This window comes from Halosimplex amylolyticum (assembly GCF_051414035.1).
GTDB classification, from domain to species: domain Archaea; phylum Halobacteriota; class Halobacteria; order Halobacteriales; family Haloarculaceae; genus Halosimplex; species Halosimplex amylolyticum.
Map to the genome: position 1 here is coordinate 1 of NZ_JBLKNW010000005.1, position 115,343 is coordinate 115,343.

General features: G+C 61.5%; 96 protein-coding genes and 1 pseudogene (1 of these 97 running past the window's edge). 37 read left to right on the forward strand and 60 right to left on the reverse strand.

Translation table 11 applies throughout. The annotated features are described in order from the left end of the window. On the reverse strand, nt 1-233 hold a 233-nt coding region (locus tag ACMGFE_RS18360; RefSeq protein WP_436926699.1), incomplete at its 3' end, for a helix-turn-helix domain-containing protein. A 659-nt stretch (nt 234-892) separates the two neighbouring features. Here ACMGFE_RS18360 and ACMGFE_RS18365 point away from each other — a divergent pair. Then, complete coding sequence (locus ACMGFE_RS18365; RefSeq protein ID WP_436926972.1) at nt 893-1,528, forward strand: IS6 family transposase; 636 nt, start codon at nt 893-895, stop codon at nt 1,526-1,528. Nucleotides 1,529-2,814: 1,286 nt separating this feature from the next. Here the strand turns inward: ACMGFE_RS18365 and ACMGFE_RS18370 are convergent. From ACMGFE_RS18370 to ACMGFE_RS18400, 7 genes are all read right to left on the reverse strand, one after another. Then, nucleotides 2,815-3,078, reverse strand: a complete 264-nt coding sequence (locus tag ACMGFE_RS18370) for a HalOD1 output domain-containing protein (protein WP_436926701.1) — start codon at nt 3,076-3,078, stop codon at nt 2,815-2,817. Between the two features lie 55 nt (nt 3,079-3,133). Beyond that, entirely contained in the window at nt 3,134-3,466 is a 333-nt protein-coding gene (locus ACMGFE_RS18375) for a HalOD1 output domain-containing protein (protein ID WP_436926702.1), read from the reverse strand. A 4-nt stretch (nt 3,467-3,470) separates the two neighbouring features. Then, the gene (locus tag ACMGFE_RS18380; protein WP_436926703.1) at nt 3,471-3,797 is read right to left on the reverse strand and encodes a HalOD1 output domain-containing protein; all 327 of its coding nucleotides are present in this window, start codon (nt 3,795-3,797) and stop codon (nt 3,471-3,473) included. Between the two features lie 446 nt (nt 3,798-4,243). Beyond that, nucleotides 4,244-5,149 (reverse strand): helix-turn-helix transcriptional regulator, encoded by a 906-nt coding sequence (locus tag ACMGFE_RS18385; protein WP_436926704.1) that lies wholly within the window; start codon nt 5,147-5,149, stop codon nt 4,244-4,246. Then, the gene (locus ACMGFE_RS18390) at nt 5,146-5,715 is read right to left on the reverse strand and encodes a hypothetical protein (RefSeq protein WP_436926705.1); all 570 of its coding nucleotides are present in this window, start codon (nt 5,713-5,715) and stop codon (nt 5,146-5,148) included. The genes ACMGFE_RS18385 and ACMGFE_RS18390 overlap by 4 nt, the downstream gene beginning before the upstream one ends. A 425-nt stretch (nt 5,716-6,140) precedes the next feature. Further along, entirely contained in the window at nt 6,141-6,542 is a 402-nt protein-coding gene (locus ACMGFE_RS18395) for a DUF7344 domain-containing protein (protein ID WP_436926706.1), read from the reverse strand. Between the two features lie 352 nt (nt 6,543-6,894). Next, nucleotides 6,895-7,038 carry a hypothetical protein gene (locus ACMGFE_RS18400; RefSeq protein ID WP_436926707.1) on the reverse strand — a complete coding sequence of 48 codons (144 nt, stop codon included), beginning with the start codon at nt 7,036-7,038 and terminating at the stop codon, nt 6,895-6,897. Between ACMGFE_RS18400 and ACMGFE_RS18405 the strand changes: the two genes are divergently transcribed. Continuing rightward, on the forward strand, nt 7,025-7,231 hold the full coding sequence (locus ACMGFE_RS18405) for a PIN domain-containing protein (protein WP_436926708.1): 207 nt from the start codon (nt 7,025-7,027) through the stop codon (nt 7,229-7,231). The genes ACMGFE_RS18400 and ACMGFE_RS18405 overlap by 14 nt on opposite strands. A gap of 80 nt (nt 7,232-7,311) precedes the next feature. Here ACMGFE_RS18405 and ACMGFE_RS18410 read toward each other — a convergent pair whose 3' ends face one another. Beyond that, nucleotides 7,312-7,941, reverse strand: coding sequence for a DUF7504 family protein (locus ACMGFE_RS18410; protein WP_436926709.1), 630 nt, complete (start codon nt 7,939-7,941; stop codon nt 7,312-7,314). Nucleotides 7,942-8,040: 99 nt separating this feature from the next. Continuing rightward, a complete protein-coding gene (locus ACMGFE_RS18415) occupies nt 8,041-9,378 on the reverse strand; it encodes a sulfatase-like hydrolase/transferase (RefSeq protein WP_436926710.1) in 1,338 nt (445 codons plus the stop codon). A gap of 627 nt (nt 9,379-10,005) precedes the next feature. Here ACMGFE_RS18415 and ACMGFE_RS18420 point away from each other — a divergent pair. After that, on the forward strand, nt 10,006-10,794 hold the full coding sequence (locus ACMGFE_RS18420) for an FkbM family methyltransferase (protein ID WP_436926711.1): 789 nt from the start codon (nt 10,006-10,008) through the stop codon (nt 10,792-10,794). 22 nt (nt 10,795-10,816) lie between these two features. On the opposite strand, the gene ACMGFE_RS18425 is transcribed toward ACMGFE_RS18420, so the two are convergent. Next, nucleotides 10,817-11,818: a lipid II:glycine glycyltransferase FemX gene (locus tag ACMGFE_RS18425; RefSeq protein ID WP_436926712.1), complete on the reverse strand. Its 1,002-nt coding sequence runs from the start codon at nt 11,816-11,818 to the stop codon at nt 10,817-10,819. 635 nt (nt 11,819-12,453) lie between these two features. Here ACMGFE_RS18425 and ACMGFE_RS18430 point away from each other — a divergent pair. Beyond that, a complete protein-coding gene (locus ACMGFE_RS18430) occupies nt 12,454-13,404 on the forward strand; it encodes an alkaline phosphatase family protein (RefSeq protein ID WP_436926713.1) in 951 nt (316 codons plus the stop codon). Between the two features lie 21 nt (nt 13,405-13,425). On the opposite strand, the gene ACMGFE_RS18435 is transcribed toward ACMGFE_RS18430, so the two are convergent. Both ACMGFE_RS18435 and ACMGFE_RS18440 read right to left on the reverse strand, forming a co-directional pair. After that, nucleotides 13,426-14,007, reverse strand: coding sequence for a metal-dependent hydrolase (locus ACMGFE_RS18435; RefSeq protein ID WP_436926714.1), 582 nt, complete (start codon nt 14,005-14,007; stop codon nt 13,426-13,428). A 286-nt stretch (nt 14,008-14,293) separates the two neighbouring features. Continuing rightward, entirely contained in the window at nt 14,294-15,316 is a 1,023-nt protein-coding gene (locus ACMGFE_RS18440) for a DUF8471 domain-containing protein (RefSeq protein WP_436926715.1), read from the reverse strand. A gap of 586 nt (nt 15,317-15,902) precedes the next feature. Here ACMGFE_RS18440 and ACMGFE_RS18445 point away from each other — a divergent pair. Together ACMGFE_RS18445 and ACMGFE_RS18450 are read left to right on the forward strand one after the other, a co-directional pair. Continuing rightward, nucleotides 15,903-17,738 carry a hypothetical protein gene (locus ACMGFE_RS18445; protein WP_436926716.1) on the forward strand — a complete coding sequence of 612 codons (1,836 nt, stop codon included), beginning with the start codon at nt 15,903-15,905 and terminating at the stop codon, nt 17,736-17,738. Nucleotides 17,739-18,023: 285 nt separating this feature from the next. Beyond that, nucleotides 18,024-19,511, forward strand: a complete 1,488-nt coding sequence (locus tag ACMGFE_RS18450; RefSeq protein WP_436926717.1) for a lipopolysaccharide biosynthesis protein — start codon at nt 18,024-18,026, stop codon at nt 19,509-19,511. Nucleotides 19,512-19,619: 108 nt separating this feature from the next. Here the strand turns inward: ACMGFE_RS18450 and ACMGFE_RS18455 are convergent, their stop codons facing one another. Further along, a complete protein-coding gene (locus tag ACMGFE_RS18455) occupies nt 19,620-21,827 on the reverse strand; it encodes a PKD domain-containing protein (RefSeq protein ID WP_436926718.1) in 2,208 nt (735 codons plus the stop codon). Between the two features lie 765 nt (nt 21,828-22,592). Here ACMGFE_RS18455 and ACMGFE_RS18460 point away from each other — a divergent pair. Continuing rightward, entirely contained in the window at nt 22,593-24,245 is a 1,653-nt protein-coding gene (locus ACMGFE_RS18460; protein WP_436926720.1) for an ArnT family glycosyltransferase, read from the forward strand. A 342-nt stretch (nt 24,246-24,587) separates the two neighbouring features. Here ACMGFE_RS18460 and ACMGFE_RS18465 read toward each other — a convergent pair whose 3' ends face one another. The 4 genes from ACMGFE_RS18465 to ACMGFE_RS18480 all read right to left on the reverse strand — a co-directional run bounded on the left by ACMGFE_RS18465 (nt 24,588) and on the right by ACMGFE_RS18480 (nt 30,100). Beyond that, nucleotides 24,588-26,273, reverse strand: a complete 1,686-nt coding sequence (locus ACMGFE_RS18465) for a hypothetical protein (RefSeq protein ID WP_436926721.1) — start codon at nt 26,271-26,273, stop codon at nt 24,588-24,590. 420 nt (nt 26,274-26,693) lie between these two features. Then, nucleotides 26,694-27,590 carry a glycosyltransferase family 2 protein gene (locus ACMGFE_RS18470; RefSeq protein WP_436926722.1) on the reverse strand — a complete coding sequence of 299 codons (897 nt, stop codon included), beginning with the start codon at nt 27,588-27,590 and terminating at the stop codon, nt 26,694-26,696. Nucleotides 27,591-27,782: 192 nt separating this feature from the next. After that, nucleotides 27,783-28,718 (reverse strand): glycosyltransferase family 61 protein, encoded by a 936-nt coding sequence (locus ACMGFE_RS18475; RefSeq protein WP_436926723.1) that lies wholly within the window; start codon nt 28,716-28,718, stop codon nt 27,783-27,785. Between the two features lie 443 nt (nt 28,719-29,161). Beyond that, nucleotides 29,162-30,100 carry a glycosyltransferase family 4 protein gene (locus ACMGFE_RS18480; protein WP_436926724.1) on the reverse strand — a complete coding sequence of 313 codons (939 nt, stop codon included), beginning with the start codon at nt 30,098-30,100 and terminating at the stop codon, nt 29,162-29,164. A gap of 1,119 nt (nt 30,101-31,219) precedes the next feature. Between ACMGFE_RS18480 and ACMGFE_RS18485 the strand changes: the two genes are divergently transcribed. Beyond that, nucleotides 31,220-32,254 carry a glycosyltransferase family 4 protein gene (locus tag ACMGFE_RS18485; RefSeq protein WP_436926973.1) on the forward strand — a complete coding sequence of 345 codons (1,035 nt, stop codon included), beginning with the start codon at nt 31,220-31,222 and terminating at the stop codon, nt 32,252-32,254. A 78-nt stretch (nt 32,255-32,332) separates the two neighbouring features. After that, complete coding sequence (locus tag ACMGFE_RS18490) at nt 32,333-33,418, forward strand: hypothetical protein (protein WP_436926725.1); 1,086 nt, start codon at nt 32,333-32,335, stop codon at nt 33,416-33,418. On the opposite strand, the gene ACMGFE_RS18495 is transcribed toward ACMGFE_RS18490, so the two are convergent. From ACMGFE_RS18495 to ACMGFE_RS18515, 5 genes are all read right to left on the reverse strand, one after another. Continuing rightward, on the reverse strand, nt 33,398-34,384 hold the full coding sequence (locus tag ACMGFE_RS18495) for an SDR family NAD(P)-dependent oxidoreductase (protein WP_436926726.1): 987 nt from the start codon (nt 34,382-34,384) through the stop codon (nt 33,398-33,400). The two genes, ACMGFE_RS18490 and ACMGFE_RS18495, sit on opposite strands and share 21 nt — an antisense overlap. Continuing rightward, nucleotides 34,381-35,259, reverse strand: coding sequence for a DUF362 domain-containing protein (locus ACMGFE_RS18500; RefSeq protein ID WP_436926727.1), 879 nt, complete (start codon nt 35,257-35,259; stop codon nt 34,381-34,383). Before ACMGFE_RS18500 ends, ACMGFE_RS18495 begins: the two co-directional genes overlap by 4 nt. Continuing rightward, on the reverse strand, nt 35,256-36,320 hold the full coding sequence (locus tag ACMGFE_RS18505; RefSeq protein ID WP_436926728.1) for a Gfo/Idh/MocA family protein: 1,065 nt from the start codon (nt 36,318-36,320) through the stop codon (nt 35,256-35,258). The genes ACMGFE_RS18500 and ACMGFE_RS18505 overlap by 4 nt, the downstream gene beginning before the upstream one ends. 10 nt (nt 36,321-36,330) lie before the next feature. Further along, complete coding sequence (locus ACMGFE_RS18510) at nt 36,331-37,551, reverse strand: carboxylate--amine ligase (protein WP_436926729.1); 1,221 nt, start codon at nt 37,549-37,551, stop codon at nt 36,331-36,333. A 172-nt stretch (nt 37,552-37,723) separates the two neighbouring features. Continuing rightward, nucleotides 37,724-39,112, reverse strand: a complete 1,389-nt coding sequence (locus ACMGFE_RS18515; protein WP_436926730.1) for a prenyltransferase/squalene oxidase repeat-containing protein — start codon at nt 39,110-39,112, stop codon at nt 37,724-37,726. Nucleotides 39,113-40,022: 910 nt separating this feature from the next. On the opposite strand from ACMGFE_RS18515, the gene ACMGFE_RS18520 reads away from it, so the two are divergent. Further along, nucleotides 40,023-41,018, forward strand: a complete 996-nt coding sequence (locus tag ACMGFE_RS18520) for a glycosyltransferase family 2 protein (RefSeq protein ID WP_436926732.1) — start codon at nt 40,023-40,025, stop codon at nt 41,016-41,018. Nucleotides 41,019-41,035: 17 nt separating this feature from the next. Then, complete coding sequence (locus tag ACMGFE_RS18525) at nt 41,036-41,989, forward strand: polysaccharide deacetylase family protein (RefSeq protein WP_436926974.1); 954 nt, start codon at nt 41,036-41,038, stop codon at nt 41,987-41,989. A 26-nt stretch (nt 41,990-42,015) separates the two neighbouring features. Here the strand turns inward: ACMGFE_RS18525 and wecB are convergent, their stop codons facing one another. From wecB to ACMGFE_RS18540, 3 genes are all read right to left on the reverse strand, one after another. Continuing rightward, a complete protein-coding gene (gene wecB, locus ACMGFE_RS18530) occupies nt 42,016-43,101 on the reverse strand; it encodes a non-hydrolyzing UDP-N-acetylglucosamine 2-epimerase (protein WP_436926733.1) in 1,086 nt (361 codons plus the stop codon). 338 nt (nt 43,102-43,439) lie between these two features. Continuing rightward, nucleotides 43,440-44,075, reverse strand: coding sequence for a metal-dependent hydrolase (locus tag ACMGFE_RS18535; protein WP_436926735.1), 636 nt, complete (start codon nt 44,073-44,075; stop codon nt 43,440-43,442). Between the two features lie 184 nt (nt 44,076-44,259). After that, entirely contained in the window at nt 44,260-45,243 is a 984-nt protein-coding gene (locus ACMGFE_RS18540) for an NAD-dependent epimerase/dehydratase family protein (RefSeq protein ID WP_436926737.1), read from the reverse strand. Between the two features lie 168 nt (nt 45,244-45,411). Here ACMGFE_RS18540 and mntA point away from each other — a divergent pair, with 168 nt between their 5' ends. Further along, the gene (gene mntA / locus ACMGFE_RS18545) at nt 45,412-45,852 is read left to right on the forward strand and encodes a type VII toxin-antitoxin system MntA family adenylyltransferase antitoxin (protein WP_436926738.1); all 441 of its coding nucleotides are present in this window, start codon (nt 45,412-45,414) and stop codon (nt 45,850-45,852) included. Beyond that, nucleotides 45,849-46,307, forward strand: coding sequence for a type VII toxin-antitoxin system HepT family RNase toxin (hepT, locus tag ACMGFE_RS18550; protein ID WP_436926739.1), 459 nt, complete (start codon nt 45,849-45,851; stop codon nt 46,305-46,307). The genes mntA and hepT overlap by 4 nt, the downstream gene beginning before the upstream one ends. Before the next feature lie 26 nt (nt 46,308-46,333). Here the strand turns inward: hepT and aglF are convergent, their stop codons facing one another. Then, a complete protein-coding gene (gene aglF, locus ACMGFE_RS18555) occupies nt 46,334-47,098 on the reverse strand; it encodes a UTP--glucose-1-phosphate uridylyltransferase AglF (protein ID WP_436926740.1) in 765 nt (254 codons plus the stop codon). Between the two features lie 187 nt (nt 47,099-47,285). Between aglF and ACMGFE_RS18560 the strand changes: the two genes are divergently transcribed. Both ACMGFE_RS18560 and aglM read left to right on the forward strand, forming a co-directional pair. Next, the gene (locus ACMGFE_RS18560) at nt 47,286-48,572 is read left to right on the forward strand and encodes an AI-2E family transporter (RefSeq protein WP_436926741.1); all 1,287 of its coding nucleotides are present in this window, start codon (nt 47,286-47,288) and stop codon (nt 48,570-48,572) included. Between the two features lie 77 nt (nt 48,573-48,649). After that, complete coding sequence (gene aglM / locus ACMGFE_RS18565) at nt 48,650-49,948, forward strand: UDP-glucose 6-dehydrogenase AglM (protein WP_436926742.1); 1,299 nt, start codon at nt 48,650-48,652, stop codon at nt 49,946-49,948. 1,155 nt (nt 49,949-51,103) lie between these two features. Here the strand turns inward: aglM and ACMGFE_RS18570 are convergent. Further along, nucleotides 51,104-51,943, reverse strand: a complete 840-nt coding sequence (locus tag ACMGFE_RS18570; RefSeq protein WP_436926743.1) for a winged helix-turn-helix transcriptional regulator — start codon at nt 51,941-51,943, stop codon at nt 51,104-51,106. Between the two features lie 393 nt (nt 51,944-52,336). Between ACMGFE_RS18570 and ACMGFE_RS18575 the strand changes: the two are divergent. Beyond that, nucleotides 52,337-52,459: pseudogene (locus tag ACMGFE_RS18575) on the forward strand (NAD-dependent epimerase/dehydratase family protein); the annotation flags it as partial. A 158-nt stretch (nt 52,460-52,617) separates the two neighbouring features. On the opposite strand, the gene ACMGFE_RS18580 reads toward ACMGFE_RS18575, so the two are convergent. The 8 genes from ACMGFE_RS18580 to ACMGFE_RS18615 form a co-directional block, all read right to left on the reverse strand. Continuing rightward, nucleotides 52,618-53,577, reverse strand: coding sequence for a hypothetical protein (locus ACMGFE_RS18580; protein ID WP_436926745.1), 960 nt, complete (start codon nt 53,575-53,577; stop codon nt 52,618-52,620). Between the two features lie 628 nt (nt 53,578-54,205). Beyond that, nucleotides 54,206-54,829, reverse strand: a complete 624-nt coding sequence (locus tag ACMGFE_RS18585) for a DUF7504 family protein (RefSeq protein WP_436926746.1) — start codon at nt 54,827-54,829, stop codon at nt 54,206-54,208. A 257-nt stretch (nt 54,830-55,086) separates the two neighbouring features. Further along, entirely contained in the window at nt 55,087-56,025 is a 939-nt protein-coding gene (locus ACMGFE_RS18590) for a hypothetical protein (RefSeq protein WP_436926747.1), read from the reverse strand. A gap of 170 nt (nt 56,026-56,195) precedes the next feature. Then, complete coding sequence (locus tag ACMGFE_RS18595) at nt 56,196-56,573, reverse strand: hypothetical protein (protein WP_436926748.1); 378 nt, start codon at nt 56,571-56,573, stop codon at nt 56,196-56,198. Between the two features lie 288 nt (nt 56,574-56,861). Then, nucleotides 56,862-57,536, reverse strand: coding sequence for an ABC transporter ATP-binding protein (locus tag ACMGFE_RS18600; RefSeq protein WP_436926749.1), 675 nt, complete (start codon nt 57,534-57,536; stop codon nt 56,862-56,864). Between the two features lie 47 nt (nt 57,537-57,583). Continuing rightward, on the reverse strand, nt 57,584-59,215 hold the full coding sequence (locus tag ACMGFE_RS18605; RefSeq protein WP_436926750.1) for a hypothetical protein: 1,632 nt from the start codon (nt 59,213-59,215) through the stop codon (nt 57,584-57,586). Further along, entirely contained in the window at nt 59,208-62,273 is a 3,066-nt protein-coding gene (locus ACMGFE_RS18610) for an FtsX-like permease family protein (RefSeq protein WP_436926752.1), read from the reverse strand. The genes ACMGFE_RS18605 and ACMGFE_RS18610 overlap by 8 nt, the downstream gene beginning before the upstream one ends. Beyond that, nucleotides 62,270-63,304, reverse strand: coding sequence for a DUF1616 domain-containing protein (locus ACMGFE_RS18615; protein ID WP_436926753.1), 1,035 nt, complete (start codon nt 63,302-63,304; stop codon nt 62,270-62,272). Before ACMGFE_RS18615 ends, ACMGFE_RS18610 begins: the two co-directional genes overlap by 4 nt. Nucleotides 63,305-63,484: 180 nt before the next feature. On the opposite strand from ACMGFE_RS18615, the gene ACMGFE_RS18620 reads away from it, so the two are divergent. The 3 genes from ACMGFE_RS18620 to ACMGFE_RS18630 all read left to right on the forward strand — a co-directional run bounded on the left by ACMGFE_RS18620 (nt 63,485) and on the right by ACMGFE_RS18630 (nt 65,558). Continuing rightward, nucleotides 63,485-63,676: a hypothetical protein gene (locus ACMGFE_RS18620; RefSeq protein WP_436926754.1), complete on the forward strand. Its 192-nt coding sequence runs from the start codon at nt 63,485-63,487 to the stop codon at nt 63,674-63,676. Nucleotides 63,677-63,941: 265 nt separating this feature from the next. Next, complete coding sequence (locus tag ACMGFE_RS18625; protein WP_436926755.1) at nt 63,942-65,201, forward strand: glycosyltransferase family 2 protein; 1,260 nt, start codon at nt 63,942-63,944, stop codon at nt 65,199-65,201. Nucleotides 65,202-65,282: 81 nt separating this feature from the next. Next, nucleotides 65,283-65,558, forward strand: coding sequence for a hypothetical protein (locus ACMGFE_RS18630; RefSeq protein WP_436926756.1), 276 nt, complete (start codon nt 65,283-65,285; stop codon nt 65,556-65,558). Between the two features lies 1 nt (nt 65,559). Here ACMGFE_RS18630 and ACMGFE_RS18635 read toward each other — a convergent pair whose 3' ends face one another. Both ACMGFE_RS18635 and ACMGFE_RS18640 read right to left on the reverse strand, forming a co-directional pair. Further along, nucleotides 65,560-66,081 carry a hypothetical protein gene (locus tag ACMGFE_RS18635; RefSeq protein WP_436926757.1) on the reverse strand — a complete coding sequence of 174 codons (522 nt, stop codon included), beginning with the start codon at nt 66,079-66,081 and terminating at the stop codon, nt 65,560-65,562. Continuing rightward, nucleotides 66,078-66,899 carry a CPBP family intramembrane glutamic endopeptidase gene (locus ACMGFE_RS18640; RefSeq protein WP_436926758.1) on the reverse strand — a complete coding sequence of 274 codons (822 nt, stop codon included), beginning with the start codon at nt 66,897-66,899 and terminating at the stop codon, nt 66,078-66,080. Before ACMGFE_RS18640 ends, ACMGFE_RS18635 begins: the two co-directional genes overlap by 4 nt. A 66-nt stretch (nt 66,900-66,965) precedes the next feature. Between ACMGFE_RS18640 and ACMGFE_RS18645 the strand changes: the two genes are divergently transcribed. Both ACMGFE_RS18645 and ACMGFE_RS18650 read left to right on the forward strand, forming a co-directional pair. Continuing rightward, nucleotides 66,966-67,469: a DUF1616 domain-containing protein gene (locus tag ACMGFE_RS18645; protein WP_436926759.1), complete on the forward strand. Its 504-nt coding sequence runs from the start codon at nt 66,966-66,968 to the stop codon at nt 67,467-67,469. Between the two features lie 89 nt (nt 67,470-67,558). Then, entirely contained in the window at nt 67,559-67,690 is a 132-nt protein-coding gene (locus ACMGFE_RS18650) for a hypothetical protein (RefSeq protein ID WP_436926760.1), read from the forward strand. Between the two features lie 82 nt (nt 67,691-67,772). Here the strand turns inward: ACMGFE_RS18650 and ACMGFE_RS18655 are convergent, their stop codons facing one another. Both ACMGFE_RS18655 and ACMGFE_RS18660 read right to left on the reverse strand, forming a co-directional pair. Next, nucleotides 67,773-68,744 (reverse strand): glycosyltransferase family 4 protein, encoded by a 972-nt coding sequence (locus ACMGFE_RS18655; RefSeq protein WP_436926761.1) that lies wholly within the window; start codon nt 68,742-68,744, stop codon nt 67,773-67,775. A 3-nt stretch (nt 68,745-68,747) separates the two neighbouring features. Next, nucleotides 68,748-70,049, reverse strand: a complete 1,302-nt coding sequence (locus ACMGFE_RS18660; RefSeq protein WP_436926762.1) for a sulfatase-like hydrolase/transferase — start codon at nt 70,047-70,049, stop codon at nt 68,748-68,750. Nucleotides 70,050-70,458: 409 nt separating this feature from the next. Here ACMGFE_RS18660 and ACMGFE_RS18665 point away from each other — a divergent pair, with 409 nt between their 5' ends. Then, nucleotides 70,459-71,325: a hypothetical protein gene (locus ACMGFE_RS18665; protein ID WP_436926763.1), complete on the forward strand. Its 867-nt coding sequence runs from the start codon at nt 70,459-70,461 to the stop codon at nt 71,323-71,325. 56 nt (nt 71,326-71,381) lie between these two features. Here the strand turns inward: ACMGFE_RS18665 and ACMGFE_RS18670 are convergent, their stop codons facing one another. From ACMGFE_RS18670 to ACMGFE_RS18730, 13 genes are all read right to left on the reverse strand, one after another. Then, nucleotides 71,382-72,560 (reverse strand): glycosyltransferase family 4 protein, encoded by a 1,179-nt coding sequence (locus tag ACMGFE_RS18670; protein WP_436926764.1) that lies wholly within the window; start codon nt 72,558-72,560, stop codon nt 71,382-71,384. A 155-nt stretch (nt 72,561-72,715) separates the two neighbouring features. Beyond that, nucleotides 72,716-74,197, reverse strand: a complete 1,482-nt coding sequence (locus ACMGFE_RS18675) for a flippase (protein ID WP_436926765.1) — start codon at nt 74,195-74,197, stop codon at nt 72,716-72,718. A 27-nt stretch (nt 74,198-74,224) separates the two neighbouring features. Beyond that, nucleotides 74,225-76,522 carry a DUF2206 domain-containing protein gene (locus tag ACMGFE_RS18680; RefSeq protein WP_436926766.1) on the reverse strand — a complete coding sequence of 766 codons (2,298 nt, stop codon included), beginning with the start codon at nt 76,520-76,522 and terminating at the stop codon, nt 74,225-74,227. A 38-nt stretch (nt 76,523-76,560) separates the two neighbouring features. Next, nucleotides 76,561-77,688, reverse strand: coding sequence for a glycosyltransferase (locus tag ACMGFE_RS18685; protein WP_436926767.1), 1,128 nt, complete (start codon nt 77,686-77,688; stop codon nt 76,561-76,563). Beyond that, on the reverse strand, nt 77,688-78,941 hold the full coding sequence (locus ACMGFE_RS18690; protein ID WP_436926768.1) for a sulfatase: 1,254 nt from the start codon (nt 78,939-78,941) through the stop codon (nt 77,688-77,690). The genes ACMGFE_RS18685 and ACMGFE_RS18690 overlap by 1 nt, the downstream gene beginning before the upstream one ends. Continuing rightward, nucleotides 78,938-80,200, reverse strand: a complete 1,263-nt coding sequence (locus ACMGFE_RS18695; protein ID WP_436926769.1) for a sulfatase — start codon at nt 80,198-80,200, stop codon at nt 78,938-78,940. The genes ACMGFE_RS18690 and ACMGFE_RS18695 overlap by 4 nt, the downstream gene beginning before the upstream one ends. Beyond that, nucleotides 80,197-81,483, reverse strand: a complete 1,287-nt coding sequence (locus ACMGFE_RS18700) for a sulfatase (protein WP_436926770.1) — start codon at nt 81,481-81,483, stop codon at nt 80,197-80,199. The genes ACMGFE_RS18695 and ACMGFE_RS18700 overlap by 4 nt, the downstream gene beginning before the upstream one ends. Further along, a complete protein-coding gene (locus ACMGFE_RS18705) occupies nt 81,480-82,751 on the reverse strand; it encodes a glycosyltransferase family 4 protein (RefSeq protein ID WP_436926771.1) in 1,272 nt (423 codons plus the stop codon). Before ACMGFE_RS18705 ends, ACMGFE_RS18700 begins: the two co-directional genes overlap by 4 nt. Continuing rightward, nucleotides 82,751-83,860 carry a glycosyltransferase family 4 protein gene (locus tag ACMGFE_RS18710; protein WP_436926772.1) on the reverse strand — a complete coding sequence of 370 codons (1,110 nt, stop codon included), beginning with the start codon at nt 83,858-83,860 and terminating at the stop codon, nt 82,751-82,753. Before ACMGFE_RS18710 ends, ACMGFE_RS18705 begins: the two co-directional genes overlap by 1 nt. Continuing rightward, a complete protein-coding gene (locus tag ACMGFE_RS18715) occupies nt 83,857-84,417 on the reverse strand; it encodes a metal-dependent hydrolase (protein WP_436926773.1) in 561 nt (186 codons plus the stop codon). The genes ACMGFE_RS18710 and ACMGFE_RS18715 overlap by 4 nt, the downstream gene beginning before the upstream one ends. Nucleotides 84,418-84,454: 37 nt before the next feature. Beyond that, a complete protein-coding gene (locus tag ACMGFE_RS18720) occupies nt 84,455-84,682 on the reverse strand; it encodes a hypothetical protein (protein WP_436926774.1) in 228 nt (75 codons plus the stop codon). A gap of 138 nt (nt 84,683-84,820) precedes the next feature. Further along, nucleotides 84,821-85,567, reverse strand: coding sequence for a cohesin domain-containing protein (locus ACMGFE_RS18725; protein WP_436926775.1), 747 nt, complete (start codon nt 85,565-85,567; stop codon nt 84,821-84,823). A 64-nt stretch (nt 85,568-85,631) separates the two neighbouring features. Continuing rightward, nucleotides 85,632-87,335, reverse strand: coding sequence for a dockerin type I domain-containing protein (locus ACMGFE_RS18730; RefSeq protein ID WP_436926776.1), 1,704 nt, complete (start codon nt 87,333-87,335; stop codon nt 85,632-85,634). Nucleotides 87,336-87,796: 461 nt separating this feature from the next. On the opposite strand from ACMGFE_RS18730, the gene ACMGFE_RS18735 reads away from it, so the two are divergent. The 5 genes from ACMGFE_RS18735 to ACMGFE_RS18755 all read left to right on the forward strand — a co-directional run bounded on the left by ACMGFE_RS18735 (nt 87,797) and on the right by ACMGFE_RS18755 (nt 92,758). Then, on the forward strand, nt 87,797-88,672 hold the full coding sequence (locus ACMGFE_RS18735; protein WP_436926777.1) for a hypothetical protein: 876 nt from the start codon (nt 87,797-87,799) through the stop codon (nt 88,670-88,672). Between the two features lie 104 nt (nt 88,673-88,776). Continuing rightward, entirely contained in the window at nt 88,777-90,630 is a 1,854-nt protein-coding gene (locus ACMGFE_RS18740) for an asparagine synthase-related protein (RefSeq protein WP_436926778.1), read from the forward strand. Between the two features lie 309 nt (nt 90,631-90,939). Continuing rightward, entirely contained in the window at nt 90,940-91,242 is a 303-nt protein-coding gene (locus tag ACMGFE_RS18745; protein ID WP_436926779.1) for a PqqD family protein, read from the forward strand. Next, nucleotides 91,239-91,664, forward strand: coding sequence for a lasso peptide biosynthesis B2 protein (locus tag ACMGFE_RS18750; protein WP_436926780.1), 426 nt, complete (start codon nt 91,239-91,241; stop codon nt 91,662-91,664). Before ACMGFE_RS18745 ends, ACMGFE_RS18750 begins: the two co-directional genes overlap by 4 nt. Next, entirely contained in the window at nt 91,661-92,758 is a 1,098-nt protein-coding gene (locus ACMGFE_RS18755) for a nucleotidyltransferase domain-containing protein (RefSeq protein ID WP_436926781.1), read from the forward strand. The genes ACMGFE_RS18750 and ACMGFE_RS18755 overlap by 4 nt, the downstream gene beginning before the upstream one ends. A 1,053-nt stretch (nt 92,759-93,811) precedes the next feature. On the opposite strand, the gene ACMGFE_RS18760 is transcribed toward ACMGFE_RS18755, so the two are convergent. From ACMGFE_RS18760 to ACMGFE_RS18770, 3 genes are read right to left on the reverse strand one after another with little or no spacing between them, the layout of a single operon-like run. Beyond that, a complete protein-coding gene (locus tag ACMGFE_RS18760) occupies nt 93,812-96,214 on the reverse strand; it encodes an STT3 domain-containing protein (protein WP_436926782.1) in 2,403 nt (800 codons plus the stop codon). Between the two features lie 40 nt (nt 96,215-96,254). Beyond that, a complete protein-coding gene (locus tag ACMGFE_RS18765) occupies nt 96,255-96,785 on the reverse strand; it encodes a metal-dependent hydrolase (RefSeq protein ID WP_436926783.1) in 531 nt (176 codons plus the stop codon). Then, nucleotides 96,778-97,302, reverse strand: coding sequence for an OB-like fold-containing membrane protein (locus ACMGFE_RS18770; protein ID WP_436926785.1), 525 nt, complete (start codon nt 97,300-97,302; stop codon nt 96,778-96,780). The genes ACMGFE_RS18765 and ACMGFE_RS18770 overlap by 8 nt, the downstream gene beginning before the upstream one ends. A gap of 89 nt (nt 97,303-97,391) precedes the next feature. On the opposite strand from ACMGFE_RS18770, the gene trmY reads away from it, so the two are divergent. The 6 genes from trmY to ACMGFE_RS18800 all read left to right on the forward strand — a co-directional run bounded on the left by trmY (nt 97,392) and on the right by ACMGFE_RS18800 (nt 105,281). Continuing rightward, a complete protein-coding gene (gene trmY / locus ACMGFE_RS18775) occupies nt 97,392-97,988 on the forward strand; it encodes a tRNA (pseudouridine(54)-N(1))-methyltransferase TrmY (protein WP_436926786.1) in 597 nt (198 codons plus the stop codon). Nucleotides 97,989-98,319: 331 nt separating this feature from the next. Beyond that, on the forward strand, nt 98,320-99,030 hold the full coding sequence (locus tag ACMGFE_RS18780) for a helix-turn-helix domain-containing protein (RefSeq protein WP_436926975.1): 711 nt from the start codon (nt 98,320-98,322) through the stop codon (nt 99,028-99,030). A 298-nt stretch (nt 99,031-99,328) separates the two neighbouring features. Next, complete coding sequence (locus ACMGFE_RS18785; RefSeq protein ID WP_436926787.1) at nt 99,329-101,260, forward strand: ABC transporter substrate-binding protein; 1,932 nt, start codon at nt 99,329-99,331, stop codon at nt 101,258-101,260. Nucleotides 101,261-101,275: 15 nt separating this feature from the next. After that, nucleotides 101,276-102,259: an ABC transporter permease gene (locus ACMGFE_RS18790; protein WP_436926788.1), complete on the forward strand. Its 984-nt coding sequence runs from the start codon at nt 101,276-101,278 to the stop codon at nt 102,257-102,259. Then, nucleotides 102,259-103,179, forward strand: coding sequence for an ABC transporter permease (locus ACMGFE_RS18795; RefSeq protein ID WP_436926789.1), 921 nt, complete (start codon nt 102,259-102,261; stop codon nt 103,177-103,179). The genes ACMGFE_RS18790 and ACMGFE_RS18795 overlap by 1 nt, the downstream gene beginning before the upstream one ends. Then, the gene (locus ACMGFE_RS18800) at nt 103,176-105,281 is read left to right on the forward strand and encodes a dipeptide ABC transporter ATP-binding protein (RefSeq protein ID WP_436926791.1); all 2,106 of its coding nucleotides are present in this window, start codon (nt 103,176-103,178) and stop codon (nt 105,279-105,281) included. The genes ACMGFE_RS18795 and ACMGFE_RS18800 overlap by 4 nt, the downstream gene beginning before the upstream one ends. A gap of 93 nt (nt 105,282-105,374) precedes the next feature. Here the strand turns inward: ACMGFE_RS18800 and ACMGFE_RS18805 are convergent, their stop codons facing one another. Next, nucleotides 105,375-107,543, reverse strand: coding sequence for an acetate--CoA ligase family protein (locus tag ACMGFE_RS18805; RefSeq protein ID WP_436926792.1), 2,169 nt, complete (start codon nt 107,541-107,543; stop codon nt 105,375-105,377). A 129-nt stretch (nt 107,544-107,672) separates the two neighbouring features. On the opposite strand from ACMGFE_RS18805, the gene ACMGFE_RS18810 reads away from it, so the two are divergent. Further along, complete coding sequence (locus ACMGFE_RS18810; protein WP_436926794.1) at nt 107,673-108,479, forward strand: oxygen-binding di-iron domain-containing protein; 807 nt, start codon at nt 107,673-107,675, stop codon at nt 108,477-108,479. A gap of 36 nt (nt 108,480-108,515) precedes the next feature. Beyond that, on the forward strand, nt 108,516-109,256 hold the full coding sequence (locus ACMGFE_RS18815; RefSeq protein WP_436926795.1) for an MBL fold metallo-hydrolase: 741 nt from the start codon (nt 108,516-108,518) through the stop codon (nt 109,254-109,256). 31 nt (nt 109,257-109,287) lie between these two features. Here the strand turns inward: ACMGFE_RS18815 and ACMGFE_RS18820 are convergent, their stop codons facing one another. Together ACMGFE_RS18820 and ACMGFE_RS18825 are read right to left on the reverse strand one after the other, a co-directional pair. Next, on the reverse strand, nt 109,288-110,160 hold the full coding sequence (locus tag ACMGFE_RS18820; protein ID WP_436926796.1) for a halocarboxylic acid dehydrogenase DehI family protein: 873 nt from the start codon (nt 110,158-110,160) through the stop codon (nt 109,288-109,290). Nucleotides 110,161-110,274: 114 nt separating this feature from the next. Further along, nucleotides 110,275-111,129 (reverse strand): HpcH/HpaI aldolase/citrate lyase family protein, encoded by an 855-nt coding sequence (locus ACMGFE_RS18825; RefSeq protein WP_436926797.1) that lies wholly within the window; start codon nt 111,127-111,129, stop codon nt 110,275-110,277. 192 nt (nt 111,130-111,321) lie between these two features. Here ACMGFE_RS18825 and ACMGFE_RS18830 point away from each other — a divergent pair, with 192 nt between their 5' ends. Next, nucleotides 111,322-112,098, forward strand: coding sequence for a class I SAM-dependent methyltransferase (locus ACMGFE_RS18830; RefSeq protein WP_436926799.1), 777 nt, complete (start codon nt 111,322-111,324; stop codon nt 112,096-112,098). A 21-nt stretch (nt 112,099-112,119) separates the two neighbouring features. On the opposite strand, the gene ACMGFE_RS18835 is transcribed toward ACMGFE_RS18830, so the two are convergent. Then, nucleotides 112,120-114,276: a dipeptide ABC transporter ATP-binding protein gene (locus ACMGFE_RS18835; RefSeq protein ID WP_436926800.1), complete on the reverse strand. Its 2,157-nt coding sequence runs from the start codon at nt 114,274-114,276 to the stop codon at nt 112,120-112,122. Between the two features lie 286 nt (nt 114,277-114,562). Here ACMGFE_RS18835 and ACMGFE_RS18840 point away from each other — a divergent pair, with 286 nt between their 5' ends. After that, nucleotides 114,563-115,343, forward strand: partial view of an MFS transporter gene (locus ACMGFE_RS18840; RefSeq protein WP_436926802.1) — the 5' portion only. 437 nt of this gene lie beyond the right edge of the window; only the first 781 of its 1,218 coding nucleotides appear in the window; it begins with the start codon at nt 114,563-114,565; its stop codon lies off the right edge, out of view.

Genomic DNA, 115,343 nt, shown 5'->3' on the forward strand with positions numbered 1-115,343 from the left:
TACAACCGCTGAACGGCTTTTTGTAGGACTTTCGAATGAACGCTTTTCAGGTCGCCCCACCACTTCTTGAGACTCGGCAAGAGTTTCTGCTCGGAATACGCCGAGGTGTCGTCGTTTCGATTGAGACGGTGGAGGAAGTGGTTGTAGACCTGCCTACAGGTATCGACAGTCCATGCTAACTGCTCTTCGAGAGCGTTGGACGGACGGAGTCGATACCTGTAGTTGTAGTTCACGAGCGTTCTTCGATGAGTTCGTCGAGTTTTCCGCGAACGAACGACGAGAGGTTGAGGTGGTTCTCCTCGACCCACTCGGCTTGGTCTTCACGGATGGTGATGTTCTTTCGCCTCACTACATGCGCGCTATGCGCACTTGTGCGTATAGTTGTTACGGTTGCGTGGGCCTGTGGGCCGAGCGTCGAACGTGTTTGAGAACTGTGCGGCGCTGTATCCCCTCCCTACTCGCTCCGCTCGCTCGTTGAGAAAGGGGCCTTAGCGCCTCAATTCAGGTAATGGACGGGTGCTGGCAGTTCACCGGGGTTGGGAGTCAGGAGTGGACTGCATCCACTCGTACATTGCGAGTGAGGATGAACTCTCGGTCAATCTGTTTTGGGAGCTCAACATCGATACCAACGGTGAACCCGCCGCTAGCAGGAGTAGACACAGTCGCACAAAAAGGGTGCTTGGGCAAGCACCTGAGTGGCGATGGGCTGCGGGGGATGCAGCCTGATGGCGGGGTGGGCGAGGGTGATTGGGGAAAGGTCTCGCCCGGGGGACCCACTCCAAACGAGTAGGCAATAGCTCGTAAGTTATTGGCTGATATATGTCTTCTGGCCACAAGATCGGTCGTGTTTAGTTAAGGGCGAAGGATGAGGCGGACGAATTTCTGAGTGATCATGCCCGAAATCCGCCGCCTCACCGGACATAGCGACTGGATCGATTTGGAGTTTGTGGAGTGCGAGCAGACACCACGTCGGCTGATGAAGCTCGGTATTCGCCTTCGTTTGGCGGGACTATCTCTTTCGAATACAATTTCGGAACTTAAGAGGTTCGGTGTCCAACGGAGTCGGAAAGCAGCCCACGATTGGGTACAGAAAGCGGATCTACAGCCCGCCAGCGGTGAAGCTCCGAATCAAGTCGCGCTGGACGAGACGGTGATTCGGGTTAACGACGAGCAGTTCTGGCTGTACGCTGCCGTCGATCCTGAAACTAACCACGTGCTCCACATTCGCCTCTATCCACGGCGAACGAACGCGATCACGGAGATGTTTCTCGTCGAGCTCAAAGGGAAACATGATGTCGAATCTGCCGAGTTTCTCGTTGACGGTGCGCCGTGGCTCCAAACAGCGTGCGATCGTCACGGGCACCGATTTCAGCACGTCACCCACGGAAATCGGAACGCAGTCGAGCGTGTTTACTGGGAGATAAAACGGCGGACCTCATCGTTTGCAAATACGTTCAGCCACGCCGATCCAGCGACAGCCGAAACATGGCTGCTCGCGCATGCGAGGTGGCATAATTCGCTTAACTAAACACGATGCAACTAGAGGGTCTTTCACGTGTCTTGAAAGTGGAAGAACTCCCAAGAGTCGAACTGGGTCACTCCAGTAGAAATGAGGGTCATTCGATAAAGCGGGAGCGAAGAATGAAGCAGTTTCTATCGTAATATCCAGCCAGAGTCTCTCATTAGCCTTCTCACATGGCGAATTTACTGATCGGCGGCCGAATTTGTGTCAGAAACGCCCTCTACGGGGGTGAACGGAGTATTTGCCGTTCCGCAGTGCGGTACAACCCTGTTTCCGCCCGCAAGAATACGTTTCTGTGGGGATGTACCGGTTTGGGGCGTACGTCGGGAGGCAGTGCGACAATACGGGGCACTCTCCAGATGAGGGAATGGCAATAGCGGCTGTCATACATTCTTCTGGCTTTGAGAGGTGGTTGATAGGGGATGTTCTTCAGCACCATATTACAGTGAATTCGTCCGTCTACCTGGGGTATACTCGCTGTTTCCACTGAGCGAGAATCTTTGACAGTATTTCGAGTGCTGTATTCCACCCCTCGTAAATTTCAAATTCTCCACCGAGGTGTCTTCACTACGGCAGATGCGGCAGTTTCCTCGTTCTGTCTCGCACCTCCTCCTGGTATCTCCATTCGTCGAATTTGGCCACGGAGAAGGCTCTGTACCACTGTATTCCTTGTTAGAATACTCCTGTATTGATTCCCCTCTTTTAGGGAACTCCCTGATCTCGAGGCTCTTCAGCCCCCTATTCCAGTTTTGTCCACTGTCGAATTGGTCGCTCTCCCGTTCTCTCGTACTCCTCGGATCAGATATCGTCAGTACACCCCCTGGGACAGACAATATTGCGGGAATCACTGCTTCTGTACCGTTGGTGCCGGACCCGTGAAGGGTTCCTCTTGAGCGAATTCACCCGTGAAATCGGCTCTTTCCGCATTGTACCCGTGTTTCGTTCTGTGACAAGGGTCGTGAGTACTCAAACTCTACTGATTGTTCACAGAGTACTGGCCTTGTACCTGTCTTCAAACTACACCCCTGTTTCGGATGGAGTGGAGCCAGTGCTCGCTCCACGGAGATCTCGGATCGAACGGTCACCTCCCCTATTGAGAGGCGATCTATCGAATTCTGATGAGAATCGAATCGGACCATGGGTCTTCGTCCCGAGGTCAGTCTCGGGGACGGCCATTAACGCTCGGCCGGTGAGTACAGACGACCGAGGGTTCTGTTTCCTTCCCTGCTGCACGACGCAGCGCGGTAATTCTGAGGAAGTGTAAGACGAAGTCTACGAGATATTCGAATCTGTTAGTCGTCAGATCGAGCGCATTCGCCAGCACTCTGATTAGTCGGCTGCTCACGTACCCTGACGACCTCGTTACTATCGACTGTGACCTCGCGTCCCGCGTAACTGAAGGAGACTTCACCATCCGACATGCCGTCGACGAGTGTGTTCAGCGCATCCGGCTCGATCGACTCGTACAGTGGGGGAAGGTCTACCTGGTCACAATTCGATTCATCCGCTACTTTCTGAATAGCCCGTATACTGACTGTCTCGCCCATCCGTTCCATACCAGCAGAAAGAAATGTTGGCAGATAAACGTTCGTCAGACATACATCAGATATTTTATACCGTGGTTTCACCGTTCGTCTCGTCGGAATCGAGCGACCGCAATGTGACCAGTCCGCCGCTGTCCACGGTCACTCGATAGTCCCGGATTTGAAACTGCACGTGGACATCGGAGTCGCTGTTCGGCGGAGTGATGAGTTGCTCGAGTGAATCCAGGTCGATTTCTTCAGCGAGCGAATCGAGCGAGGTTGGATCGGTTCCTTCGGCCGCTGCAATTGTCTCCACTACGGCTACTGTGGGTGAGTTTTGCTCTGGGTCCCAGCGTACGCGGTATTCTCCGGTCTCCGAATCGAACTCTACTGGAGGAGTCGTGCCCTCGTTCGAATCCATCGATCTAGCTCCCATTGAGGGGCACCTCCTGTTCGTCGATCGGAGTGAACGTGACCTGACCGTCGCCCCGGATTATAATATGATAGCCGTGAAAATCAAACGAGAGTTCGGCGTCTCTGTCACGCTCGCTGACGTGGCGTTCGAGTGCGTCTGGATCGACGGCGTTGTTTAGCGGAAGCATCTGCGTGGGTTCGTCCCCGGTGAGTGAGCTGACAATCAAGATGAGTTCTGTAGTTGCGCTACATGAGCCGTCTGTGTTGAGGGACGTCTGGAATGTCCCCGAGTGGGGATCGAACTCCGGACTCACGATGTTGTCGTATGTCGTAGACATGGTTGATTGGGGGAGAACGGCTAGGTTTCGGACTACCTGAAACTGGCCCAGCGACCTATTAATATCCATCGTCCCATCAGATGGACGCTAACCGGCGATAGGTATCTGTTCAGGATCGACTGCAATCGACACGCGGGTGTGTACTCCTCAGCGTGAGATTTGTTCCGGTTGTAGAACAGCGTTCAGACGTGAAACTAAACGCACGGTAGCGATTCGAACTATCTTCGATATCCCAATGGGGACACCGTTGCGGACAACCTCGTAGCAGGGGATCCAGAGATTTTGGCGCCCGTTCGGTCAGCTCAAGAGGTCGTTTCCGGTATGTGCGGACCGACGGGAAAGCCAGTGCTCAGCGCGTCGGCCGGAATGGATACCCAGAGTGCCTGTCACGCGCCCGCCGACTGTTCGTCTGCGTCTTCGCTACGAGAGAGGGCGGGCAGAAACAATTAGAATGATGGGTCGAGCAGCGGTTCGGCTTCGGAGAGGTGCTTCGAGTAGACGTCCTCGGCCCACTCAATCGCCGACGGGTCGTCACACTCGACGAGTACTTCGGCGTTACCGTTTTCGTCGTGAGCGGCCATCCCCATCTTGTCGTCGAAGAGGAACAGTTCGAAGGGAAGACCGTCGTGGGCGTAGAGATCGAAGTTGCCCGTCGAAATCGTCTCCTGTGCCTTCTCCGGGTATTCCGTGAGCATGAGGTCGAGGACATCGCGGTCGAAAATCGCCTGGATTTCCATCCCGTCCATCATCTCGCGGTACCCGACGTCGACGTAGATGGGAGAGATGACCGTCGAGAACATCCGGAGGTCGTCGGAATTCTCGATGAGTTCGGAGATTCGATGGATCGTGGTGTGTGGTTGCCGAGGCCTGCGCCGGGTCATCTTCGCGTCTGCGAAGTACTCGACGGGGATACCGTCTCCGTTCACATCGATCGGGTTGAGGAATTGTTTGAGAGATACTGCGGTCCAGATCCGAGTTTCGAACCGTTCTGTTTCCGCCGCGATGATCTCTCCGAGGCTGGTGAGCTCGTATTTGCCGTTTGTCTCCTCGAGAATATCGTGTTTCTCGAGCGTCTTGGTCGCGCGGTGAACGGTCGATCGCGACATATCTACTGACTCTACTATCTCGTCCGCCGCTGCCGCTCCTGATCGGAGCGCTTCAAGGAGCGACCCTCGACGAACGACCTCGAGTAGGAACTCCTGTTCTGTCCCTGGTTCCATCTCTGTCTCTTTCTCTCTAGCAGCTCGGACCTGCGTTCGGTCTGGTTCGCCCGCGTCAGCGGATGCGTCAAACGATTCCGTCCCGCCGTCTGGGACGGAGTCGTCCCGGCATGTATCTCTCTGGTCACTCATTTTAATCCCCTACTTGCGAGGTGATACTCCATCACGGTCTCAATACCGTTGAGGTACGACGACACATTGACCGACTCGATCTTGCTCTCGTGAGTCCGCGCGACGGCGAGTTCGTCGCACCACTGACGGAAGAAGACCTCTTCCACGTCGTGGGTACGAATCGTTTCGGCAATCGCCTCCGCGTCGTCCACATCGCCGTCGTCTTGTAGAGCACGGAGGTCCTCGCTCGAAACGACATCGTGTTCGAGCGCGTATGCGACGATCCCCGACGTGAAGTCGCCCTCGGCGAGCTCGCGTTCCCAGGTAGTGACCCAGTTGCCGATACGAACCATGCGCTGCGCTCGTTCGATTACTCGCCGAAACGCCGACAGTTCTGCGCGATCGAACGTCGGCGAGTAAATGAGATCGATATCGGCGAATCCATACAGCATCATGTTGTGTGCGTCGTAGTTTTGGAGCTCGGATCTGGTGAGGAACTCGAGGTTCTGGTTCGCGATGTAGGAGTAGTCGATCGCATTGAGGACCTGCTTCAGGTCGAATCGGATAATCTCCGCGAACTCGTCCACTCGCGGTCCCTCGTATATCGTCGGCGCGAACTGCTCCCAGACATCGGTGGCAAACAGCAAGACCTCGCGGTCAACCCTGTCACGATCCCGATTCGCCGATTGGTGGTCGAATGGAATCTTCGCGGCTTCCTCGAACGTGGCCTGGTCGCCGTGGTTTTCGGCGATGTCGTCAAGGATACTGACGAAGATCAGACCGAGTAACTTCGCGTCCTGGATCTCCGTCGCGTATCCAGGGCCGACGCTGGAGAGCGTGAACTTCGGAAACAGATGATGGGCCCACTTCCAGAGGAAGCGGTCTCGGTCACCCACGATCGAATCATATGACTCGATCAGCGGAATCGAACGCTCGGGGAGCCGGTGTTGCTGGATTCGCTCGAGCAGAGAGCTCGAGTCGGTTGATGACTGGGCCTCCTGAACAGTCATAGTCACCTGCTTCCTTCCCCCGCTTCCTTGAGTGCGATACTCACTTTAAGAATCGCCTCGAGTTTCTCCGAAGTGGTGTACCGAACGGTCTCCGCCACTGGATCGAACTCGATAATGCCCGTATCGGCGAGCTTCGGGAGGTGAACATGATGGAGGTCGGTCTCGACTCGGACGCGGTGAGTCGCCGGCCCCGGACCGGGTCGCTCACGTTCCACAACGATGTCGACTAACTCGTCTACGGGAACTGGTTCGCCGGGATGGTCTGTTAGGTATGAGAGAACACCACGACGGCGCTTGCGCCCGAGGACGTGATGTACTTCGTCGAGAGACACCCCTTCCTCGCTGGATTCGTAGCTCCCCCCATTGGAGGACGGCCTAGTATCGCTATTGCCGTCGTTATTCATGCAACCCCATCTAGAGAAACTCCGTGATAAGCCTAACTCTTAGCTCCGGCTTACTCGGGCGAATGAGACCGTAACGCTGCCATACCGGAACTTCGTGAGACTTTGAGTTCTGGGCGATTCGTTCACTATTCGGACCGTCGTTAGATTGCCGTAGACAGACTGAACCTCGACCTTCGGAGAGGACTACAGGCGATCAGTGGGGTGGAGAAATGTCTTTTTTGTGTCTGCTTACAACTGTATGCATCTGTCGAAAAGCGTTCGCCACTCCGAAGAAGCCTAACGAACGTCTCGCCGTTCAATAACGCATGGACGAAACCTTCTCTGACGTCATACTCCGGCTGGGCGGCAGCAGTCACTGCTGGAACTCGCAGACGTCCTGAGCGACGAAGAAGCCGACGCTCTTCGCGACGCCGTCGACGAGCGTCGCGAGCGTCTTCCAGTGGACATCGAAGAGACCGCTGACCGGATGCAAGGGCCATCGCGTGCTGCTCGACACGTCGTTCCTCATCGACCTGATGGGCGGCGACGAGACTACCGTCGAGAAGGCCCCCGAACGTGACCTCGTTCAGCAGCACCTCTCGTCGATGACTCTGTTCGAACTGTACGCCGGAATCATCCGGGCGATCGATTCTAAGCGCTCGCTGACCGTTCGCATCGCGTCTACGACGGCGGGTCGACAGAATCGCTAATGCTCCTCGTTCCACGAGATCCGACCGACCGGGCGTGCTAGGTGGCCGAGCGCGTCAAGCGATTCCTGGCGGTCGACCGTCTACATGCTATCGTTTCGGCGGCACGACCACTCTCCGTTCACATACTCTAACACGACATCAAACAGTCCGGTGAGCCGCTCGATCGTCTGGTTGTCGTGAGCAAGGGGATCCATGTGGTAATGAGAGATAGCATCGGCCGCTCTGCAGCGCTCGGTGAGTACGTCGAGAAACTTGAACACCTGGTCGAGGGTGACGTACTGCAACAGCGTCGAGATGGACTGAAAACAGACGGTGATCTGTTGCTCTGGTGCGGTCTCAGTCCATCTATCGAGACAGTCTGTTATCTTGACGCCCAGTTTTGTTAGATCCCGTGGAGATGCTAAGCGTTCGGTCGTGTGATCGTTGTTTTCGGGTATATCGCCAGATCCGGTGCTTGACCGTGCATCGGCGTCGACGTTAAGGATACAACTCCGTGCCGGGAAAGATCCGACGTAGCGTTGCCAGGCGTCGAGACGATCACTTGGGGACTCCGTGAACAGGACTGAAAGCGCGTTCACCTCTGTCAAAGGCGCCGGCGTCAGCAACGCCATACACGCCTGCGGCTCGTCGCCCGTAAACGACGGAGACAGGACGAGTATGTTGTCACCCGGCTGGATTAACGCTTCAACCTGTTCCGCGATCGAACTCATCTTTCTGGGTTGTCTTTTCTTTGCTCTTCGTGTTTATAAATACACGTATGCCATGAAAAACCAGCAGATTGGGGCCGGACGGCAGACAAATCGATACTCTTAGGCATAGCCGAGATCGCGGAGGCGGTCCTGTACGTCCGAGGGCACGGTCGTCTGGTCGAGGTCGACTGCCGCCGTGTCAATGTCGGCCCGGGTGGCCTCGAGGCGACTACGTACGTCTGCGTCCGCATCGACGTCGCCCGAGCGGTCGAACCCGTCGAGCGTCTCGTAGGCGTACCCTCCCTCCGAGAGGACGACGCCGGCGAGGTTTCTGTCGTAGCGTTCGATGACCTCCTCGTCGTAGCCGTTCGCCCGCATCTGCTCGATCCGGTTGGTGCGCAGTCCGTATCGCTCCACGAGCAGGTCCCGCTCCGGGAGTTCCTCGAAGAGGTTGTGGCCGCGGGACCGTCCGTCGACGTCCGCTAGATCCAGCACCGTCCGATGGACGTCGAGCAGGCTGACAAGGTCGTCGCTGCGCGTCGTCCGGTCTTCGCCGTCGTAGACGTGCAGGGGGACGTGAACGAGTCCCGGATAGATCCCGTGATTGTGCGCCCAGACGCCGTCCGTCCCGAACAGTTCGCCGTGGTCGCCGAGCGTGATCACGTAGTCGAAGTCCTCGCGGAGCGCCGCGAAGACGTCCTCGTACACGTCGGAGAGATAGCGGACGCAGTCGTCGTAGGCCCCGCGGATGGTTTCTCTGGACTCCTCTGGCCCGTCGCCGATCGTGTCGTCGATGTTCGGACTCGCCGTGTACTCGCCCGTCCGGTACTCGGCAGGGGGGTCGTACGGTCCGTGGGCCTCCATCAGATTCGCGAAGAAGAACTCGTCGTCGCCGAACTCCGTCTCGCGAACGTACTCTAGAGCGAGGGCCGCCCCGTCGTCCGCCCCGGAGATGGATTCGATACCCAAATCCCGGGCCTTCATCCTGAGCCCGTAGCTGAGAGAGGCGACGGTGTCGACGTCGCGAGTGACGCACTCGTAGACTGCGCGCAGGAATCGGGAGGGGCCCTGATCCTGGGTCTCCGAAATGAAGTCGCCCCAGTCGAAGACGTCCTCGGCGTGTTTTCTGCCGCGCCAGCTGTGGCGAAAGTCGTCGAACCCGCGGTCGAACGCGAACGCCGACGCGATGTTCGCGTTTGCGCTGAACGCCCGCGTGCGGTATCCCGCTCCGGAGAGCGACTCGGCGAGGACCGGCCGGTCGCAGTCGAGCGACTCTGTCTTCGCGAATACGCCGAGTTCGCTCGGGTACGTGCCTCCGAACAGCGCCGCGTGCGCCGGCGTCGTCCACGCCGACGGCGACCAGGCGTTGTCGAAGTGGACGCCGGGCAGCCAGTCGAAGTGGTCGTCGAACGCGTCTTTCCGGAGCGTATCGAGGACTACGAGAGCGATATTCGTCATCTGTGGAGGCGCCTTCCGATACTTGATCGTACAGCTATTCTCTCATTAATGTGTTCCCATCCCGCCTCCGACCGGATCGTGGAGTTTCCGGAACGGCCCCATCGACGGCGCGCGTAGCGGACTTGGACGGATCCGGGAGAGTGCACTGACGCACCGCTGTCAGCCTTCGAGGTGATCGCCGTCCGAGTCGATGAACAGCATCGAGAGCACGCTCACTTCCGATGGCGGCCCGGCTTCGACAGATCCAGGCACGCCCGCGCTCGTCAAACGTGAACGACGGACACATAGAGAGCACTTGATTCCTCGATGAGGTCGATGCCAATGCGTTCGGTAATCGAATTCATGTACTGAAATTATCGATGCTTTCTACCGCGATGGCAATAAATACGTGATGATAAGAACTGAGTTACAAAGAGACCACGGGGTGTGCTCGTTACAGATGAACGGAGTGCGAAACTGTATTTCCCTTGGGGTGTCGACGTATGCGGACGGGTATTTCACCGGTCCAGTTGAGAGTTGGTGTCTTGACCGCGTATTTGAATCTGCTTGCCCAGTCAACACGGGTCTCCAGTCGCCCGAGGGTAAATCCGACTAGTGGACTCCATGATTAGCCTTCGCTCTCTCCAGATGAAGTCTTGGGAGCTGCTAGAGCAACTCGGGCTTGCGACCTACGTGCGCCGTGGATACTTCCAGATGCGTGCTGCCCCGAAAGGATACAGTCACGGGCTACAGGTCGGCAACGCGAGCACAGAGATGGCGATGTCGAACTGGCTCGAATATAAGCGCGTGAAAGCGCTTCACGGTGAGCGAGCAGTCGTTGAGGCCCTCTTGGACGATATTCGTAGCGACGTCGTATTCTGGGACGTGGGTGCGAACGTCGGCATCTACAGTTGCCTCGTCGCAGACGTCGCCCCGGCGGGAACCGTCATCGCGTTCGAACCAGAGCCGGATAATCGCGACCGGCTGCGAGCGAACCTCGCGTCGAACGATCCGGCATGTAGCTGGGAGGTCTCGGCGGTCGCGCTCTCCGAGCGAGACGGTTCCGCTCGGCTGGCTGCCGGTTTTCCGGCGGATTACCGCGCCGTCGGAGCGGGTCACTACTATCTTTCTGCAACCGATGGCAGGCCGATCGACGTCCGCCGTGCCGAATCACTGATCGCGGACGGATTTCCCGCCCCTGACGTCGTAAAAATCGACGTCCAGGGCGCAGAACTAGACGTATTGCGCGGGTTTGGTGACGAGTTAGACTCCGTCTCGACGGCCTACGTCGAACTTCATACCGGGAAAGCCAAGCGATACGACACCACTGTCAGGGAAACGGAAGCCTTCCTCCGTAACGCGGGATTCTCGCTCACGCAGCTGGGTGAACCGTCCGGATTCCGAGAAGGCGTCTATCACGTCCGGGCCAGCAGATAACCGACGCACCGCCGCGTCTCCCTCAGCGCTTGATGAGTTGATAGGCGCTCTTTGCCACGTCCATCCCTTTCCCCGAGGATTCGACGACGTAGTACGGGTGCAGGTCGGGGTTGAACTTCGCCTTGTAGCGACAGAGTCGCTCGGTGTTCGCGCCGACGAGGTCGTACTCGGTCACCGAATCGAGGGCCGGGTCTGTGGCGATGTCTTGGATTATCTGCCAGTGGAGCAGGCTGTTGACGCTCACGTTTTCGTGGGTCGCCCGGGAGCCTCCCTCCCAGTAGTACGCCGAATCGTTCGAGTAGAGGACGATGATACCGGAAAGAAACTTTTCATTCTCGTCTCGGGCAATGTATACACGGCTTCGATTCCCGAGTTTCGTTACGATGTCGCGCACGTACTCCCAGGTGAGCGAAAACGGTTCGTCTTGTTCTGAATACCGTTCGGCGAGATGATCGTAGATCTGCCTCGCATCGTCGACGTCTCCGTTCTCGATCTCGAGGGAGAGTTCGGGGAGTTCAGTTACTTCGCGCCTGAGGCTGCTACTGAAACCTGCCAGGACGTCGTCGGCCGAGCCCTCGATCGGGATCCGATACGTGAATCGGGTCTGCGTATCGAAGTCCCGCCACTTGTAGGGGCGAGGATCGGTGTACTCCGGTGAACAGATGAACCGGAGCAACGCGAGCGACCCGTCGGCCGAGAGCGCTTCGAGTAGGTTTTCGGTGAAATCTCGGTTAACGCTCTCCTGTCTCCGTCGTTTCGGGCTGTTAGTCATCACGATCGGCCCCATGTGGGGGATCCCCATCGATGGGGGCGGAGAGACCAGTGCTCGACCCACCGACCGGCGATCCCGAAACACCGGCGCTAGCCCCACCGGCTGGTCGCCTTTGAACCCGCCGTAGAGCTCCATCTCGCCGGGCGTGTGTTCGTCTAGGACTTCCAAGGCCTCCTGCGAGTGAAACACCTCGAACCCGCTCTGGGGGAGCAGATCTCCCCATTCGGACAGTGTGACTCGCTCGACGTTCATTCCTTCTCTCCGAACGTTGCGCGTCGGGGTTCACTGACCCACCTCGGAGCAGTCCCACCCCCGACGATAGATCCGACGTCTTCGGATCGCGCTGTTTCTGACATAGGGTCCGTTCTGGTGCGACGATGGACAGGGGGTAGCATTGTAATTAGTCGCGTATCGCAATTCACGCTGATTCACGACCTATTACTCGAACGACGGTGATCCATGAGACACCGGTAACGCCAGTTTCCCCCTTTCAGGGTGCGTCACGAAGCCGCTCGAAGCCCGGTCGGCCGTCTCGCTGTCAGATTGAGACCCGATCGCACCGGTAAGGACGTTCGTACCAGCGTGATACGCGCCGGTCGATCAAGTGGTTCACTGGTTAGCGACCGCGCGCGAGTGAGCGTCCCCCGCTGGGAGGACACCGAACGCCGTCGCTATGTCGCGGTCGTCGTCCACAGCTACTCCGGCCTGTCCCACTTTGCCAGGCGATCTCGGGTAGCCGACCGACGGGGCTCCCCGATGCTCCTGTCTCTGTCAGCTCGCGTATTGCTTCGAGACCGCCTGCAGTCGCCCTCATTTCGGATCCACTTCGGTTCGTGTCGGACCTTGGCTCAAATTAACAATATGATGCGGTCCGGTACCTCTCGGTGATGTATTCGCTGAGGCAAGTTCGCAAGGGGGTGAAACGGGGGCTTGAGAACCCGTCGTATTTCGCCCGTGAGGCGAACCGGATTTTTCACCGACAGCTCGGTTCCTGGGAGTACAACCTGAATGGCGTCGATATCGTGAAGGAAGACTGGGATACGCTCGTGATCCTCGACGCGTGTCGATACGATACGTTCGCTTCCCGTCATCAGCTGGAGGGGGTGCTCGAATCTCGCGAGTCTAGCGGGTCCCACACCGTCGAGTTTCTCCAGGCTAACTTCGCGGACGGACGGTTCCCGGATACGGTGTATGTCACTGCGAGCCCCCAGCTCTACCGGAACGCGGACTGGTTGAACGCCTCGTTCCACTCGGTGATCAACGTCTGGCGGGAAGCGGGCTGGAACGACGACTACGGTACGGTCCTGCCGGAGACTACGACCGACTACGCCCTCGACGCTCACGAGGCCTATCCGAACAAGCGACACATCGTACACTACTTGCAGCCACATTACCCCTTCGTCGGCTCCGAATCCGCCCTCGACGCTCGACAGTTCGGAAACGGGGAGCACGAGGGCGACATCTGGGAACAGTTGATGCGCGGGACCACTGATCTCGACTCGGAGCAGATCTGGCGGGCATATGAACAGAACCTCGACCTCGTCCTCGATGCCGTCGAACCGTTGGTATCGTCCATCGAGGGGCGCACCGTGATCACGGCCGACCACGGCAACATGATCGGTGAACGAGCGACTCCGATACCGATTCACGAGTGGGGGCACCCGCCCGGCCTGTACACCGAGGAGCTCGTTACGGTACCGTGGTTGGTCAGCGAATCGGGATCGCGACGATGCGTCGTCGCAGGGGAGAGCGATTCCGCAGAGAGGGGTGATTCCGCCGACGAAACAATCGAGGAGGCGACCGTCGAAGACAGGCTTCAGGATCTCGGCTACGTGTAACACGTCGGGAAGTGCTGTCGATTATCCGCCCCTCGGGACAACCGACCGCACGCGATGGATCAGGTTGACGCCCGGCATCCCGTCTCTCGCCCAGAGCGCTAGCGCGAGCGACAGGAGAACGATTTCGAGGACGACGTATGCGAATCCCGCCGGGCTCGCGAGGTGGTCAGCGAACTGAGAGAACAGGCGGACGACTATCGGGACGACTGGCTCGTTCGCTTCGGCTGGAGGCGGCCCCAGCGGCCAGGTGACTGCACCGACGGCTGGTTCGCCGCCCAGTAGAACCGAGTAGAGAACGTCCCCGAGCAGGTGTGACAGATATCCGACGGCGAAAGCGACGCCGAGGGTCGGCGTACCGCGCCAACGGGCCAGACCGATGGCGAGGATACTCACCGGAAGCGCGACGAACACGGAGTGGGCGACAGACGTGCCGCTCGGGAGGACGCCGAACACCCAGCTCCCCGGTTTGTCGATCAGGTCCGGGAACTGGGTTCCGAACGCGACGAGAATCGTCCCGGCCGCGTCGGGGAGACGCCGGTATGCCGTCCGTGCCACGACCGAATACAGGAGATATCCGACTGCCAGGTGTTCCCAGGGCCACATTGTCAGGCTGCCAGATCCGGGTCGTCCTCACAGTTGTCCGGTGTTTCAGCGGGCACACAAGGATGGTCAGTCACGTTCTGATCGACCGGATAGAGGGGCTTTGTTATGCCCGCTCTCGTAACGAGTAGCTGGTTGGTACCGACGTCACTTACGAAGCAGACTGGCATCTTGGAAGCTTCGGCGCGGCGTCGGACGGCGACAGGTGGCTCGGCCGGTCGCCAGCGGTTTCGCACCCGGCGTGGGACAGCGCGGCAGTCCGAGCGGCATTCGAACGCGCCGAGAACAGCTAGCTGCTGACGTTTACCTGGAGCCGGAGTTCCCGATAGGCGCTCTTAACCGTCGGATCTCTCGGGGCCTCACCCCGATACAAGAAGAAGGCGACTCGCATCTGGTCGCCGGCCATCGTCGGTTCGATGTCGTACTCCCGAGTCCAGGTGCCACCGCGTTCGACGGGGGTGGTATGTATCCGTTCCAACTCCCGACTTTCGGTCACGGTCGTCGTACCGTTGGTGTGACGTATCTTTTGAAGGGAGGCGACGATCGTGTATTCCTGTACCTTGGACTCGTCGTTTTGGATTCGTAAGGTGACTGGGCTCGTCTCCCCGACATTGAAATCCTGCGGATAGTCTGAGACGACAAGCTCTCCGCTTTCGTTCTCGGTCAGCACGTAGAACTCAGTGTTCTGCTGCCCCTCGGTCGGTATCATGAAGACGTACCCGACGCTGCAGAGGGCGAGAAGGAGGCCCACAGAAAGGAACACGTTGAGCGTCGTATCGAGCGGTGAACTCCGATCGAGAAATCCGTTGTGAAGCCGGGCGATCCGGCTCCTGACGTCGACTGTGAACCTCTCCTCCTCGGGGACCTGTGCCCGCCGAACAGCGGCAACGATGGCGGCGACGGCGCTGAATCCGCTAACACTCACGATTATCGGTAGTCGTCGGAGTCCCCACGGCGTGTAGGTGAGGACGAGACCGATCAGGAGAACGAGAGCGAGGCTCAGCCCGAACGAGAGACCGAACCGTTCCGTGGGTTCTATTCTGCGGTCGAACGTCGCGTCCCGTTCCGCATCTTCGGTGGCGGATCGGCCGCTCGATCGTGGAAACAGCGCAGCGACGACCGCGTAGCCCGGCAGGAACACCACCAAGAGAAGTTCGAATGCGAGCCGAACGGGAACGTCCGTGACCGATGGCAGTAGCAGCGAGAGATCTCCGAGTGCGACGAGCACGAGGACAGCCCCGATGTCGACCGGAATCTCACGTATCGATCGACGTATCGGCCTCAGAATTCGGTTGCCGACGTTCGTAGACATCGTCCGGAGATCAGTCGCTCCAGGAACACTGTAAGAATAATCTCCCAACTGCGGCGCTGTGACGAGTAAGTGCGGCGTATCGGAGATTACGCTGAATGCTCACCCCGCCGGTCGCGATCCCCTCTCAGAACCTCTGGCCGTTGCAGGAGCGGTTCTTCGACGGCGCACCTCTGATTCCTCTCGTTCGGCACGCGGAGTGTCACCGTGGATCATAGCCCGCCCCTACCCGGAGAGACGTATTCGTCAGCCGCTGAGACCTGATATCCGTGGACACAGAGAGACGACACCGTAAATCACTCCATATTCTCGAAATGAGACCAGTTCCTGCCGAACCGAGGACGGACGACCGGACGCCGAGCGTGTCCTCGGGCCGTCGCCGCGTTTCGGTCTCACAAAGCACAATATAACGATATGCGGAGGCAGTTGTATCACTGCAACAGACGTCGGACCACGCAACCGAGTCGGCCCGTGCTTCACCATTCGAACTCGTTTCCGCCGACGAGTCCGGACGGTATGGACCTCAGAATCCGGATCTGCTGTCCCGTTTGGAGATAGATGGCGGGCAATAGCGAAAGCGAATACAGACATGAGCCAGAGTTCTCACACGGACGGTATCGGGTCTCGATTCTCGGTAGCAGATCGAAATCGGCTTTCGAAGGTCGCCGCGCTCGCACTGTGTCTGCAGATAGTCGGCTTGGCGCTGATCTATTATCACAGGTATCCGCTCAGCTTCCCCGCTACCGGCATTCTCCAGGCCCAGGGGTACTGGGCACTCGTCGTAGTCTCCGTGTTCACGACGACGGCGTTCGCCTACTTCACGAACGCACCGCTGTGGAGTTTCGCGTCGGCGTTGCTGTTCTACGTCATGCTGTATTCGAACAATCTCCTCTTCTACAGTATTCCGAGCGGTGACACTAGCGGAGAGATCGTCGATCTGACGCTCTTGTCGCGCTTCACGACGCTTTCGGCCGCCAGAGCGGAGGGATTCGGATATCTCTCGTACCCACTGAATCACATTTTCGCCCTCCTGTTGAACCGAGTGTACGATATCGGGGGTATCATCCCGACGATGGACCTTGGCTACGCGATTTACACGCTCACGTTGGTCATCGCCGTCTGGCTGTTCGCCTTCCGACTCGGCGATAGTTTCTCCGCGTATATCGCGTCGGTGGCCTACCTCATCCTTGCGAAACCGGTCCTCAACAACCAGTTCGTCCCGCAGTTTCTCGCCTTGATATCCCTCTTTTTCCTCTTCAACGTCGTCGAGAAGCGCGGACTACAGTGGCGTGCAGTCGAACTCGCATTGTTCGTCGCACTGGTGTTCTCTCACCCTGTCTTCCCGGTTCTCTATCCCCTCGCCCTCCTGTTCCGGCCGGTCGTGTCGTCGCTCATCCGGTCGTACGCGACCGACGAATCGTTCTCGACAGCCGCGGACGTTTTCCGCCACCCGCTCGTCCTCGCTCGACGGACGCTCTCGCTGGAGACGTGGACGTCCCACGGCTCGTCGACGTACGTTCGAGCGGTTGTCTTCTTCTCCATCTACTTCGTCCAGAACCCGCCCCGGTCCGTGGTCGATCTCGTGTCCTCACCGGGAGAAGCCGCAGGGAGCCCGATCGTATCCCTCCTGTCCCCGTTTCTTCCTATTTCCACCGAGTCGGCGCCCAGCGGTGGCGGGCCCGAGGAGGCACTTCTCTACGACCTCGTCCCGAGGTCGCTCGATCTCTTTGTGAACCAGGGAAGTAAGTTCGTCCTCCTGGCGCTGTTCGGGCTACTTTCGGTCTCGTTCCTGCTCTCCCACATCGGTGACCCCTTGGACGAACACAGGACCGGTGTGCTCGATTACCAGGTCGAGATCATCTTCGCGTGCTTCGTGTTCTTCCTCTACTCGACGATGATATCCTCGATGTACGGAACCAGAGTGCTCCAGGTAGCGTTTCTTCCCACCGCCGTTTTCTTCGTCGGAGCGGTGAAGTTCAAGCGGGTATTCGTGGTCCTCATCGTGGTACTCGCGCTCTGCTCCCCGGTGCTCACCGCGAATTTCTACGTCAACAACGCGCTAACAGCTGGGGGGGACTCGATCGGATACCACGAGACGCAGGCCGGCGAACTCGTCGGTGACCAGTATCCCCGACACGACGTCGTTGTGCCGCCGCACACGCCGTATCCGGTCGGCCCGATGAACCAATCGAGGCAGATGGATATCCGGTACTTCGTCTTCAACAGCGAAGCGAGAGTACCGGACTCCGGTCCAGTGATATATTCCACGCGCCTCACTGAGTATCTACGCTATCTAGGCTACGACTGTCAGCTCTCCACGGCGAACCGGAGCGTCGTCTACGACAACGGAGCCGAGGTGATCTGGCGACCCGACGGCGGATCGATGCTCGAGTGCCTTCGAGCGACCGAGAACGAGCCCCAGTAGTATCCTGGTCTGAAGTCTGCCAGCCGTCCACACTCCCCGAATGGACCATCAGAAGGAGAGAAGCGTGCGGTAACGACTGCGATCTGCCCGTATCGCTCCCCTTTCTTTCCGTGGTCTCGACAAACCCCCGAATAACTTTTAATCGATTGGTTGATTTGCGACTGTCCAATGGATAGCCGACCGAGAACGAACAGCAGTCAGTGTGCCGCTATCGACGCCCTGGCCCTCACAACTTCCGAGGAGTCCGCTTGGGCGCCTTCTCGCCGCTCGTAGTTGGATTCACTCATGGACTTCAGGAAGATCCTGACCGACTCCGGGGTCGCGATGTCTCGGAACGTCCTTACGATGGTGCGTGGCGTGATAGTCGTCCCCATCATCACGAAACTGATGGGAGTCGGTGCCTACGGCGTCTGGACGCTTCTCATCACCTCGATTAGCTTCGTTTCTGCTATCGGGGGGCTCCACCTTCACGGAGCCCTGATCCGCTACACGCCCAACGAGGAACGACGGGGCCAGACAGTCTCTGATCTGTTGGTTCTTTCCGTCGTGTCCTCGGTCGTTTCGGCGTTGGTACTGTACTTTGGCCTCCAGCTAGCCTCCCTGTCTATCCCGGATCAATCTATTTTCGGAGCGGACCTCCTCACGATAGCTGCTCTCCTCGTTACCATCGAGACCGTCGGAATTCTACTCAAGAACGTCCCTCGCTCGGAGGACCGAATAAAAACGTACGAGCTAATACTGCTGGCCGATATCGCCATCAAAACCGCATCGCTAGTCGTCGCCCTCGTGTTGGTCGAAACTATCACCGCTGGCCTGTTGGCGATTCTGCTCTCGACCACTTTCGTTCATCTGTCGATTGCAGCACTGTACGTCCCGAAACGACTCCGGAAGCCTAACGGGGGCAACCTCAAGCGGTATCTTTCGTACTGCACTCCGATGGTGGCCAACGAACTGTCGAGTAAACTCCTCGCGAAGTCGGACAGATTCATCATCATCTACTTTCTGGACCCCGTCGCATTGGGCATCTATTCCGTCGCGTACGGGGTTTCGATAATCTTCCCGAAGTTTGCGAACGCGTTCAATTCGACGCTCTATCCCTCTATCACGTCCGCATGGGAGAACGACGAGATCGGTGAAATAGAGCGCTTCTACAACAACTTCCTCACCGGCTTCGTCCTCTTGGCAGTCCCGCTGCTGTTCGGTATCGCGTTACTGGCTGATCCGATTCTGCGGCTCTTGGCGACCGAGAAAGTCGCACGCGAAGGATGGTTTCTCGTTCCGATCATCACGGCCGCGTTTCTGTTCAGAGGGTACGAAAGCACGTTAGTCTACGTTCTGAACGCCTTAGAGGAAAACGAGATCGTAGCCAAAGGGACGACTGTCGCACTTATCTTGAACGTAGTCATCAATGTTGCGCTTCTCCCGGTCATCGGACTGCTCGGAGCCGCGGTCGCTATGGTGGTCAGTATGGCTGCGAGACTCGTATACGTCTACTTCTACGTCGGCCAGCACATCTCTATCGATGTTCCGCAAGTGAGGATTGGCAAGGCCGTCCTGAGCTCGCTGGTGATGACCGGGGTACTGCTTTACGTCGTGAACGTTCCGAACACGAGGATGCTTCGATTGGTCATCTATCCGATAGTCGGCGTGCTCGTGTACTTTTCCGTCGTGTACCTCGTCGGCGGGATCAAACGACGTGATATCCACCAAATCATTTCGCTGTTACAAAACGGGGATACGTCTCCCGCCAGGGACTCACAGCGGTCCGAGTGATATGTGTACCATTGCAGGGGTGGGCCGGACAGCTCCCTCCAAATTGAGGGACACAACCGTCAAAAAATGTTCGGCCAATCCGATATGGAGGTGTTTCGTCGATTCCTCTTATTCGGAGACAGTCCGCGTCGCACTCACCGTCTCGCCCGCGGAGTCGGTGACTGTCAGTCGGACATCGAAGGTCTGTCCGTCGACGTGTTTGAGTTCGAAGTAGTCGACGTCGTACGCCTCGGCGCCGCTGACTGAGGTCTTTGCGGAATCGACAACGGAGTCGTTCCCGTCTATCACTTCTACCGTGACGCTCGCGAGGTCCCCGTCTCCGTCGGAAACTGTCCAGTCGGCCATGATATTCGCGTGCGGGTTCTTCGACCCCGCCTCAGTGACTTCGTATTGGTCGATTGCCGGCGGCGACGCGGGTTCCGAGACGGAAAGCGTGAACGAGTCGGTCCCGCTCGTTCCGTTGGCAAGTTGGTAGCCGACGGTGACGTCGATCTGCTCTCCGGGCATGTCGACCGGCGTTTCGTCGTCTTCGAAGCGGCCCACCGAGACCGTGGCTGCCGATCCGGCGGACATGACGGCGACGCGGTCGGCACTGTCGCTCCAACCGTCGTTCGCCAGATCGAAGGTCCGGGGAATCTCTGTACTGCCAGGTACGTCACAGACACCCGCTTGCGTGTCTGCGTCGACGTAGAGTTCGCTCACAAATGCCCCGATCTCGTTGCTCTCGTCGTCGAGCATGTTTATCGCCGAGTCGTGGGGAGTGACGGTGACCGTCGCGACGGAGAGTTCCTGATCGGTTAGATTCGTCAGCGAGAACTCGACTCCGGCGCGTTTGGACCCGTCGTAGTGGCTCGCGGTCACAGCGGTCGCGTCGTCGTTGTACGCGACTCTGGCAACGTCCTCGACCGTGACGGACGCTGTAGTGGACGCGGTTGCGCCGTCGTCGTCGGTGACGGTCAGGTCGGCCGCGTAGGTTCCGCCCGAGTCGAAGGTGACGCTCACCGACTCGCCGGTGTAGGACTGACCGTCGATACTCCAGTCGTAGGCGGCGATGGACCCGTCGGAGTCTGTCGACCCGCTCCCGTCGAACGTCACGGTCAGGCCGTCGATCTGCGTGGTGATATCCGCCTGTGGCGACTCGTTCGTCGTCCCGCTGTCGGTGCTGTCGCCCGTGTAGCCGGGCGTCTCCGGGTGGACAGTCGACCAGTCGAAGGCGTAGTCGGTCGTGCTCGTTACCGGCAGCGTGCCATGGTTCATGTCCGGGTTGGCATAGATGTTCGAGCCTCCGAGCGGACCGTCGCCGAGCGGGACCTCCGTGTCGACACCGTCGAATCGGCAATTTTCGAGCGTCGACTCCACCGAGTCGTGGTCGACGACGACGCCGTCGCGGATGTTCAGATTCTCGCTGTCGAGGAGGACCTGTGTGCCGCTGATGTCCATGTACTCGGCGTCCTCGATGTTGAACAGCGACGAGGAGTACCAGAGGCTCTCGACGACCACGTCGCAGTTCTCGATAGTCCCACCGGGTTCACCGACGCCTCCTCCGGTTTCTCCCCAAAACGCGCGAAAGTTGTGTGCGCCTTCGTTCAAGGTTCCCGGGCCGTCCATGTAGGTGTCGATGTCCATGTAGACCGTCGTGTTGCGAACGGTCGTCGTCCCCGAACAGCGGACCGCCGAGACGTTCGAGTTGGCCAGGAAGCCGTCCTCGATGGTGATCTGTCCAGTCGTCCGTCCCGTGTAGAAGATGTTGTTCGGGAACCCGGACAACACGGGATTTGAGAAGTAGATGTGACCTTCGTGGGCTCGGCCGGTCCAGACCGCACCACGTGAGTCCCCACTACCGTATCCGCCGATATCGCCGTTGTTGTGCTGGCGGTAGTTCTCAATAAGCAGCAGGCCGTTGGGGTCACTGACGTACGGCACCATCCCGAAGTCGTGTGCGTCGTGGCTCAGCGGGCCGTCACAGGCGTAGTGGAGGTTCTTGACGTGCCCGGCAGTGTCACACTGGAGCTTCATTCCCGGCGCTGCGCGCCCGGGAGAGTCGAAGGTTAGGTTCTCCAGCAGGAAGTTGTCGCAGTCGCTCAAGTCGAGGATCTGTTGCGTGCCGAGTTGCGTCGAATCGCCCCAACCGGCCGGGATCTCGAAGACCGTGTCGGACTGGCAGCGGATGCCGAAATCGGTCCTGCCGATGTGCTGAACGGCTGACGACCACTGAAACGTCCCCGAGGGGAACACCAAGAGTTCACCGGCTTGGACGTTGTCGATGATATCCGACACTTCGTCGCCTGGGGACACATCGACCTGAACTTCTGTCATCTGAGACCTGTCCACTGGCGACGACGGCGACGAACTAGCGGCGGCCGCCCCCACACCGGAAAATCCGACAAGTCCCGCGAGGGAGACAACGCTCGCCCCCTTCACGAAATCCCGTCGATTGATCTGGCGTTGCTCACTGTCCGTAAGTCCAATATCACTGATGGTTGATAGTTCTCTCTCGTCAGTTTGGTCGTGAGTGCTCGTTTCCTTCTCGCTGGTTTCGCGTACCATACCGGCGGTAGGCATCTTTTATCCTATAACAATAGTTCCCGACTGCAACTTCATAGTCGCACTTTAACCCAGACTTGGGTATGCTTAGGGTAATTTAGTTACCAGATGGATACGCATCGGTGGCGCCTACGTGTTATTTTAGAGTAAGTTGGGCCCAACGAAAGGTGACCTTACTCCCATTTCTCCGTTACGAGGTCCCTCAGTTCACCCCGCGGTGTCTGAAAAGAGGCAGTAGGGAGTCCCTACCGGAGTTGGGGGACGGGCCCAAATGTAAAACTGTTGTGGGGTATTACCATTCTGCGGGCGACGGCCAGCTGAGCTGGACCGATTTCACAGCCCTTCTAAACGTTCATCTATCTGAAATTAAGCCTCGGGACACCGGTCGAGGTGATTGCTGGAGTAGGAAATGCCGCGTTCCCTCTTTAATACGTTCATCGGTGAATCACTGACCAAAATCTCTCCGTTAGGGCTCAGGATATCGATTCGTTCACGCAAGTATATTTTTGCCCGTACGGCTCACGCCAGATGTTGTAAATGGAAGACTGGACTTCTTATCTAGCAGCCGTTCGGGAGCGCTTGTTTACTTTAGAACCGTGGGACATTCTACTGGTTATTTCCACTGGGGCGGCGATATATTTGACCAATTTATCGTCGTATCCCCTTCGAACGTGGGATGAAGCCATCTATGCCGACGCCGCCCAGAACATCGTTCTGCGCGGAACGTGGCCAATTCCGCACACAGCGCTTCGCGTGGGATTGTTACCGGTCGAATCGCGGCCCTTTCTCGAAAAGCCGCCACTGGCGTTCTGGGTTCAAAGCGGTTCGATGCAGATCTTTGGTATCAGTGAATTTGCGGCCCGTCTTCCTTCGGCTGTGGCCGCGATCTTGACCGCCCTTCTCGTCTACGAGTTCGGCATCCGACTGTTCAATAGAAGCGTCGGCGTCATATCCTCAGTCGTCTTTCTGGGAACGCCGTACCTGTACATGGGATTCAATTCTGCTCGAACAGCGGCCACAGACGGGCTGCTGATACTATTCGGGACGCTTTTCGTGTATTGCACGTGGCGTACCGTAAACCAGAACAACCGAGTTTGGCCGCTTATCATGGGCGTCTCTGGCTGGTTGACTGTGATGACGAAGGGATTTGCCGCAGGGATCTTTCTCTTCATCGCTTTCCCGCTGTTCGTCTGGAACAGCGACGTCCTCCGAAATCGGAACTTTTGGGTCGGGGTCTCCCTCGGAGGTGTCTTAACTCTCCTCTGGATTGCGTTTATGTGGGTGAATTTCGGCGACGAGTGGGTGAGGGTCTTCGTTTTCGATCAGTTCGTTTCCAAGGTCGCATCAGACGGAGACGGCGGGCCACTCATCGTGGTCGAATACGTCGTAGCGATCACGGGAGATCCAGAGGGATTCCAACCCCTCGCTTCCGTGTTCTTTCCCGCTGTCTTCGCTGTCCTGATGGACATTCGAACGAAATACACCGAGAAGCGGAGAGAGCTGTTGTTCGTTCTGTGGTGGATCGGAGCCGTGTATGCACCGTACCTCTTGATCGGAGATTTAGACTCGTATATTTACCCCATGTTCGTCGGTACCGCGCTGGTCATCGGGTATTTCATTCACGAAGTTGTGGTTGGGAGATATCGGATTCTTGGACTCGTCGCGATCGCTACTGCCATCGTCTATCTGGTCAGTTATTCGGTCTTAGTTGAGCCGATCTGGAGCTATATAACCCGTTCCGGGGCCTTTGCGTTGATCGGGTCGGTGTTGCTCTGGCGCTGGAAGAGATGGAGCGATCCCGAGTTCTCGATTGATATCCCGCTTCCCGTGAAAAGCGGGATTCTGCTATTGCTTCTTGTCGGGGCAGCCGGTGCACCGCCGCCGGCACCACCGGGATATAATTCGGATCCGTTCGTCGATCAGAAGCGTCTCGGGTTAGTGGCAGGTGAGTACGTTACTTCGGCAGATACGGTCTATATCCAGGAAAACGTCGGCCTCGCGATGCATACGTTTGTCTTCTATTCGAGAACGCGGGCAAAAGGCGTCCCGATAGAACGGTTAAATTCCGTTCCGCCCGGAGCGATCGCTGTCGTCAATACAACAGCGGTGGACCGGATTACCCGACGGACTCGAGTCATTCGAGCAGTATCAAACCGGCAACAGAATGTATCGCTGGTTCGGATTCGATGAGCCCATTCCAAATCGAACGGTCGTGTGATGGCTAGCACTCGATGACTGTCACTGTCTCGGCCTCTCCACTGGTCGCCTCACACGACACAGATGGGAGTGGGAACGACCCATCAATAACCGCTACAAAAAACGACGTTCCAGCGGGGTAAACCGACACACCGTTCTTGTACCAGTGCGACACGCAGGAGCGAATCTAACCGGACCGTTTCCAAGCCAGGTCCACAGGTCACATTATCAGGACGAGCGATGGTCGCTGGGCCGAGCTGGACCGAATCGCCCGACCCGCTCTGAGACCTCCACAGCAGTGTCTACACAGTCGTGACTCCCTCTCACGCAATACTCTCACTCGCGTTGAGTGGTCTCCTCTGGTCTCTGGCCGATAGCGGCTGTGTACTGACTCACATCGGCATCGGCGCGCCAGTCGTGAACCCGTCCGGTGAATTCGAAGCTGTCGACGTCGCCGTCGGCGACAGTGCCAGTTGCGGTCCACGTCCCGTCGTCGTTCCGCTCAACGGATTCCGCCGGATCGGTTCCGTCCTTCGCAGTGATCTCCCCGCTCGTGATGAAAGTGTACGTGACCTCGTCGACACCCGTGGCCGCCTCCACCGTCAGTTCGTGCGTATCGTTCATGTATTCCGCATTGGTCTCTTCGACGGAGAGGGTGTAGTCACCCTCATCCGCCTGCCAGGCGAGCACTGCTCCCCTGAATTCGAAGTCGTCGACGTCGCCGTCGGCGACGGCGCCGGTTGCAGTCCACGTCCCGTCGTCGTTCCGCTCGACGGATTCGGTCTCGTCCGCGCGCTCGCCCGCCGCGAGTTCCCCACTCGTGACGAACTCGTACCCGATCTCCCCGGCGCCTTCGTCTGCTTCGACCGTGAGCAGGGGAACGTCGTACGGGCGAGTCGCGGCCCTCAACGCTTCCGGTTGGATCCGATTCCAGTCGAACGCGGTGGACCGCTGGTCAATCGGGAGCGTACCGGGGTCCACTGTTACCATGACCTCGTTCCCGGACCCGGTCAGGTGACCTCGGGCGGCCGTGCTCCCGAGAGAGACCCCGTCGAACGAGCAGTTCGTGGTCTCTATCGTCTGGTTAGAATCCGCCGCGAGGAGAGCGGTGATGTTCGCGTTGAGGAGGAACTGGCAGTTTTCGAGCGTCAAGCGGCTGTTTCCGAGTCCGAGGAGCACCAGCCCGGTGCAGCGCCGATAGCTCTGGAGGATGACCGAACAGTCGGTGACGAGCCCGCCTTCGGGTGCGATCCCGTCCCCGCTGTCGCCCCAGAATCCACGTGTGTTGTGTTTGTCTCCTTCGAGAACCCCTTCGCCGTCGAGATAGCTGTCGACGTCGATGACGACCGTCGTGTCGCGCACTTTGACGTTCCCGGACACGCGGACCTGAGAGACGTTGTTGTTCATCAGCAGGCCGCGGTCGACGACGACATCTCCCATCGTGCGCGAGACGTAGAACCCGTTGTTCGGGAACCCCGAGAGGACAGGGTTGACGAACCGGACGGAGCCGTGATGGCCCGGGCCAACCCAAACTCCTGCGCGCGTCTCCCCGCTCCCATAGGCGCCGATGTCACCGTTGTTGTGACAGCGGTAGTTGTCGACCCGGAGGACGCTTTCGGGTCGCCTTCCGATCACGTTGAGTCCGTTGGGGTGCTTGCGGGTCGACAGCGGACCGTTGCAGCGGTAGTGGAGGCCATTGATGTGGGCCCGGTTCATCGCTTCGGCTGTCATACCGGGGGCTGCGCGACCTGACGAATCGTAGGTCAGGTTCTCGAGCAGGAAGTCGTCACCCCTGATGATGTCGAGCACGCTCTTCGCCTCTCTCTCTCCCCAGCCGGCCGGGACCTCGAAGACGGTGTCGGGCTGACACCGGAGACCCCAGTTGGTGGTGTCGTTCACTTCGACCGCCGAACTCCACGAGAAGGTTCCCGACGGGAACACGAGGAGTTCCCCGCTGTTGACGTCGTTGACGATTCCGGCCACTTCGTCGCCGGGTGACGCGCCGACCTGGACCTCGGTCATCTCGTCCGTGTCTACTATCGGGCTTGGCGTCGCAGTTGCTGTCTCCGTCTGGGTGGGTTCGTTCGACTTCGTCGTCCGAGACGGCTGGCTAGAGAGCTGCTGACACCCGCTCGCTGCGAGTGCACCAACCAGCGCCGCGTTCGTTAGGAAGGATCGCCTGTTCATCGTGGTCTGACTCCGCCGATCAGCTACGGCTCGCGACGGTCGAAATGGGACGTGCTCGCGGCACCTCGGGCGTCGCTTTCACGGCACCCGATGCGGGCGAGGGCTGCTAGCGACGGGCCGTACCATCGCCAATCCGAACGGGCTACTACCGTCATCCGTGTCCTCCCCCTTTGGGGACCGTGGCCTATTGTTATTACTCCAGTATTCCGTAACGCTCGCCGTACTTTGCCCGCTCGGCAGAGCAAAGGATGGTTCTCAGCCCCGATCAATCCGGTCCCGGATGTCCAGCACGAATTCCGTGGTCCGCGTCGGAAGGCGCCGCAGGGCCATTCTCGCACCGTACCCTACCAGAAATCGCCAGTCTCGAAGCGCGGGGTTACTGAACGAATCCGCCCACCGGGGCTGTATCTTCAGGACGTGGCGATACCCCCACTTGTCGAGGAAGTACTGGAGGCTCTTTCCGGGCCGGTCCTCGTCGATTCCCATCCGCGCAGACAAATAGGCCGCGTCGCCCCCCGGGAAGTGTGGGAACACCACAGCCGGACACGTCCCGAACGTCCAGTCAGTCCGTTTCTTGTGGGCCACGAAGAAATCCAGATGCTCCGCACCGAATTTGTACGCGGGGTCCCATGAGTACTCCTCGAGGCACTCTCTGCGAAACATCGCTGCGTTCGGGACGAAGTCGAACTCCACAAAGGGTTTCCCGTCGACGAACTCCGAGTCTTTCGTTCCGCGAATGTCCTTGATGAGGATCTCACCCTCCTCGTACAGGTCGCAGGACGCGCCGATGAGGTTCCCGTGTTCGAAGAGGAGTCCGCTCACGCCCCCGAGTCGAGGGCGCTCGTCGAGCTGGTCGGCGAGGTACTCTATCCCATGCGGCATCGTCATGTCGCTGTCCACGATGACGACGTAGTCCTCCGACAACTGCTCGACTATCTCGTTGCGGCCGTGCCCCAGTCCGGAGTCGTACTCCAGATCCAGTACTTTCAGCTCGAAGGGATAGGAACGGTCGTAGATCCGACGCCGCTCTGGCGAGATCTCGCCGTTATCCGCGATGTAGACCGTTTCGACCGGCGACGACACGGACGAGAGTAACTGCTCGACCATATCAGTCCGCTTGAAAACGACCGCACCCAGGGCGATACTGCTCATTCCTGGTAAATCCTGGTAGTCAGGGACTTTTGTTACTCTGTATCTATCGATCGATAAGCGCCGATACCGTGTTCCGACGGAGTTGTGTAACTCCTGTCGAAGCCGACCTGACGGCACGCGTCGCTCCGACGCCGGCCACAGGTTCGGATCTGGGTTCGTTATGTAGACTGGTGGCCCACAATGAGCGTGGAACTATACTTGTTCTTCTATCAGTGAGTCGACGATCGCTTCTAGCCGTGCCGTATCGACGATTACGTCTCTGTTGATTGCTCGCTTGTTCTGACCGTCGTGGATCGACTCACAGACCATGCACTCGTAGGTCATGTCGAACTCGTTCGCGAGAACGAAGTAGCTCTCGTCAGTGCCGTCTTCCGCGAATAGTTCGAGGAGGCGGGTGTTGCCGTCACAGAACATCAAATTCACGTAAGCGAGGCCATGGAGTCCGACGACGACGTCGGCGCTGGCGAACAGCCGAGCCTGTTCTGCGAGGGATAGCCTCCCTGGTTCGTAGCTCTCGAACCCTCGCGGTTCGAGCACATCGAGCACCGCTCGCTCGTTTCGGACCCGGCGCCTGTCAGCGTCCGCACGCGAGACGTAGACGCGGTTCGAGAATGTCCTGTCTCCGTCCGGGAGATTCGAGACGATGCGCTCGCCCACCCACCGGAGTTCCGACGCGAATCCCGAACTGGGGTTCCCCTCCAGACGGATTGGATGCGGTGCAACGGCCAGTTCGCCGACCCGGCTCACATCACTGTCGTGTTCGATCCAGTCGTCAGGTTCGTACCCCATCCACCGCAGCGACCGCCGCTGGAAATCTCGCAGCGGAGAGTTGACGATCAGGACGGGCGAGTCGCCCGTCTCCTGGCAGTACTCCTCGTACCAGCGGAGTTTCGGGAGGGTCTCGTGGAACCACCCGTACCGATAGGACCCGCGCTCGTCGAGGAGGAGGAAGCCGTGGTCGATCCGCCTCGCCGGCTCGGCGTCTCCGACCGCACTCCGGAGGACGTGCCCGAGCGGGACGTCCCGCTTGAGGAACTTCTCTTGGTGGAGGAAGAAAGCCGTGTCGACCCCGAACCAGGATGGGAGCAAGTACTTCTCGTCGATGCGCGCGACGGGGTATCGGCCCACGACGTCGACGTCCCGGTAGATGTAGACGGCGTTTTCGGGACTCGAAATGGTTCCCTCGAAGTTCCTCAATTGCCGCGGTGCCGACTCCCGGAATCGGCCGTCATACGAAACGTCCAGCGACGGTTTCTCGGGAAGACTCACTACCTCGTTCGCGGCGTTGCGTTGATCTTTCAATAGCGGTGGCCAGAGACTGACCGGCAGACGCTGTCTCGCGAACCGAGGCCCCTTCTCGAGTAAGTCTCTCGGACCCCGCTCCAGAGAGCGACGGGCGATGGTTTCGGCGACCGCACGTAACTGGGGCATCTGTCGCAGGACTCGCCCCGCGAAAATTTCGTTATTGCCCGCCTATCGCCTGTCGTCGGGAGAGCCGCTCGACGACGGGTCGGTGGGTCACTCTCGACGCAGGGCCAGCCCGAGGGATCCGCCGGAGATGCGATCGAGGGTTACTGGTAACGCTTGTCCGGTAGTGCTCGTTCGATCTCGTCGACCACGTTGGCGATATCGTGGCGGTCGCGCGCATAGGAATACGCTCGCTCGGCAAGCTGGTTGCGATGTTCGGGACGCTCGATCAGTTCGCGGACCCGATCCGCGAGGGCCGACCGGGTTTCGACGCCATAGAATCCGGTCTCCCCCTCCCCTTGGTGGTTAGCGGGGTCCACGTTGAGACTGACGACGGGGGTCTTGCGGAGCCATGCCTGGATGAAGGTGTTCGGGAATCCCTCTTGCTTGCTCGTGTTGACGAACACAGAGGCCTGTTCGAGATAATCGTTGCTTTCTTCCACGGAACATCCGCCGAGGTATTCGAGGTTAGAAACCTTCTCGGTACGGGCTACGATCTCCTCGGTGAGCGAGGTCTCGGCCGGCTGGCCGACGATCCAGAACTCGCAGGGGAGATCGGTGCATGCCTCAGCGACGTCGGCGAACGCGAGCGGTTGCTTCCACTCCTTGATGCTTGCCAGCCAGAGGACGACCGGCGGGTCATGTTTCTCCGGCTCGCCGTCCGGGACGGGGTGGCCGTTCCCAGTCAGCACCGAGTCGATATCCCGATTCTCTCTCAGGAGGCGCCGCTGCGACAGCGTCTGCGTGAAGACTGTGTCAGGGACAGAGAGGAGGCTCCGGAGGAACGCCAGCTTCAGTCTGCGATACGCGCCGTGGACGGCCGTCTCGTCGTTCCGCCCCGGCCAGCCGGCGAACCGCGGCAGGCAGTGCGCGTCGTGGGAGACGTTGAACGCGACGTGCGCGTCGGTCACCAGTTTCGCAACCGTGGCGAGCGGCAGATCCTTCAGGATCCGAAAATAGAGGACGTCCGGATCGAGGTCGGCGATCGCCGATAGCGCCGCTCGTTTCCCGCCGTCCGCCGCGTCCAGGTGGAGAACGGTCACGCCGTCTCGCTCGACGACCTCGTTCTCGTCCGACCGATACGCGATGTAGGATGCGTCGTTCCCTCGGCGACGAAGCTCCGCGCAGATGAGCTGGGACTGGAGTTCGGCACCACCCGGTTCAGCCGCCGGGTGCGTCCCCAACACGGCACAGAACTTCATCGGAAGGCTTTGGTATCGTTACTCGCGCCATCCCACGTTCTTGCCAAGCCAACCCGGGCGACGGAGCCGGCCCCGTTCCGGCGGAGTCCGGCCCCCGTCTCGCCGGTCATCGCTATCGAGCTTGGTCCTTCGCCGCCCTTTCGGTCGGGAGCGCGGTTCCCGAGGAGCCCGGTGTCGCGCCGCAGAGGCCCCTCGAAATTCCTGGCTCGATCGCGGCCCGCGTCTGGAGCGCTCGGCTGCGGGGTTCGTCTCCGACAGAATCCCAGCCGGTCTCGGCGTCGTGTCGACGTTCCCATAGTTACGACGGGAAGTACATACCCGATCACCTTATTCCGAGTTGCCACTTGGTTCCGTTTTCTAACGTCGTGTTCTCGCTCGACAGCCGTCGAACGATGCGCTCGCGCCCCGCGAATTCTGCGAGCGATCGACTCTTGCTTCCTGATGCCAGCGGCGGTTTCGGCTCCCACACGTCGACGGACAGTTGACCGCCCTTTCACAGGTACCAGCCGGTGAACTGGAAGGTCGGTGGGCCCTCGGACAGCCCCGCTTTGAACGAGTGGTTTGAGTAGTATCGGACGAGAGCGAAGAGCTGTAGGGCCGTCGCGATGAGCGCAACGCCCGCGAACCACCTCGCCGTGTCGCTTCGCTTGGATACCCCCGGACGTCGACCGATGTCGCATCGGTGAATCCGCTACCGGTAGCTCGAAAATAACGAAGTCTCTCAGGTCTAAGAGGGTAATCGATGGACGTTCGAGAACTCGTTCGGAATCGTTCAAGACGGCGTCAACACCGGGTGATGGGGGAGTGATCGACTCGACTAATAAGACGGCTGACGTTTCCAGTCGACCCACTGAACAGGCTGATCCGATGTCGAATTCGCGGAGCGATTCGGAGTCTGGCGCCGACGAGGGAAGCCATCTCGAGGGGGTGGCTCCGGAACCGTCACTCTCTGATCTCCGCGTGCTCGTCGTCGGACCGTCCGGGAACGGCGGGATCAGTCAGTACATCACGGGGCAAGTCGAACGATTAGGTTGCTCCGTCGAGACGCACGACACAGGGTCACCGCCGAGCGGGAACGGACCTGTCTGGGTTCTCCGTTCCATCCTCCTGGGCCTCGCAGCGATGTGCCGATTTTCGCTCCGGACCCGACCCGACGTCGTCCACGTCCACTCCTCGTACCAGTACTCGTTCTATCGAGCGTCGTTCTACACGTTGTTCTCCCGGTACGTCTGGGGAGTTCCCGTCGTCCTGCATATTCACGGGTCGTCGTTCGACGAATTCGTCCTGGAAGCCTCGCCGCCAGTTGCCGCGTTGCAGCATCTGGTCTTCGACGCGAGCGACCAGATCATCGTCCTCTCGGAGTACTGGCTCGACGTAGTCGCGACTCGGATCGACGAGTCGAAGATCCGCGTCGTCCCCAATGCAGTCGAGCCGGCGTCGTATCCCGCTGAATTCGGCATCGAGCCGCCGCGAATCGTCTTCGTCTCGAACCTCATCGAACGCAAGGGGGTCCGCGAGCTCGTCGCAGCGGTCGACTCGCTGGCTGAAACGTGCGAGACCCCGTTCGAAGTATCGATCGCCGGTGCCGGCCCACTCGCGGGCGAGGTCGAGGCCCTCAGCGAGCGACATGATTCGGTTTCGTACCTCGGATTCGTCTCCGAGGAGCAAAAGCGGTCGCTCCTCGGCTCCAGTTCGGTCTTCGTCCTCCCGACCTACGCCGAGGGGCTTCCGATCGCCTTGCTAGAAGGGATGGCCGGTGGCAATGCGGTCGTCACGACGGCTGTCGGGTCCATCCCGGAAGTGATCGATGAAGAACGCGGGATCCTCGTCCCTCCCGGCGACGCCGATGCCCTCGAAGCGGCTCTGGAAGACCTCGTGACGTCTCCCGATCTGTGTGAAAAAATGGCGACACGCAACAGACGGGCTATCGAAACCGAATACTCCTGGGACGAGGTAATCGACGAACTGGTGACAGTCTATCGCTCCGTCGTGTGAGCCCGCTGTTCGGGTAACGGTCCCGTACACCGGATAGAGCGCTCGTAACAATACGACGAGACGAGAGAGTGTGACCTGATGCGGTACGTAATTTTCACGAACACGCCGGCGCACGTGCACCTGTACAAGCACGCGGTCCGGACTCTCGACAGCGACGGCCACGACGTTCTCGTCCTCGCTCGGGACGACAGCTGTACGGTGGACCTCTTGGAATACTACGGGATACGTCACAAGGTGTACGGTCGTCGGGGAGAGACCCCGTGGGCCCTCGCCGGCCAGTTGCCGGGACACTTCGTCCGGATTCTCAGACACGTCCGGGACTTCGATCCCGACCGGATCTTCGGGATGGGTGGCTACGCGGCGCCTGTCGGCGCCGTTACGAACACACCAGTCGTCGCGATTCAGGACTCCGAACCCCACACCCTGGACTACATGATGGCCCGTCCGATCGTCGAGGCATTCGTAACACCGCATACGTTCCGACGTGATCTGGGGCCCAAGCACTTTCGCGTCCTGGGATTCAAAGAGAGCGCGTACCTCCATCCTGACGTCTACGAACCGTCTATCGACGTCAGATCGGAACTCGGAATTCCGGCCGGAGAACCCTACGTGATCGCCCGGTTCAACGGATGGGGCGCCTACCACGACGTCGGTCAATCGGGGTTCACCGCCGATCAACGGCGGACGCTCCTCTCACGGCTCGGAGACGAAGCGACGGTTCTGGTCTCCGCGGAAGCAGAAGATTCGCTCAATCTCCCCGACGGCGCCCGACCGTTCGACCTGCATCCAGCCCACATGCACGACGCGCTCGCGGAGGCGTCGCTGCTCGTCGCGGACACCCAGACGATGGTCACCGAGGCCGCGTTACTCGGGACACCAGCTATCCGGTCCAACTCCTTCGTCGGCGACGGGGATATGGGCAACTTCACCGCGCTCGAAGCCGCGGGCTTGATCCACAACACGAGGGACTTCGAAGCCGTCTCCGACCTGGCGACGGAGTTACTGACGGACGAACGGCGGCGCGACGCCTGGAACCGCCGGCACGCGGCGTACGTCTCCGACCTGGTCAACTTGACGTCGATCATCGTCGACGTCGCGACCGCGCCCGACCCGCGGCGGGCGCTCGAATCGAAACGGACCGAATCAGTTCCGCTCCCCGGGTGAGGGCGCCTCTCGCGCGTGTTGGAACCAGTCCAGCGCCGCACCGACGTGGTCGGTGAGCGGTCGATACTCGTAGCCGAGGGCCTCCTGGGCCTTTCCCGACGAGTAAAACATCCGTTCAGTCGCCAGCCGAGCCATGTCCGGATCGTACGGAAACGCTCGGATCTCCACCGTTGATTCGAGTCGCTCGGCGGCGTGTCCCAATGCGATGACTATCGGCCGGGGAATTTCTATCGGAGGCACGTTGCCGTCGGCCGATTCCGCGATCACGGACAGCGCCTCTCGGTACGTGAGATTTTCGCCTCCGAGGATGTAGTGCTCGCCGCTGTCGCCCCGCTCCAACGCGAGCCGAATACCGGTTGCAACGTCCGTCGCGCTTACGAAACTCGCTCCTCCAGGAAGCGCCGCGAAGAACTTCGGGTCCAGCGCCATTTTACAGAGTCGCCCCGTGAACGCTTCGTCTCCGGGTGCGAACACGGACGTCGGGTGGACGGTGACTGCGTCGAATCCTTCCTCCACGTACGCGTCGACCAGCGCCTCGGCGTCCGCCTTCGACTCCTGATACGCTCCGACCGGAGGGGCCGTGTCCGTTTCGTCGGCGATCCCATCGCACCGTCTGGTCCCGGCGGTGCTCGCGAACACGAACCGCTCGACGCCCGCCCGGCGGCTGCTGCGCAGCACGTTTTCGGTACCGGTGACGTTCACTTCGCGGACAGTCTTGGGGCTCGCGTCCGTGAGGCCCGCGCCGGCCAGGTGCACGACGTGGTCGACTCCGGTCACCGCTTCTTGGCAGTCAGCCGCTCGGGTCACGTCACCGACGTGCCACGTCATGGACAGATCCTCGAGGTGGGAGATCGACGAGGTTTCGCGGCGGAGCGCGCGGACGCTCCACCCCTCGTCGAGGAGTTCTCGACAGAGAGCGGAGCCGATCGTTCCGGACGAACCGGTGACGAGGACTGTCCCGCTCATCGGTCGAACTGTGGCGGATACGCGTCGCCGCTCACTCGCGTGTACAGGCGGTACCCAGCAGCGGTGAGGCTTCCCGGCGACGACTGCCTCGGGGGACCCTCGTTCGGGAACGATTCGCGGAGCGAATCGACCGAGACCCCGCGAACGGTGATCGCTCCGGGGTCGGCACCGGCCATCACGAGTGATGGACTGTTATCCGGACCGCGTCCGGCCAGGCCGCTTGCGACGGTGTCGACTGCAACAACATCGGTCCCGGCAAGCAGTAATTCCGATCGGTGGGGACGTCCTGTGAACGTATACGTCCCATCAAGGATGGTGATCGGGTCGATCGCCAGTGAGGCGGCCGTGACTGTGCGCGGCACGTTCGACACCGCGGCCGACCTTGCGACTGTCTTCATTCCTCCTGCAAGGCGGCCCGAATCGTCGTATCGGAGCGTTGGAACCACGATGACGTGGCGCTTTGCGAGTGGTTCGGGGATGCTCACTGTGTGTTCGCCTCCATCGAAACGGACTACTCGTTCGACCGTGGCGGCGCCATCGAGATCGATTATCTCGACGTCCCTTCCCTCGAGGTGGCTGTCATAGTCGAGCAACTCCGCTGTCTTCCTCCCCGCTGCCTCGTTTGTCCCGACGTAAGCGATACCCAAGTCGGCGTCGGGGAACTCCGATCGCAGCGCGACGACGAGCGCTTGCACGACAGCCGGATCCGTGACCATGCCCGTGCTAGGGTGGAACGGATACCCGACGTCCGGGACGACGAGGAAGTCCCGTTCGAACGTCGTCCGCGTGGTGATCGCATCGAGAAGGTTCTCGAGTTCCGATTCGATGGTCGCGGATTCGAGGTCGTCGAGGACACGGCCTTCGACTGTTTTCATGGACGCTCCCCCCGCGAATCGGAGTCGGCGGCGTCGTACGCCGCTTCCGCGAGCTCCAGCGTTCGCCGTCCCTGCTCGCCGTCGACAGGCGGTCGGTCTCCGCGACGAAGCGCATCGATGAACGCGGCCAGCGACTGACGATGGGCGCGTAGATAATAGGTCGGTCCAAAGTAGACGGGGTCGCGGCCGAGGGCACGACGGACGACGTTTTCAGTGGCCGAGCGGGCAGCGTGGACGTACTGGTTATTCGGAGTGAACCGATCGGTGTCCAGCGCGCCGGCGACGCCCTCGAACCGCAGGCGGAAGTTCATGTCCGTCTCGTCGACCCACTGATATCCCCCGCAGTGGAGGTGAAGGGTCGTCTCCCCATCACCGGTCGTGAGGAGTACCGTTGCGGCGTCCTCGAACGGGAGATTGAGCTGCCGACCCATCGTCGCGTGCACAACTGTGAGGTCACCAAAGAGCCACTCGAGCACATCAAACAGGTGGAGCCCGAGATCGAGCAGTACGCCGCCACCAGTCGCCTCTGGATCGAGTTGCCAATCCGGTAGTGGAGCTTCGACCGGCGGCTGATCGAACGGACCGTTGTTAATCAGCGATGCCGATACCTTCGGGACGTGCCCTATCACACCGGACCGATAGCGGTCCGCCAGTTCTCTCACGTTCGGGAGGAATCTGACGGTGTGGTCAACCCCGATACTCGTGCCTTCGTCCGCTGTCGCTTGCAGTATCTCGTCCGCCTCGTCCACCGACCGAGCGAACGGTTTCTCAACGAAGACGTGACACCCGGATTCGATCGCTGTGACGGCCGCCTCCCTGTGGAGAAACGGCGGAAGTGCGACGATCGCGACGTCGACTGGCTCGTTCTGGAGCAGTTCCTCGTAGTCTCTGTAGGTCCGCTCGACGCCGAATTCACGCGCCCGCTCCCGATTGCTCTGTCGCACGTCGGCGGCTGACGTAACCGTGACCCCATCGACGGTTTTGGCCGACTGCAGGTGGACGGTCCCGATGTTACCGACGCCGAGGATACACGCCCGGAGTGGGCTGTTATCTGCCGCCATCAGTGATCACTCAGTACACCGTTTCCCCGTCGCGTAGGCCGAGTAGCATGTCTACCGTTCGCGGGATGATCCCCAGTGCCGCCATCGGATCCTCCGGGTCGAGTGTCTCCTCACGCGTCGTCGCGAATGACGCGAGGAACGGGGCGAGCGCACGGTAGTTCCCCTGGTCGAAGTTCTCTTTCAGCCAGAGGAAGTCCTGGTAGAACAGCTTACGCTGTTTGACGTCCGTCCGGTAGCCGTCGGGGCGCTCGACCGTCGGGTCGTCGCCGACGAGCTGCTGGTAGTGTAGCCACGGGATGTCGACGCCGCTGTTGACCGTCAGCGCCGTCGAGCCCCAGTAGCGACCGTTGACTTCGAGGAGGTAGAATTCGTCGTCGGGGGTGCGCATGAACTCGACGTGGACGGGGCCAACCCAGTCGAGCGCGTCGACGACCTGGTCGGCGTAGTCGGCCATCTTCGGTTCGCAGATCCCTTTGCGAACCGACCCGACGCCGCCCGAGGGCGGGAAGACACGGTACTTCTCGTGCTGGAAGACCGCGGTCAGTCCGCCGCCGTCGGCCAGTCCCACCGTGCAGACGGCCTCTTCGCCGTCGATGTATTCCTGGACGAGCGGCAACTGCTCGCGTAGCGCGGGGTTGCCATCGACGAGCTCTCGGTAGCGCCCGACGAGGTCCTCGTTGGGCGAGACGTAATTCGACCCTGAGATGCGGTTCGTGTGGCCCTCGCCGTCCTCGTCAAGGACCGTCGTCCGACGCGGTTTGATCACGACGGTGTGGTCGCGGTCGGCCTCGAATTCCTCCACGTCGTCGATCGACTCGGGCGCGTGCGTCTCCGGCGTCGGCACGTCGAGTCCGTCGGCGAGCGCAAACAGCCGGCCCTTGTCGTTCGGGAGGATGTACGTGTCCCAGTCCTCGACGCCGACGCGGGTTCCAGTCGCCTCCAGGCGTTCCTTGTGTTTCGAGAGGATCGCGGTCGCCATGTCCGTAACGCAGAACACCGCGGCGTAGTCGTTCGCCAGTAGATGTCGTTCGAGGTCGTCGACGAACGCGCCTTCGTCGGCGGCGGGGTCGGGATAGACGTAGGCGTCATCGGCGTACTTCGAGAGCATCCCGGGCAGAAAGCGCGTATTGCCGCCGGCGGTCACCGAGAGTCCCTTCTTTCCGAGCGAGCGGACGACGGACAGGGCGTTCTGTCCCTGGGTGTCGAGCACGAGAACTTCGTCTCCATTCATTGGCCGATGACAACGGTCCATCCCGCCTTTGTAACTACTCGCTTAGTAGTCAGTAACTCCGCCATGACCTGAAGATGCCCGTTCAGCACGGAGGCGGCTCTTTCGTCGGCTCGGAAACCGTCGTCTCGGTGGCGCCCCAGAGTTTGACATCGGAAGGGGGATCTGGGAAGCGTCACGGCTGCGCAGCGGACAAGTCCACCTTATCGCCCGCCACGGTAAGGAACTCCGAGATAGCGTAAGCCATCCACGCCTGACACCAGCGCATGAGCGTAATACGCTTCGTGTAATAGCGTTGCTTTCGGAAGAAGAAGCGACCTTCACCGTCAGAGAGATTCTCGCGGGCCCAGTCGATGATTCGGCGTGCGAATTCGAAGTTCCCGACGTACGTGAATACGAGAATTCCCTGCGCGGCTGCGTGGATGTCCCGGGGGTACGTAGAGTCCTCGTCCCAGTTCGGGGCGCCGTCGGAGTCGAACAGCGTTGACCGGTAGAACTTCAGCGCACGGCCCAGCGTATCGTGGAATTGGGTGGTTCCGGTCACTTCTCGGTAGCGCTGGAAGGACTCGATGATGAACCCGTTGTGGTGATTGTCCATGGAGAGGTGCGAAGCGTCGGCGGGAGTGCGATAGTACCAGCCGCCCTCCGGGGTTTGCTGGTCCGCGATGAACGCGAGGAGGGCCTCCGCATACCTCCTGAACCCGTCGTCCCCGAAGTATTCGTAGAGGTCGGCGAACATTCGCGCGGCGATTGCGCCCGCATTGAGCGTGTAGGCGTCGTCGGGATGTTTCGGATAGTATGTGATCTTCGCGCCGCCGTCGACTTCGCGGTAGTTCATGTCGTTGATTGCCCAATCCGCGGCCGTCCGCGCCGTTTCGGCGAAGGGCTCGTGGAATTCGGCCGCCCGAAGCAGTGCCTTGACCGCGTAACTCGTCGAGACGAGATCGGGGTCGTTAACTGGCCCCTGATGGTGCAGACCCTGAATGACGTGGTTGTGTCCGCCGCAGAAGCCGCTATAGCCGGTACTTCGATTCTTGAGTAACCAGGTGCAAAGCGCAATTCCCTCCTCGCGGAAGTCCACAGCAGTCTCACGACCAGCGTCAGCCTGTGCCTCGCCACTGACCGTTTCGCCACCACTCAACTGGGAGCTCGGTTTGGTAGACTCGGTCTCGTAACTCGCCGCGCCGCCCCCGTCGGTAGCGACGTCGTCTGGGCCATCGAACGCTGTTGAGCGACCGTCGAGGAGCCGGTCTGCAGAAAAGTTCGCCATCGAGAAGAGGGCAATTCCTTTGAAGTTTCGCCGCTGCTCAACGAGGAAATAGGGGCGGAGATTGACTGGCGCTCGCTTTATGGTCTCCTGTACGGCGAGGTTGAGATACTTGCTATCAATCGGAAGCGCCTGGAGCAGCGCACTGCTCATGCCATCAACGTAATCCCATCCGCGGTAGTCCCGGTTGCGCGCGTAGGCCAGCGACTCAGCGAGCGTCTTTCGGAGTCCGGCTAGCTGATACGGAGGAATATCCGTTTGCACACTCGTCCCGGCGCGCTGGAAGTTCTGTGCCATTATGACTCAGACTGCCTCGCCACTCCTTTTGTTATTTTACCGATACCGAGAAATCGGGAGGGAACGGCGATAGAATGGGCGTCCTCTCCGCCAACAACGGGCGAGATGTCGACTCTCGCCGGCCAGGGATCCCAGAAATCATCTCAGTGATTGTGTGTCTTTCCCGACCGACTGCTCCGCGGACCGGCGAGACGAACTTTCCGGTTGCTCTGCTTCTGCCGCGGGCCGCCTCGCTTACGTTCATCTCAATTCCTCCAATCCCCGATCTAGCTAGAATTTCCCACTGTATCGTTGAATTTCGTCACTAACTCGATCACACAAGTATTCAGAGCACTCCGACCGAAATCAATTGGTTAGTTAATATGTTGTGATTACATATTCCCGAAGGCTATTTCGAAGATATTTCAACTTTCCTCCGTCTCGACGGTGTATTCGCGGAAACGACCTACTATTATCCTCGACGTGATCAGTATCTCTGTCTTACATCGGACACGGGATGCATTTCTGACTACCTGTGAGGCGATCCGGATTGGATTGAGCACCTCTCAAATAACCAACAATAATGTTATATTATACTAAAATTTGACAAAGTAACCTCTCCGTTTCGGGCACTGTGGAAGGATTTATTGGGGTGTACGGAAAATCACCCACAGATAGGTGATATATTACAATCACAGAGAAGCCACACGTCTTTCGATCATGGGGAGGAAATCGCATCACACAAGGGACCTCGGTAAAGTTCGGGAGAGCATCGGCTATCTCGAATTGACGCCTCGAATAGTGCGGTCTGCCTCCTCGTTGCTGGGGTTCAGCGGCAACGCTGTCACCTCTGCAATTTATAGAGAGAAGCCGAAGAACCTGAGCTGGGTTGCGGCTCTGAATATCGCGGTCCGAATTGAAGGTGACTGAGATGTATCGAGACGCAACAGTCGGCGTCGTGATTCCGGTGTACAACGAGGCGCCGTTCGTCGGGAAAGTCATCGATACGCTGCCACGGTTCGTCGACGTCGCGTACGTCGTAGACGACTGTTCGACAGACGATACGTGGCAAGTTATCCAGCGACGAGAGTCAGCAGTGCAGTCTGAAACACCCACCAGATACTCCGATGGTGGCCGCTCCCGTCCGATAATAACGGCGATCAGACACGAGACTAACCAGGGGCGCGGCGGAGCCATCAAGACCGGGTACAGGGCCGCCTTGACAGACGGTCTAGACGTGATCGCAGTGATGGACGGTGACGGGCAGATGGACCCCGACCGGCTCGACGATTTGCTCGAACCGATAGTCAACAACGGGGCTGACTACGCGAAAGGAAATCGACTCAAGGTGCCAGAACATCGCGCAGAGATGTCTCCATGGAGACTGTTCGGGAATCAGTTACTGTCGACGCTGACACGGATCGCCAGCGGATACTGGGGAACAACGGATTCACAGAACGGGTATACCGCCATTTCGGCTACGATACTCGAACAGCTCGATCTCGGGGCCCTCTACGACGGATACGGATTCTTGAACGACATACTCGTTCGATTGAACGTTCACGACGCGCAGATAGTCGATGTCTCGATGCCCGCAATCTACGGAAGAGAGGAAAGTAAGATCGAGTATCGCACGTTCGTCCCCACTCTTTCGCTGTTACTGGTAAAATTGCTCGTCTGGCGGTTAACGACCAAGTACGTCATCGGCCAGCTACACCCAGTCGCGGTTCTGTACGGCTTCGGAGCCAGTTTCGGGATGTTTGGTCTCGGATTCCTCGCACATGAACTCTCACAGTCCGTCAGTCGATCGACTCGAATGCGGTTAGCTGTGCTCATCTTTGGGATGACTACTGTTATCCTCCTCCTCGCGATTGCGATCGATCGCCTTGACAACCTGCATCTCGTCACAGACGGTGATTCGCCGTGAATCATCCGCCCGATCGGATAGCAGCGGCCGCAGAGCCCGTTCAAGGGTATTCGGCAGCGTTCGAAGACCACGAGTTCGCGCTCTGTCTCTCTCATGATGTCGACCGGCCGTACAAGGGCTTCCGATCGCTGTATTACGCTCTCTTTGAGCGCCCGACCTACCATCTGCGGACCGTTCTTTCGGAAGAGAACCCGTACTGGCAGTTCGAATCAGTGATGGCAATCGAATCGGATCTTGGCGTCCGCTCGGCGTGGTACTTTCTCGTCGAACCTCACCTCTTGCGTGAGAGGCCGCTCGCCGAATGGTTCAACCCCGAACAGTGGGTCCAGTTTATGGGCCGGTACGACGTGACTGACTCGGACGTGGCCGCCGTAATCGGGGCTCTCGACGACGGCGGATGGGAGGTCGGTCTGCACGGGTCGATACCCGCACATTCCGACCCCGACCGTCTCCATGTCGAGAAGAACCGCGTTGAGGATACCCTCGGCCACGAGGTTGTTGGCGCACGACAACACTACCTCAGGCTTGACGGGACTCGAACATGGCGATATCAGCGCGATATCGGCCTCCGATATGATTCGAGTCTTGGAACGAGCGAGTCCTACGGGTTCCGCTATGGGTACGCACCGCTCCGACCCTTCGACGACGACTTTGTCGTCTTCCCCCTGACGCTCATGGAACAAGCGCTCCCCGCGGTCTCGACGAATCCGGAGCGGGCGTGGCACATTTGCGAATCGCTTCTACAAGAGGCCGCGGATAATAGGGCAGTGATGACCATCCTCTGGCATCCCCGGTACTTCAACGAGCGCGAGTTCCCCGGGTATTGCGGGCTCTACCGCAGACTCGTCGAACGAGCCCTCGAAATGGACGCCTGGGTTGGCCCCCCAGTTGAACTCTACGAGCGACTCTGCGACACGGTAGATATTTCAACGGACGAGAACTCGTCCCAGAGACCGCTGACTCCCTCTTGACGGTTCCCAGAACTCCGCCATTTGGTTCACGGCTGCGGCCACTTTCCAGTGACTGCCGATTCGAGTCGCGCGACGATACGCTCGGCAGCGTGTCCGTCGCCGTACGGAGTCGGCCGCTCTGTTGGCGGCGAGACGTCCGTCAGCGCGTCCATAATGGCGTCCCTGTCGGCCCCAACGAGCACGTTCCAACCGGTTGAGACGGTTTCCGTCCACTCGGTCTCCTCTCTGAGTGTCACAGAGGGGCGACCGAGGAAGAACGCTTCCTTCTGCACTCCCCCGGAGTCGGTGACGACGGCTCTCGCTCCCGAGAGAAGGGAGACGAACTCCAGGTATCCGACTGGATCAATAACAGTCAGCGACGACGTGACGTCGTCCCACAGACGGAAGCTCTTGAGTGTTTGTTCGGTACGAGGGTGGACTGGAAAGACGATTTGGCTGTCAACCGCAGTAAGCGCGTCGACGATCGCCGAGAGCCGGTCGTAGTTGTCGGTGTTGCGTGGCCGATGAACTGTCGTGAGGACGTACTCGCCTGGTTCGAGTCCGTACTCTGCGCGGATATCGATATCTCGCTCTGCGACTTCGCGCGCCCACTGCATCGCGTCGTACATAACGTCGCCTGTCCACTCGGTGATGTCGCCTAACCCCTCGTGTTCGAGGTTCTCGACAGCCTGCTCGGTCGGGGGAAAGAGCAGGTCGGAGGCGTGATCTGTGAGGATGCGATTGACCTCTTCGGGCATTGAGCGCACACCGCTTCGCAGTCCGGCTTCGACGTGGCCGACCACGAGATCACATTTTGATCCGACGATCGCGCCCCCCAGCGTTGAGTTCGTGTCCCCGTACAGCACGAGCGCATCGGGGTCTTCGCGCTCGATAACGGGTGCAAGGCGGCTCACAACAGCCGCAGTCTGCTCTGCGTGTGTTCCCGATCCGACACCGAGTTCTTCTGTCGGGCGCGAAAGATCGAGCTCCTCGAAGAAGACGTCCGAGAGTTCCTCGTCATAATGCTGTCCCGTGTGGACGACCAGTTCGTTGTGCCGATCGCGGAGCACTCGCGAGAGCGGCATCGCTTTCACGAACTGCGGCCGCGCGCCGACGAGCGAAAGGACCTTCATTGGGCTTTCAATTGCCTTCTTATCGCCGATCTTCCGGTTTTTCGTCCGAACTTGACTCGTGATCGATTACTCGTCCCGCTCGTCGTTCCGACGCACCCCGCCTGCGATACTACCCGACCTGAAATTGATTCGGCTCGCATCAGCCGTCTCTGGGACGCTCGCTTCCATTGTTATATGTGCCGTATCGCGAAACCTTACAGAAACGGCGACTTACCCGGTCAATAGCTGCTAAATATCGTGTCAGGGTCGCTCCAAGAGGGATTCGGATCTCCCAGAGCGGGCGCCGTACGAACCAAGATGATCGGCGGCGATCCGGACTACGAAGCCCGCTAACGGAACTATTCCAGGCCCGATCCGGATCTGATGAGGCGTATGTAATCGGCAACGATACCCATCCCCGGCCGGCCATCGAGGAACCAGAGCGCTGCCGCGCTGGTGACGAGTATCACCTCGAAGAGGAGATACACTCTCCCGACCGGGGTGCCGAGAAACGAGACGAACTCTCCGAACTGACCGGTGAGTTTAGAGAGAAATCCAGTCCCCGCTTGCGTCGTAGATGCCCCCGCCCCGGACGCCGGTGGAGTCGGGTCCGTCACGACCCGGTTGGGTCCAGGCCAGAGGATAACTCCCCAGGCGAAGTGCCCCTGTCCTCGGATCATCGGATACACGAGGTCGCCGAGCAGGTGGGAGAAATAGCCGATCGCGAAGGCCGAACTGACCGTCGGGTGATCGATGCGACCGGTGACGATGCCCACGACGAAAACTAGTAACAGCGAGACTACAATCGAATGTGCGACAGCGGTCCCGTCCATAACATCGAACTGCCACGCGAGCGGCTTGTCGATCAGATCGGGCAGTTGTGTCGCGACTGTCAGTGTGAGAACGGGCAGTTCTGCCGGGGGCGTTCCCGTTCGCCCGTGACTGTACAGAGAGAGAAGAATATACCCGACAGCGAGGTGCTCCCAGGGCCACACGATTCACACCCCTGTGAACCTAACACCTAGCGTCGATTCGCGTCTCATATCTCGCCTATCACACCCCAGCCACATTTGTTATGCGTTAGATGAGTACCGTAACCTGCTGTTATCGAGTCTGTAGAGTAGAACGGCTTTCGGTAGAGCGCGTAACTTGACGTTATGCACTCGAAATCAATCGAGATCAGGCGCCGCGGACGAGCGGCTCGTACCACTCGCGGTTCTCCCGGTACCACTCGATGAACGCGCCGACGCCTTCGCGGATGGTGTGGGTCGGCTCGTAGCCGATCAGCTCCGCGGCCTTCTCGATGCCGGCGTGGGTGTGCTCGGCGTCGACGTCGTAGCCCTCCGTGTACTGTAGTTCGAGGTCGGGCGCCAGCTGGTCGCGGATCTCCTCGGCGAGCGTCTCGATGGCGATGTTGTCCGTACTGCCGACGTTCATCACCTCGCCGTCCGCGGCATCGGTCTCCAGCAGCGTCCGGTTCGCCGCGAGGACGTCCTCGACAAAGGTGAAATCGCGTGTCTGCTGACCGTCGCCGTAGATGACCGGCGGCTCACCGTTGATGCAACGAGAGACGAAGTTCGAGATTGCCATGTTCGGCCGCATGCGCGGGCCGTACACCGTGAAGTAGCGCAAGGCGACGGTGGGGATGCCGTAGCGCTCGCCGTAGACCATCGCGTAGCGCTCGGCGGCGAGTTTCGAAGCACCGTACGGGCTGACTGGCGTCGTCAGATGGTCCTCGTCGTAGGGGAGATACCGCGGCTTGCCGTACACCGACGAGGAACTCGCGAGCACGAACCGCTCGACGCCGTGTTCGCGGGCGGCGTCGAGGGCGTTCAGCGTGCCGTCGACGTTGACATCGTCGTACTTTCGGGGACTGATGTCGGCCCGGACGCCCGCCTGTGCGGCCTGGTGGTAGACGTAGTCGGCGTCGGCGACGAGGTCGTCGACGACGTCGGCGTCGCGCACGTCCCCCTCGACGAGTTCGTAGCTGCCGTCGCTCTCGCTCGCCGCCGCGCGGCCGGCCTCGACGTTGTGCTCTTTGATCCGCCGGTCGTAGTAGGGGTCGAAGTTGTCCAGTGCGACCACGTCGTGGCCGTCGCGGGCGAACGCCTCCGCGAGGTGACTGCCGATGAACCCGGCACCACCGGTGACCAGGATGTCCATTGATCGTATCGCTCACCCGACGGGAGAAAAAGGCATCGTCACGGCGCGTCCCGAGACGGCTCTCCGGTGGTGCCCCTACCGAGGGTTTCATAGTATGATCGATTGCAGGACTCTCGCAGGGGCTGCCTCGCCCGGAGATTAAATACGGTGGCAGCATCAGCACAATGTATGGAGCGTATCGAGGAGGTAAATATCGAGCCCGATATCCCCGTCGAGCGACTCCGTTCGACGCTTGACGACGCGCCAGTTCGAGTCGCAATTCTGTTCGGATCTAGAGCGACCGGTGAAACGCACGCCCGGAGCGATTTCGACATCGCGATCGCGTTCGCCGGTCTCGAACCGGGCGATCCGGGATACAACGAGACGTTTTTCGGTCTCAGCGCGTCGGTGAGTGAGGTTCTCGCGACGGATGACGTCGACCTCGTCGACGTCCACTCTCTGTCACCGTCGTTCGCGCGCTCGGTCTTCGACGACGGTGTCCTCCTCGTTGGGACAGCGGAGCACGTCGAGACACTCCGCGCGTCCCTGGGCGGTGGTGATATCAGCGAACGGCCGGCAGTTGAACGATTCGACGACGCGCTTCGGCGGATCGACGAACACCTCGCATGAGCGGCGATCTTCCGCGGGATCGGCTGCAACGGATTGTCGACGCCGTCGAGACGATCGAGGACTCGATCGGCGTTCTCGCCGAAAAGAGGCGGCAGACCGACCGCGAGACATACAAAACCGATCCTGACACGCGTGATATCGTCGAGCGACGCTTCGTCAAGACGACTGAGGCGGCACTCGATATCGGCACCGTCCTCGTCGTTCACGAACGCGGCGATCCTCCCGAGAGTAATCCTGCGACGATGCGCTCGCTGGGTGATCTCGGTATCCTTTCCGAGGAACTAGCCGACGAGATGGCCGCAACGGCACGGTTCCGGAACGTACTCGCTCACACCTACGGTGATGCGATAGACGACGACGTCGTCTACGACGCGCTCGACGATCTAGAGCGGTATCGGTCGTTCCTGCTCGCAGTTCGCGAGCATCTCGATTCGATCGGCGCCCTCGAAGACTGACGGAAAACAACCGGTGAGGAGAACGACTACTCCGCCGTCGCGTCGGCCTGGTCCGCCTCGTCCTCGGTGTCGACGACGCCCGCTTCCTGCAGTCGCTCCTCGGCAGAATCTCGGTCCTCGGGGTAGCCGACGTCGGTGCGCCAGCCGTCCATGCGGATGGCGTCGATGGTGCGGCCGGAGTGGATGAGCAGGTCGATGGCGTCGCTGATCTCGTACTCGCCGCGATTCGACGGCTGGACGAGGTGGCAGGCGTGGAGGATCTCGGGCGTGAACGTGTAGAAGCCGGTCATCACCAGGTTCGAGGGCGGGTCCTCGGGCTTCTCGACGACCTCGGTGATCTCGCCGTACTTGTTGGTGTTACAGACGCCGTAGCGACTCGCCTCCTCCCAGGGGACTTCCTCGACCAGGAAGGCGGCGTCGGCCCGCGACTCGGCCTGTCGGTTGACGACGTCTTCGAGGTTGGCCTGGAAGATGTTGTCGCCGAGCATCAGCATGAAGTCGTCGTCGATGTGCTCTTCCACCGTGAGCAGGGCGTGGGCCAGCCCCTTCTGTTCGCGCTGGTGGGCGTAGGTGATCGGCACGCCCTCGAACTCGTCCTCGAAGTGGTTGATGATCGCCTGTTTCTTGTAGCCGACGACCACGAGCAGTTCGTCGGCACCGAGCTCGACGAGTTGCTCGAAACAGTGCGTGAGAATGGGTTTGCCGGCGACTTCGACCATCCCTTTCGGTTTGTCCTCGGTCAGCGGACGCAATCGCGTCCCCTCACCGGCGGCGAGTACGACGGCTTGCATACATCCGACTCGTGTTCCCCCATGCATAACTCTTGTCGAACCCCGGACAGCCCCTCGGACGAGCTACCACCGGACGCTGCACTCACCGGGCGCTGCACGCACCGGGCGCTGCACGCACCGGGCGCTGCACGCACCGGACGCTGCCGGCACCAATCGTTTCGGGCTCGAACCCGTTCGTCGAGTCACGATGGACGATTCCGGGCGTCTTTGGCCGACGGACCGCTCGCGAGTCGGCTGGTGGCTGTTCGTCGCCGCGCTCGCCGCGGCGGCAGCGTACGTCGCGTACGAGTTCGTCGGCCTCCTGGTCGTGGGGATCTTCGGCTACTACGCGACGCGCCCCATCTGCGACCGGGTCGGCGAACTGGTCGACTCCGACGCCCTCGCGGCGGCGGTGACCGTACTGGTCGTCCTCGTCCCGATCGTCGCCTTCTCGCTGTACGCGGGCCTCCAGCTCGCCCTCGCGGTCCAGGGATTTGTCGGCGACGCGGTCGACCCGCTCGCGTTCGCCGCGCAGTACTTCGGACTCGGTGAGGTCCCCGCCGACGAACGAGCGGCCCTACAGCGCGTGATACAGGACCCGGACGCGTTCGTCTCGAACCCACGGGAGACGGCACGCACCGTCCTCACGACCGGCGCGACGATCGCGTCGATGGTGGTGAGCACGCTCCTGTTCCTGGCGCTGGCGGTTACGCTGTCGTACTTCCTGCTGAGAAACGACGAGCCGTTCGCCGACGCGCTCCTGCGACTGTTCGGCGGCCGGGACACGACGGCGTACGCCTACGCGACCGCCGTTGACGCCGACCTCGAATCGGTCTTCTTCGGCAACTTCCTGTTCGTCGTCGTCATGTCCGTCGTCGCGACGGGAGCCTACTGGGCGACGAACCTGATCCTTGGCCCGACGCTCCACGTCCCGATGGTCCCCGTTCTCGGCTTTCTGACGGGCGTGGCGAGTCTCATCCCGCTCGTCGTCGGAAAGGTCATCTACGTCCCGGTGCTCGGGTACCTGGCGATCGCGGCCTTCCGGGCCGACGGCACCGCGATCGCGCTCGTCGGCGGGGTCGCGGTCGTCTACTTCCTCGTTCTCGATTTCCTACCTCAGACGTTCCTGCAGCCGTACATCTCCGGGCGAGAACTCGACGGGATGATGCTCATGTTCGCGTACCTCCTCGGCCCGGTCATGTTCGGCTGGTACGGCTTCTTCCTGCTGCCCATCCTGTTCGTCGCGGTCCTGGAGGCCGTCCGGATCGTCCTCCCGGAGCTCATCCACGGCGAGCGGCTGACGACCACCGCCACGATGGGCGGATCGGTCGGCGCCGACCCGCAGGACGAGGGACCCGTCCCGACGGACCAACCGGGCGAGAGCGGGACCGGGCCGGGCGCTCAATCGGGCGAGAGCGGGACCGGGCCGGGCGACCAACCGGGCGCGAACGGGTCGGGTTCGGGTGGGACCGATCGGTCCCCCGAAGACGAGTGACGCTCGGCGGCGACCGTCGCCGTGCCGACGTGACCGATCCGAATCCTGAAGGCCGGCGGTGGCGAACCCCTCCGTCAATGCACGTCAGTATCGTGGGCAGCGGCTACGTCGGGACGACCGTCGCCGCCTGTCTCGCCGACCTGGGACACGACGTGACGAACGTCGACGTCGACGAGGACGTCGTCGCGACCATCAACGACGGCGACTCACCGATCCACGAACCCGGCCTGGCCGAACTGATCGGCGAACACGCCGGCGACCGACTCCGGGCGACCACTGACTACGACGCCGTCCGCGAGACTGACGTGACGTTCCTCGCGCTCCCGACTCCCTCCGAGGACGACGGCGGGATCGACCTCACCTACATGGAGGCCGGCGCCGCGTCACTCGGCGAGGCCCTCGCCGACAAAGCGGGTGATCACCTCGTCGTCGTCAAGAGCACCGTCGTCCCCGGCTCGACCGAGGGGGTCGTCGCGCCCGCCATCGAGGAGACCTCGGGGAAGTCCGCCGGGGAGGGCTTCCGCGTCGCGATGAACCCGGAGTTCCTCCGCATGGGGACCGCCGTCGAGGACTTCCTCGACCCCCAGAAGATCGTCTTCGGCGCCCGCGAGGCCGACGCCTACGAGACGCTCGGCGACCTGTTCGAACCCCTGGTCGAATCGAGCGACGCCGCCGTCGTCGAGACCGGGATCCGCGAGGCCGAGATGATCAAGTACGCCAACAACGGCTTCCTCGCCGCGAAGGTCTCCCTCATCAACGACATCGGAAATATCTGCAAGGAGTTCGACGTCGACGCCTACGAGGTCGCCGACGCCATCGCGCTGGACGACCGCATCGGCGGGCAGTTCCTGCGCTCCGGTTTGGGGTGGGGCGGATCATGTTTTCCAAAAGACATAAGAGCAATTATACAATCGTCCAGAGAGGTCGGCTACGAACCGCCCGTCCTGGAGGCCGCCGTCGAGGTGAACGACGGTCAGCCCGAGCGCCTCCTCTCACTGTTGGACGACCACGCCGACGTGGCCGGCAAGCGCGTCGCCGTGCTGGGCCTGTCGTTCAAGCCCGGCACCGACGACGTGCGGGGGACGCGCGCCGTGCCGGTCATCGAGGGCCTGCAGGCGCGCGGCGCCGACGTGGTCGCCTACGACCCAGTCGCGGCGGAGAGCTTCGACGAATATTACGAGGACGTCGAGATCGAATACGCGGCGTCGGCGGCGGAGGCACTCGACGGCGCCCACGCGGCCGTCGCCGTCACCGACTGGGACGAGTTCGCGGCGCTCGACGCGGAGTTCGACGAGATGGCGAACCCGCTCGTGGTCGATGGCCGCCATATCATCGAGCGTCGTGATGGGATCACCTATGAGGGACTGACCTGGTAGTCTCTGGTCTTCGGAGTTGTCGCCTACAGTCGTCCTATTTCGACGCAATAGACTACTAGATGACAGTTTGCGAACCGGGCGATCCATCGAGGCAAACTATCCTGCACAGGATTGTCGTGCCACTATCGCTGCGAGGTGAATGCGGAACCACAAGTAATATATTTTCATTTACGAATCGCCGATAACATCATACTTTGGTTTATTCGGGGTAATGCTTCACTGTGGAGAAAAAATGTAATATTGTCTATTAGCATAGAGATCGTCTTGAACCATCTTCCAGACTATATTTTTCTCACTATGTAAGATCTCACAGGCTATACCTCTGTGTATGGGCGGTGCTGGCTGACCAATTTCTCATCAATAAAACCCTGTTTCTATCTGAGTCACCCGTTTCCTACACCGGAACGGTTGACGAAACCAGGTTAACAGAAGGTGAAACAACCATATAATTTATAATATAAGAAAATAGACTAGGACGTGTGACTAAAATTTGTTTGACTATAGAGCCGGTGAGTAAATAGAACCATCCCACGAGCGGCCACGATCAGGTGGGGTTGGGGTGTGTGATTGCCTATCGTAGCCGTCGTGGGACACACCACCGGTGGGCAGACCGATAGATGGAGCCACTGGCCACATCTATGGATCGGTGGCAACTACAGAACGATAGGCTGGCCACAAAAATCTTTTGAGTGACACTATTCCGAGCGCCAAAGTTGCTGAGTATTTCAGTTGAACGGAGACTGCTGTACGTTTTCGTTCGAATCGAGAGGGCACCTGTTTGAGGCGACCATTTTCGTTCGTGTGAGATTGAATCCATGATCGCCCGTGAACCGGGCATGTCTCGGTTCGTTCCGCACCTGACCAGAACCGCTCCTCTTCGCCTCTCCTATTGGCGGGATCGCCAGAATCACTCCGGCAAATGTTGATTAGATTGAAGGTGTAAATAACAGTCTTACGCGTGTAATTCAAGTGTTCGATCCGCCTATAGTATTTTCTAGCCTTAACTTATGTCTGGGTGTCATACTTGTGGTCGGTTGTCGTACGAAGAATTTGCCACGCGCCGATAATCGGTAGAGAAACGGTTCGGTAAAAGTTGGAGACGGGGACGGCGGAACCCGCTACGTTCTGGCGGTGCCCACTTCTGGGACCGACGGATCAGAGGATCTGACGCAGGACTTCGAGTTCTTCCTCCTTCGAGAGATACTCGGCATCGAAGCAGGCGTGGATCATCTTGTGAGCGAGATCAAGATCCCACTCGGTCGCGTCGTTCGACGCCTGCCGGTCGCTGACCTGCTGTTCGAGCGCAGCGAGCCGCGACTCGATAGACTGGATCGGTGTGTCCGACGTTCTGTCCGAACTCTGGACAACGTTGCCGTCACCCGGCTCCCCCTCGAATAGCCGGTCTACGAACTCTCTGCGGGTCGACCAGTCGAAACCCGGGATGTCGTTGAGTCGCTTTGAGACCGTCGCTCGCGTCACGTCGAGATGCTCTGCGATCTCCTTCTGGGTCGCTGTCGGCTCACGGTAGACGGCTCGTAGTGTCTCCCGCTGTTTGTCTGTGAGTTCCGCGGGACCTGCGATTGTACCTTCCGAGCCATCCGACGGCGAGCCCTCCTCCATTGTCACGACCGGGCCGGTCGTAGTCTCGGGACTAGTTCGGTTGAGTTCTTCCTCCTCAGAAGCAGCTGTTCCGTTCTCCGATCCGTTCTGTGTACCCTCCGTATCGTCTGGAACGTCGATAGCGTTCTGGTCTGGGTTCGCTGACTCGGCCCGGCTTTCGATGTCGACGTCGTCATCGTCGGACTCTGCGTGGCCATTTTGTTTGCCGGACCCGTCCGCTCGTTTCGTCTGCGATCGGTTCTTTCCCGGGTCACCGTACTCGTCAATCACACGTTTGACGAACGTTTCCGATGCCCCGTCCACGTTCTCCGCGATTGTCGTGAGGGAAGCATCGGGATTTGATTTGGCAACCTCCAGTATCTTTTTGTGAACCATCGCCCGCGGTCTTGATCCAGAGTTGATAACATTATCAGAGCTGGTCGGTGTAGACTTACCCATCTGTATCCACCCGCATTTTATTAATGTGAAATCAATTGAATAAGTATTCCGCTTGTTTAGATGCGACCGGAGTAGTTGAAAAAACGTGACTTCACGACAGAATCACGTCGGCTGCTAGCTAGATGGCTTTTTTCTCTCGGCGCGTGAGGACTGTAGAGCGTCGAGATATGCGAGGCTTGGAACGGCAATGTCTGTGTTGTGTGTCGCTGAAAATTCACAGTTTCGAAACACTCGTTCGGACACTTTCGGGGTCTCAGTTCTCGGTTCGGTTTCACATCTGCAGTGTCGATGAACTGTCTTGGGGTCAAGCTTCGAGGAGGACAATCCCCTCCCGGGGACATGTACCTCCTTGACACGATGGCCGACGCTACGAAGATGTGCGAAGCGACTGGCTGTGAACCCGAGATTTCCTTCGAACAGGGTGTTCGCCGCGTCTGCAGCCAGTACGTGTAGCTCGGTCGCTCGTGCTCAGTACCGGGTCCTCTCGATATCTCGTATGACTCTCAGCCGCCCCGTTGTGACCTGGTCGACCTGAGGGGGTCAGGCGAGTAACTCGTTCCCACCGCCGTCTTCCGATATAGTTCAAGAGCTCTGTCTACGCCGGTGCAGGTCTAGCTTCTGTTTTGACCTCGGCCTCTGTCTCTGCCTCGGTCGCCCCTCCCGTAGGTCGTCGGGAGTTCGTATCGCTCGCCATTGACGTAGAGGTCGGAGTAGTACGTATCGAGTTTCGATGGGCCATACAAGGGGTCGCCGCGCCCAACACCCACCGCGTGGACCGTCGCATCCCCGTACGCGTCCAGTAAGTCAAACCCGATCCGAACGAACTTCCTGTTTTTCTTCGAAAATCGCTTCCAAGGCGGTCCCTCGATATCCCTGAATTCGTCCGTGACTTTCCTGGTGTGCCACTCGTTCGTCCCCTTGTCTGCGTACATCGTCCGGAAGACGGGTGTGAGTCCATCGACGACCGAGGGGTCTGGTTTGGCCGTCCCGGTCGACGCCTCGCCCCGCTCGCCAACCGTTCCATCGCCGCCTGCGCCGGTCGTGGGCGTGTCCTCGTCGTCGGTGTCGGTCGTCGACGTGGTCGTTTCCCCTTCGGCAACCGTCGTCTCTTCTTCGCTGCCGGTCGGTTTCAAGAGTAGCCACGCTTCGTCCGGTCCGACGCCGCGCTTCTCGTGGTCGGTTCCCACGCCGGTCACGTCGTCATCCGTCACGTACCAGTCGTAGGCGATCCCCGCTTCGACGGACTCCGTCTCCGTGTCAGTGCCTTCGGGATGGTCGGTAGTCGTCGTTCCGGTCGTTCCCGACACGCCGGTCCCCTTCTCGTCGCTGGCACGGTACTCGAACAGGTCGGACACCGTTAGTCCACGATTACGGACGTTTACGACTGAGATGCCGTAGTCGAACGTGACTCCTGCCTCGCTTCGATCGGTCGCGCTGTCGGTTTCACTATCGTCGGTTCCCCATGCTCGATCGGTCGTCTCGTCCGTACCCGCTTTCGTTGGTCCTCTCCCACGATTGCCGGGTCCACGTTCACTCGCCTTGGACTCCGGCAGCGACGTGATCCGGATCACACCGTTTCGGTCGCCGGGCCCTCGACCGCGACCGCGATCAGTCCCCCGCCCATTCTGTCCACGACCACCCGAGGCCTGACTGCCGCCTCGTCCCCGCCCGTTCCCGGATTCACCTTGACTGCTGTCTCCTCCGTGGTCAGTTTCGGTCTGTTCGCTCTCGGATTCCGCGGGGTCGCTGACGGCTTCGATCCGTACCGTGTCACTAAACCCGCGAAACGTATTCCCCGAACTGACGTCGATCGTCGCTGCCCGGCCGTCCGCGAGTACTAGCTGGCTGCCGAGTGCCGATCCCACGTCGCCCCGCACGCTCCAGAGGACGGTCCCACCCACGGCGAGACCGCCGAGTCCTTTGAGGACTCTTCGTCGAGTCGGATCCATACCTCGACGAGTAGGCTGTCATCACGTTTTGTTATCAACAGTATATCACGATTATGAGGTCGGTAAGTTCGATTTTGTCATCGGTGGGATCGAAAATACGCTCTGGGCGGGCGAGGCCGGACTTTCAGACCGATCCCCTGAGGACAATCAAAAAGATGAGTATATCGAACGTCTACCTACGATGATGATTCGAGTCACTTCGAGGACGGAGAGCTATCGATAATTCGGATGGACCCAAACGGGTGTGTAATCAGTTTGAATAGTGTGCACCCCAGTCGTCGCCATCGTATTCAAGGACAGTATCGAACAGCTCTGTGAGTGTCGCAACCGTCTGTTCGTCGTGTGTCTGCGGGTTCAAGTGGTAGTGTGAGATTGCGTCAACGTCCTCGAACCGATCGGTCACGACTCGAAGGAACCTGAACGCCTGGTCGAGATCAACGTACTGCAACAGCGTCGATATCGAGTGAAAACAGCCGACTATCTGCTGGTCGTCGCTTGACTCGCCCCACTCCTCGAGACAATCCGTGATCCGAATCCCCAGTCGCGTCAGATTCCCAGGGGAATTCACACGTGTGACCGTCCGGTTCTCCTCGGCCGCTTCGTCGGTAATCTCCGAACTTGACCGAGCGTCGGCATCGACGCTGACGATGTGGCTTCTGGCTGGATACGATCCGGCGTGTCGCTGCCACGCGCCGAGATGGTCGGAAGGAGACTGCGTGAACAGGACTGCGAGTGCGTTAACTTCCTGCGGTGCAGCTGGTGTCTGCAGATCGATACAGATCCGTGATTCGTTGCCCGCGAACTGGGGACAGCGAACGAGCACGCTATCGCCCGGCTCCAGGTCTACCCCGACCTGCGCTGTGATCGGACACATTATCGAGTGTCTGTATTTATTTTCAAATTTCATGTATATAAAGATATGTCTCACGATAGTACCTGCACCATACTACCCGAGACGATCGTTTTCGGGACCGCGAACGGATGGTTCGGACCGTCCGCCGTCGTCCGGTGACACGCGGCGAACGTTTCGACGTTCGTGAAATCGTGAAATCAATTCCCGCTCGGTTCGGTGGTGACCAGCGTGACCGAACCCGGTGGTCTCCTGACGGGCGGGTTCGCAACTCCCGACGCTCAGAACAGGAGTCGATCCCAGACCGTCACCACCAGTCCGGTCGCGAGAAAGAGACACAGGGCGTACACGAGGTATCCTAGCACGAGCGCAGCGAAACGTCGGCCACCGAGTCGCCTCCCCCGACGTCGGCACCGGGCCACGACCCATCCCAGGTGTCCGAGAAACAGCACCGAGACGTACACCCCGACCGACGGCAGCCCGTACCGGGCCCACGTGATCGGACCCAGCAGGAAGCTCTCACGACCGAACGCCGCGCTCAATTCCCAGTAGAGGCGTGGATACCCGAACCCAAGTGTCGTCCCGTAGCTCACGACGAAGATGGCGCGTTCGCGTTCTCGACTGACGACGCGCCGCATCGTCTCGGCGTACCCGGGACCGCTCCCGTCGTCGCGGCGCACCCACTCGTAGGCGCCGACACCGAGACACGACCCGACGAGGCCGCCGACCGTCCCCAACCCCGTAAGCGGATGGACCGGCGTCGGCGAGACGAACGAGTACAGCGCCAGTCCCAGGACCGTAAGGACGAGCGCGGCCGCGAGCCACGCGAGGGCGGCCGTGACCTCGTCCGATGGACGGTCTTGGAGCGCCGTCCGAACGCCGCCGAGCGCGAGCGGATACGCGAGGCAGACTCCGGCGAAAAAGTACCAGGGTTCGAGCCGAAACCGTCGGCACGCACCGGCCGTCTCCGAGCAGAGCACCCCGTCGAATAGCACGAATCCCACGAACAGCGCGACCGATCCCACGGAGAGGAGCGTCTCCAGGTGGCCCCTAGCCGCAACTGCAGCCACGCCGACTCCGACGAGACAACCGAGGAGGAAGGCGTGTATCTCGACCGGCTGGTCGAGGACGGTCCCGAGCCAGTCGTCGAGTCGCCACCACCGGATCTGGATCCACCAGAGCGCGCGGGACGCGGCAACCGGCTGCACCGGTGGAACCATACTTGCCGTTTCATGACGTTTCAGTATAAATGTACAATCCGGTTGCTTGCAGTACCAGGGCTGATTGTCCCGGCTCAGGGCGTGGAGGCCATCTGCCGCTGCTATTCCGGTCTGTTTGCCCGTATTGCACACCAGTGGTTACTTCTAACGGCCATTTCGGGTCTACGCTGTCACAGTCGATCGTCGGACGTGGCGATTTCTTCGCCGTCCGGGCCGGGAGGCAAACGCCGGGTCGCCCGACTTGCGAACCGGAGTACTCGGGGCCCGTGCTCGACCGCGAGGAGGTTCAGGACCGTCGTGGCGTACAGAGCACTCAGAAAGTACCAGGGTTTGGCCTCGATTTCGGTCGCGACGTCGCTGTAGCGCATGAATCCGATGTGCGAGGCGTTCCCGAGCGCTGAGAGCACGCCGAAAAAGAGCAACAGGTACGCGAGTACCGGTCGTTCACGGTAGAGCAGGCCGACGAACAGGCCGAGCAACACCCCGAGTTGTGCCGTGTGTAGTTCCACGTAGGAATTAAACAACTGGGGGAGGACCTCGGGCGACATCTCTCAGGCGGCACCCCCGTTAAGGACGTGCAGCCGGTCGCCAGTCGCCCGAGTCGTCGTCATCGTTGTTAGCAACTGGATTGCTTCTGATGCTTAACTCGTGTGTTCTAGATATCAATAGTGAAAATAAAGGTGGCTTATCGATTCCCTAGAAAAGAGGGTGAATGGAGCTATATTCTCTCGATCCGGTTGAAGATACTATTTGTAATAGTGATACTCTCTGTCTTTACCGTACTTGTCCGAGTGGCTGTCTTTCGGGCTTGGGGACCATCTGCGGCTTCGAAGCGGTCAGCTATTCGACGACGATGACAGGGAGAGGGTGTCGCCTTCGAGCCGGTAGACCTGTGAGAACCTGTCGACGAGCGAGCGGTCGTGACTCACGACGACCAGGGCAGTCCCGACCGTCTCCTGGAGCGAGCAGAGCAACTCGAGAAGTTGGTCGGCCGTCTCCGGGTCGAGCTGTCCGGTCGGCTCGTCGGCGAGAACGACGTCGGGTCGATTCGCGAGCGCTCGCGCGGTCGCGACGCGCTGTTTCTCGCCGCCCGAGAGCGATGCGGGGTGTCTGCCGGCGACGTGCTCGATGTCGAGCCGCTCGAAGAGATCGTCCAGCCACGCCTCGTCGCGCTCCCCGGCGTGGTCCTGGGGGAGTGCCGCGTTCTCACGGGCAGTCAGATCGGGGACGAGGCGGAAGTCTTGATAGACGAACCCGAGTGCCGTCCGCCTGAGCCGCGCTCGCTCTCGTTCCGTAAGCTGACTGGTGTCCTGCCCATCGATCTCAACGGTGCCGGCGTCTGGTGGCTCCAGCAGGCCGAGCACCGAGAATAGCGTCGTCTTCCCCGCACCGCTGCGCCCCTGGATGAGGATGCGATCGGCCGGTTCGACGGTGAGATCCACGCCGTCGAGTACCGCCTGGCCGTCGCGCTCGACCCGAACTCCACGAGCCGCGAGCACCGGATCAGTCACGGATCTCCGGAGGGTTGCGGTTCGGTTAACAGTTTCTCACTCTCTCGTCAACACCCGCCGGTCGTGTTCGTCCGCGGGGCGACGAGCGAGATCGGGTCGTCAGAGATGGCGACGTACACCACGTCGTTCGCCCCGCGCCACGTCCGGTAGGCATCGGGGGACAGCCTCGCGGGCGACTGCGGATAGAACTGCGCGCCGGTGGTTGTCCACGAGCGCTGGGCGAGGACTGGGCAGTTCGGCGGTGGCTCGTCGCCCCGGAGCCACCGAAAGGTCGGTCCACGGCCGCCACCGCTCCCGTCGTGATAGCTCGTAAGGCGGGCGAGATGGTCGTCGGTCGTCCACGCGTCCAGTTCGTCCGCTGCGTAGCCGGTCGCCCCGAACTCCGCCTCGGTCGTGACGCTCTTGTACGATAGGAGGTCGAGTCCCGCGTAGGCTATTGGTGCGGTTACCGCCGCACTCGCGACGACGAGGACGACGACCCCAGCCCCGACACGCTCGGAGGCCCGCTCGGCCAGTAGGACGGTTCCGACGCCGACCAGGGCCAGCAGGGGGATGTGGATAAACAGGTGCGCACGGAAGATCAGCGCGAGGTAGTCGAAGGTGAGTCGGGCAGTAAGGCCGGTGCCGACGACCGCCAGCGGCGCGGCGACGAGCGCGATTGTCGTCGCGCCGACCCGGTCGTTTCGCGGTGCGACGTGTGCAGCCAGTCCGGCGACGATTGCCAGGAAGGCGACCGGGAGCAAGCGGACGAGCAGTGCCGAGGAGGTCGCCGTCGTCGACGGGAAGACCGGCCTGACCGCGTTGAGCGCGACCAGCCCGAACAACGCCAGCAGGACCGTGATCACACTCGCGCGCCGCACTCGCTGCGAGGTCGTGAGATACCACGCCGCGCCGACGGCGGCCAGGATCACCCACGCGACGAAGAGGTCCGGGACTCTGAGGAGTCGTTCCGACTGCACGATCCGCAGGGGAGTCCCCTGGGCGACGACCAGGTGATAGCCGAACACGAACATTCCGGTCCCGACCGTCGCGCCGACGGCTCGACGGACGGTCGGTCGAGTCGGCTCGCGGACGACCGCCACCACGGCGACGACGGCGACGGCGACGCTGGCCACCAGTCCGGTGAGGTTGTGCAGCGGCGGGATCGGCGCGAGCAACACGGCGCCGATCACCACCCAGGAACGCCGACTGGTTGTGAACCAGCGGTCGACGGCGAGTACGAACGCCGGGACGAGCAGGAACCCAGCCGTCTGCTCGTCAGTCGGCATCGACCGATAAAGGTAGACGCCCTCCAGCGAGAGCAACAGCCCGGCGAGCAACGCCGCACTCGTTGCGCGGTTGGCCGACCAGCCGACCCCCAGCGCGAGCCGTCGCGCGAGCAGCACGCCGACGAGGATGCTACTCGCGCCGACGACGGCGCTCGCCGGCTGGGCAGCCACCAGCGGCTGCCCGCCGGTCAGTGCCGAGACAACGGCGAGCAGGGCGGTGTACCCCACCTGGTCGGTCGCCATCTCGGCGAGCGGGAAACCGCCGGTCGCGAGCGCGTCCCGAGCCAGCGTGGCGTAGCCAACCCCGTCGGGATTGAACGGGAGCGGGCTCCAGTAGAGCGGCCCCAGCCGGAGCGCGAGCGCGAGTGCGACGACCGCACAGACGCCGCCCGCGAGACGCCGGTCAGTCATCGTCGTCACCTCCGTTCCGGGCGGGCCGTCGGCGTGGGTCGAACAACCGGGCCGGCGGGACGCGGACGAGGACCACCGTCGCCGCTCCCGCGCCGGCGAGCGCGAGACCGACAGTCGCGAGGAGGACTCCGACGAGCGCCAGCGGTGAGAGCGATGGCGTGAGTGCGATGCCGAAGGCCGTGAGGACCCCGGTCCGCGCGAGGTGGTACGTTCCGACGTACCCGGCCACGAGCGCGAGCAGCGAGGCGGGGACTGCGATGCGAGCGGCGTCGCCGAGTACCCGGCCGACGATCCGGCGCGGCGCCGCGCCTGTCGCGCGGTAGATCCCGATCGTCTCGCGGCGGGCGTGGACGACCCGGGCAAAGGCGGCCGTCGTCGTGGCTACGGTCGCCAGGGCGGTGAGGCCGAGCAGTGTCGCAACCAGCACCCGGAGGTTCCCCAGGGCGTACGACGCCGCCTGACCGAGGCCGCTGTCGGTGGTCTCCAACTCCCCGCTGGTCGCGAGCGCCGAGACGAACCTGTCGTCGCCGTCGACGGTGTAGACCGCGCTCGCGAGGACGTGTCCGGCTACCGTCGCCCGAACCACGTGTCGCCCCGCTCCCTCCCGGGACAGCGCCGCGCTCATGCGGGTCCGTTCGCCCGGTGCTAACGTCACCGTCCGAGTGGTCGCACCGACCGTCACTTGCCGCGTGATCGTCCGGTTCCACGGGTTCGAAAGCGTGAGTGTCGCCTCCGGCCGGTCGAGGATCTCGACCCGATCCGGCGTCACCGCGAGCCGCGCCACGGGGAGCCGCTCGGCCGTCTCGTTGACGACGATCGTCCCCGTTGCGTTTCGGTAGCCGGGTGCCGTGGCGACGAGCGTCGCCGTCCCCATCGCGGGAAGCCGAACAGGCGTTCGTCCGGCCGAGCCGATCCGGTCGGAGTTCCCGTCGGGGCTACCTCGGACACGGACGGACGCGTTCGGGACTTGCTGGCCGTCGGCGTCGGTCACGCCGACCAGGAGCGTCGCGTTCGGTGGCCCCCGTTCCGGGAGTCGGGACAGCCGGAGCGCCGGACCGTCCTGGACAGTAAGTGTCGCCGTCTGCGTCCCGGCGCGGACGGTGTAATTCCCTGGCGGCGGTGTCCGAAATGAGACCGAGATGGTCTTTTGTTCACCGGGTTCGAGTTCGATGTCGACCGTTTGCGTCTCGGAGCCGAGTGTGGCGGTCCGCTCCGTCGTAACCGTCCGGTTCCCCCGGTTCTCGACGGCTACTACGACAGAGATGGTCTCGTTACTGGCCACGCTCCGCGGTGCGGCGAGGTCGGTGACGACGACGTCTCGTTCGTCTGACTCCCGTTCGTTCGACGGTCCGGCGGCCGTCGCGGTCGCGCTCGGCGTCCGACTCGTGTTCGACGCCGCCCCGCGGTCGCTCGCCCCGTCGAGTCTGACGACGTTAACGTCACCGGGACCGACGTTCGAGAGGTGACGGGCCGTCCGGAGCGGGACGACGAGCTGGTCGTCGAGCAGGCCGGGCGCGTGGTACCGACCAACCACGCGAACCGTCGCGAAGCTCGGGGCGTCGCTGCCGCCGAGCGGGAGCGTGTCGCCGACCGAGATGCCGAGCGTCCGGGCCAGGTCGTGGCCGATCACGGCTTCGCCCGGCCCACTCGGGGCACGGCCTGCGGCGAGCGTCGCGTCCGAGATGGTCGCGAACGCCTCGAACCGTGCGCCTCGTGTCAGGAACGGGTCGCCGTCGACGACGGAGAACAGGAGTATCTCCCCGCTGGCCGGGATCCCCTCCGCCCGGAGGACGCCGGCGTAGTCCGCGTCGACCCGGCTGACCCAGGGGTGGGATGTCCCCTCCTGGACGACCGTCGACTCTCCCGGGGACTGCAGCGGCGCGACCACGCCGACGAGCGTCGCCGTCAGAAGCGCCACCGCGACGAAGACCGTCAGCGTCGCCGCCGTCGGCACCACCGCCGTACCCGCGAGCAATTGCGGACCGACCTGCGACAGTCCCCCGTCGTCGGTCGCACGACGGGACGGTCCGGCACTCCGCTCGATCGCCGCCGGCGACTGCCGCAGTGTCGGGAGTATCGCGATCGCCCCAGCGACGACCCCGGTCGCCGCAACGACTCCGAGCAGCGGGAGGAGTACCCTCGCGATCTCGGCCGTCACCTGGAACGACAGCGTCGTCGGGACGCCGGCGAAGACGGCCGCGTTGACCGCGGCGTTCGTGAACACCACCCCGGCCGCAGCGCCAGTGACGACGGCGACAACGGTCAGCAAGCCCGCGCGCGCGGCGAACAGCAGACCCAGCCGATGTCGCGGCAGCCCGGTCGCGCGGAGGACGGCGATCGTCGACAGGCGGTCGCGGACCGACATCCGGGTGACGCTAAAGACGACGACGAGTACCAGCAGCGCCGCCCCCGCGGTGACGGCGACCAGTCCGTCGACCAGCTGGCTGGTCCCCGTGGCAAAGAACGCCAGCGCGCTCGTCAGTGGGACCGTTCCGACTGAGGAGTCGTCGATAGCGGCCGTCGAGCCTCGCTCTGTCCGGAGGACGAACGCCCTGCTCGGACCCAACTGCTCGACGGTCCGCTCGGTCCCGAGGTACCACCACGGCGGGACGACCCGCCCGTTCGTCCCCGTCTGTACGTCGACGGTGACGTTTCTGCGGTCGCCGGCGAGTGCCACAGTCTGATTTCTGGACCCGACTCCGGTCGGTCCCGGTCCTCGGATCGTCCCCGGTTCCGGAGCGGAGAGTTGTAACCCCGCCGTCCCCGCGGCCTCCTCGGGAAGGCCGACGACCGTCACGGGCCGGCCGTTTAGCAACGCATCCGCGACGGGGAGGACGGTTTCGTCTGCGCCTGCCGCCGCACGGGCCGCGCCAGGCGAGTCGTACGTCGCGACGGACCCGTTAGGCCCGAGGTCGCCGGCGAGTTGCGTGGTCGCTCCGCCCGCAGTCAGCACGACGAGTGTCGATCCGACGACCAGTGCTGTGATCGTCGCCACGACGAGGACCGCCAGCCGGTCGCGTCTCGACCAGCGCGTCACGAGCACGCGTCGGTAGCTCATGGCGCTTGCGCTCCGTTCTGGGATGAAGGGCGCCGATCCCTAGCGTCGTTCCGGATCCCCACGGACTCCGCCGTCGTCACGTTCGTCGCGTCTGTCGACGGCCGGTCGACCCAGAGGTGAGTCGTCGCCTCGGGCGATCCCGAGACGGTTTCGCCCCGGTAGACCCGGTAGACCACGCGGACCTCCGATTCGGTCGCGGAGACCGTCGGGCGGTGCTGTTCGGTCCAGCGCTCACCTGGACCGAGTTCGATCGTCATCCGTGGTCCGGTTCGCGCGATGGTCACGCTACTGCTTCCAATCGCTGCCCGCTGGACGATCGGGACGACCGTGTACCTGGCCGTCTCGCCCTCCCGGTTCGTCAGTTGGAGTGTGACCTCGTCGCCCGGCCTGAACGTGACCGTTCCGCTGGATCCTGTGGCTGTGTCGTTCGCCGGGATCGTGGAGAACTCGGTGTACCCGGGCGCCTCGTGGCCGACCGTCAGATACCCGACCCCAGCGACCCCGACGAGTCCGGCTGCGATCACGAGTACCCCGACCGTCGCGCTCGGGAGCGTTTCACCGCCCATCATCTCCCGTGGAAGCCGCCCGATTCCGGCTAGTCGATCTCGGAAGTGAGTGGCCGACGGCCAGCCGCTGCCCGTCACACCTTGCGACCACGTGGACCGACTCGCGGGACCGAGGAGGACCACGACGCTCAGTACCGCGAGGGCGCTCGGCCCCGTGACCCCGACCGTCAGGAGGAGCGCGATCCCGACGAGCATCGAAACGGCGAGGCTGAGTCCGACAGCGAAGACGAACCGTTCGAGACCGGACAGCTCGGGGGTTCGGAGGCGTGCCGGGTCGACCTGTTCGACCGCGCAGAGGAGCGCGTAGCCGGGCAACAGGAAGACGATCGGATACACCGTTACCGGTCTGAGCACCGACGTTCTGAGTCCGGGGACCAGTACGAAGGTCCAGGCGAGACAGAGCCAGCCGACGGGAAGAACCGCGGTAGCTGTCGGCGTCCCGTCGTCCGCCGTCCCGCCAGTCATCGACAGGGACGAGACGCGCCGGCCCATTGAATCCACCGCATCGCATGGTTGTACGGGTCACTCTCCGGAAACCTCCGGCCCCGCCGATTTCGCGGGGCGGTCAGCGCCGACGCGACGGTCGTTTTCCTGTTTGATACTGCGGCCCACACGTTTATTTATCGCACATCCTGTGTTCAGGACATGCCCTCGCCCTGGTCGATACTGAAGCAATTGGCGGACGTGCTGGTGATCCTCGCCCTCGGTCTGGTCTACGTCGTGGCGCTCTCGGTCGGGACGGTCGCCTCGCAGATCTATCGGAAACTCGACGCGCTGAAGGGAAGCGGTGCGAACGTGATCCGCCGGATCCGCGGAGGTCCCCAGCCGAAATCCTGAGACGGGGAACGCACGATTCGTGAATTTAGGGCAAAACTATCAGTCAGGGCGAAGTATTTTGTAGTTGTTTGCCAGTAATAACTAGGTAGTCGTGGGTGAGGTAAATGGGTAGATATCCGAAAGCGGCGCGCGCCGCGACGATCAAGTGTATCGATTGTAACTCGCCGGTCGTCACGACGGTCGACGAGACATACGTCTGCGTCAAGTGTGGCGACTCACCGATCCAGACGAGATCCAACGAAGTCTTCGAAGGTACCTGAACAGAATGTCCGTGGAACGGGATGGGGACGAAGGCCAGCTCTCCGTCAGTGAACTACAAACGAATCAGCAAACCACGGGAGGAGATGGCGTTCTCCTCGGTGAGGACAGCGACATCGACCCGACGCTCAGCGTCGTCCTCCCGACGCTCAACGAAGAGGACGGCGTGCGCGTCTGCATCGAGAAGATTAAATCGGCCGTCACGGAGCTCGGTCTGACGGCGGAGGTCGTCGTCAGCGACAGTTCGACCGACCGGACTCCGGAGATTGCCAGGGATCTAGACGCGATCGTCGTCGAACCGGAGGAAGCCGGCTACGGCAACGCCTACAAGTACGCTTTCGAGCGCGTCCGCGGCGAGTACGTCGCTATCGGCGATGCAGACACGACGTACGATTTCGAGGAACTGCCCAAACTTCTAGAGACGGCGATGGAGAACGAGGCCGACATGGTCCTGGGCAGTCGGCTCAACGGCGAGATCAAATCAGGTGCGATGCCGCCGTTGCACCAGTACGTCGGCAACCCGCTGCTGACGCGCTTTCTCAACACCTTCTACGACGCCGGCGTCAGTGACGCTCACAGCGGGATGCGCGTCATCGACGCCGAGTCGCTGGCCGAACTCGACCTCGAGACCGGCGGGATGGAATTCGCCAGCGAGATGATCATGGACGCCGCCGAGAAGGGCATGACCATCGAGGAGGTCCCGATCACCTACCACGAGCGAGTGGGTGACGCCACGCTCGATAGCTTCAGTGACGGTTGGCGTCACGTGAAGTTCATGCTCACGAACGCGCCCGGATATCTGTTCACACTTCCGGCGTTCGCGTTCGGCGTGCTCGGTCTCGCAATCTGTGTCGCGTCGGTCACGGGCTTGCAGCTCGGACCGGCGACGTTCGGGCTACAGACGCTCGTGGGGGGTGTCCTCTTCGCTATCGTCGGGTACCAGGTCGGAAGCCTCGCGCTCTTCTCGTCGATCGCCGCGGACCCCATCCGAGAACCGCAGGACCCGATCACGGACGCGATCCGCGACCACTTCACGCTCGAAAACGGCGCGACGCTGGGCGTCGCGTTCTTCGCGGTCGGCGCTGCACTTCTCAGTTACAGCGTGATCGCGTGGACTATCGAGGGGTACGCAGCCGTTCCCGACCTCTCGTGGAACCTCCTCGCTGCCGCCGCGGTCGTCATCGGCGTCCAGACCGTCTTCAACTCCTTCTTCCTCAGTATGCTGGCGCAGCATACTGGTTCGAAAGGCGGTTCTACCGGCGTTTAGCTGTTTGATCATCTCGTTTTCGATTGCAGGTTCTCGAAACTACTAAGGGACTACGAGATGGTAGATTAACACGAACAGAACATGGGTGCAACAGCTGTCGTTTCGAGTTCAGCCAGCGCCACTTCGAGCGCCGCTGGCGTGTCGGCGACCGTCACGTCGCTGCTCTCTCCGGTCGGGACGGGTGTCGGCGGGGTCGCGGTCGCGATCACGCTCGTCTACGTCCTCGCACATCTCGATGTCGTCTCCGCCAGTCCGGACGGCGATGAACGCGTCCGACAGACGCTCGTCGCTGCATCGATTCCGCTCGGACTCACATTCGCGGGTATCGTCCTCTTCCGGACGATGCAGATCCTCTGACTCACCGGAACGTTACTTCGCTGCTCGCGACGACTGTCTGTGACGGCGTATGGAACACTCTCACGGTCGTCGTCGCGTTCTGTGGCGGATCGGTGACCGTTCCCGACGTTTTTGCGACTGTCAGTGACTCGCCCGGATGGAGCACCGGTGACTGCGTGTCGTTTCTCACCGGCCGGCCGTCGTAGAGCATCCGGTACTGCACGTCTCCCACGGCGACCGACCAGTTCGTCGCGGGGGCGAACTCGGGACCCGACGACTGGGACCCGAAGACGATCCGCAGGTCGGAGACGGGAATCCCCTCTCCGTCGACGTGAGAGATCGTCACCAGCTCGACGGTCCCGGGCTCGTCGAGCCGGTAGTCGTCCTCAGCGTCGGCGATCTCGACCGTCGCCTCGGGCGTGATGGGGTTCGTCGAGGCGGCGCTGAACCCGAACGCGACGACGACTGAGACGGCGACCGTCCCGAGCGTGACCAGCGCGAGGGTTCGCCGGTCTACCGACGGGTCGTCAGGTTCGACCGTCATAGCGGAACGAACGATCCCCGCATCGGGATGACGGCGAACAGGAAGACGTTCAACACGCCGTGAGTGACCGTTACCAACAGGAGACTGTCGAAGTAGTCGTACAGCAATCCGAACACGAGGCCAATGACGGCCGCGAAGAGGATCTCTTCGGGGAGACCGTATCCCGAGTGCATCATGCCGAAGACTGCACTCGCCAGGAGGAGGCCGGGCCAGCGACCGAACTCCTGCTCGAGCGACCGCTGGAGCAACCCGCGGAAGAGGTATTCTTCGACGAAGCCGACGAAACAGACCATCACGATCGTGATCATCGCGAGCTGCGCGATGCTCCAGGTCGGGATCAGCGCTTCCGACTGGAGGATCGCCGATTCGACTTCGGCGAGCATGCCGCCGACGACGAGTGTCAGCGGGAGCAACAGCAGTCCACGCCGCCACCCCGGCGTAACCTCGATGTCCGGGTTGATCCGGTCGACGAACACGACCGCGGGAACGAGCGGCCCGTATATCAGGGGAAACCAGTACACGGTCAGTTGGAAGAAGACGGGCATCCCGAGGTTGACCAACCGGAACAGCGGGACGAGCGCCAGGACCTGGACGGTCGCCACGTCGTCACCGGCGTATATGAGAGCGAGACAGAGGAGAAGCGTCCCGAGATGAGCCCAGATCGACGGCCACATCCGGTCGAAGAACAGCAGCGACTCGCTCGCGACGATCCCGAGCAGTATCGCTCCAACGGAAAACCGCAATCGCTGTCGGTCGGACTGCCCGCCTACCACAGAACGGATGATTTTACGGAGGTCGGTCGCTTTTCTCGAAATCATGTGGGACGGGACAGTTCAGTCGCTTGGAACCATTCGGAGCGAATACCATAAACAGTCCGGTGGCGGATGAAGCGCGACGACCCCACAGATGGCCACAGAGAGCGGCTCGGCGGTGACTCGGGGCTGCTTCCGCAGGAGCCAGTCCGACGAACGCTGACCGTCGTCCTGCTCGTCGTCCTCGCAAGTTCCGTCGCGGGAGTCGTTTACGTCGCCGTGAATCCACCCGAGACGACCGATCCGTACACCGAGTTCTACGTCCTCGGGCCGTCGGGCAACGCCAGCGACTACCCGACGAACCTCACGGTCGGCGAGTCAGGCGAGTTCATCGTCGGCCTCACGAATCACGAGCACGGGTCGACGACCTATTCCGTCGTCGCCAGGCTCGGCGACAGACCGATCGTGAACCGGAGCGTTACACTCGCCGACGAGGAAACGTGGGAATCGAACGTTTCGTTCGTCGCGGAGTCGCCCGGCGAACACCGGCTCCGGATACTTCTCTACAAGGACGGCACAGTTTCCGGTGAACCCGACGACTCGCTCCGACTCTTCGTCACCGTCTCAAAGTCCTGACCCTCTTGCTCCAGCAGTTTGGACGGTTTCCGCTTCGAATTCGGGATCATACTACGTGCTACTCAGCAGGTCGCTGGATGTTTTATCAGTTGACTGACTATCAACTCTGTAGCGCACATTCACGAATTGAGGTCGTCCACGCGTTCATGGACGCAGACGAGGTCACGAGAGACAAGGAACTGTGCATCTTCCACGAAATGCTCCCGAGCGACCGCGAGTGACAATCTGGGGCACCGCCAGGGCTTTAGTACGCAAGAAGAATGGGTTCGTTTTCGTCGCGTCTCCGTCTTCCGAGTTCAACGGTCATCTCTCGTCGAGTACAGACCGATAGACCGCTTTCGTCTCCGCTGCCGACTTCTCCCACGTGAAGCCGCTCGCTCGCCCGTAGGCGTCCGTCGCGAGCGCTCTGCGCTCGTCCTGGTGAGAGAGGAGTCGTTCGATGCTATCGACGTGTGCGTCGACGTCGTGGGGGTCGTGGAGGACTGCGGCATCGCCGGCGACTTCGGGAACGGAGTAAACGTTCGAGGCGACAACGGCAGTAGACGCGGCCATCGCTTCGAGGACGGGCAGGCCGAAGCCCTCGTGGCGGGTCGGGAAATAGAACACCGCTGCGCGGTGGTAGAGGTCGATCAGGTCTCGCTCGGGGACGAACCCGGGCGTCGTGACGTTCGAGACGCCGTCAGGGATGCGTTCGTCCCACCCGCTCCCGGCGACGACCAGCTCGTGGTCGAGTCGTTTCGCAACTTCAACGACCGCGTCTGGGTTCTTCCGCGGGGCCGCCAACGAGACGTGCAGCGCGAACGGGTCGTCTGTTTGCGTGTACTTCGACCGGTAGGCATCCCGGACGCCATGGTGGACGACGTGGATCGGTGTCATGTCGACGTGCGGTGCGAGTCGGCTCTTGACGCTCTCCGAGAGCGCGACGATCGCGTCAGCGCGCTTGAAGAGTTGACGCTGGAGCCGGTGGTTGATCGGGTAGAGCCGCGGCCGGACCGTGAGGTCGGGGTCGTCGGAGAAGTAGAGATCGTCTGTGGAGATGACGAGAGGCGTGTCCGAGCGGAGGATGCGGAGCAGCGTCGGGAACTCGAAGGCGCGGATGGTCTCGCCGGTGAGCGCATTGACCTCGAAGAGATGGACCACGTCAGCCTCGAACCAGTCGTCGACGGGAACGACGTTCTGGTCGGTAAGCGCGTCGCGGAGTTCGGCGAGATAGATGTGTTCGGACCCGCCGCCGGGGGTGAGCGTGAAGAACTTGACGCGAAGCGGGTCAGACATGCGTTACTTGTACCCCAGGTGTTCGAGTCGGTCTTCGATCTCGTCGGGAACCTCGTCTTCGACCGATCCCTCCTCACCGTAGTTCCCCAGTCCGTCGCGGAGTTCCGCGGCGCGTTCGCGCAGGCCGGAGTCGTCGATCTCCGACCCGTCCGTGGGGTCGATCGTCCGCTCACCGTCCTTGTCGTGAATGAACATCGCGTCGTTCGTGCGGAGCATGTAGTGTTCCTCTCCCCAAGAGGCGGGAACCTTCGCTGCTGTGCCCTGCGCGTCGGGGTCGTACTGGCCGCAGCCGACGCTCTCGGCGTAGACCGCCCTATCGTCGTCTTCGGAAAGTTCGAAGAGGTTCTCGCCGCGGACGTGGTCGCCGGGTTCGATACCGGCGATATCGAGGAGCGTCCGGTGGACGTCGAGGAGACTCGCGACGGCGTCCGTCTCTCCTTCGGGTATTTCGTTCCCATACGCGAGTGCGGGGACTTGGACGAGTTCTTCGTACATGCCGTATTCGTGGCCGCGGATTCCGTACTCGCCGAACAGTTCGCCGTGGTCGCCGACAATGAACAGGGCGTCCCAGTCGATCGCGTCGATGACTTGCGGGAGTTCGTCGTCGAGATAGCGTGCCGCGCCCTCGTAGTTTCGGAAGTGGCGTTCGTGTTCCTCGTCGGTGACGGGTTCGTCGCGGAGTGTGAGTTCGAGTGGATCCGTATCTAGAGCGTCAAGGTCGCAATACCCCTCTGGCGGGTCGTAGGGGTAGTGTGGGGGCATCAAGTTCGCAAACAGGAAGAGATCCTCGGGCGGTGAATCCGCGAGTGATTCGAACGCATTGAGGAACCAATTGAGGTCGTTCGTGGCCTGATTGACTGGTGGAGCACGAGCCATCTCAATTCCCGTTTTCAAGGTTGGGACCGTCGGTGCGTCCGAAGCGACGATCTCTTTGATTGCCTGCAGGTACCGAGTGTGGCCGTCGTCCAACTTCGAGAAGAGCGCGTCCCAGTCGAATTCTTGGTCACGATCTGACGGACGGTCTTTGAGCGCGGGACCTCTTTTGAATGACTCGAAACCCCGTGTGAACCCGAAGAACGGGTCTATGTGAATGTTATTACTCAGGCAGTGCGTTTCGTACCCAGCGCCGGAAAATACTTCAGATATAGTATAGATATTTGAGTTGAGGTATCTGTCATTGGAAGTCGTGCTTGCTTCACTTGGGTACAGACCGGTGAACAGCGAACCATGTGCGGGGACTGTCCAACGGGAGGTTGAGTATAGGTTTTTGAATATATGGTCTGCCCACTGTTGGAGGACTGGCATTTCGGACCGAAATGTGTCATATCGAAGCGTATCTAAAACTAATATCCCGACGTTCATCCCTATTCTATAGCCCCAGGTGATGCGTTACAATAACTGCAGATCGTCTACAATATATCAGTTTCGACCTGAAGCCTATCTTATTTGATCGCGTGAAGTTCCACGTTTGGTTCGATACCATTTGACCCTGACTGAACACAAGAGCTCTTTGTGCTTTCGCTCGACTCTAACATTGACAGTGGAATGTATCAAGACAATGGGTGATAGTTTGACGTTGGTGGATGGGACGATACAATCTGATGCAGGATGTCACTGAGAGGGTGCTACCGCAAACAGTGATGGTGGATAGTCAGATCTCGGATAATATCCCATCTATAGAAAACATAAAGATAGATTGCATCTTTGGTGAGGTATGGTCGCGCTCAAAGATATTTACCGAAAATCTCTTCATTACGTTTCGGCAATAACAATAGACGGCGAATCAATATTTTCAGACGATTGGGATGTATTGATTGTTCTGGACGCCTGTCGGCTTGATCTATTTAAAGAAATAGCAACAGAATACGATTATCTCGACCAGGTTGATAGCAGGACATCTGTTGATACGATGACTCCAGTTTGGATGGAGAAGACGTTTACAGAAGATGTCCAATCTATCACAAGAAACACCTACTATATATGTGCAAACCCTGCATCAGCCGAAATATTGTTACAAGACCAGTTTGAGACTCTCGATGAAATTTGGCGATACAAGTGGGATGAACAAGTTGGAAATGTCAGGGCCGAATCCGTCACTCAACGAGCTATTACGGTCGGTCGGGAAATGCAGCCCGACAAACTTCTCATCCATTATAATCAACCACATTGGCCATTTATACCGGATATGGAGGCATCTGACGGTCAGGGGATTCAACTTTCACAGTTTGGTGAACATCAGGAACACCGAGTCTGGGAGCGACTTCGTAGGGGGGATATCTCAAAAGACAAAGCTTGGGAAGGGTACCGAGAAAATCTCCGCTATGTGCTTGATAGCGTTGGTGTGCTTCTGGAAAATATTGATGCCGAATCAGTTGTAATAACAAGCGACCATGGAAACGCGCTTGGGGAGTGGGGAATATATGGCCACCCTGCTCACATGCCAGTTTCATCAATCCGCAACGTTCCGTGGGCGGAGACATCGGCTACAGATACCAAGACAATGACTGAACATTTGAAATATGCTGATGAGGATCCAAGTGCCAACGTTGATCAGAAGTTACGAGATCTCGGCTACCGTTGAATTTATTTCCGCAAACTAAGACCGACTCCAGAATAACGCTGGTAGTAACGATCAAATCACATTTCCGACTTTTGCAGTTGCCTGTATTTTTCAACGGCCCTAACTGCTTGACCTCGGTAATCAGAACATTCAATTATAGTCTCTCTGGCCATATCGCCTATTTCCTCTTGAAGTTCCTGATCTGATAGAAGCAGATTAAGTTGGTCGGCGAACTCTTCGGTTGAATCTCCTGTGAGAAATTCCTCATTGGGTTTCCCGGGAATCCCTCGTACACCAAACGAAGTCGATACGATGGGCATCCCGAGTGCCATACTGTGCAGTGTCTTCATATTGATTCCAGACCCCGTCTTGATCGGTACGACGGATATATCGGCCTGTCGAACGCGGGAGTGTAAGTCCTCGACGAACCCTTCGACAGAGACGCCGTCAACATTATCCAAGCGCTTCACCCGGGGATCTGGGCCACCGCCGACGATATGGATCTCGGCTGTCGGATGTTCAGCCTGTACGAGCGGGAATACTTCGTTCACTAGCCACTCCGCACCAATGATATTCGGGTCGTAACTCATCGACCCGAAGAACACGATAGACTTTCCACCTTCCGAGTACGAGGTCTGTTCATACTCTTCGATGCGGACTCCGGGGAGTAAGGTGTCGACTCTCCCGCTCGAGCGTGCGGACAGATCTCGCGCGTCGGGGTCCGAAATAGCCAACGTGAGGTCCGCTTCCTCTGTCATTCGTGATTCGTATCGCCTGAGCTTTTTGGCCTGGTACTTTGCGTACAGTCGCCTGTGAATCGGCTCAAACGCTGCTCGCGTCGCCGCTACTTCGGACTTGATGTTGGCAAGACGCAATACCACTGGAACATCGGTCGATATATCGCTGATCACGAACGATGTTTGGAGCCCGTGAACATGGAGCACGTCGTAGTCGTCTTGTAAGAGCTGTCGAACCTTCTGGATATATCGATCCATCCGACATTTCACGACTGGGAGTGGGTCCGTCGAGGTCATCTCCTTGACCAGCGTCGACGCCCTGAGCTCCGGAAACGGGCCAGCGAACTCCACAGTGCAATCGATCTCGTCCGCCCTTTCAGCTTTCTCCTCGTTGCCGTACGTGAGGAGCGTCACTTCGTGACCCCCATCGATGAGTCCCTGAATAAACGACATCATCTCCGCGCGACCACCGGAATCCGGTGGATACGGGAATATAGTTGAACAGTATAGGATCTTCATGTTCGTTTCTCTAATCTATTGGCAGCCGACGATATGTTTCCGATATAACAGTGATTCGCCTCTATTAAAAGAATACCCATAACCGCAGGAGAGAACGATGAAGGAGCCAATCCTCGTGACAAACTGTGACCCCGATCACAACGGCATATGAATCGTTACCCTTCTTGACTCACTATCTTTGAGACGGTTTCTTTGTCCTCGTTCGAGATTCCAAGAGTACCGATGAATGCGCAATATGCCACTACCCACACGACGAAATATGTGATTTTGGAGATCTTGAGTAAATCAACGAATCGGATCAAAACTGGGACGGCACCGATACAGAGAATCAGCAGCAAGTACTCTGGTGACATTGGAAGCACACTGAATCTATCGTACAAGAAGTAGAGATTGATTATCTCTGTCACTACTACGGCGCTAGTCGAGGCGAGTGCAGCACCTTCGATACCGATCCGTGGGATCAGGAGGATGTTGAGGATGATATTGACTACCATCGTGACGACGGAAGTATACATCACAACCCGATTCTTCCCGAGTCCGACGAGCGTCGATCCGCTGACACCCATCATTGCAGACGCCATTACACCGAGTCCGAGGAGCTGAAGCGCCGTGGTTCCTGGCAGATACTCCGTCCCGAACACTGTTCCGAGCCAGATATTCGGTATGAACAGGAGCGACGCGAACATAGGGAAGGTGAGAAACACGATCCACTTCGTGGTGAACTGATATACCGACCGGAGCTGATCGTACTCTCCTTCCGTTTCCAATTTCGCGATCATTGATGGTACCAAGAACCCAAACGCGACCAACAGAATGTTGAGCAAGTTCCGAATTTGATAGGCGATGTTGTAAATCCCGACCTTACTCGTGTCGAGGTAGTAACCGAGGAGGAACGTGTCTGTGTTCGAGATGATAACATTCATCCCGTGAACCAGCACCAGCGGCAACGAAAACGCGAGCGTCGTTCGGTACATCCGCCGTGTGGTCGCGCCCGGTTCCGGGATCGTTCTGTATGCGAACCAGAGAGCTACGATAGCGGCGATCCCGTACGCGAGAGTCTGTCCCGCTACGGCACCGACAGCCTCGAAACCTGCCCCGATGAAGATCCCGATCAGTACGAGACGGCCCGTCGGTCGTACGACTTCGTTCACTACGGTGTGCGGCTTCGCGTCTCGTGCACCTCGGGCGACCGACGTAGAGACCTGCCCCATTACAGTCAGCGGAATCGCAAGAGACCCGACTCTAAGGAGTGCCGTGAGTCCAGGGTTTCCGAAGACCCGATCGCTAATCACCGGCGCAAACACGACGATCAACACGGTGGCACACACTCCGGCACTGCCTGAAATGAGCAAGCCCGCCCTGCTGACCCCGCGCAACTCTTCGGGGCTGTCCTCGTGTTCGGGAATCTTCCGGACCATGGACTCGTCGAGGCCGACCTTCGCGAACGTCGACACGATGTTCACAACCGCAATGGCCAGAATCACGCTCCCGTAGTCAGAGGTCGTAAGCAACCGTGCCATGATGAGCTGCGTCAGGAAGCCCATCCCGAGCCCGATACCCTTTCCGACGAAGACGAGTGCTCCTCCGGAGAGTACAGTCTCCAGAGAGTCAGTTAGCTCCGATGAATCGTCGTCCATTAGTAGTATGTCGAAATTGATGCTGTGTTACGACTCAGTATGTCTCTCCGTTGTGTCATCGCCCCGACTGAGGTAGATCTCGGTAGCGCCTGTTGAGTAGATCTCCTGTGAACGCTGTATTACCGGCTTAGACCGGCTGAACCGTCGCCAGTCGTACTTCCCAGTCACGAACACGCTTTCCGTATCGGTGTTGTGATGCAAGAAGACCAGATATCCTTCGCTGGTAGTTCCGTTACGGGCTGACCAGAGTGACGTATAGAACGCCCCTGAAGGTGATCCACGGACCTGCGCGGTAATACGTCCTCGATAGTAGTCAATCTGCGCAACCGCGAGATCGTCACCGTAGACTGCTTTTCCGGTGGCTCTGTGGTTCAGTGTCCATACGTGGGTCTGGACGTTGCATTCGAGACAACCCGTTGCCTTCGAACGTTCTATCGGATCCTCACTCTGTAGCAGGCGATCGTTGCTCACCTGATTACTCGGTGCGTACCCCTTCGTTACGAGTTCTGCGACGACCCCAGCGTTTAGCAGTAAGAATACTGCTAAAGCGAGTGTGAGGGCGACCGTTGTAGCGCGTGTGACTCCGTGTCGGCTGGACCTTCCAGCAAGCTGTTTCGACAGTGACTTTGAATCACGCTGTCGAATCAGTTCCAGACCTTTCGATACTTTGCTAGCAAGTTCGTCGGTTCCGAATACCACGAACGGCGCTGAGAAAGTGAAAACAATCATCATGACGCGAGCGGTGTTGAAACCGCTACTAAACGGAAGGAACGCAGTCCCGAGAATAGCAAGGAACCCGGCACCTAATGCCAGAAAATCGTCTTCGACGACGCGCCTCTCTCTTACGACTCGTTGCCAGGTGACTGCAACGATACCGAGTGCCATCAGTCCGCCAAAGACCAAAAAGAACAGCCGTGCAGTGGATATCGAGACCGAGCCGTAATCCTTGCTCACTGATCGAGCTGCGTCCCCAGTCAGGTCGTTCTGATAAAGAATATCGTTAATTCCACCAATCACGTGATATGGAAGCGTCTTGAATTTCCCTCCGTTGCCGGTGTAGAGGTACCATGCGAAGGCGAATACCGTGTAAAAGCTGGTGAACGTCCAGTGGAGGACGCCGCGCTGGGCAATCACGAACCCACCGTCAGTGGCCCTCGAACGGATACTGTCTCTGGCGTTTCCAGGTCGGATAGTATCCACTGCTCGTAGAGCGATAAAGAACAAACTTGAGAGGAAAAACGCCAACATGACTACCCACGCTGTTCCGTAGTGAGAAACGGCTATCCCTCCCCCAAACAGGAGGAGTAGGACGCGTTTCACCCCGGTAAATTCGATGTCGTCACTGATCGCAAGACCAGTTAGCGCTAAAAAGAACACGGGTGTCGAGACCCGTCCACCTACGGGGTAGAGAGTCATGAACGGAAAAGAGAACATAAACAAACATGCTGCCACGAGTGCTTTTCTGGCTTCAGTCTGTTGCCTGTATGCCACGAAAAGCACTACCGGGAGCAGAGAAATCAGTAGCGGATTGATCAGTTCAAACTCCACCTCGAGTGGAATATCGCCGAGTTGCGCATACGCGGGGTACAGGACTCCATTCGGGAGAAGCGACCCGATACTCTCCCCGTAGTTTGGTACCCACCGCCCCTGTTCCACGGTTATCGTCGACAGTTGATGGCCTGCAGTAAGCGGCCATAATCCACCATGATACAACAACGCAGATGCGACCGCCCAGACCGCAAGTGCGTACCACCGCTGGGTTTCGTTGTGCCATACCAGAACAGCGGGGAGAAATGCAATACAGACAAGAAGAATGAGCAGGAGCAAGTTCGAACCCGCCGATTTCATGTATACCGTTCCGAGAACACTCACAAACGGTAGCAGTACTAGTGATAGTGGGAGCGGTGAGAGGGCGCTGCTCCATGGGAGCAGCACCTCGAAACGCGGCTTCGATCTCCAGACTTCGAAACTCAATCCTGCGACAACAGCCGACAGGAGCACAGCCAGCGGAAACGGAGCCATCGGCCGGATGGATGTAACGAGCGGGAGTGCCACGCTCGCGATACCGCCGATACTCATTATCACAACCATACTCAGACCTGTTGCGTACCCCGCCAGAGCAGCAGCCGAGTTGTCTAATTCCAATTTGACCGCGATGAGCAACCCTGGTACCCACATAAGATAGATAGTAGCCACGAACGGGCGAAGCAGTGAGAGGTCAACAGCGGCCTCGTCGACAGCCAAGACAATCATCAGCAGAGCTTGAATGGCTGCAGAGAACACCACGACCCGACGAGCATCAATTGTAATTGTCTTGGCGGTCATAGGCCTTCGTTCCACGCTTGTGCTTTCATTGTTGCATCTCAGTTAAAACTCCGATGACCGGTTCTTTCATCGTACAACGCTGCTAGATCCTTGGAACGTTCTGTCCAGGTCCATCCCTGAGCGGCCGTGCGGGCGCTCGCTGACATCTCTTCTATGGTCGATTCACTCGTCACCACTTCACGAACGGATTCGTGGAATGACTCCGAGTGTGGTACGACAGTCGCAGCACCCACGTCGTTTAATTCGTCAGCCACGTCGGGTCCCTCAGAGATAACCATCGGAACGCCGAGCGCAGCGTAATAATACAGTTTAACCGGTGACGATGCCCGCTGCAGCGGTGACTCGTGTTGCGGGTTGATCGCGAGTGTCGACCCGGCGATAATGTCGTACGCGTCCATTCCGGGCAACCGGCCGTAGAGACTGAGCGAATCGAGTTCGTGGTCCCGTTTCGCCACTTTGAGACGGTTCCGCTTCGCTCCGTCACCGATCACTGCCACTTCGTCCACCTCCGGAAGTCGTGCGATATCGACGAACGACATCACGTCAAGCTTCGGGTGTAGCGTTCCGAGGAACGCTACGCGAGTCCCATTCGAGTAATCCGGATCTACGTTCTTCACGGTATCCTGAAAGTATCCGTTCGGAATCACCTCGAACCGCTCTTCCGGTATCCCCCACTCTTCGCTGGCCAGCGTAGCCATCTGTGACGAAACTGTAACGATTCGGCCAGCGTCTCGTACGCCCCTTCCCTCGATCCAGCGAACAGCACGCTGTAATACCGTTCCGAACGGTTGTTCCGCGTACAATGGTGATGGGAACGCAAGGTCGTGCATATCAAGAATATAATCAGAACAGCCGATCAACGACCCGACGCCAGCGAGTGTGGAGTGCTCGAACTGCAGCACCGCGTCTTGTTCAGCAGCTTCTCGCTTCGCTCTCCGCGCGATCTTGTATGCTCTACGCGGTTGACTCGTGACACTTCCGGTTGAAGCCTGAACTGTAGATATTCGAACATCACCAAGTCTCTTGGGAAGTTCTCCTTCCGGATCCGGGACTACGACGGTCACATCGTGTCCTTCATCCCGTAGTCCGGCCGCAAACGCAGAGACACGGTTGGTTCCTCCGCTCGGAGTACTCAAATCCCCACCGTGAGCGACGACAATTCGCATTAGATTTCAGTCTCCTTCACGGCCTGGTTCGTCGCGGTTTCCACACGGTCGCGTTCTGCGTTCCGCTCTCGCCAACCGGCTAGGGTGTCAGCCGCGTCGCTCCGGAGGTCCGTATCGTCGATCTGTGTCTCAGTATTTCCGGTAATAGTGTACAATTCACCATCGCCTCCCTTGTCAATGTATTTCCAGTCTGTACCGCGAACAGCCTCAATTGATTCGTCCGTCGTCTTCGTCCCGACAATAGGCTCAACACTGTTTTCGACTGCGTTCCATTCTTCTCTCGCGACGCTAGTCAGCAGTCGTGGTAACTTCCGAAGCGTCAGTGGGCTCTCTATGGATGCTGACGGTCCTCCCGTGACCACGAATGGAACATGAATATTTTCCTGATACAACTGGTCGTGATGGCCGTACGTTCCGTGGTCTCCAAACCCTTCACCATGATCGGCCGTCACAACGAACGAAGTATTTGACCCTCCTAGATGGTCTTTGAGCCATCGTAAACAATTGTCAGTATAGCAAATCGCATCGTCATAGCCAGTAACGAGCTGGTCGTGGACCCGTGACGAATAGGGCTCATCTTGTGGCTCCGCGTAAAGTCTGAGGTTGGCTTCGTACGTTCGCCAGCGTGATTGCGTCCGGTACTCAGACTCTGGGAGATATGGGAAATGTACGTCTAACAGGAATATCCATAGGAAATACGGTTCATCAGCCTGTGTGGCCCACCTTTCTATATCGTCCGCGAACGACCGCCAGGGTTTGAATGTATTTTCACGCTGTAACCAACTCAATAACAGCCTCGTGGCGACTAGCGCTGTTGACCCACCACCCCGGACCATTCGCTCCCAAATACTCTGAGAGCGATCGTCAGACATGAAATCCTCAAAGTGATCGAATCCCTGGTCGAATCCGAAGTATCGCGATGTCCACGGGTTCGGTGTAAACGCGGCTGTTTCGTACCCCATCGATTTGAACCGTTCAGGGATGCTAACGCTTGACGAAAGCAGTCTTTGAATCCTATCCTGGGTGTTATTGGTCGTATCTCCGTCTTCTCCCTCGTAATCGGGATATCTCCCCGTGAACATCGCGGGCAGCGATTCGGGTGTCCGTGGTCCCGGAGCAATCGCGTTCTTAAACACCATCCCGTCGTCAGCCATTGCGTCCAACGTCGGCGTCGTATCCCGGTCGTACCCCATGAACCCGCAGTGGTCCGCCCGGAGGCTATCGATCGTGACCAGAATCACGTTCTGACTCATAACTGTGACTCCTCAACGATATTCTGTGCCGCACGTGACACTTGATCGCGTTCTTCGAAGTGACTATCCCACCGCTCAAAATATTTCGACAGGCGAACACTCTCCGCGTCCGTGAGTACGGTGTTGCCGTCTTCCCAGTGGAATGTCAACTCTGATTCCTCCCCTGGTTCGGACAGAACGGCTCCGTTCGGTCCATACACGGCCTCATGACTTCCTTGTTTAGTTCTAGTGAACGCAACGCCCTGCTGATAATGCTTTGTGTGAGTCGCTATGCTTTCGAGAACAGTTGGTACCATTCTCAGTGAGACTGGCTCACTGACCTTCTTTGACGACAAATCGTCTCCTTCGATCACGAGCGGAACGTGCGTGTTCTCACGGTACAGATACGGTTCGTGCCCGTAGGTGCCGTGTTCGCCGAACGCCTCGCCGTGGTCGCCGTGGACGGCGACCACGGTCCCCTCCGGCAGGCCCGCCCGCAATTCCTTGAGGAACGCATCCGAGTACCGGACCGAGTCGTCGTAGGCCGTCACCAGCTTCTCGTGCATCTCGTCGGAGAAGGGCGTCTCGTGACTCTGGCGCCAGAACTCGAAGTTGGCGTGGAACTCCGAGAGCCGCGACTGACTCCGGTGCTCCGAACTCGAGATGTAGGGGTTGTGGGCGTCCATCAGGAACACCCAGAGGAAGTACGGCTCGTCCGCCCCGTTCGCCCTTTCGACCATGTCGTCATAGTACGACTCCCAGGGCTTGAACACCTCTTCGCGCTGCCAGAAGTTCATAAACACGCGAGCCATCGACGAGACACTGCTCTCCTCGAGGAACCCGTTGAAGACCGTCTGGTAGAGGCGCCCGCGGTTGGACTCGTCCATGAAATCCTCGAAGTGATCGAACCCCTGGTCGAACCCGAAGTGACGCGACGTGAACGGGTTCGGCGTGAAGGCAGCCGTCGAATAACCCAACTCCCGCATCCGCTCGGGGAGCGTCTGCCGGGCCTGCATGTGGGCGTTGATTCGTTCGCGACGCGCGGCGAGTTTCGAATCCGCCTCGCTCCCGCGGTCGACTGGCCACTCTCCGGTGAAGATGACGGGCATTGACTCCGGCGTGGCTGGCCCGGGCGCGATCGCGTTCTCGAAGACCAGCCCGTCGTCCGCCATCGCATCCAGCGTCGGCGTCGTGTCATTCTCGTAACCGTGGAACCCGCAGTGGTCCGCTCGAAGGCTGTCCACCGTCACCAGCACGATGTTCGGTCGCTCGTCGCTCACAGGTCGCTCACCTCGTTGGTGGCCGCCCGCACAGCACGTTTCTCCTGTTCGGTCGCGACGTGGCGCGCGAGCGCGTCGCTGAACGTCGACCGGGCCTCGGACGACTCCACGACCCGATTCTCCTGTTCGCCGGCCGCCAAATCGAGGTCGTACAGCGCCTCACCGTCCGCGTCGTCGACGTACTTGCCCGACCGCGTTCGCACCGCCGCCTGGCGCTCGCCACCGGCGAACACCTTCGAGGTGACCCAGGGCCGCTGCTCACCAAGCAGTGACGGAACTGTATACGGGTCTTCCACACCGGCGATGTCTGTCACCGTCGGCGCGATCTGGCGTAACTCGACGGGCTCGGCTACCGCGTCCGGACCGTCGACGTTCCCGAGCACCAACGGAACGTGAATCAACTCCTCGGTCAACACGGGCTGGTGGCCGTACCGACCGTGCTCGCCGAACTCCTCGCCGTGGTCTGCATGGACGACGAACGCCGGATCGTCGTCGGCCAGATCCGATTGTAATCGCTCTAGAAACGCGTCCCCATACCGGGTCGAGTCGTCGTAGAGGTTCACCAACCGGTCGTGCTCTTCATTGTCGAACTCCGGCGTCCACCCATTGGTGAACATCTCGTAGTATTGCCGAAACGCTCGATACTTGTCCGAACGCGAACTCCACTCTTGGAAGTCCGCGGGGGGCATCCACGGGTGGTGGGGTTCCAACAACAGCACCCACAGGAAGTACGGCTCTTCGACCCGCTCACGCCACGCCATGATCTCCTCGTAGAAGTCAGCCCACGGACGCAGGATTTCGTCTTTGGTGATAACGTTCTTGAACAGTCGGAGGTACGTCGAGAGGCCGCCGCCCTCGATGGAACTCTGAAAGATCCGGTTCCACGCCCGCTCGACGACGCCGGAATCCTCGGCCAGAAAGTCCTCGAACCAGTCGAAGCCATCGTCGAAGCCGAAGTAACTCGACGCGGGCGGGTTCGGCGAGAGCGCGCCCGTGCTGTAGCCAGCTTTCGAGAGGACCTCGGCTATTGTCGGTCGGGACGTGACCTGCTCGCGCTGTTGATTGTTGAAGCCGATCTCCGGACTCGCCAGCGAGTGGTGGCCAGTCATCACCGCGGTCATCGAGGCAATCGTCGGGACGCCCGAGGCAACCGCATTCTCGAAGACGACGCCGTCCTCGGCCATCGCGTCCAGTGTTGGCGTCGTCTCTCGGTCGTAGCCCATGAACCCACAGTGGTCCGCCCGGAGACTGTCGTATGTTATCAGTACGATGTTTCGACTCACTCTCTCACCTCATCGTAGACCGCCTGACACTGCTCGCCCACCGATTCCCACGAGTAGTCCTCTGCACGTTCTCGTGTAGCTGTCATAACGCTGTCGGAACCGCAGATCGTTGCGAGCGCTCTGTCGATCGCTGCCACCAGCTCGTCGGGCAAACCTGGATCCACGACGTAGCCGTGAATCCCCTCGTCGACGATGTCCGGGATCGCGCCGACCGACGTCCCGACCACCGGCGTCCCGGTCGCCATCGCCTCGACGACGGTCATCCCGAACCCTTCCTCCCGCGAGGGCATGACGAACAGGTCTGCGGCCGCGTAGAGCGCGGGCAAGTCCTCGGCGGGGACGAACCCCGGGAACGAGACAGCGTCCTCGATACCGACCTCGCGCGCCGTCTCACGGACTTCTGCGGTATACTCGCCGTCCAGATCGTCTTCACCAGCGACGATCAGGTCGAACGGCGCCTCGCCGTCCCCATCGACGAGCGATCCGGCCGCTTGAACGAGGTCGACGACACCCTTTCGCGGCATGACCGTCCCAAGGAACAACAGCGTCGGCTTGGTGCCGAAGTCGTAGGCCGAACGAACGCGTTCGATCTCGTTCGACGAAACGTTCGTGAATCGGTCGAGGTTCACACCGTTCGGGAGGACGGACACCGTCTCGCTGTCCACGCCCCGCTCCGCGAACGCGTCAGCGATTGTCCCGTTAAGGACGGTCGTGTGGGCCGCACGTTTGGCGAGATAGATGTCCGGCGAGGCTGCAGAGAGGATCGCCGGCGTATCAAGGCCGCTCTCGCCGGACCCGTCGTCGCCACCGCGCTGGTCGTCGGTCAGTGCGTCTAGGCGCAACTCGCCGAGATGCGCCGTATAGACGGTCCTGTCTCGAAGGCCCGGCGCGATGGTCAACACCACGGACGCCGCGAACGGCAGGTGGACGTGCAACACGTCGAACGATCGTCCGCGAAGACGCCGGAGCGCCTGCAGCGCAAAGTTTGCCCGGTCGGTAACGAGCTGGCCGACCCCGATAGGGGAGGTGACCTGCTCGTAGGGGACGCGCGTCCACGGTTCGTCCGCGCCCGTCCGCAGGTCCAATCGTTCGAAGTCCACGCCCTCGCTAGTCGCGAATGCGTCGAGGCCGTCCCACTGCCGTTCCATTACGGTCACGTCGTGGCCCGCCGCGGCCGTCTCCCGGGCCAGGTGCCAGACGACGCCCGGGACCGACCCGCGACCCTCGTAGACCTGCTCGTGGCCGTCGTAAAGGTGAACGACGTGCATTAGATCACCTCTCTGTAGACGGCTTCGGACCGCTCGGCGATCGCGTCCCACTCGTAGGCCGCGGTGCTCTCGATACAGGCGTCGGCCGGGACCGATCGGACCTCGCGGACCGCCGTCGCCAGCGCGTCGGGGTCGGCATCGACGATCCGGCCGGTCTCTCCGTCGGTAACTAACTCCATCGCGGCGTTTTGCGGGTGACGGAGAGTTACGACCGGTGTCCCACAGGCCAGCGCTTCGAGGACGGTGATACCGAACCCTTCACGGCGAGATGGGAGGATGAAGGCGTCTGCCGCTTTCATCAGGCCGAGCACGTCTTCGTACTCGTCGAGGAAGCCAGGGAGTTCGATATTCGAACTGAGCCCACGTGACTCGACGGCCGCTTCGACCCGCGAATGCTCCGGCCCTTCACCGACCATCCAGCACTGAATGTCGGGCCGCTCCCGCCGAAGCCTGTTGACCGTCTCGACGACGAGCATCGGGTTCTTTTCGGGGATGAATCGGCCGGCGAACAGGAGGTCAACCGACTCGTCCGCTGACGGCACCGCGTCGATTTCCTGGCGGTCGATTCCGTTGGGAACGAGATGGTCACATCGTGCGCCTCGCCCTTCCAGATCGCGTCGGGTCCGTTCCGAGACGGCGACGTTCGTATGGGCGGTGTGTCCGAGCAATTTCTCGATAGCTTTCCCGAACACGCCCTTCCGTCCGAGGTAGTCGTACCAGTAGTCGTCCCAGACTTCGTGCCAGGTAACACAGAGCGTACCGCCCCGGAGCGACGCCGAGAGCCGACTCGGAAAGCCCGGGAAGTACGGGAACGCCTGGCAGTCGATCACGTCGAGGTCAGCACGCAGCAACTCGGGGAGGACTTGTGCCGCAAAGGAGAGCGCTTCCGAGATCTTCCGACGGCCGTCGACGTAGAGGTCAGTCGCCTCGCAGACTCCGTGCAGGGTGACGCCCTCACGTTCCACGACCACGGGCCCGTCCCAGTAGTGAAGCCCGTACCAGTGGACGTCGTGACGCCCGGCGAGTCGGCGAGCAACTTCCCAGATACGCTTCTGGACGCCACCCGTTTCCCAAGGGTAAACGGCGTCATACACGAACCCGATCCTCATAGCTCCTCACCTCCGTCTGCTCTCGTCGTATCCGCGCCGCGCCTGCCCTGTCGCCGAAGCCCGACGAACACGATCACGAACACTAGCGCCCAGGCGATTCCCTCGCCGGTGAGGAAGCCGTAGGCGTTGTATCCCGGTCGTGGTGCGGCCATTCGTGTGGTCATGATCTGTCCCTCGATCGAGAGGCCGATCGGTCCGCGACCGAAGACCGTCTGCGCCGGGTACTGGAGCCCCAATCCACGCTCGACGAACGGATACAGCAACGGAACAGGCCCGCCGTCGATGAGGTCAAGCACGAGGTGGCTGCCAATGATGGCGGAGAGGACCGGTGCGTACCGCCACTCCTCCCGGTACCATCGTTCGATCGCGAGGATTACGACACAGATCGGCACGATGGTAACGAGCGAGTGGAGCAGTCCTGGCTGACCGAGGAACTTATCGAAGTCCGATAGCACCCCGAAGCCGGCGATCCCGAAGGTTGCTGGATGGTTGAACAACTCCGGGCGAAGCACGAACGCGACCGTCAGCGGGAGAAAGAGGTGTGTCAGCAGATCCACGCCTCGCTCCCACCCTGTACCCACTCCATCTGGTGTATTATTCGTCGAGATAGCCGAGCGACTTGAGGCGGTCTTTGACCTCGTCCTCGTCGACATCCTCGAAGTCGTCGTCCTCGGTCTCTTGCTCGACGCGGTAGAGCACCTCCTCCATCACGTAGGTGATGTACTCCGCGGACGAATCGAACTCGGTCCGAGGGAGGCGATCCTCGACTCGGTCGACGATCCGACTCGGGAGTTCCACCGACTGTCTCTGTTGCTGACTCATACTGTCCCCAATGTGTCAAGGAAGATATCGTAAACGCACATAATGCTTTCCCTTCACGCAGTTTCGAGTCCGATCCGACCGCACGTACCTCGGCAGTGCCAGTCCTGGTCCGGAGCGAGAAATCTAGACCACTGTCCGCTACCAGTTACTTCGGCCGCCCGAGTTTCGGTTCCCGAGGAAGTACCCCGTTCCAGCGGCTACCACGATGAGGATGACGAACCCCGCCCCCAGGAGGAACGAACTGTCGAGGACGCCTGCCAGGGGTGATGATTTGCCGGATGCAGTCTCACGATTCTCACTCCCCGACCCCGCGGTCGGTGCCTGCTCCGACGCTGGCGCCGTCGAGGTACCTGCCGCCGTAGTCGGCGCCGCTTCGTCGGTCCCTGTCGCCGTGCCGGACTGCTCGATGGCAACTGACCCCGCTTCGTAGGCGTCGATACGGATCTCCTCCGAGTTCTCGTCGAAGAGGACGGTCGCACTATGATCGAGCTTGAGCGCGGTCGAATCTGACGGATCACCGACGAGCTGAAGCGTGATACGAGCCAGCGTCGGATCGTCGACGCTTTCGACCGAAACCTGGGTGAGGTTGACTCGTCCCGCCTCTTGATCGATATTAACGATCGGCTCCGAGAAGTCGGCGCCGCTAATCGAGACGACGCGGACGACCGACGGATCGTAGGTGATGCTCGCCTCGTATCCCGAGACGCCGTCGGTACGCGCCTGCAGGGCGACCGTCGCGTTCGTGCCCGAGACGCCGCTCGCGGACCCGACCGAGATATTCGTCGCTTCTTGAGTACTACCCGCGACTGAACCGACCGCACCGACACAGAGCAGTCCGGCTATCGCGACGAACAGGAGGGCAGTCGTTCGGGACGACAGTATCATCGTCATGGACAACCTGTTAACGTGGCTTCAAGCTTTGGGGATCGGTGAGAGAGACGCCGAGGCGTTAGCCGTCGACGATCCGCTGCTGGACGAGCAGGACGTCACCGGCGTCGATGTCGCCGTCGCCGTCGACGTCTGCTGCTTCCTCGTCGATACTCACGTCGTCGCCGACGATGTAGCGCTGGAGCAAGACCACGTCACCGGCGTTGATCTGCCCGTCGCCGTTCACGTCTCCGTCCCCTGGTTCGTCGTTCACGACGACGCCCTTCTCGTAGGAGAGCGAGGAGATCGACGCCGCGTCCTCGTCGAACAGCGCCGACTCGCTGCTGTCGACGGTGACGTTCGACTCGCCCGCGGCGGTCACGTTGAACTTGATGCGCGCAAGTGTTGGCTTGTCGATACCCTGGGTTTCGGCCTGCGTGAACGTCACGACGCCGTTCTCGTTGTCGACGTTCACCGTCGGGTCGGCCAGATCCGCACCGACGACGTCGGTCACTTCCAGTGCACTCTCGTTAAACTCGACGCGGAGTTCGTAGCCCGCAACGTTGGCAGCGTCAGCGGTCACGTCGACGGTCGCAGTCTCGCTGATAGGTGCTTTCGCGTCCTCGACCTCGACCGTTCGCGTCAGGAACGGTTCGTAACTGACGTTCTCGGAGACTCGATCGCGCGGGCCGTCGGGGTTCGAGTCGACGGCTGGTCCGTCGGCAGTCCCCCACCAGTTGTTCTCGGCTGAGAGTATGTCGCTGCCGGACGTATTCACACCGTACTTGGTGTTCCCCCCGAGGTCGTTGTAGTGTATCGCGACGGCACTCGTCGTTTCTGCATTGACGTATACGCCCTGTTCGTTGTTCGTGAGTTCGTTGTGGAAGACGTCGATAGACGCGATCTCACCGCCACTTCGTGAAATCAATCCGACTCCACTGTTAGCAGCCGTTACGTCATTGTCTTCGATCGTGACGGAGCGGACTATACTGTCCATATCACTCGTCTCGACTTCGATACCTACCTGACCGGTCGAATCTACGGTGTTGTCCTGAATCGCGACATCTTTGATAGTTGCATTATCCGAGAAGGCCAATACCTGAATACCGTCGTAATTCGCGTTCTGGATTGTGTTGTCCGCAATTGTAATATCCTCAATATCGGATACCCCTGTCCGACCGACGACGTTGATTCCATATCCGATGTTCGACATTTCGTTCTTCGTCGCCGTCATGTTGGAAAGCAACGCACCGTCCTCCCTACTGAGATAGGCGACCGCATTGGTCAGATCGGTGAACGAATTGTGGCGGACTGTGACTCCCTCAATGGACTTCGTTCGCCCAACCTCCGGGAAGACGCCGAAGGACTGGTACTCTTGGACCTGAAACCCTTCGATCACCACATTATCTGCTGCCGGAGTCAATTTGAATGCGGTCGTTTTTACTCCGTTTGAGTCCAAGATCGGTGCACTATTACCCGCACCGGCGGTGATATCGCCAGTTTCCCCGACAAGCGCGATATTTGGCTTATCAATGACTACCGATTCATTATATACTCCAGTAGTCACATTGATCGTTGCGCCGTTTGGTGCTGCGTCCACCGCGGCTTGGATGCTCACATAGACGTTGTCATCATCTTCGTTCTCGTCTACGCCGAGGTTACCGTCATCATCAACTCTATCTTGCGTTTCAACGATAAAGTCGGCACTACCCAGCTCTGCCCCACCTACAACACCTGGGGCGCAGGCTGAGAGGACGAGAATCGTTACGATTGCGATGCTACCCACACCAGATGGATCATTCGTACCCATCCTCACACCTGCCTAAGTAATCGTATGATAGACATAATAATGTTACCGTTAATCTGCACGTATCGAGTTAGAGGATGGTACTATCAGATGTGGAACCTGTACTACTCCGGATCTCATTCTGAGTGCCGAGCCCGAAATTCTACTGTCCTCTGATGGTTCTATACCTGGGCGACACCAAGGGGAAGTCTAATCAAGAAGCGTTTAAGAACAAAAAAGCGTGTCCCGGTCTGTGAATAGTACTGCCACCTGCTCATTCTACTTTTCGAGACACAACTTTCATAACAGTGTTTAGAGTAATCCAAAATATGTCCAATCGGGAATACACAGAACCGGAACTGCGTAGATACGGAAGGTTCTCGGATCTTACAGACGGTGGTGGGGGAGCTGCAGAGGACTCATTTGCTGGTGGAAACTCATGATTAAACGATGATCCGGTGATGGAATCATACAACCTGTATGGTCTGCAGGTCGCAAGTACTATCGGGATAGATGGCCTCACGAAGAGGCGGTTCCGGAGGTATGACGCTCACATCCAGACCGCTAATGATCTTCAAAGTGAGGTCTGTTCTGACTCCCAGCAAGTCTCTCTCTCTTGGCCACAAATTGGTGATTTTCTCATCCAAGATGGCTCTTTGATAACACATGTGCCAGCGGATAATACTGATGAAGCGGATCTACGGAACGTTCTATTAGGCACCTGCCTTGCGACGCTGTGTCATCAGCGAGGTCTTCTTCCGATTCATGGAAGTGTCGCCGAGGTCAATGGTCAAGCCATCGGCTTCATCGGCCCGAAATTGGCAGGAAAGTCAACATCAGTAGGTGCTCTGATAGAACGAGGACATGGATTCGTGGCGGACGATATTCTGGCAGTCAGATTTGAAGAAGGACAGCCAGTCGCGATTCCTGGATTTCCGCTATCGAAACTAGAGCCACAGTGGGTCAGCAACTCGTTCCCGGGGGGACCAGCCCAGAACCCCGAAACTGGTCGCGGAAAATATTATTACGACGTGTCCGACGCGTTCGAACCGGACCCCATTCCACTCTCCACGATTAATCTGCTTGAACCCATTACTGCTACCAGCGTTGAAACCGAACCAATATCCGGACACGAGGCCGCGATGACGCTCGTTCAACACGCTTGGCCGACCCGATTGCGTGCTTCTTCTACAGTAACCGAGTGGACTGGAGACGATGGTCCCGCTCTCGATCGCTATGCGCGTTTAGCTGAACACTGCCCCGTCCAACGGCTCTCAGTCGACCACTCACACGGGTCGCTAACCGAGCTCGGGCAGGACTTGGAGGCGGCCCTGTGAGTACTACTTCGATGCTCAGAAAACTTGAGCTGATTCTTCTCCTGACCTCGGTGAGGAGTGAGACTAACAACCGATTTGCTGTTGAGATGAACTGAGATCTCTGTATGTCGGGAATCGTCGGTATCGTCTGTCGCGACGGTTCGAGTGTCGATCCATCGTCGCTCGACATACTGTTGCGTGACATCGATCACAGAGGGCCCGACGACGCTGGCTGGCTCTCTCGCGGCCCCTGTGGAATCGGACAACAGCGGTCTATCACAACGCCCGAAGCCGCGCACGAAGCGACACCGGAATCGACGGATGAGTATCTATTGACGGCAGATGCACGGATCGACAACCGCTCGGAACTCGTGGGCCAACTTGACGTTGAGGCCGACCCTGTCGTTACAGACGCCGACCTGATATTGGCCGCATACGATGAGTGGGGCCATTACTGTCCGAAACACTTGGTCGGCGCGTATGCGTTCGCCATCTGGGACTCTAGCGCTCAACAGCTCTACTGCGCACGTGACCACGCCGGAGTCAAGCCGTTCTACTACGTGACCACCGAGGAAACGTTCGCGTTCGCTTCCGAACTGCATCCGTTGCTCGATTGTGGGTTCGCCTCGACCGACCTCGACGAAGTCGCGATCGCCGACTACCTCGTGGGGTCGTGTCACGACACTACGCAAACGATCTATCGCGATATTCGCCGATTAGCGCCCGCCCATTGGGCAGTGATCGACACCGATTCCCTCGAAACTGGCCAGTACTGGTCGCTCGACGGACCGACGATCGAACTTGGTTCCGAGGAGGCATACCTTTCCGAGTTCGAGCGCCGGTTCGAGGCGGCCGTTCGCACCCGACTCCGAACGCCCTCCAACACGGGCATCGGATCACTGTTGAGCGGAGGGCTCGATTCCTCTTCGATTACCTGTACTGCGGCGCGTCTCAGCGACGGACCCTTCCCGACCTTCTCGCTTGGATTCGATGATATCCCGGCGGCGGACGAAGGCGAATTTATCGATGCTGTGCGTGAATCGTTCGATCTAGATTCACACGTCGTTCACGGCGAGACGCTGTCGCCAATGGGTCCGTTGGATGCGATGCTCGACCGCGTTGCCGCCCCCTTCGTCGCGAACAACGCGTATCTTCACTGGGCGTTGTACCGAGCGGCTGACGACGCAGGTACGTCTGTCCTCCTGGACGGTTTCGGTGGTGATCAGACGGTGTCTCACGGGACCAGTAGGCTCTCTGAATTAGTACTCGACGCTCGGCCACTGACCTTTACACGGGAACTGGCGACACACGCAAGCCGTTTCGACTTGTCTCTCCACGAGGCACTCTTCCGGTACGTCGCGATCCCGCTCGCGCCAGATCCGGTCCGGCATGCGTGGCGTCGATGTTTCTCAACGAGCGACCCGCTCGAACGCCGATCTTCTGTCGTCGACGAAGCGTTCGCACAGCGGCTTGACCTCCGGACACGCGTGGCTACGCTGTTCTCTCCGCGACAGCCGACCGCTCGGGCAGACCATCGGAGAGTTGCTCCGGGCGGACTCGAAGCGCACAATTGCGAAATCGCGGATACGTTCGCGGCGTCGTATGGGATCGAACCCCGATACCCGTTTTTCGACCGCCGACTGATGGAGTTCTGTTTCCGGGTCCCGAGCGACCTGAAGTTCCGGGACGGCTGGCGCCGATGGATCCTCCGCAACGCACTCTCAGACAGACTACCCGATCGTGTCCGAAACCGTACCACCAAAGGGAACCTCGGCACGGCGTTTTACCAGACGCTTCGAAACAAAAACGGAGACGCACTCCGAGAGACGGTCGACAGCGAACCGTTTCCGCCGTGGCTCGATCAGAGCGCAGTTCATGCACACGTTGAACAGTTCCTTGATGGCGACGACTCGAACGCGCTCGCCAACGTCTGGCGTCCTGCGGTTCTGTGTCGCTGGTATGAACGCCGCGATCGATAGCCAGACATCCGTTGTTCCTGGCCTGTCATTCGAAGCATTCGAGCGGTACTCCTGCAGTAGACTCGTTTCGACCGCCCGATCAACCGAAACCCTGGCGGACTGGAAGGGCGAGGGCGCTCCGGGAACCCCGGACCCACAAGCACTGGAGCGACCGCAGGGAGCGAAGCGCGCAGTGCGGTCCGCGGGACCGGAGCGCCCCGAGGGCTTCCAACGCCCCTCTCCCCTCTGATAACATCCGCCATTCTTCCGTTCGTCACCCACTGTTCCAGCCGAACCGTTTTTATCCCGGATTGATCTGATCGTTGTACTGTGACTTCGAACGGTGGCGACGATGGACACTCCGTTGGCGGGCACACATTCGTCGCGAGCGAGGACGTACTCGTTTCCGAGGTGGACGACGAACTCGTACTCCTCGACGAGGACGCCGAGATCTACTATGGGATCAACTCGGTAGGGGCGTTCCTCTGGGAGCAACTGAGCGAACCAAAGACAGTCGAAGAACTCGAAACTGCGACCGCTTCGGAGTTCGACGTCTCTCTCGAGGAGTGCCGCGGTGACGTTCGGTCGTTCGTCGACGACCTGTACGACACGGAGCTGGTCGAACGGGTATGAGCGCACTCCGGTCGTTTGCCGAACTGTCCACACGACGACGACGGCTCCTCCTCACAGCCCTCACGGTCACCGTCGTTGGACGGGTCGGTCTGGCGACCATCTCGTTCCGTCGAGTTGCATCGCTCCTCTCGTGGGTTCCGACTACGAACGGACCGTCCCCGACCCGAGCGGATATCCACTGGGCGGTCGTCGTCGCGAGTCGGCAGGTCCCCGGGACGACCTGTCTCGAGCGTGCCCTTACCGCCCAGACGCTCTGTCGCCGCTACGGACGGCCGGCGAGACTGTATGTCGGCGTCGACCGCGACCCCGATCACGGCGAGTTTTCCGCCCACAGCTGGGTCGAGAGCGAGGGCAGTGTCCTGGTCGGCGACGAAGTTGATCTCGGCCGGTTCGAACCGCTCGGGGTGGTGGACCAGGTGTGACCGCGTTGCAGACGCTTTGCCGACTCACAGCGCCGACCGGTGACGACGAGGCCGAAATCCCAGACTCTGTCGACTGGGAACGCATCATGGAACTCGCCGACAAACACGGTGTACTCGACCACTTCGGGGCTGCGATCGCCGACTGTACGGCTGTACCCGACGATATCCAGGCGAGAGCACAGTCGCGGCGCCGGTCGCAGACGATGCGGAGCCTCCGGCTGACGACGGCCCTCGCTACCGTCTATTCTGGGTTCCGGACGGAGTCGATTCGGGCACTCCCGTACAAGGGGCCGGTGCTGAGCGCGATCGCACACGGCGACCCAGGAAGCCGACGGTACGTCGATATCGACGTGCTCGTGGCGCCCGCAGACTTCGAACGCGCTCGCGCCGTGCTTCGCTCCAACGGGTATCGCGAGGTCGAACGGTTGCGCGGGCTGGGCGAGACCGTGTTCGAAGACGACGAAACGACGGTCGACATCCACCAGAGCATCCTCCCGCGATACCTTCCGCTGTCACTGTCCAGAGACGAACTGTGGGGCCGACGTGTGTCTGTCGACGTAGGCGGCCATACTCTCCCAGCACTCCATCCTATCGACCGATTCATCATTCTCTCGGTCCACGGGACCAAACACTGCTGGTACAAACTCGCCTGGATCCACGACATCGCAACGCTTCTCGCTACCGATCACGCCGACTGGGCGGCGGTGCGCGACCATGCTACGGAACTTCACTGTCTCCGTCACGTTAGACTCGCTTGCTGGCTTGCACATCGCCGGTTCGGCGTCACCATTCCCTCCGTACTCGACCCGACGTTTGATCCCGTCGTCCCCGCCCTCGGGGAGCGGATCGACGAGCGACTGGTATCGTCGACGGCGTCGCCGCCCACTGACCGCGAACAGTTCTCGGTGCAGTGGCACGCGCTCGCCCGTCGGCGGGACAGGCTTCGGTACGTGACCCGTCTCGCGACGATCCCGAGTGAGGACGATATCCAGTCTATCTCACTCCCTAATGCCGCGGCCCCACTCTACCGTGTCGTCAGACCCGCTCGCCTCCTCGCGAAGTTCGGCCGACGGGCGATCGAAGACGGCCGCTGAATCCCACACACTTCCGTAGTTCCCGTCGGGTGACGACCCCATCACTGGGGCGTATGCGAAATAGTACCCGAACGAACACGAGCCTCGGGCATCATCTCTTGGGGATCGCTCTGCCCCATGCTCGCAGAAATATCAATATGGGAAGATACTACGAAAGTCTATAGGAATCGGGAAATAACGTCTTTTTCGTTCGCAATCCATCTATCCTTACTCGTTCTCCACAGACTCGAATTCCGGGCATATCCACTCTTCTTTGGGGGTGTACTCCGTGAGATCACTCGCGTCAGCTGCAACCCATCTATATCGGGGTTTTCCCGTGGAAACCGACTAACACCGCTCGGAATGGGACATACACCCTGGTGACTTCACCGCTGGAATGAACGGATTTGCCAGGCTGTTACGATGGCGACGACCTCCCTATTCGAAGTCTGCTGATCGGTCGATTCAGAGCGATTCGACCGATAAGGAGGCTCTGTGGGTTAATTTCCATGGTAGATGCCCGGTCTTTCCGGATATATCCATGTCACTGTTCGTCTTACTGATCTCCTTGTTATCGGAAACACCCCGGGAAAGCGCCGCTGTACCGCTAACTATTCATTAGGCAGTATTTTGATACGTAGTGCTTTCCCGGAAGTTCTGGCACTCGAATTTTCGGCGTTCGGGCCGTTTCGAACTGATTGCTGTTCTTCCTCACAACGATCTGCTGTCTGCAGCGGTAGCTCTCCTTTCACACCTCATGTTTTGGCCATTAGTAGCGGTATTCCGAGTAGGTTAATTCTCTACGAACAGGGGTCTGAAAACGGGTTGTTCGACTGTTTCGGCTCTCTTTGGGGGGTTGTACCGCGACCAACATATGTGACTTAAATGTAATGTCGTTACTGCCTATTGTCCCGTCTGAGAATGCAAAACTTCGGCTCGGGAAAGTGATAAATATTCGTATGGTCGACCCAAATATATTGAATTTGTTATTATGAGTCTATTGGTACGAAGTACTGGCGGCGCATAGCTTTCGCGCTCATCACTTGCAGCTACTGCGGACGGGAACCAGTGTGTTCAGTCGCCGACAGCGACGCGCGTGCCGTTCTGGACAGCGGACTCGTCGACGGTGACAGTCCACGTCTCATTGCCCGCTGTGACCTCGAAGGTTCCCGGATACGGCAGGACGAAATTGTACTGTCCGTCGGCGGCCGCAGTTGTTTGCTGCCGATAAATGAACGATTCGTTCGGAATCTCTACCGTCGTCCGCGCCTCGACGGTCGTGTTCGCGGGCGCGGTGCCGGTGACGGTCGCGCCAGGGACGAGCGTGAAGACCTTCTTCCGCGTCGACGACGTCGCGAAGACGGCCCGGTAGTGCGAGACGGCGTCGTAGCCCTCCTCCGCCCACCGGCTGCCGTAGGTCACGTAGAGGTGGTGCTGGAGTGTGCCGGGATGGCGGGGGAGCGCTTCGATCACCACGAACCCGGTGTCGTTCCGCAGCCGGTCGTACCACGCCGCGCTCGCCGTCGATCCGTTGTAGATAAACGACGTGTAGTCGGCCCGAGCCCGCGAATAGTTCTGAGAGACGCCGCTGACGAAGTAGTTGAAGACTCGATTCGTGCTCCACCGGCTGAACACGTAGTTTTCGGGATAGGCCCAGTCCCGTTCGTCAGCGTACGAGCCCGTCCACGCCGCCGTGTGATACGTCTCGTCGTCGACGAGGCCGCCCTCGACCTCGCCGGGGAGATAGAAGCCGCTGACGCCGACCACCAGCGCGACGACCACCAGCGTCGCGACGCTCGACCTGACGGTCAGCGAATCGGGGCCGATCCATCGAGTTCGGTCGCTTTCCGAGTTCGATCCGCCCTCGTCGCCGGACTCCGCCTGCGCGCGCTGGACGGGGACGGGGAGTGCGGTCAGGCCGGCGCGGGCGAGGACCCAGACGACGGCAATTCCGGAGAAGACGGCGAGCAGCGGCGCGAGGTGGCCGGCGAAGCGGATCTGCAGCGCGGTCAGGAAGAGCAGCCACCAGCCGTAGACGCTCAACACGAGCCACCGTCGGTCACCAGCGGCCGCGCGGCGGAGCCCCCAGACCATCACGGGGAGTCCGAGCAGAACGAACGGGCCGAGCAGTTCCAGTCCGAGCGCCCGGCCGAGCGTGAACGTCGGTTCCTTCTCCCCGATGTTCGACCGGAAGAGGAGGAACCGCACGCCACCGAGTAATCGGCTGCCGGTACCGGGGACGACGAGAAAGAGAGCGAGTAGCCCGACCAGCGGCCCCCCGACCTCGAGTCCGAGGAGCGTCTCGACGCCCAGTTCCCTGTCACGGACGATTTCTCCGGCCGCCGCGAGGCCGAGGCCGCCGACCAGTAACAGTGCCGGGACGACGGCGACGTCGATCGAGTGCCACCCCAGCGCCAGGTGAAATACCAGGGTGAGCACGGCCGCGATGGCACTGGCGAGCAGGACGAGAGCGTTCTCCCGAAGCGGCGGACGGTCGTCGACGACGTCGAGGGGGACTTTCACCGCGAGATACCCCGCGATGGCGAGCAGGATCAGCGGGCTCCCCTCCCAGGCGAGCGTCTGGCCCGCGATGGCGACGCCCAGCGCGCCTGCGGCCCACGACGCCGGTCGGGCGAAGGGGTCGTCGGCGTCGAGCGCAACGACCCAGAGCAGTGTTCCGAGGGTCGCCAGCAGCCAGACGTAGTCGAAGGCGTGGTGGTCGCCGAACCCGAGTGACGTCCGGAACGCGAACCCCGGCGCCAGGGCGAGCGAGGCGGCGGCCACGAGGCCGACGCGGCGGTCGTCGAGGATCCGCGCCCCGACGAGGTAGACGAACGCACCCGCGAGCAGCGCAGCGACTACGGGATACCAGGCGAGGACGGTCCCGGCGGCCGCGCTGTCTCCGCCGAGGAGACTGGCGGCCCACCACAGCACGGCGAGAAAGAGCGGTTCGCCGGTCGGGAGGTCGACGAGAACTCCCAGGTCGAGGGGGCCGCCCGTGACACGGAGCAACTCCTCGAGATAGAAGCGGTAGGCGTACGGGTCGTTGGCCGTCAACACGACGTCTCCGCCGCGGAACACCTCCGGGTAGATGTACGCCCGCGTCCACACGAACAGCGCGGCGACGGCGAGCGCGACGCCGACGGCGGGGACGTGGCTCGTCGACAGCCGGGTCAGATCGATACGTTCTGTCGGCCGACGATCGGATCGTCCGAATTGAGCCTCCGTCTCGCCGTCACTCGTCGTCCCCCCGCTCTCGACCGCTCGCCTCACTGCGTCGGGATCGGCGAGGCGGTAGCCGCCTCCGGTTTTCTCGACGATGCCCCGATCGACGTAGCGGCCGAACCGCCCGGTGTCGACGGGAGACTCCTCGAACGTCCACGCCTCGGAACCCTCGTCTACTTCGAGAAGCGCCTCCAGCGCGGCCCGGTGGTCGGGGTCGTCTGTGAACTCGTCGAGGGCTCCGTCGTCGGTCATCTGGGTAACCGACTATTCGCGCTGGAAAAAGCCGTTCCGGTCACGGATCCGCATTGGTGGGTCTCCGATTGCCCCCGGTCGCCGCCTCAGCACGTTTCCGGTCGACCGCGAACACGACGCCGGCGACCGCAATCGCGAGGACGAGGATTCGCGGATCGGAGGTGACGTAGAGGCTCGGCGTCGGTGGGCGCCACCACGTGAACGGGTAGAGCCAGGGCCCCGCACGACCTGTCGCGTAGACCCTGAGACCGTCGAGGACGAGTGAGATGACGCCGCCCGCGACCAGGAACGCGTAGGCTCGCCGCCGGTGCCGGCGGGCGAACGCGAGCCCGATCGCCGCGGCGATCAGGAGCACCCCGCCGAGGGTACTCACCGGGGCGTAGCTGAACGGAGCGCCGAGCACCGCCTCGACGACTGCCGAGTCGAGGACGAGTTGCGTCTTCACCAGGTCGGGAATCGCGCTGCCGCACATCCCGACGACGACCCATCGCGACGTGACTGCCGCGACCCTCCAGCTCGCCACCGTCAGTACAACGTACACCGCGAGGACGTGCGTCAGCAGGTCAGCCATCCGTGGGCACCTCGGCCGTTCCGCCCGTCTCGGATCCGTCTTTCGCTCTCGTCTCGAACGCGAGCGTCTCGGTGTCGACGCGCCACTCCCCGAAGAAGACCACGAGGACGAGCACTGCGCCCACCGCGGAGACGGCGTACTTGTAGCGCTTCGACCCACCGGCCGGGTTGACGACCGCGACGTTCGCCGCATCGATCGTTCGGTCGGCTTCGAGCGTCCCGTGGACCTGCACGACCCCACCCGGCTGGACGCGTTCGGTGAATCCCTCGACCGTCATCCGGACGTCGCCCTCGTCGGAGTCGACGCTGATAGTCGCGCGGTCGGCGCCCGCGTCGACGCGCTCGACGGTTCCGGAGACGAACGCTTCCTCGCCGACGTGCGCGCCGTAGTCCGTCGCGAGCGTCTCGCTCTCGGGATACGGGTCGTGTTCGCCCTCCGTCGCGTCGTAGTGGACGCCGAGGCCGACCACCGCGCCGAGGAGGGCGACGGCGCCGACGACTCTCACCAGCGGATGCACGCTCCGGTGTGGACCGCCCGCCGGAATAACGGTTTCGCGCTCGCGTCGGCTTCGACGGAGGTTTATCCCGATCGCTCGTCCGGTCGGCTATGCGCCAGTTCATCGTCCTCGGACACGAGGCGCCGACGAGCGACGACTTCGCGCTCGACGACATCGCCGGCGGCGCCGGCCGCCTCGACGTCCTCTGTCGCTGCGTCACCTCCGCCTTCTTCCTCTCGCACGACATCCGCGAGGCCGTCCGCGTCCACCTCGTCCTGCGTGACGAGTTCACCGTCACGTTCGACGGTCGGACGCTCCGGCGGCTCAACCCCGACGAGCGTTCGACGGCCGCGCTCGTGCGCAACGCCCTCGCCGAGCGCGAGGAAGCCATCGGTCACCAGCCCGTCGAGACCTCCCCCGGCGTGTCGCTCACCCGCCGCGGCTTCGAACCGACGCTCGACGACGCCGCCCGCGGTGGCACCGTCGTCCAGCTCCACGAGGACGGCGACCCCGTCGTCGACGTCGAACCCCCCGAGAACCCCGTGTTCGTGCTCTCGGACCACGACGACTTCGCGGAGCGCGAGGCCGACCTCCTGGCCGAGACGGCCGACGAGCGCGTTCGGCTCGGTCCCGAGCGGCTCCACGCCGACCACGCGATCACTGTCGCGCACAACTACCTCGACACCGACGGGTTCGAGCGGTACTGAGGATCGCCGCGAAGGACGCCCGCGTTCGACCGAGCGCGGCTGGACGCCCGCGTTCGACCGAGCGCGGCTGGACGCCCGCGTTCGACCGAGCGCGGCTGGACGCCCGCGTTCGACCGAGCGCGGCTGGACGCCCGCGTTCGACCGAGCGCGACTGGACGCCCCGCCGTCCACGACTGGACAGCGAAATCCGAGCGCTGGCGTGAACTGCGGATTCGGTCCGGACTCGCAGAAACTGTCGGAGAGAAACACTGACCTCCGAATTCGATAAAGGACTATATACGAGACGCGGTAACGTGGCTGACGCGTGACCAGGTGATCCGAGATTCTCCGCATCGAGTTCCAGACGACCGCGTCGGGCGTCGTCAGCGACCTGATGACCCGGATCCCGGACGTCCGGCGTATCGAGTTCGAGAACGCCTTCTACGCGGACGAGGGCAACTGGATCGAGTCGCTACTCGTCACGACCGGGGGTCCGTTCGACCCGGAGTCGGTGTTGGCGCAGCTCTCGCGGGTCGATCTGTTTCACCACGAGGAGGTGTCGGACGAGTCGGCCGACCGGCGGACCTACCGGTTGACCGTCGTCGCACACGAGCCGTATCCGTTTCTCCTCGGCGTGATACTGCGGGGACAGGCGATCCCGAACCGACTGGAAGTTCACGACGGCCACTCCAACGGGGTCGTCACGGTCAAAGAGTGGGAGTCGTTCCGGACGCTCGCGGACAGGATCCAGGAACAGTTCGGGCGGTTCGAACTCCTGAGCGTGAACCAGGTCGAGACGACGGGCGAAGCGCTCGGAAGCGGCCAACTCGGGCGGGTACTGCGGAACGAACTTTCCCAGGACCAACTGACCGTCCTCCGGATCGCCCACCGGCTGGGATACTTCGACGTGCCGCGACGGGCGTCGGCCGACGACATCGCCACCGAACTCGACATCGCCCAGTCGACGCTCAGCGAACGCCTGCGTCTCGCCGAGAAGCACGTCTTCGACCTGATTTTCTCGGTTTCCGAGAAAGCGACGACCGGCGACACTGACGGATCGTAATCGCGTCTTTCCCCGTCCCGTTCGTTCGACGGGTGCCGGTGCGGGTACGTCCAGTGGCCGTGTGACTGTCTATCGAGGGAGCTGTTATTATCCGGGTTCTGACCCGTGGCACCTTCCCCCGGATATGGGGATACCTAATAAAGGATGATGATCATTGGGCCCCTTCGGGAGTAGGTTCAGGCAGATACCATCGAAAGCCACGGATGCAATGGTGCAGGACAGACCCATGGAGATCGAGACAGGGAAGACATCGCGACGACGATTCATTCGGATCGCGGGCGCGGCGGGACTCGCAGGGATGGCGGGTTGCCCAAGCGATCAGAACGGCGACGGAACTGCCGGTGACGGGGACGGTGACGGAAGCGACGGCGGCGACGGAAGCGACGGCGGCGACGGAGGCGACGGCAGTGACGGAGGCGACGGCAGTGACGGCAGTGACGGCGGCGGTGGCGGCGGGAACTCCATCGAGACGCAGTTCTGGGAGGAGTGGCCGGTCGAGACGAAAGGCGTCGACGTCAACGACGAGGCGGTCCAGTTCGAGTACACCGCGGTCGAGGGCGAGGCGCTGCCCGAGCTTACCGTTCACTTCGCGCAGGCGGAGACGCCGTGGATGCGCGAGCACGCGTTGATGATACAGCAGTCGTTCAACGACGTCGGCGTGCCGGTCAACCTCGTCAACGTCCAGCCGAGCACTCGCTACGGTGAGTTCTGGCGGGCCGACATCGGCCACCCCGTGCCGGCGGTGATGAACCTCCACGGGCCGGACCCACAGCGCGGTCTCGATCCGAACCCGTTCCTGATGCGGGCACACCCCCAGACGGGCGGGAACTACTACAACTACAAGAACGACGAGATCACGGAGCTCCTCGACGAGCAAGCCCAGACCATCGGCGACCAGCAAGCGCGCGCGGAGATCTGCCACGAGATCCAGCAGAAGCTCAGCGAGGACGCGTACGTCATCGCGTCGAACTTCCCGGACGTCATCAACGTCGCGAACACCGCCAACTGGGAGGGGTACGTCCCCACGCCCGGCAACGGGACGACTCGCGACTCGTTCATCTGGACGCAGGTGAACCTCCAGCCCACGGGCGATTCGACGACGTGGGTCAAGGGCATCACCTCCGGGATGCAGGGGACGAACCTCCCCTGGTCGAGCGGTGGCCAGGAGGAGAAGCGCCTGCTCAACGTCTACGACGGGCTATACGACGCCTCGCCCCAGCTGGAGATCGTCCCCGGACTCGCCACCGGCCACGACGTCGTCGACGACACGACCGTCGAGATGGACCTCCGTGAGGGCGTGACCTGGCACGACGGCGAGCCGTTCTCCCCGGAGGACGTCAAGTTCAGCGTCGAGAAGTACAAACAGCACACGGCGCCCCAGCAGGGGCCGTTCTACACCCCGATCGACAGCGTCGAGGTGCTCTCGGAGAACGGTGGCGGACGCGTCCGGTTCAACCTCAAGCAGCCCGACGCGTCGTTCCTCACCCAGCGAGCGGTTCGAAGCGCGATCATCCCGAAACACCGCTGGGACGACGTCGACAGCCCCGGGCAGTACAACCCGGACAACCCGGTCGGCACCGGCCCGTTCAAGTTCGAGAGCTGGTCGCAGGGCGAGGAGCTCCGGCTCACGAAACACGAGAACCACTGGCTGTGGGACGACGACATCCGCAGGGACCTCATCGGCGAGGAGTACTTCGTCGCCGGCGACGGCATCGACGGGATGGTCCACGCCAACGTCGGCAACGTCTCGACGCTCATCGGCGCGATGCAGTCCGGCGACATCGACGCCATCGGGACGACGGTCTCGAACCAGCAGGCCGACCGCGCTGCGAACTCGAGCGGCGTCGAGAAACAGATCTCGGAGAACTACGTCCCTACCGACGTCCACCTCAACCACATCGTCCCGCTGTTCCGGGACAAGACGTTCCGCGTGGCGCTGAGCCACGCCGTGGACAAGCAGGGGTTCGTCGACAACACGCTCGGTGGCCGTGGAACGGCCATCGAGGGGCAGAACCTCATCACGCCGCTGTTGAACCCCTACTACACCGAGGTCGAGCCCTACGAGTACGACGTCGACCAGGCCCGGACGCTGCTCCAGCAGGCGGGCTACACGTTCAACGGCGACGACATGCTCGTCTGGCCCCAGGGTGACGCCTGGGAGGCCTTCGCCGAGCGCGTCGAAAACGGTCACGCCAGCCGCACCGACCTCGACCAGCCCGACTTCTCGTAACGGGCACATCCACCAATGAGCTTTCGACGATTTCTGATAAAACGAACCCTCATCGCCGCGATGCTGACGCTGATAGCGGTCAGTGTCATCTTCGCCACGCTTCGACTGTTACCCGCCGACCCGTTCAGCGGGCTGGTCGCCTCGGGCGCACTCACACCGGAGCAAGTCGAAGACGTGCGCGCGATGTACGGACTCGACGAACCGATCTACGTACAGTACATCAAATACATCCAGAACCTGTTCACGTTCCAGTTCGGGGTCTCGCTGACCCAGCAGCGGCCGGTCGGCGAGATCATCGTTCCCGCGCTGATGAACACGCTCGTCCTGCTGTTGCCCGCGCTGGTCGTGACGGCGATCGTCAGTTCGCTCGCCGGCATGTACGCCGGCTGGAACCGCGGGTCGTGGTTCGAACAGTCGAGCATCGTCGTGACCACGGTCTTCCGCGCCGTCCCGATCTTCGTGACCGGGATCTTCCTGCTCATCATCTTCTCGTACGGGCTGGGCTGGCTCCCGGCGTTCGGGATGCGCAGTTCGCTGGCGAACCCGGACGGCTACCTCGAGACGTACCTCTCCGTCGACTTCCTGAAACACTACATCCTCCCGTTCACGGCGACGGTGTTGTTCTACAGCGGCGACTTCCTGATGCTCGCCCGCAACTCGGTCGTCGAGCGCAAGGGTTCGGAGTTCCTCATGCTTCACCGCGCGAAGGGCCTGTCGGACATGGAGCAACTCGGCCGGGCCGGCCGCAACTCCCTGTTGCCGCTGGTGACCTACTTCGCCCTCCGGACGGGGATGCTCTTCCAGGGCGTCATCACGCTGGAAGTCGTCTTCGCGTGGCCGGGCATCGGCCGCGCGCTCGTCCAGGCCATCCTCAACCAGGACTATCCCACGGTGCAGGCTGCGGTGTTCATCATGGCGCTGGCGGTCATCGTGATGAACCTCACGGCCGACGTCGCGTACGCGAAACTGGACCCGACGGTCGAGGCAGGTGACGTCTGATGTCGGGATACTCCTTCGACACCGACACGGCGAAAGAGCGCCTCCGATCGGAACTCGGGCGGGCGAGACGCACGCTGCGTTTCGTCCTCGAAGACAACTCGGCGAAGGTCGGCTTCGTCACCATCGTCGTGTTCGGGTTCCTCGGCGTGTTCGGGCCGTACATCGCCCCGTACCACCCGATCGAGGACACGCTCCAGCGAGGTGGGACGATGATGCGCCTGCAGTCCCCGGGCGGGAAGGCGATCCTCGGGACGACGTCGTTCGGAAAAGACGTCTTCAGCCAGTTCCTCGCCGGCGCGCGACCGACGCTGATCGTCGGCCTGTTCGGCGGCGTCGGGACGGGCGTCGTGGGCTTCCTCGTCGGCCTCACGAGCGGCTACTTCGGCGGCCGCGTCGACGAGTTCCTGATGCGGCTGACCGACCTGACGTTCGCGCTCCCGTTCCTGCCGATGGCGCTGGTGATCCTCTCGTTCGTGACGCCGAGCATCTGGGTGATCACCGCCGTGCTGGTCGTCTTCCTCTGGAAGATGCCCGCCCGGGTCATCCGTTCGGAGGTGATGACCGTCAAAGAGCGGACGTTCGTCAAGTCCGCCCGCGCCAGAGGCGCCGGCCACATGCGGACGATGTTCCTGCACGTGGCGCCGAACGTGCTCGGGATCGGCTTCCTCTACACCGCCTACGCCGTCGGCTGGTCGATCGTCGCCGGGGCGTCGCTCGCCTTCCTCGGCTTCGGCGACCCGACGACCACCTCTTGGGGCCGGATGCTCCAGCAGGTGTTCCGCTCGGGCGCCATCCGCGTCGCCTGGTGGTGGGTCCTGCCGCCCGCGATCGGTATCGGCGCCGTCACGACGGCCGTCTTCCTGGTCGGCCGGGCGTTCGAGGAGATAGTCAACCCCGACCTGCAAACGGAGCAAGAATGAGTCTACTCGAAGTCGACGACGTGAAGATCACGTATCGCATGCCGGGCAGCGACGTCCACGCGGTCAACAACGTCTCCTTCTCGATCGACGAGGGGGACACCTACGGGCTCGTCGGCGAGTCCGGCTGTGGCAAATCGACGCTAGCGAAGTCCATCCTCGGGCTGCTCGACGACAACGGCCAGATCCGCTCTGGCAGTATCCGCTTCGACGGCCGCGAGATGATCGACCTCTCCGAGAAGGACTGGATGTCCGTCCGCTGGGAGGACATCGCCTACATCCCGCAGAGCGCGATGGATTCGCTCGACCCCGTGATGTCCGTCGGCGCGCAGATCCGCCAGGCCATCCGCAAACACCGCGACGTGACGAAGGCGAGTGCCAACGAGCGCGTCGCCGAGGTGTTCGAGATGGTCGGCCTCGACCCGGCTCGGACGAACGACTACCCACACCAGTTCTCCGGCGGGATGCGCCAGCGCGTCACCATCGCGATGGCGCTCGCGCTCGAGCCGGATCTGCTCATCGCCGACGAGCCCACGACCGGGCTGGACGTGATCGTCCAGGACAAGATCATGGACAAACTGATGGAGATCCAGGAGGAGATCGGGAGTTCGCTCCTGATGATCACCCACGACGTGGGCGTCGTCGCCGAGTCGTGCGACGAGGTGTCGGTGCTGTACGGCGGGAAAGTGATGGAACAGGGCGACACGGACCACGTCTTCCGCACGCCGGCCAACCCCTACACGATGGGGCTGAAAAACGCCTTCCCGGAGGTCGACGAGTTCGACCAGCAGGCCATCTCGATCCCCGGGTCGCTCCCGGACCTCATCGGCGAGCCGACCGGCTGCGTGTTCCGCAACCGGTGTCCGTTCTCCACCGAGCAGTGCGAGGAGGCCCACCCGCCGCTCGTCCAGGCCAACGGGCAGGTGTCGGCCTGTTACTACACTGACGAGGCCGACGAGATGCGCGACGAGGCCGACGACGCCGGCACGTGGGGGATCGATGTCCGCGAGGAACGCGACCGTTCGGCGGGTCCCGGCGACGTCATCCTCGAGACGGACGGCCTCGAGAAGTGGTTCAGACAGCCACAGGGGATCCTCGACGACCTGCGCGGCAGGGAACCGGACTACGTGAAGGCGGTCAACGACGTGAACCTCACCGTCCGCGAGGGCGAGATCCTCGGCGTCGCCGGCGAATCGGGCTGTGGCAAGTCGACGCTGGCCGAGGTGATCGCCGCGCTCCAGGAGCGGACCGGCGGCGAGATCTACATCGACGGCACGCCGGTGGACGACCTGCTGGAGGAGAGCACGCGGACGTTCCGCTCGCAGGTGCAGTTCATCTTCCAGGACCCGTTCGACTCGCTCAACCCGCGCCAGCGGGTACGCGCGGCGGTGTCCGAACCGCTGAAGATCCAGGGGCACGACCGCGAGACCATCGACCGCCGCGTCCGCCAGACGATCGAGGACGTCGGGCTCAAGCCCGCCGAGAAGTACCTCGACAAGCTGCCGGCCCAGCTCTCGGGCGGGGAGCGCCAGCGCGTCGCCATCGCGCAGGCGCTCGTGCTCGAACCGCAGCTGCTCATCTGCGACGAGCCGGCGTCGATGCTCGACGTCTCGCTGAAGGCCAACATCCTCAACATCCTCCGGAACATGGCCGACGACCGCGACATCGGCATCGTCTACATCTCGCACGACCTGGCGAGCCTCACGCAGATCGCCGACCGACTCGCGGTGATGTACCTCGGCAAGATCGCCGAGATCGGGTCCACCGAAGACGTGGTCCGCACGCCGAAACACCCCTACACGGCGTCGCTGCTGTCGGCCTCGCCGAAGACCGATCCCGACGCCGACCGCCAGCGGGTGCTGTTGCCCGGCGAACCGCCGAACCCGGTCAACCTGCCCGACGGGTGTAACTTCGCGCCCCGGTGCCCGAAGTCCCAGGCGGAGTGTCGCGGCGAGGAACCGGCACGGGACGCGTTCGAGGAGGGCGACCACGAGGCGGCCTGTTTCTTCCCCGTCGAAGAAGTCGAGAGCGAACTGCTGGAGCAGTACGCCGAGGCGCACGAAGAGACGGTTTCGGAAGTCGTCAGCGACGAAGCGACGCCGTAGCGACCGGTCTATCGCCGCTGATCGCTGTTTTTCCGACTCGCCGACGGGACACTGATCCCGCGAGCGACAGAACTGTCCGGAAAAAGGAGCCGCTCAGTCCCGCGTCCGGAGGAGCGCGTCGACCGCGACAGGACCGTCCTCGGTGACGACGACCGGGTTGAGGTCGAGTTCGGCCACCGCGTCGACGGCGGCGGCCAGATCGCCGACGTTCACGAGCAGGTCGACGACGGCGTCGACGGGCAGCGCCTCGCCCCCGCGACGGTCGGCCAATAGGTCCGCGAGCGCGGTGCCTTCGACGGCACGGCGCGCGTCGGCCCGCGAGAACGGCGGGACGAGCGTCGCGCTCTCGTCGAGCGCCTCCACGAGGACGCCGCCGGGGCCGACGGTGACGAGCGACCCGAACACGTCGCCCGGCGCGACCCCGAGGATGGCCTCGACGCCGTCGCCGACCATCGGCTGGACGAGCACGCCCGCCACGTCGTCCGCGTCGGCGTGTGCCAGCGCCGCGTCCATCACGTCCTCGTACGCCTCGCGAACCCTCTCGGACGAGTCGAGACCGAGTTCCACGGCACCGATGTCCGTCCGGTGCGGGAGCGCCGGCGAGTCGATCTTCAGCACGACCGGGTAGCCGACCGCTTCGGCGGCCGCGACTGCCTCGTCGGCGTCGGTCGCCACGCGCGTCTCGACGACGGGGACGTCGTAAGCGTCGAGTACCGGTTCGGTCTCGGCCCACGTCAGGACGCGACCGCGTGGGAGGTCGAAGTCGGGCGTGTCCGCGTTCCTCCCGAGATCCGCGGCGAGGTCGCCTCTGGACGGCTGGTCGGCCAACCGCTCGCGGTCGGCGACGTACCGGGTGGTCGAGGCGACCGCGTCGAGACAGCGTCCGGGGTCCTCGTAGACGGGGACCGACTCGCGCAGCCGGGCGTAGGGCGGCGTTACCGTCGGGTCGTCCGGCACCTTCCGGCCGGTCCAGAGCACGTAGACTGGGGCGTCGGCTTCGGTGACGATGGTTTCGAGGTCCTCGGCGATGGTCTCGGCGCGCTCGTCGACGCCGGGGAGGCCGATGGCGAAGACGTAGGCGTCGAAGGCGTCGTCGGCGAGCACCGCGTCGGCGATCTCGGGGAGCACCTCCGCGCCGTAGCCCCGGATGTCGGCGGGGTTGTGGAACTCCCCGTAGGTCAGGAGTTCGTCCATGTCGAGCAACGTCTGCTCGGTTTCGCCGTCGATGTCGGGGAGCGCGAGGTCCCGTTCGGCGGCCATGTCGGCCAGGAGGCTCGCGAGGCCGCCGCTGGTCGAGGCGATGCAGACGCGGTCGCCGTCGGGTTCGTCGTAGGCGGTGTGGGCGGTCGCCCGCGAGAGCAGGTCCGGGATGTCGGGGACCCGCTGGACGCCGGTCTGGTCGAACGCCGCCGCCCACGCGTCGTCGCTGCCGGTGAGCGACCCGGTGTGCGACAGCGTCGCCTCCTCGGCGAGGTCGGACTGGCCGATCTTCACCGTCAGCACCGGTGTCCCGCCGCGAGTCGCGCGCTCGGCGACGCGCATGAATCGATCGGGGTCGTCGATCCCCTCGACGTAGGTACAGACCACGTCGACGGTCTCCTGATCGGCGAGGTAGGCGACGTAGTCGGTCAGCGTCAGGTCGGCCTCGTTGCCCGTCGAGACGATGTGGCTGAAGTGCAGGTCCCTGTCGGCCGCCCGCTCGAAGAAGGTCGTGAACGCCAGCGCCCCGGACTGGCTGACGAGGCCGATGCGACCCGGTTCGGGCTTGCGCGAGCAGGTCGAGGTGAGCGTCGCGCCCCGGGCGTTCATCACGCCGATACAGTTCGGGCCGACGACCCGGATGTCGGCGTCGGCGGCCGTCTCGGCGAGTCGCGCCTCCAGTTCGGCACCCTCCTCGTCGGCCTCCGAGAACCCCGCGGTGAGGACGAGCGCCGTCGGGACGCCCCGCTCGCCCGCGGACTGCACCACGTCGACGACGTACTCCCGCGGGACGCTCACGACGGCGAGATCGACCGTCTCGGGCACGTCGTCGATATCGTCGTAGCACTCGCGGCCCCACACTTCGTCCCGGCCGGGGTTGACGGGGTAGAGCGTCCCGTCGAAGCCGTAGTCGAGGAGGTTGTCCACGAGGTTGCCCGAGTAGAACGAGTCGGGACTGGCGCCGACGACGGCGACCGAGTCCGGGTCGAACAGCGGGTCGAGTTCCGGCGCGCGGCCCGCCGCGTCGCTCGCGGCGGGCCCGGCCGCTCCGTTTCCGGTCATGACGGTCGACTCTTCCGCAGACGCGGGCCTGAAGGTGCTCCCGATGGCGGCCGGTCATCATCGGCAGTTAAGTAGGGGTCCGCGAACCGTCACGACGGCTTTTGTGGGTCCATCGATATCTGCGAACACATGCCACGCGAAATCGCGCCCGGCGTCCACTGGATTTACGAGGCCGGGCCGGACCGAACCGAGTCGTGGGACCTGGCCGACCGCGACCCCGAGTGGTACGAGGCCGGTCGGGAAGCGTACGTGCCCCAGTGCGCGTACCTCGTCGACGGCGGCGAGGCCACGCTGCTGTTCGACACGCTCTCGCCGGCGAGCACCGAGCACATCCTCGCCGCTATCGACGACCTCGTGGGCGACCGCGGACTCGACTACCTCGTCGTCTCGCACCCCGACGTGCCCCACGCCGGGAACGCGCTCGCGATCCTCGACGAACATCCCGAGACGACGCTCGTCGCGCCGGGCTACGGCAACGACCACGAACTGTACCACCTCGACGAGGGGATCCACGTCACCGAGGGCGACGAGATCGACCTCGGCGACCGCGTCGTCGAGTTCCACGAGGCGACGTTCCTCGACGCGCCAGTCTCGGTGTGGATGACCGAACGGGAGACGGAGACGCTGTTCCCCGTCGACTGGATGGGGTTCATCCACCTCGACGACGAGAAGCTGACCTTCGTCGACGAGTTAGAGGGCGAGTTCGACGCCAGCCGACTCGTCGAGTTCCACGGCCGCGTCCTCTTCTGGTACCAGTACGTCGACGTCGAGAAGACCAACGCCGAGATCGACAACCTCGTCGGGAAGTTCGACCCGGAGATAATCGCTCCCGCGCACGGGCTCGTCATCCGCGAGGACGCCACCGACTACATGGAACTGATGAAAGACGTGACCCGGACCATCGACGACCAGGGACGCATCGGGACGCTCGGGTGATCAGATGACTGCACACGACAATTTCCAGGTGACATCATGACGGTACAGGTCACGGACCGCGTCGAGTGGATCAACCAGTGTTACGACCACGAGGGGAGTCACGAACACGTCTCGCTGTACCTACTGCGCGCGCCGGACGGCACGGTCCTGATCGACTCGGGGTCGTTCTACCACCGCGAGGCGATCGCCGAAGCCGTCGACGAGGCGACCGACGGCGAGGGACCGGACGCGATCATCCTGTCGCACTCCGACTATCCCCACGCGGCGAACGTCTCGCCGCTGGGCGGCGACACCGCGGACGTGGACCTCGTCGCGTCGTCGGCCTCGCCCGCCCAGCAGGGGCTTCCGGACGCTCGCAAGTGCGACATCGGCGGGTCACTGACCGTCCAGGGTCGGGCGTTCAGCTTCATCGACCCGCCGCTGGCCGACCGCTCGCACACGACGTGGATCTACGACCACGGCGACGGCGTGCTGTTCACCGCCGACGGCTTCGGCAACTACCACGATCCCGGCCAGTGCGACTATCTGTCGGGCGACTTCCCCGACGTGACGCCCGCGGAGCGCATCTACGAGTACCACCGCGACAACCTCGTCTGGCTGCGCTACGTCGCCCCCGAGAAGGTCGACCGGACGCTGGACGACATCTTCGCCGAGTACGACGTGAACGCCGTCGCCCCGATCCACGGCAACCCCATCGAAGGCGACGACGTCGACACCTACCGCGAGCGGCTCCGCGAGGCGATGGAACGGATCGCCTCGGAGCACGTCGTCGCGTAGCGCGGCTACGTCAGGCCCAGCGAAGATGGCCCTACTCGGGGAACGTCAGCGCGTCGCGCTCCCCCGCGGCGTCCACGGTCGCCGCGAAGACCGGGAGGCGAGGGACGACCCTCGTCCCCACGTCGACGAACGTTTCGTAGAGGTCACGTACCGCGGATATCGTCTCGTCGTCGAAGCCCATCTCGGTGAGCGCGTCGGGGCCCACTCGCGGCGTGTACGGGAGCCGGTCGAGGAAGGTGTCCGCCAGCTCCAGCGCGTCGGTCTGGGCGGCCAGGTAGGCTTCGCCCTGGAATCTCGGTTCGAGGTCGGTCCACGCCCGCTCCAGGTACGAGGGCCACTGCGCGAGAACGCGGTAGATGCTCGGCACCATGTCGCCGAGCGACGCCTCCAGGCTCTCGGGGAGTACCTCTCGGGCGTCGTCCTGCGACAGCATCGTCGGAGGGCGACCGCGCCCGTCGTCGAGCCACTCGGGGAACGGCGCGGTCGCGGCGCTCGCGTCACCGGCGTCCGACCCCACCGACCGCCGGTTCAGCCGTCGGTACACGAGTTTGAACAGGACGATCAGCCGCGGGCTGACGGCGTCGAACGTGGCGAGTTGCCCCCGTAGTTCGGTGAACGCGCTCGGGGACACATCGACCGACGCGGGGTCGTACCGCGGGAGCGCATCCTCGACGGCCGAGAGAAGGATGTCCCGGTAGGCCACGCTGAACGCGGCGAACTCGCGCGTCTGGAAGACGGGCTTGATCTGCCCCCACGCGTAGCGGAGGAACTCGGGGACGTGGTGCATCTGGATCCGCCAGATGGAGTTCACCGTCGGTGCGCGGAGCGTCGCCTTGACGTCGTCGTAGAGGCCGCGCTGCCAGCCGCTCGCGTCGGCCTCGTACACTTGCTTCGAGCGGTCCATCGACGGCCCTTGGGGCGGGCCGTGTTAGTGACTGTCGCGCGTCTCGGACGTCGACACTCTCGACGCGCCCGAAGTACTCGTCGGGCCCCGACGTGCTCGTCTGGTCTCGGCCGCTCACCGGATCCCGGCCGCTTCGGCGCGGTCCACGATCTTCCGGGCGCGCTCGACCAGCGGCGGGTCGATCATCTGGCCGTCGACGGTGAACACGCCGGCCCCCTCCTCGCTGGCCTGCTCCTGCCCGGCGAGCACGTCCTCCGCCCACTCGAGTTCGTCGTCGCTCGGGGTGAACGCCTCGTTGATGACCGGGACCTGGTCGGGGTGGATGACGAGTTTCCCGTCGAAGCCCAGATCGACGACGAACGCCGTCTGCTCCCGGAGGCCGTCGGTGTCCGCGATGTCGGTGTAGACGGTGTCGAGCGCGTCGACGCCCGCCGCGGCCGCGGCGACGACCGTCTTCTGCCGGGCGTAGAGCGACTCCGTCTTGTCGTCGGTCACCGTCGCGCCGATGTCGGCGGTGAAATCCTGGTCACCGTACGCGACGGCGGTGACGCCGGGTGCAGCGGCGATCTCCTCGACCGAGATGACGCCCGCCGCCGTCTCGATCAGCGGGACGATGTCGACGTCGCCCGCGTCGAGTTCCGCGAGGTGCTCGTGCAGGGCCTCGACTGCCTCGGCGTCGTCTACTTTCGGGAGGAGGATGCTGTCGGGCGGGTTTCGGACGTCGCCGACGACGGCGTCGACGTCTTCGCGTCCGGTGTGGTCGTAGGGGTTGATGCGGACGCTGAGACGCGGTTCCGGGTCGTCGAGGGCGTCGAGCGTCGACTGTACCGTTCGCCGCGCCTCGTCCTTCGCGTCGGGTGCGACCGCGTCTTCGAGGTCGAAGATGACGGTGTCGGCGGCGGTCTCGACGGCCTTCTCCAGCATCTCGCGGTCGTCGCCCGGGGAGTACAGCAGTGAGCGCTGGGCCATGGTGGAGCCACGGCCGCTGCCCCGGAAAAACCCGCGGTCGGTTCCGGGCGTCGGCCGGGCGATCGAGCGGCGCGATTGCGCTGGGCGGTCTGGAGCCTGCGAGCGTGCGGGAATCGCGGCCTATCGAGCGCGAGCGGGCGGCCCACAGACGCGGCCAGAACAGCTTAGTCCGAGCGACCGGACGTGGGAGACATGACCGACGGGCGCGACGGCGACGGCAGCGACCGGAAGCGTTCGACCGCCGCGCACTTCGGCGACCACGCCGCCGAGTACCTCGACAGCGAGGTCCACCGGGCCGGCGACGACCTCGACCAGCTCGGCGAGTGGTGCGCGTCGGCCGAGCGCGGTCTCGATATCGCCACCGGTGCCGGCCACACGGCCGGCGCACTCGTCGACGCGGGCGTCGAACGTGTCGTCGCCACCGACGCCGCGCCGGACATGGTCGCGACGGCGACCGAAGCGTTTCCCGCCGTCGAGGGCGTCGTCTGCGACGCGGAACGGCTGCCGTTCGCCGCGGACGGGTTCGACGCGGTGGCCTGTCGCATCGCCGCCCACCACTTCCCGGACCCGACGGCGTTCGTCGCGGAAGTTGCGCGCGTCCTCGAACCCGGTGGCACGTTCGCCTTCGAGGACAACGTCGCGCCGGCGGACGACGCGCTCGACGACTTCCTCAACACCGTCGAGCGCGTCCGCGACCCGACGCACGTCCGATCGCACGCCGTCGCCGACTGGATCGAGTGGCTCGAAGACGCGGGGTTCACCGTCGAGACCTCCCGCGTCGTGACCAAGACGCTCGACTACGACGAGTGGGTCGCGAACGTCGACGCGCCCGCCGAGCGCCGCGACCGGGTCGAAGCCGCCTTCGACGACCCGCCGCCCGGTGCCGCGGAGACGTTCGAACTCGCCTACGAGAACGGTGCGATCGAGTCGTTCGCCAACCTCAAGCTACTCGTTCGAGCGACCCGGTGAGCGGCGAGCGCGGCCGCAGCATCAATCGTCGGCCGATTCGCTGACGCGGGCGGGTTCGCCCGTCACCGGGTCCTTCGCCGGGTGGAAACACGCCGCCGAGTGGTCCGTCCTCGTCCACTCGTCGAGTTCGGGCTCTTCTGCCCGACACCGCTCGGTCGTCTTGGGACAGCGGGGGGCGAACCGACACCCGGTCGGGAGCCCCTCCGGGTCCGCCGGCTTCCCGTCGAGGGCGACGCGTTCGCGGCCCCCCCGCGGGTCGGTCTCCGGAACGGCCGAGAGCAGGGCTTCCGTGTAGGGGTGTTTCGGGTCGTTCACGATGCGCTCGGTCCGGCCCTCCTCGACGAACCGTCCGAGGTACATGATCGACAGTCGGTCGGCGATCTGCGTGAGGCTCGCGAGGTCGTGCGAGATGTACAGCACGCCGATCCCCTCGGTGTTCGCGAGGCTCCGGAGCAGGTTGAGCACCTCTGCCTGGAGCGAGACGTCGAGCATCGACGCCGGCTCGTCGCAGACGAGGAAGTCGGGGTCGATGACGAGCGCTCGCGCGATCGCGACGCGCTGGCGCTGACCGCCGGAGAGCTCGTTGGGATACTTCTCGAGGAAGCACTCGGCGGGCGCCATCCCGACGCGTTCGAGCGTCTCCCGGACGGCCTCCTGGCGCTCGTCGAGTCGGTAGCCGTGGATCGTCAGCGGCTCTTTCACGAGCTGCTCGACCGTCAGCCGCGGATTCAGCGACTCGTAAGGGTTCTGGAAGATGATCTGTAGCCGCTGTCTGAACGACTGGAGGTTCCCGTCCCGGTAGTACTCGTGCGACCGACCGTCGAACCTGAACCCGCCGCCGGTCGGCTCCTCCAGGAGCGCGAGCGTCTGCCCGAGCGTCGACTTCCCGCAGCCCGACTCGCCGACGACGCCGAGGATCTCGCCGCGCGCGACGGACAGGGAGACGCCGTCGAGGGCGCGGACGTGCGACTCGCCGTCGCTGAGCACCTCGCTGAGGATCTCGCCGCGCTGCTCGTACCACCGGCGGAGGCTGTTCGAGAGGCCGGTCACCGACGGCGAGACGCCGCCGATGGGGAGGCGGCCCAGCAGCGACTCCGAGCGCTCGTACCACTTCCGGAGATTCTCGACTTCGAGCAGGACCTCGCCGTCGTCCGGGCGCGATCCGGCCGCGCCCCCGCCCCACGTCGAGGCGTCCTCAGCTTCGCGGCGCATCCGTGTCGCTCGATCGACGTTGTGACACGCGACGCGCTGGTTCCGGTACGGAAGCGCCTCCAGTTCCGGGTCGGTCGTCGCGCACTCCTCGCTCGCGAACGGGCACCGCGGCTCGAAGACGCACCCGGTCGGTTCCGAGGTAAGGTTCGGCGGCTTCCCCGGGACCGAGACGAGGTTGTCGCCGCCGTCGTCCAGCGCGGGATAGGCGTTTTTCAGCCCCATCGTGTACGGGTTCGACGGGCTCAAGAGGAGGTTGTCGATGCTCCCCTGCTCCATGACGCTCCCGCCGTACAGCACCGACATCTCGTCGCAGGTCTCCGCGATGACGCTCAGGTCGTGGGTGATCAACAGCAGCGAGCTGTCGGTCTCCTCCTGTATCTGGAGGATGTTGTCGATGATCTGGTCCTGGACGATCACGTCGAGCCCGGTGGTGGGCTCGTCCGCGACGACGAGTTTCGGCTCCAGTGCGAGCGCCATCGCGATGACGACCCGCTGGCGCATCCCCTCGGAGAACTGGTGGGGGTAGTCGTCGACTCGGTCGGGGTCGAGCCCCACGGTCTCGAACAGCTCGCGGGCGCGCCGGCGAGCGTTGCCCTCGGAGACCTCCCGGTGAGTCTGGATCGCCTGGCGGATCTGCGCACCGACGGTCATCACCGGGTCGAGCGCGTCGATCGCCGTCTGCGGGATGAACGCGATCTCCTCCCAGAGGAGGTCCTGTCGCTCCGACGGCGTCAGCGACCGCAGGTCCCGCCCCTCGAACTCGATCTCTCCCGACTCGATCTCGGCGTGGTCGGGCAAGAGCCCGAGGATCGCCTTCGCCGTCGTCGACTTCCCCGACGCCGACTCGCCCGACAGCGCGTAGTTGACCCCGTCGTCGATTGCGAACGAGGCGCCGTTCACACTGTAGAGCGGCCCGTCTCGCGTGTCGTATCGAACCACGAGGTCGTCGACGTCGAGGAGCGTCATCCCCACACCCCGCCGGGCGACGGTCGGAGGCCGACCCTGCGCGGGCGGTGGCTGTCGACTCTCGTGGAACACGTCGCTCCGCGCTCGCGCCGAACCATACTGCCGAAGACTATAACGGATCATCGTTAAGAACCCTCGGATCGTACCGATCTGCAACATGACGGCCGAGCGACCGCCTTTCTCCCGGTCGGTCGTGCAGTCGGGAGGGCACCGTTCCGCCCCGACCCGTGGGAGACTCGGGACAGACACCGGACTCGACGGCCGAACGAGCCGGTGGTGACGGAGCGTGGACCGGTCGCTGTTTCGTCGACTCGGCCGCTTCGACGCGATCGTGCTCACCTCCTCGCTGTGGTTCCTGGGGAAGTTCGTCCGCTTCGCGTTCCCGCCGCTGTTCGAGCACCTCGCAGGGGTGTACGCCGTCTCGACCGCGACCCTCGGAGGCGCGTACAGCGGCCTCCTGCTCGTCTACGCGCTGCTCCAGTTCCCTTCGGGACTGCTCGCCGACCGGTTCAGCTCCGTGACCGTCCTCGCCGCGGGAGCGTCGCTCGCGGCCGTCGGAGCCCTCGCACTGGCCGTCGACGCCCCGCTGGTCGTCCTCGTCGGTGCGATGGTGACGATCGGGGCCGGGACGGGGACGCTCAAGACCGTCAGCGTCGAACTGCTCTCGCGCACCTACCCCGCCCAGACCGGACGCGCGCTCGGCGTGTTCGAGACCTTCGGCACGTTCGGTGGCGCCGCTGCCCCCGTGGTGGTGGTCGCGTTCGCCGGCACGGTCGGCCTGCTCGGTGCCGGCTGGCGGACGACCTTCCTCGTCGCCGGCGTCGCCGGGCTCTGCGTGACCGCCGTGTTCGTCCTCCGGGTACCCGCTCGAGTCCCGGACGTGACCGGTCACGAAGCGGCCGACGGCGGTGGCGTCCCGCTCGGCGAGTACGCAGCGCTGTTCCACGACTGGCGACTCCTCGTATTCGTCGCCGTGATCACCCTGTTCTCGTTCGCCTACAACGCCGCGCTCGCCTTCCTCCCGCTGTACCTCACCCGGGAGGCCGGGCTCGCGTCGGCGACCGCGA

Coding starts and splice junctions, on each gene's coding strand:
- ACMGFE_RS18750 (WP_436926780.1), top strand. CDS start 91,239: ATGAGCGCACTCCGGTCGTTTGCCGAACTGTCCACACGACGACGACGG.
- ACMGFE_RS18500 (WP_436926727.1), bottom strand. CDS start 35,259: ATGAAAACAGTCGAAGGCCGTGTCCTCGACGACCTCGAATCCGCGACC.
- ACMGFE_RS18620 (WP_436926754.1), top strand. CDS start 63,485: ATGCCCTCGCCCTGGTCGATACTGAAGCAATTGGCGGACGTGCTGGTG.
- ACMGFE_RS18735 (WP_436926777.1), top strand. CDS start 87,797: ATGGAATCATACAACCTGTATGGTCTGCAGGTCGCAAGTACTATCGGG.
- ACMGFE_RS18450 (WP_436926717.1), top strand. CDS start 18,024: ATGGACTTCAGGAAGATCCTGACCGACTCCGGGGTCGCGATGTCTCGG.
- ACMGFE_RS18465 (WP_436926721.1), bottom strand. CDS start 26,273: ATGACCGAGGTCCAGGTCGGCGCGTCACCCGGCGACGAAGTGGCCGGA.
- ACMGFE_RS18455 (WP_436926718.1), bottom strand. CDS start 21,827: ATGACAGAAGTTCAGGTCGATGTGTCCCCAGGCGACGAAGTGTCGGAT.
- ACMGFE_RS18510 (WP_436926729.1), bottom strand. CDS start 37,551: ATGAATGGAGACGAAGTTCTCGTGCTCGACACCCAGGGACAGAACGCC.
- ACMGFE_RS18385 (WP_436926704.1), bottom strand. CDS start 5,149: ATGAGTGACCAGAGAGATACATGCCGGGACGACTCCGTCCCAGACGGC.
- ACMGFE_RS18585 (WP_436926746.1), bottom strand. CDS start 54,829: ATGTGTCCGATCACAGCGCAGGTCGGGGTAGACCTGGAGCCGGGCGAT.
- ACMGFE_RS18505 (WP_436926728.1), bottom strand. CDS start 36,320: ATGGCGGCAGATAACAGCCCACTCCGGGCGTGTATCCTCGGCGTCGGT.
- ACMGFE_RS18445 (WP_436926716.1), top strand. CDS start 15,903: ATGAGCCAGAGTTCTCACACGGACGGTATCGGGTCTCGATTCTCGGTA.
- ACMGFE_RS18800 (WP_436926791.1), top strand. CDS start 103,176: ATGAGTCTACTCGAAGTCGACGACGTGAAGATCACGTATCGCATGCCG.
- ACMGFE_RS18815 (WP_436926795.1), top strand. CDS start 108,516: ATGACGGTACAGGTCACGGACCGCGTCGAGTGGATCAACCAGTGTTAC.
- ACMGFE_RS18630 (WP_436926756.1), top strand. CDS start 65,283: ATGGGTGCAACAGCTGTCGTTTCGAGTTCAGCCAGCGCCACTTCGAGC.
- ACMGFE_RS18410 (WP_436926709.1), bottom strand. CDS start 7,941: ATGAGTTCGATCGCGGAACAGGTTGAAGCGTTAATCCAGCCGGGTGAC.
- ACMGFE_RS18375 (WP_436926702.1), bottom strand. CDS start 3,466: ATGGATTCGAACGAGGGCACGACTCCTCCAGTAGAGTTCGATTCGGAG.
- ACMGFE_RS18685 (WP_436926767.1), bottom strand. CDS start 77,688: ATGCGAATTGTCGTCGCTCACGGTGGGGATTTGAGTACTCCGAGCGGA.
- ACMGFE_RS18440 (WP_436926715.1), bottom strand. CDS start 15,316: ATGTCTACGAACGTCGGCAACCGAATTCTGAGGCCGATACGTCGATCG.
- ACMGFE_RS18690 (WP_436926768.1), bottom strand. CDS start 78,941: ATGAGTCAGAACGTGATTCTGGTCACGATCGATAGCCTCCGGGCGGAC.
- ACMGFE_RS18540 (WP_436926737.1), bottom strand. CDS start 45,243: ATGGACATCCTGGTCACCGGTGGTGCCGGGTTCATCGGCAGTCACCTC.
- ACMGFE_RS18590 (WP_436926747.1), bottom strand. CDS start 56,025: ATGGTTCCACCGGTGCAGCCGGTTGCCGCGTCCCGCGCGCTCTGGTGG.
- ACMGFE_RS18660 (WP_436926762.1), bottom strand. CDS start 70,049: ATGCCAGTCCTCCAACAGTGGGCAGACCATATATTCAAAAACCTATAC.
- hepT (WP_436926739.1), top strand. CDS start 45,849: ATGAGCGGCGATCTTCCGCGGGATCGGCTGCAACGGATTGTCGACGCC.
- ACMGFE_RS18495 (WP_436926726.1), bottom strand. CDS start 34,384: ATGAGCGGGACAGTCCTCGTCACCGGTTCGTCCGGAACGATCGGCTCC.
- ACMGFE_RS18635 (WP_436926757.1), bottom strand. CDS start 66,081: ATGACGGTCGAACCTGACGACCCGTCGGTAGACCGGCGAACCCTCGCG.
- ACMGFE_RS18595 (WP_436926748.1), bottom strand. CDS start 56,573: ATGTCGCCCGAGGTCCTCCCCCAGTTGTTTAATTCCTACGTGGAACTA.
- ACMGFE_RS18425 (WP_436926712.1), bottom strand. CDS start 11,818: ATGAACGTCGAGCGAGTCACACTGTCCGAATGGGGAGATCTGCTCCCC.
- ACMGFE_RS18740 (WP_436926778.1), top strand. CDS start 88,777: ATGTCGGGAATCGTCGGTATCGTCTGTCGCGACGGTTCGAGTGTCGAT.
- ACMGFE_RS18825 (WP_436926797.1), bottom strand. CDS start 111,129: ATGGCCCAGCGCTCACTGCTGTACTCCCCGGGCGACGACCGCGAGATG.
- ACMGFE_RS18710 (WP_436926772.1), bottom strand. CDS start 83,860: ATGAGGATCGGGTTCGTGTATGACGCCGTTTACCCTTGGGAAACGGGT.
- ACMGFE_RS18560 (WP_436926741.1), top strand. CDS start 47,286: ATGGACGATTCCGGGCGTCTTTGGCCGACGGACCGCTCGCGAGTCGGC.
- ACMGFE_RS18790 (WP_436926788.1), top strand. CDS start 101,276: ATGAGCTTTCGACGATTTCTGATAAAACGAACCCTCATCGCCGCGATG.
- ACMGFE_RS18610 (WP_436926752.1), bottom strand. CDS start 62,273: ATGAGCTACCGACGCGTGCTCGTGACGCGCTGGTCGAGACGCGACCGG.
- ACMGFE_RS18830 (WP_436926799.1), top strand. CDS start 111,322: ATGACCGACGGGCGCGACGGCGACGGCAGCGACCGGAAGCGTTCGACC.
- ACMGFE_RS18435 (WP_436926714.1), bottom strand. CDS start 14,007: ATGTGGCCCTGGGAACACCTGGCAGTCGGATATCTCCTGTATTCGGTC.
- ACMGFE_RS18760 (WP_436926782.1), bottom strand. CDS start 96,214: ATGACCGACGACGGAGCCCTCGACGAGTTCACAGACGACCCCGACCAC.
- ACMGFE_RS18365 (WP_436926972.1), top strand. CDS start 893: ATGCCCGAAATCCGCCGCCTCACCGGACATAGCGACTGGATCGATTTG.
- ACMGFE_RS18420 (WP_436926711.1), top strand. CDS start 10,006: ATGAAGTCTTGGGAGCTGCTAGAGCAACTCGGGCTTGCGACCTACGTG.
- ACMGFE_RS18765 (WP_436926783.1), bottom strand. CDS start 96,785: ATGGCTGACCTGCTGACGCACGTCCTCGCGGTGTACGTTGTACTGACG.
- ACMGFE_RS18665 (WP_436926763.1), top strand. CDS start 70,459: ATGGTCGCGCTCAAAGATATTTACCGAAAATCTCTTCATTACGTTTCG.
- ACMGFE_RS18380 (WP_436926703.1), bottom strand. CDS start 3,797: ATGTCTACGACATACGACAACATCGTGAGTCCGGAGTTCGATCCCCAC.
- ACMGFE_RS18705 (WP_436926771.1), bottom strand. CDS start 82,751: ATGCACGTCGTTCACCTTTACGACGGCCACGAGCAGGTCTACGAGGGT.
- ACMGFE_RS18415 (WP_436926710.1), bottom strand. CDS start 9,378: ATGACGAATATCGCTCTCGTAGTCCTCGATACGCTCCGGAAAGACGCG.
- ACMGFE_RS18675 (WP_436926765.1), bottom strand. CDS start 74,197: ATGGACGACGATTCATCGGAGCTAACTGACTCTCTGGAGACTGTACTC.
- ACMGFE_RS18645 (WP_436926759.1), top strand. CDS start 66,966: ATGAAGCGCGACGACCCCACAGATGGCCACAGAGAGCGGCTCGGCGGT.
- ACMGFE_RS18640 (WP_436926758.1), bottom strand. CDS start 66,899: ATGATTTCGAGAAAAGCGACCGACCTCCGTAAAATCATCCGTTCTGTG.
- ACMGFE_RS18805 (WP_436926792.1), bottom strand. CDS start 107,543: ATGACCGGAAACGGAGCGGCCGGGCCCGCCGCGAGCGACGCGGCGGGC.
- ACMGFE_RS18490 (WP_436926725.1), top strand. CDS start 32,333: ATGCGGTACGTAATTTTCACGAACACGCCGGCGCACGTGCACCTGTAC.
- ACMGFE_RS18680 (WP_436926766.1), bottom strand. CDS start 76,522: ATGACCGCCAAGACAATTACAATTGATGCTCGTCGGGTCGTGGTGTTC.
- wecB (WP_436926733.1), bottom strand. CDS start 43,101: ATGAAGGTCCTTTCGCTCGTCGGCGCGCGGCCGCAGTTCGTGAAAGCG.
- ACMGFE_RS18605 (WP_436926750.1), bottom strand. CDS start 59,215: ATGACTGACCGGCGTCTCGCGGGCGGCGTCTGTGCGGTCGTCGCACTC.
- ACMGFE_RS18785 (WP_436926787.1), top strand. CDS start 99,329: ATGGCGGGTTGCCCAAGCGATCAGAACGGCGACGGAACTGCCGGTGAC.
- ACMGFE_RS18615 (WP_436926753.1), bottom strand. CDS start 63,304: ATGACTGGCGGGACGGCGGACGACGGGACGCCGACAGCTACCGCGGTT.
- ACMGFE_RS18670 (WP_436926764.1), bottom strand. CDS start 72,560: ATGAAGATCCTATACTGTTCAACTATATTCCCGTATCCACCGGATTCC.
- ACMGFE_RS18570 (WP_436926743.1), bottom strand. CDS start 51,943: ATGGTTCACAAAAAGATACTGGAGGTTGCCAAATCAAATCCCGATGCT.
- ACMGFE_RS18725 (WP_436926775.1), bottom strand. CDS start 85,567: ATGATACTGTCGTCCCGAACGACTGCCCTCCTGTTCGTCGCGATAGCC.
- ACMGFE_RS18430 (WP_436926713.1), top strand. CDS start 12,454: ATGTATTCGCTGAGGCAAGTTCGCAAGGGGGTGAAACGGGGGCTTGAG.
- trmY (WP_436926786.1), top strand. CDS start 97,392: ATGCGCCAGTTCATCGTCCTCGGACACGAGGCGCCGACGAGCGACGAC.
- aglM (WP_436926742.1), top strand. CDS start 48,650: ATGCACGTCAGTATCGTGGGCAGCGGCTACGTCGGGACGACCGTCGCC.
- ACMGFE_RS18655 (WP_436926761.1), bottom strand. CDS start 68,744: ATGTCTGACCCGCTTCGCGTCAAGTTCTTCACGCTCACCCCCGGCGGC.
- aglF (WP_436926740.1), bottom strand. CDS start 47,098: ATGCAAGCCGTCGTACTCGCCGCCGGTGAGGGGACGCGATTGCGTCCG.
- ACMGFE_RS18520 (WP_436926732.1), top strand. CDS start 40,023: ATGTATCGAGACGCAACAGTCGGCGTCGTGATTCCGGTGTACAACGAG.
- ACMGFE_RS18810 (WP_436926794.1), top strand. CDS start 107,673: ATGCCACGCGAAATCGCGCCCGGCGTCCACTGGATTTACGAGGCCGGG.
- ACMGFE_RS18835 (WP_436926800.1), bottom strand. CDS start 114,276: ATGACGCTCCTCGACGTCGACGACCTCGTGGTTCGATACGACACGCGA.
- ACMGFE_RS18515 (WP_436926730.1), bottom strand. CDS start 39,112: ATGGCACAGAACTTCCAGCGCGCCGGGACGAGTGTGCAAACGGATATT.
- ACMGFE_RS18820 (WP_436926796.1), bottom strand. CDS start 110,160: ATGGACCGCTCGAAGCAAGTGTACGAGGCCGACGCGAGCGGCTGGCAG.
- ACMGFE_RS18370 (WP_436926701.1), bottom strand. CDS start 3,078: ATGGAACGGATGGGCGAGACAGTCAGTATACGGGCTATTCAGAAAGTA.
- ACMGFE_RS18625 (WP_436926755.1), top strand. CDS start 63,942: ATGTCCGTGGAACGGGATGGGGACGAAGGCCAGCTCTCCGTCAGTGAA.
- ACMGFE_RS18460 (WP_436926720.1), top strand. CDS start 22,593: ATGGAAGACTGGACTTCTTATCTAGCAGCCGTTCGGGAGCGCTTGTTT.
- ACMGFE_RS18470 (WP_436926722.1), bottom strand. CDS start 27,590: ATGAGCAGTATCGCCCTGGGTGCGGTCGTTTTCAAGCGGACTGATATG.
- ACMGFE_RS18720 (WP_436926774.1), bottom strand. CDS start 84,682: ATGAGTCAGCAACAGAGACAGTCGGTGGAACTCCCGAGTCGGATCGTC.
- ACMGFE_RS18395 (WP_436926706.1), bottom strand. CDS start 6,542: ATGAATAACGACGGCAATAGCGATACTAGGCCGTCCTCCAATGGGGGG.
- mntA (WP_436926738.1), top strand. CDS start 45,412: ATGGAGCGTATCGAGGAGGTAAATATCGAGCCCGATATCCCCGTCGAG.
- ACMGFE_RS18795 (WP_436926789.1), top strand. CDS start 102,259: ATGTCGGGATACTCCTTCGACACCGACACGGCGAAAGAGCGCCTCCGA.